The 114,964-nt window shown below is 59.8% G+C and carries 95 protein-coding genes, 20 pseudogenes and 1 riboswitch (2 of these 116 only partly in view); of the genes and pseudogenes, 55 read left to right on the forward strand and 60 right to left on the reverse strand.

What is annotated here, in order from left to right; all coding sequences use genetic code 11:
• The 3 genes and pseudogenes from JG747_RS33055 to JG747_RS33065 form a co-directional block, all read right to left on the reverse strand.
• Nucleotides 1-1,645, reverse strand: the 5' portion of a protein-coding gene (locus JG747_RS33055) for an efflux RND transporter permease subunit (protein ID WP_199201458.1). 1,472 nt of this gene lie to the left of the window's left edge; only the first 1,645 of its 3,117 coding nucleotides appear in the window; the start codon lies at nt 1,643-1,645; its stop codon lies off the left edge, out of view.
• The gene (locus JG747_RS33060) at nt 1,642-2,895 is read right to left on the reverse strand and encodes an efflux RND transporter periplasmic adaptor subunit (RefSeq protein ID WP_199201459.1); all 1,254 of its coding nucleotides are present in this window, start codon (nt 2,893-2,895) and stop codon (nt 1,642-1,644) included. Before JG747_RS33060 ends, JG747_RS33055 begins: the two co-directional genes overlap by 4 nt.
• Nucleotides 2,896-3,475: 580 nt before the next feature.
• A pseudogene (locus JG747_RS33065) lies at nt 3,476-3,880 on the reverse strand (transposase); the annotation flags it as partial.
• Nucleotides 3,881-4,078: 198 nt separating this feature from the next.
• On the opposite strand from JG747_RS33065, the pseudogene JG747_RS33070 reads away from it, so the two are divergent.
• From JG747_RS33070 to JG747_RS33085, 4 genes and pseudogenes are all read left to right on the forward strand, one after another.
• Nucleotides 4,079-4,570, forward strand: a pseudogene (locus JG747_RS33070) (LacI family transcriptional regulator); the annotation flags it as partial.
• Nucleotides 4,571-4,817: 247 nt separating this feature from the next.
• A pseudogene (locus tag JG747_RS33075) lies at nt 4,818-5,060 on the forward strand (GAF domain-containing protein); the annotation flags it as partial.
• Nucleotides 5,061-5,660: 600 nt separating this feature from the next.
• Nucleotides 5,661-6,770, forward strand: coding sequence for a histidinol-phosphate transaminase (hisC, locus tag JG747_RS33080; RefSeq protein WP_199201461.1), 1,110 nt, complete (start codon nt 5,661-5,663; stop codon nt 6,768-6,770).
• A 125-nt stretch (nt 6,771-6,895) separates the two neighbouring features.
• Nucleotides 6,896-7,924, forward strand: a complete 1,029-nt coding sequence (locus tag JG747_RS33085) for an LLM class flavin-dependent oxidoreductase (RefSeq protein ID WP_199201462.1) — start codon at nt 6,896-6,898, stop codon at nt 7,922-7,924.
• A gap of 261 nt (nt 7,925-8,185) precedes the next feature.
• Here the strand turns inward: JG747_RS33085 and JG747_RS33090 are convergent, their stop codons facing one another.
• The 10 genes and pseudogenes from JG747_RS33090 to JG747_RS33135 all read right to left on the reverse strand — a co-directional run.
• Nucleotides 8,186-8,956, reverse strand: coding sequence for a hydroxymethylpyrimidine/phosphomethylpyrimidine kinase (locus JG747_RS33090; RefSeq protein ID WP_199201568.1), 771 nt, complete (start codon nt 8,954-8,956; stop codon nt 8,186-8,188).
• Nucleotides 8,947-9,552 (reverse strand): thiamine phosphate synthase, encoded by a 606-nt coding sequence (locus JG747_RS33095; protein ID WP_199201463.1) that lies wholly within the window; start codon nt 9,550-9,552, stop codon nt 8,947-8,949. The genes JG747_RS33090 and JG747_RS33095 overlap by 10 nt, the downstream gene beginning before the upstream one ends.
• A complete protein-coding gene (locus tag JG747_RS33100) occupies nt 9,549-10,322 on the reverse strand; it encodes a thiazole synthase (RefSeq protein ID WP_199201464.1) in 774 nt (257 codons plus the stop codon). The genes JG747_RS33095 and JG747_RS33100 overlap by 4 nt, the downstream gene beginning before the upstream one ends.
• Before the next feature lie 3 nt (nt 10,323-10,325).
• Complete coding sequence (gene thiS, locus JG747_RS33105) at nt 10,326-10,523, reverse strand: sulfur carrier protein ThiS (RefSeq protein WP_010913513.1); 198 nt, start codon at nt 10,521-10,523, stop codon at nt 10,326-10,328.
• Complete coding sequence (gene thiO, locus JG747_RS33110) at nt 10,520-11,494, reverse strand: glycine oxidase ThiO (RefSeq protein WP_199201465.1); 975 nt, start codon at nt 11,492-11,494, stop codon at nt 10,520-10,522. Before thiO ends, thiS begins: the two co-directional genes overlap by 4 nt.
• Complete coding sequence (gene thiC / locus JG747_RS33115; protein WP_199201466.1) at nt 11,491-13,326, reverse strand: phosphomethylpyrimidine synthase ThiC; 1,836 nt, start codon at nt 13,324-13,326, stop codon at nt 11,491-11,493. Before thiC ends, thiO begins: the two co-directional genes overlap by 4 nt.
• A gap of 103 nt (nt 13,327-13,429) precedes the next feature.
• A riboswitch (TPP riboswitch) is annotated at nt 13,430-13,546 on the reverse strand.
• A 281-nt stretch (nt 13,547-13,827) separates the two neighbouring features.
• On the reverse strand, nt 13,828-14,565 hold the full coding sequence (queE, locus tag JG747_RS33120) for a 7-carboxy-7-deazaguanine synthase QueE (protein ID WP_199201467.1): 738 nt from the start codon (nt 14,563-14,565) through the stop codon (nt 13,828-13,830).
• Nucleotides 14,562-14,918, reverse strand: coding sequence for a 6-carboxytetrahydropterin synthase QueD (gene queD / locus JG747_RS33125; protein WP_044548957.1), 357 nt, complete (start codon nt 14,916-14,918; stop codon nt 14,562-14,564). Before queD ends, queE begins: the two co-directional genes overlap by 4 nt.
• Nucleotides 14,918-15,616, reverse strand: coding sequence for a 7-cyano-7-deazaguanine synthase QueC (gene queC, locus JG747_RS33130; protein WP_199201468.1), 699 nt, complete (start codon nt 15,614-15,616; stop codon nt 14,918-14,920). The genes queD and queC overlap by 1 nt, the downstream gene beginning before the upstream one ends.
• Before the next feature lie 303 nt (nt 15,617-15,919).
• Nucleotides 15,920-16,598, reverse strand: a pseudogene (locus tag JG747_RS33135) (Fic family protein); the annotation flags it as partial.
• A gap of 518 nt (nt 16,599-17,116) precedes the next feature.
• Between JG747_RS33135 and JG747_RS33140 the strand changes: the two are divergent.
• The gene (locus JG747_RS33140) at nt 17,117-18,550 is read left to right on the forward strand and encodes a phosphomannomutase (RefSeq protein WP_199201469.1); all 1,434 of its coding nucleotides are present in this window, start codon (nt 17,117-17,119) and stop codon (nt 18,548-18,550) included.
• A complete protein-coding gene (locus JG747_RS33145) occupies nt 18,550-19,965 on the forward strand; it encodes a mannose-1-phosphate guanylyltransferase/mannose-6-phosphate isomerase (protein WP_199201470.1) in 1,416 nt (471 codons plus the stop codon). Before JG747_RS33140 ends, JG747_RS33145 begins: the two co-directional genes overlap by 1 nt.
• A 1,027-nt stretch (nt 19,966-20,992) precedes the next feature.
• Here the strand turns inward: JG747_RS33145 and JG747_RS33155 are convergent.
• Nucleotides 20,993-21,490, reverse strand: a complete 498-nt coding sequence (locus tag JG747_RS33155; RefSeq protein ID WP_244748489.1) for a transcriptional regulator — start codon at nt 21,488-21,490, stop codon at nt 20,993-20,995.
• A 549-nt stretch (nt 21,491-22,039) separates the two neighbouring features.
• Between JG747_RS33155 and JG747_RS33160 the strand changes: the two genes are divergently transcribed.
• From JG747_RS33160 to JG747_RS33170, 3 genes are all read left to right on the forward strand, one after another.
• On the forward strand, nt 22,040-23,125 hold the full coding sequence (locus JG747_RS33160) for a cytochrome-c peroxidase (protein ID WP_096453556.1): 1,086 nt from the start codon (nt 22,040-22,042) through the stop codon (nt 23,123-23,125).
• A gap of 361 nt (nt 23,126-23,486) precedes the next feature.
• Nucleotides 23,487-23,681 (forward strand): hypothetical protein, encoded by a 195-nt coding sequence (locus JG747_RS33165; RefSeq protein WP_202362411.1) that lies wholly within the window; start codon nt 23,487-23,489, stop codon nt 23,679-23,681.
• Nucleotides 23,682-23,751: 70 nt separating this feature from the next.
• The gene (locus JG747_RS33170) at nt 23,752-24,435 is read left to right on the forward strand and encodes a transposase (protein WP_080511922.1); all 684 of its coding nucleotides are present in this window, start codon (nt 23,752-23,754) and stop codon (nt 24,433-24,435) included.
• Nucleotides 24,436-24,741: 306 nt separating this feature from the next.
• Here the strand turns inward: JG747_RS33170 and JG747_RS33175 are convergent, their stop codons facing one another.
• From JG747_RS33175 to JG747_RS37910, 8 genes and pseudogenes are all read right to left on the reverse strand, one after another.
• Nucleotides 24,742-26,235 (reverse strand): NAD-dependent succinate-semialdehyde dehydrogenase, encoded by a 1,494-nt coding sequence (locus JG747_RS33175; RefSeq protein WP_199201471.1) that lies wholly within the window; start codon nt 26,233-26,235, stop codon nt 24,742-24,744.
• 550 nt (nt 26,236-26,785) lie between these two features.
• Nucleotides 26,786-28,444, reverse strand: a complete 1,659-nt coding sequence (gene groL / locus JG747_RS33185; protein WP_199201472.1) for a chaperonin GroEL — start codon at nt 28,442-28,444, stop codon at nt 26,786-26,788.
• 65 nt (nt 28,445-28,509) lie between these two features.
• The gene (gene groES / locus JG747_RS33190; RefSeq protein WP_010913529.1) at nt 28,510-28,806 is read right to left on the reverse strand and encodes a co-chaperone GroES; all 297 of its coding nucleotides are present in this window, start codon (nt 28,804-28,806) and stop codon (nt 28,510-28,512) included.
• Between the two features lie 363 nt (nt 28,807-29,169).
• Nucleotides 29,170-29,661 (reverse strand): annotated as a pseudogene (locus tag JG747_RS33195) (Tn3 family transposase); the annotation flags it as partial.
• Nucleotides 29,662-29,928: 267 nt separating this feature from the next.
• A complete protein-coding gene (locus tag JG747_RS33200) occupies nt 29,929-30,741 on the reverse strand; it encodes an arylamine N-acetyltransferase family protein (protein WP_010913531.1) in 813 nt (270 codons plus the stop codon).
• A gap of 325 nt (nt 30,742-31,066) precedes the next feature.
• Complete coding sequence (hemN, locus tag JG747_RS33205; protein ID WP_199201473.1) at nt 31,067-32,386, reverse strand: oxygen-independent coproporphyrinogen III oxidase; 1,320 nt, start codon at nt 32,384-32,386, stop codon at nt 31,067-31,069.
• A gap of 245 nt (nt 32,387-32,631) precedes the next feature.
• Nucleotides 32,632-32,817, reverse strand: coding sequence for a hypothetical protein (locus JG747_RS37905; protein ID WP_446720634.1), 186 nt, complete (start codon nt 32,815-32,817; stop codon nt 32,632-32,634).
• A 62-nt stretch (nt 32,818-32,879) separates the two neighbouring features.
• A pseudogene (locus JG747_RS37910) lies at nt 32,880-33,149 on the reverse strand (S9 family peptidase); the annotation flags it as partial.
• Here JG747_RS37910 and JG747_RS33215 point away from each other — a divergent pair.
• A complete protein-coding gene (locus tag JG747_RS33215) occupies nt 33,061-33,246 on the forward strand; it encodes a hypothetical protein (RefSeq protein ID WP_202362419.1) in 186 nt (61 codons plus the stop codon). The pseudogene JG747_RS37910 and the gene JG747_RS33215 overlap by 89 nt on opposite strands.
• Before the next feature lie 65 nt (nt 33,247-33,311).
• Here JG747_RS33215 and JG747_RS33220 read toward each other — a convergent pair.
• A pseudogene (locus tag JG747_RS33220) lies at nt 33,312-33,571 on the reverse strand (MFS transporter); the annotation flags it as partial.
• 104 nt (nt 33,572-33,675) lie between these two features.
• On the opposite strand from JG747_RS33220, the gene JG747_RS33225 reads away from it, so the two are divergent.
• The 4 genes and pseudogenes from JG747_RS33225 to JG747_RS33240 all read left to right on the forward strand — a co-directional run bounded on the left by JG747_RS33225 (nt 33,676) and on the right by JG747_RS33240 (nt 37,406).
• The gene (locus JG747_RS33225; protein WP_199201475.1) at nt 33,676-34,053 is read left to right on the forward strand and encodes a hypothetical protein; all 378 of its coding nucleotides are present in this window, start codon (nt 33,676-33,678) and stop codon (nt 34,051-34,053) included.
• A 41-nt stretch (nt 34,054-34,094) separates the two neighbouring features.
• Nucleotides 34,095-35,612: a radical SAM family RiPP maturation amino acid epimerase gene (locus tag JG747_RS33230; RefSeq protein ID WP_010913536.1), complete on the forward strand. Its 1,518-nt coding sequence runs from the start codon at nt 34,095-34,097 to the stop codon at nt 35,610-35,612.
• 290 nt (nt 35,613-35,902) lie between these two features.
• Nucleotides 35,903-36,198, forward strand: a pseudogene (locus tag JG747_RS33235) (acyl carrier protein).
• A pseudogene (locus JG747_RS33240) lies at nt 36,199-37,406 on the forward strand (beta-ketoacyl-[acyl-carrier-protein] synthase family protein).
• On the opposite strand, the pseudogene JG747_RS37915 reads toward JG747_RS33240, so the two are convergent.
• Nucleotides 37,393-37,536, reverse strand: a pseudogene (locus tag JG747_RS37915) (LysR family transcriptional regulator); the annotation flags it as partial. The pseudogenes JG747_RS33240 and JG747_RS37915 sit on opposite strands and share 14 nt — an antisense overlap.
• A 162-nt stretch (nt 37,537-37,698) precedes the next feature.
• Here JG747_RS37915 and JG747_RS33245 point away from each other — a divergent pair.
• A pseudogene (locus tag JG747_RS33245) lies at nt 37,699-37,863 on the forward strand (SDR family NAD(P)-dependent oxidoreductase); the annotation flags it as partial.
• Nucleotides 37,864-38,167: 304 nt separating this feature from the next.
• Nucleotides 38,168-38,359 carry a hypothetical protein gene (locus JG747_RS33250; RefSeq protein WP_010913541.1) on the forward strand — a complete coding sequence of 64 codons (192 nt, stop codon included), beginning with the start codon at nt 38,168-38,170 and terminating at the stop codon, nt 38,357-38,359.
• Between the two features lie 445 nt (nt 38,360-38,804).
• On the opposite strand, the gene panD is transcribed toward JG747_RS33250, so the two are convergent.
• The 14 genes from panD to JG747_RS33320 all read right to left on the reverse strand — a co-directional run bounded on the left by panD (nt 38,805) and on the right by JG747_RS33320 (nt 54,977).
• Complete coding sequence (gene panD, locus JG747_RS33255; protein ID WP_010913542.1) at nt 38,805-39,257, reverse strand: aspartate 1-decarboxylase; 453 nt, start codon at nt 39,255-39,257, stop codon at nt 38,805-38,807.
• 58 nt (nt 39,258-39,315) lie between these two features.
• A complete protein-coding gene (locus tag JG747_RS33260) occupies nt 39,316-40,299 on the reverse strand; it encodes a beta-ketoacyl-ACP synthase III (protein ID WP_010913543.1) in 984 nt (327 codons plus the stop codon).
• Entirely contained in the window at nt 40,296-41,561 is a 1,266-nt protein-coding gene (locus JG747_RS33265) for an adenosylmethionine--8-amino-7-oxononanoate transaminase (protein WP_199201570.1), read from the reverse strand. The genes JG747_RS33260 and JG747_RS33265 overlap by 4 nt, the downstream gene beginning before the upstream one ends.
• Nucleotides 41,561-42,196, reverse strand: coding sequence for a dethiobiotin synthase (gene bioD, locus JG747_RS33270; protein WP_199201477.1), 636 nt, complete (start codon nt 42,194-42,196; stop codon nt 41,561-41,563). Before bioD ends, JG747_RS33265 begins: the two co-directional genes overlap by 1 nt.
• Nucleotides 42,193-43,332 carry an 8-amino-7-oxononanoate synthase gene (locus JG747_RS33275; protein WP_010913546.1) on the reverse strand — a complete coding sequence of 380 codons (1,140 nt, stop codon included), beginning with the start codon at nt 43,330-43,332 and terminating at the stop codon, nt 42,193-42,195. Before JG747_RS33275 ends, bioD begins: the two co-directional genes overlap by 4 nt.
• On the reverse strand, nt 43,329-44,324 hold the full coding sequence (bioB, locus tag JG747_RS33280; protein ID WP_010913547.1) for a biotin synthase BioB: 996 nt from the start codon (nt 44,322-44,324) through the stop codon (nt 43,329-43,331). Before bioB ends, JG747_RS33275 begins: the two co-directional genes overlap by 4 nt.
• 145 nt (nt 44,325-44,469) lie before the next feature.
• Nucleotides 44,470-44,817 (reverse strand): hypothetical protein, encoded by a 348-nt coding sequence (locus tag JG747_RS33285; RefSeq protein ID WP_199201478.1) that lies wholly within the window; start codon nt 44,815-44,817, stop codon nt 44,470-44,472.
• Between the two features lie 10 nt (nt 44,818-44,827).
• Nucleotides 44,828-45,709 (reverse strand): carboxylating nicotinate-nucleotide diphosphorylase, encoded by an 882-nt coding sequence (gene nadC, locus JG747_RS33290; protein WP_199201479.1) that lies wholly within the window; start codon nt 45,707-45,709, stop codon nt 44,828-44,830.
• A gap of 1 nt (nt 45,710) precedes the next feature.
• Nucleotides 45,711-47,252, reverse strand: coding sequence for an L-aspartate oxidase (locus JG747_RS33295; protein WP_199201480.1), 1,542 nt, complete (start codon nt 47,250-47,252; stop codon nt 45,711-45,713).
• The gene (gene nadA, locus JG747_RS33300; RefSeq protein WP_006333927.1) at nt 47,249-48,223 is read right to left on the reverse strand and encodes a quinolinate synthase NadA; all 975 of its coding nucleotides are present in this window, start codon (nt 48,221-48,223) and stop codon (nt 47,249-47,251) included. Before nadA ends, JG747_RS33295 begins: the two co-directional genes overlap by 4 nt.
• Nucleotides 48,224-48,287: 64 nt before the next feature.
• Complete coding sequence (locus JG747_RS33305) at nt 48,288-49,247, reverse strand: NUDIX hydrolase (protein WP_010913550.1); 960 nt, start codon at nt 49,245-49,247, stop codon at nt 48,288-48,290.
• 576 nt (nt 49,248-49,823) lie between these two features.
• The gene (nifA, locus tag JG747_RS33310; protein ID WP_199201481.1) at nt 49,824-51,539 is read right to left on the reverse strand and encodes a nif-specific transcriptional activator NifA; all 1,716 of its coding nucleotides are present in this window, start codon (nt 51,537-51,539) and stop codon (nt 49,824-49,826) included.
• 654 nt (nt 51,540-52,193) lie between these two features.
• Nucleotides 52,194-53,225 (reverse strand): LacI family DNA-binding transcriptional regulator, encoded by a 1,032-nt coding sequence (locus JG747_RS33315; protein ID WP_010913552.1) that lies wholly within the window; start codon nt 53,223-53,225, stop codon nt 52,194-52,196.
• Nucleotides 53,226-53,543: 318 nt separating this feature from the next.
• The gene (locus tag JG747_RS33320) at nt 53,544-54,977 is read right to left on the reverse strand and encodes a dicarboxylate/amino acid:cation symporter (protein ID WP_096453579.1); all 1,434 of its coding nucleotides are present in this window, start codon (nt 54,975-54,977) and stop codon (nt 53,544-53,546) included.
• A 256-nt stretch (nt 54,978-55,233) separates the two neighbouring features.
• Between JG747_RS33320 and JG747_RS33325 the strand changes: the two genes are divergently transcribed.
• The 3 genes and pseudogenes from JG747_RS33325 to JG747_RS33335 form a co-directional block, all read left to right on the forward strand.
• Nucleotides 55,234-57,105 (forward strand): sensor histidine kinase, encoded by a 1,872-nt coding sequence (locus tag JG747_RS33325; RefSeq protein WP_244673015.1) that lies wholly within the window; start codon nt 55,234-55,236, stop codon nt 57,103-57,105.
• Nucleotides 57,102-58,469: a sigma-54-dependent transcriptional regulator gene (locus tag JG747_RS33330; protein ID WP_172352494.1), complete on the forward strand. Its 1,368-nt coding sequence runs from the start codon at nt 57,102-57,104 to the stop codon at nt 58,467-58,469. Before JG747_RS33325 ends, JG747_RS33330 begins: the two co-directional genes overlap by 4 nt.
• A gap of 77 nt (nt 58,470-58,546) precedes the next feature.
• Nucleotides 58,547-59,068: pseudogene (locus JG747_RS33335) on the forward strand (IS3 family transposase); the annotation flags it as partial.
• A gap of 223 nt (nt 59,069-59,291) precedes the next feature.
• On the opposite strand, the gene JG747_RS37290 reads toward JG747_RS33335, so the two are convergent.
• The gene (locus JG747_RS37290) at nt 59,292-59,561 is read right to left on the reverse strand and encodes a hypothetical protein (protein ID WP_167316198.1); all 270 of its coding nucleotides are present in this window, start codon (nt 59,559-59,561) and stop codon (nt 59,292-59,294) included.
• A gap of 34 nt (nt 59,562-59,595) precedes the next feature.
• Here JG747_RS37290 and JG747_RS37295 point away from each other — a divergent pair.
• Nucleotides 59,596-59,766 (forward strand): annotated as a pseudogene (locus tag JG747_RS37295) (methionine adenosyltransferase domain-containing protein); the annotation flags it as partial.
• A gap of 127 nt (nt 59,767-59,893) precedes the next feature.
• Complete coding sequence (locus JG747_RS33350; protein ID WP_044551214.1) at nt 59,894-61,060, forward strand: NAD(P)/FAD-dependent oxidoreductase; 1,167 nt, start codon at nt 59,894-59,896, stop codon at nt 61,058-61,060.
• A gap of 73 nt (nt 61,061-61,133) precedes the next feature.
• Here the strand turns inward: JG747_RS33350 and JG747_RS33355 are convergent.
• Nucleotides 61,134-61,529, reverse strand: a pseudogene (locus JG747_RS33355) (IS481 family transposase); the annotation flags it as partial.
• 462 nt (nt 61,530-61,991) lie between these two features.
• Here JG747_RS33355 and JG747_RS33360 point away from each other — a divergent pair.
• From JG747_RS33360 to JG747_RS33375, 4 genes are all read left to right on the forward strand, one after another.
• Complete coding sequence (locus tag JG747_RS33360; RefSeq protein WP_096453585.1) at nt 61,992-62,981, forward strand: nodulation protein NodZ; 990 nt, start codon at nt 61,992-61,994, stop codon at nt 62,979-62,981.
• 142 nt (nt 62,982-63,123) lie between these two features.
• Nucleotides 63,124-64,224, forward strand: a complete 1,101-nt coding sequence (gene gmd / locus JG747_RS33365; RefSeq protein ID WP_010913561.1) for a GDP-mannose 4,6-dehydratase — start codon at nt 63,124-63,126, stop codon at nt 64,222-64,224.
• A gap of 72 nt (nt 64,225-64,296) precedes the next feature.
• Nucleotides 64,297-65,265: a GDP-L-fucose synthase family protein gene (locus JG747_RS33370; protein ID WP_199201482.1), complete on the forward strand. Its 969-nt coding sequence runs from the start codon at nt 64,297-64,299 to the stop codon at nt 65,263-65,265.
• 235 nt (nt 65,266-65,500) lie between these two features.
• Nucleotides 65,501-66,043 carry a hypothetical protein gene (locus JG747_RS33375; protein ID WP_199201483.1) on the forward strand — a complete coding sequence of 181 codons (543 nt, stop codon included), beginning with the start codon at nt 65,501-65,503 and terminating at the stop codon, nt 66,041-66,043.
• A 302-nt stretch (nt 66,044-66,345) separates the two neighbouring features.
• Here the strand turns inward: JG747_RS33375 and JG747_RS33380 are convergent, their stop codons facing one another.
• The 12 genes from JG747_RS33380 to nifS all read right to left on the reverse strand — a co-directional run bounded on the left by JG747_RS33380 (nt 66,346) and on the right by nifS (nt 77,217).
• Nucleotides 66,346-67,257, reverse strand: a complete 912-nt coding sequence (locus JG747_RS33380) for an SIR2 family NAD-dependent protein deacylase (protein ID WP_044548978.1) — start codon at nt 67,255-67,257, stop codon at nt 66,346-66,348.
• Between the two features lie 41 nt (nt 67,258-67,298).
• Nucleotides 67,299-67,511, reverse strand: a complete 213-nt coding sequence (gene nifT / locus JG747_RS33385) for a putative nitrogen fixation protein NifT (protein ID WP_010913564.1) — start codon at nt 67,509-67,511, stop codon at nt 67,299-67,301.
• Nucleotides 67,508-67,834 (reverse strand): nitrogen fixation protein NifZ, encoded by a 327-nt coding sequence (locus tag JG747_RS33390; protein ID WP_096453587.1) that lies wholly within the window; start codon nt 67,832-67,834, stop codon nt 67,508-67,510. The genes nifT and JG747_RS33390 overlap by 4 nt, the downstream gene beginning before the upstream one ends.
• Before the next feature lie 90 nt (nt 67,835-67,924).
• Nucleotides 67,925-68,119 carry a 4Fe-4S binding protein gene (locus JG747_RS33395; protein WP_199201484.1) on the reverse strand — a complete coding sequence of 65 codons (195 nt, stop codon included), beginning with the start codon at nt 68,117-68,119 and terminating at the stop codon, nt 67,925-67,927.
• A gap of 32 nt (nt 68,120-68,151) precedes the next feature.
• The gene (gene nifB, locus JG747_RS33400; RefSeq protein WP_199201485.1) at nt 68,152-69,633 is read right to left on the reverse strand and encodes a nitrogenase cofactor biosynthesis protein NifB; all 1,482 of its coding nucleotides are present in this window, start codon (nt 69,631-69,633) and stop codon (nt 68,152-68,154) included.
• 250 nt (nt 69,634-69,883) lie between these two features.
• On the reverse strand, nt 69,884-71,644 hold the full coding sequence (gene nifA / locus JG747_RS33405; protein ID WP_044548983.1) for a nif-specific transcriptional activator NifA: 1,761 nt from the start codon (nt 71,642-71,644) through the stop codon (nt 69,884-69,886).
• A 156-nt stretch (nt 71,645-71,800) separates the two neighbouring features.
• Nucleotides 71,801-72,100 (reverse strand): ferredoxin family protein, encoded by a 300-nt coding sequence (locus JG747_RS33410; protein ID WP_006333856.1) that lies wholly within the window; start codon nt 72,098-72,100, stop codon nt 71,801-71,803.
• A gap of 12 nt (nt 72,101-72,112) precedes the next feature.
• Nucleotides 72,113-73,420: an FAD-dependent oxidoreductase gene (locus tag JG747_RS33415; RefSeq protein ID WP_027056558.1), complete on the reverse strand. Its 1,308-nt coding sequence runs from the start codon at nt 73,418-73,420 to the stop codon at nt 72,113-72,115.
• Between the two features lie 11 nt (nt 73,421-73,431).
• On the reverse strand, nt 73,432-74,538 hold the full coding sequence (locus JG747_RS33420) for an electron transfer flavoprotein subunit alpha/FixB family protein (protein WP_010913570.1): 1,107 nt from the start codon (nt 74,536-74,538) through the stop codon (nt 73,432-73,434).
• A 20-nt stretch (nt 74,539-74,558) separates the two neighbouring features.
• The gene (locus tag JG747_RS33425) at nt 74,559-75,410 is read right to left on the reverse strand and encodes an electron transfer flavoprotein subunit beta/FixA family protein (protein WP_199201486.1); all 852 of its coding nucleotides are present in this window, start codon (nt 75,408-75,410) and stop codon (nt 74,559-74,561) included.
• 186 nt (nt 75,411-75,596) lie between these two features.
• Nucleotides 75,597-75,980, reverse strand: a complete 384-nt coding sequence (nifW, locus tag JG747_RS33430; RefSeq protein WP_199201487.1) for a nitrogenase stabilizing/protective protein NifW — start codon at nt 75,978-75,980, stop codon at nt 75,597-75,599.
• Nucleotides 75,961-77,217, reverse strand: a complete 1,257-nt coding sequence (nifS, locus tag JG747_RS33435) for a cysteine desulfurase NifS (protein WP_199201488.1) — start codon at nt 77,215-77,217, stop codon at nt 75,961-75,963. Before nifS ends, nifW begins: the two co-directional genes overlap by 20 nt.
• Between nifS and JG747_RS33440 the strand changes: the two genes are divergently transcribed.
• On the forward strand, nt 77,216-77,527 hold the full coding sequence (locus JG747_RS33440; RefSeq protein WP_199201489.1) for a hypothetical protein: 312 nt from the start codon (nt 77,216-77,218) through the stop codon (nt 77,525-77,527). The genes nifS and JG747_RS33440 overlap by 2 nt on opposite strands.
• A 214-nt stretch (nt 77,528-77,741) precedes the next feature.
• On the opposite strand, the gene JG747_RS33445 is transcribed toward JG747_RS33440, so the two are convergent.
• A complete protein-coding gene (locus tag JG747_RS33445; protein ID WP_171903241.1) occupies nt 77,742-77,897 on the reverse strand; it encodes a hypothetical protein in 156 nt (51 codons plus the stop codon).
• Nucleotides 77,898-77,931: 34 nt separating this feature from the next.
• On the opposite strand from JG747_RS33445, the gene JG747_RS33450 reads away from it, so the two are divergent.
• From JG747_RS33450 to JG747_RS33465, 4 genes are all read left to right on the forward strand, one after another.
• Nucleotides 77,932-79,830 (forward strand): ABC transporter ATP-binding protein, encoded by a 1,899-nt coding sequence (locus JG747_RS33450; RefSeq protein WP_244748502.1) that lies wholly within the window; start codon nt 77,932-77,934, stop codon nt 79,828-79,830.
• 618 nt (nt 79,831-80,448) lie between these two features.
• The gene (locus JG747_RS33455; RefSeq protein WP_027033180.1) at nt 80,449-80,652 is read left to right on the forward strand and encodes a CCE_0567 family metalloprotein; all 204 of its coding nucleotides are present in this window, start codon (nt 80,449-80,451) and stop codon (nt 80,650-80,652) included.
• A complete protein-coding gene (gene fdxB / locus JG747_RS33460; protein ID WP_096453599.1) occupies nt 80,649-80,966 on the forward strand; it encodes a ferredoxin III, nif-specific in 318 nt (105 codons plus the stop codon). The genes JG747_RS33455 and fdxB overlap by 4 nt, the downstream gene beginning before the upstream one ends.
• On the forward strand, nt 80,963-81,610 hold the full coding sequence (locus tag JG747_RS33465) for a nitrogen fixation protein NifQ (protein ID WP_010913578.1): 648 nt from the start codon (nt 80,963-80,965) through the stop codon (nt 81,608-81,610). Before fdxB ends, JG747_RS33465 begins: the two co-directional genes overlap by 4 nt.
• On the opposite strand, the gene rpoN is transcribed toward JG747_RS33465, so the two are convergent.
• Nucleotides 81,607-83,061: an RNA polymerase factor sigma-54 gene (gene rpoN / locus JG747_RS33470; protein WP_096453603.1), complete on the reverse strand. Its 1,455-nt coding sequence runs from the start codon at nt 83,059-83,061 to the stop codon at nt 81,607-81,609. The two genes, JG747_RS33465 and rpoN, sit on opposite strands and share 4 nt — an antisense overlap.
• Nucleotides 83,062-83,135: 74 nt before the next feature.
• Entirely contained in the window at nt 83,136-83,684 is a 549-nt protein-coding gene (locus JG747_RS33475) for a peroxiredoxin (protein WP_096458527.1), read from the reverse strand.
• 1,002 nt (nt 83,685-84,686) lie between these two features.
• On the opposite strand from JG747_RS33475, the gene JG747_RS33480 reads away from it, so the two are divergent.
• The 12 genes from JG747_RS33480 (at nt 84,687) to asnB (ending at nt 97,475) form a co-directional block, all read left to right on the forward strand.
• Nucleotides 84,687-85,118 (forward strand): hypothetical protein, encoded by a 432-nt coding sequence (locus tag JG747_RS33480; protein ID WP_199201491.1) that lies wholly within the window; start codon nt 84,687-84,689, stop codon nt 85,116-85,118.
• A gap of 17 nt (nt 85,119-85,135) precedes the next feature.
• On the forward strand, nt 85,136-86,353 hold the full coding sequence (locus tag JG747_RS33485; protein ID WP_010913582.1) for a cytochrome P450: 1,218 nt from the start codon (nt 85,136-85,138) through the stop codon (nt 86,351-86,353).
• 38 nt (nt 86,354-86,391) lie between these two features.
• The gene (locus JG747_RS33490; RefSeq protein WP_199201492.1) at nt 86,392-86,637 is read left to right on the forward strand and encodes a ferredoxin; all 246 of its coding nucleotides are present in this window, start codon (nt 86,392-86,394) and stop codon (nt 86,635-86,637) included.
• A gap of 211 nt (nt 86,638-86,848) precedes the next feature.
• Entirely contained in the window at nt 86,849-87,388 is a 540-nt protein-coding gene (locus tag JG747_RS33495; protein ID WP_010913584.1) for a nuclear transport factor 2 family protein, read from the forward strand.
• Between the two features lie 183 nt (nt 87,389-87,571).
• The gene (locus JG747_RS33500) at nt 87,572-89,212 is read left to right on the forward strand and encodes an SDR family oxidoreductase (protein WP_199201493.1); all 1,641 of its coding nucleotides are present in this window, start codon (nt 87,572-87,574) and stop codon (nt 89,210-89,212) included.
• Between the two features lie 250 nt (nt 89,213-89,462).
• On the forward strand, nt 89,463-90,506 hold the full coding sequence (locus JG747_RS33505) for an LLM class flavin-dependent oxidoreductase (RefSeq protein WP_010913587.1): 1,044 nt from the start codon (nt 89,463-89,465) through the stop codon (nt 90,504-90,506).
• 507 nt (nt 90,507-91,013) lie between these two features.
• The gene (gene aepX, locus JG747_RS33510; protein ID WP_199201494.1) at nt 91,014-91,922 is read left to right on the forward strand and encodes a phosphoenolpyruvate mutase; all 909 of its coding nucleotides are present in this window, start codon (nt 91,014-91,016) and stop codon (nt 91,920-91,922) included.
• 47 nt (nt 91,923-91,969) lie between these two features.
• The gene (locus JG747_RS33515) at nt 91,970-93,160 is read left to right on the forward strand and encodes an aminotransferase class I/II-fold pyridoxal phosphate-dependent enzyme (protein ID WP_199201495.1); all 1,191 of its coding nucleotides are present in this window, start codon (nt 91,970-91,972) and stop codon (nt 93,158-93,160) included.
• A 30-nt stretch (nt 93,161-93,190) separates the two neighbouring features.
• Nucleotides 93,191-94,009 carry a phosphocholine cytidylyltransferase family protein gene (locus tag JG747_RS33520; protein WP_199201496.1) on the forward strand — a complete coding sequence of 273 codons (819 nt, stop codon included), beginning with the start codon at nt 93,191-93,193 and terminating at the stop codon, nt 94,007-94,009.
• Entirely contained in the window at nt 94,006-94,605 is a 600-nt protein-coding gene (locus JG747_RS33525; protein WP_199201497.1) for a phosphatidylcholine/phosphatidylserine synthase, read from the forward strand. The genes JG747_RS33520 and JG747_RS33525 overlap by 4 nt, the downstream gene beginning before the upstream one ends.
• Nucleotides 94,606-94,635: 30 nt before the next feature.
• Nucleotides 94,636-95,550: a class I SAM-dependent methyltransferase gene (locus tag JG747_RS33530; protein ID WP_199201498.1), complete on the forward strand. Its 915-nt coding sequence runs from the start codon at nt 94,636-94,638 to the stop codon at nt 95,548-95,550.
• A 32-nt stretch (nt 95,551-95,582) separates the two neighbouring features.
• Complete coding sequence (gene asnB, locus JG747_RS33535; protein ID WP_199201499.1) at nt 95,583-97,475, forward strand: asparagine synthase (glutamine-hydrolyzing); 1,893 nt, start codon at nt 95,583-95,585, stop codon at nt 97,473-97,475.
• Nucleotides 97,476-97,513: 38 nt separating this feature from the next.
• On the opposite strand, the gene JG747_RS33540 is transcribed toward asnB, so the two are convergent.
• Nucleotides 97,514-98,821, reverse strand: coding sequence for an alkaline phosphatase family protein (locus tag JG747_RS33540; RefSeq protein ID WP_199201500.1), 1,308 nt, complete (start codon nt 98,819-98,821; stop codon nt 97,514-97,516).
• A 165-nt stretch (nt 98,822-98,986) separates the two neighbouring features.
• Between JG747_RS33540 and JG747_RS33545 the strand changes: the two genes are divergently transcribed.
• From JG747_RS33545 to JG747_RS33575, 7 genes and pseudogenes are all read left to right on the forward strand, one after another.
• Complete coding sequence (locus JG747_RS33545; protein ID WP_199201501.1) at nt 98,987-100,693, forward strand: pyridoxal phosphate-dependent aminotransferase; 1,707 nt, start codon at nt 98,987-98,989, stop codon at nt 100,691-100,693.
• A gap of 54 nt (nt 100,694-100,747) precedes the next feature.
• Complete coding sequence (locus JG747_RS33550) at nt 100,748-101,539, forward strand: DeoR/GlpR family DNA-binding transcription regulator (RefSeq protein ID WP_006333816.1); 792 nt, start codon at nt 100,748-100,750, stop codon at nt 101,537-101,539.
• 189 nt (nt 101,540-101,728) lie between these two features.
• Entirely contained in the window at nt 101,729-103,291 is a 1,563-nt protein-coding gene (locus tag JG747_RS33555) for an ABC transporter substrate-binding protein (protein WP_199201502.1), read from the forward strand.
• A gap of 5 nt (nt 103,292-103,296) precedes the next feature.
• Nucleotides 103,297-104,328, forward strand: a complete 1,032-nt coding sequence (locus JG747_RS33560; protein WP_199201503.1) for an ABC transporter ATP-binding protein — start codon at nt 103,297-103,299, stop codon at nt 104,326-104,328.
• Nucleotides 104,325-105,284 (forward strand): ABC transporter ATP-binding protein, encoded by a 960-nt coding sequence (locus tag JG747_RS33565; RefSeq protein WP_199201504.1) that lies wholly within the window; start codon nt 104,325-104,327, stop codon nt 105,282-105,284. The genes JG747_RS33560 and JG747_RS33565 overlap by 4 nt, the downstream gene beginning before the upstream one ends.
• Nucleotides 105,284-106,225, forward strand: a complete 942-nt coding sequence (locus JG747_RS33570) for an ABC transporter permease (protein ID WP_010913600.1) — start codon at nt 105,284-105,286, stop codon at nt 106,223-106,225. Before JG747_RS33565 ends, JG747_RS33570 begins: the two co-directional genes overlap by 1 nt.
• A pseudogene (locus JG747_RS33575) lies at nt 106,222-107,073 on the forward strand (ABC transporter permease); the annotation flags it as partial. The gene JG747_RS33570 and the pseudogene JG747_RS33575, both read left to right, overlap by 4 nt.
• Before the next feature lie 54 nt (nt 107,074-107,127).
• Here JG747_RS33575 and JG747_RS33580 read toward each other — a convergent pair.
• The 3 pseudogenes from JG747_RS33580 to JG747_RS33590 form a co-directional block, all read right to left on the reverse strand.
• Nucleotides 107,128-107,535 (reverse strand): annotated as a pseudogene (locus JG747_RS33580) (3'-5' exonuclease); the annotation flags it as partial.
• A gap of 59 nt (nt 107,536-107,594) precedes the next feature.
• Nucleotides 107,595-108,595 (reverse strand): annotated as a pseudogene (locus JG747_RS33585) (nucleotidyl transferase AbiEii/AbiGii toxin family protein).
• A pseudogene (locus tag JG747_RS33590) lies at nt 108,588-109,096 on the reverse strand (DUF6088 family protein). Before JG747_RS33590 ends, JG747_RS33585 begins: the two co-directional pseudogenes overlap by 8 nt.
• A gap of 464 nt (nt 109,097-109,560) precedes the next feature.
• On the opposite strand from JG747_RS33590, the gene JG747_RS33595 reads away from it, so the two are divergent.
• Together JG747_RS33595 and JG747_RS37300 are read left to right on the forward strand one after the other, a co-directional pair.
• Nucleotides 109,561-109,860, forward strand: coding sequence for a hypothetical protein (locus JG747_RS33595; RefSeq protein WP_199201505.1), 300 nt, complete (start codon nt 109,561-109,563; stop codon nt 109,858-109,860).
• Nucleotides 109,857-110,073, forward strand: a pseudogene (locus JG747_RS37300) (VapC toxin family PIN domain ribonuclease); the annotation flags it as partial. The gene JG747_RS33595 and the pseudogene JG747_RS37300, both read left to right, overlap by 4 nt.
• Before the next feature lie 10 nt (nt 110,074-110,083).
• On the opposite strand, the pseudogene JG747_RS37305 reads toward JG747_RS37300, so the two are convergent.
• Nucleotides 110,084-110,185, reverse strand: a pseudogene (locus JG747_RS37305) (IS110 family transposase); the annotation flags it as partial.
• 368 nt (nt 110,186-110,553) lie between these two features.
• Between JG747_RS37305 and nifH the strand changes: the two are divergent.
• The 4 genes from nifH to nifE form a co-directional block, all read left to right on the forward strand.
• A complete protein-coding gene (nifH, locus tag JG747_RS33600; RefSeq protein ID WP_006331760.1) occupies nt 110,554-111,447 on the forward strand; it encodes a nitrogenase iron protein in 894 nt (297 codons plus the stop codon).
• 104 nt (nt 111,448-111,551) lie between these two features.
• Nucleotides 111,552-113,057 (forward strand): nitrogenase molybdenum-iron protein alpha chain, encoded by a 1,506-nt coding sequence (nifD, locus tag JG747_RS33605; RefSeq protein WP_199201506.1) that lies wholly within the window; start codon nt 111,552-111,554, stop codon nt 113,055-113,057.
• A gap of 127 nt (nt 113,058-113,184) precedes the next feature.
• Nucleotides 113,185-114,726, forward strand: a complete 1,542-nt coding sequence (nifK, locus tag JG747_RS33610) for a nitrogenase molybdenum-iron protein subunit beta (RefSeq protein ID WP_199201572.1) — start codon at nt 113,185-113,187, stop codon at nt 114,724-114,726.
• 60 nt (nt 114,727-114,786) lie between these two features.
• Nucleotides 114,787-114,964, forward strand: the 5' end (the start) of a protein-coding gene (nifE, locus tag JG747_RS33615; RefSeq protein WP_199201507.1) for a nitrogenase iron-molybdenum cofactor biosynthesis protein NifE. Its footprint extends 1,313 nt past the window's final position; 178 of the gene's 1,491 nt are visible here — the first part of the coding sequence; it begins with the start codon at nt 114,787-114,789; its stop codon lies off the right edge, out of view.

Consider the following 114,964-nt stretch of genomic DNA (forward strand, 5'->3'; position numbering starts at 1 on the left):
TCGCTAGGAACAACTCCGCCGTTACAGCCAGCGTTGCGAAAAAGCAGAGGAGAACAAGCCTTGGATGTCCGACCACGACGCGGAGCGAACGGCTATAACCCCGCTGGATGAAGTCGAAGCCGCGCTCGAGCAGGCTGGATAAGCGGTTGGGCTTGGCTTCGTGACCATGGCCTTTGATCATCAGGGCGCACATCATAGGCGTAAGGGTGAGCGAAACGAGCGCCGAAATGATGAGCGCTACCGCTATGGTGACGGAGAACTCCCGGAACAGCCGGCCGACCATGCTGCTCATCAGAAGCAGCGGGATAAAGACCGCGATCAGCGATGCGGTCATGGAAACGACCGTAAAGCCGATCTCGCTCGCCCCCTTCAAGGTGGCCTCAAGAGGGGATTCGCCGCCCTCGATGTGCCGGACGATGTTCTCGATCACGACGATCGCATCGTCGACGACAAACCCTACGGCGATCGTGAGTCCCATCAGCGAAATGTTGTCCAGCGAGTAACCCAACAAATACATCACGCCAAATGTGCCGATCAGGGAAACGGGAATCGTGACGGCCGGAATGATGGTCGCGCTCATGCTCTTGAGGAATAGGAAGATCGTGAGGACAACCAACCCGATCGTAATCATGAGTGTGAACTGGACGTCGGCCACGGCTGCGCGAACGGCAACCGTAGAGTCACCCGCCGTCATGATCTGGACGGAGGGAGGGAGGCGCAACCGCAGTCCTGGCAGGGCGGCCTTGACGCCATTCACGACGTCAACCGCGTTAGCGCCCGACTGCAGATGAACGTCTATGAGGACAGCCTTCCGATTATTGTACCATGCACCCAACGTCGTGTTTTCGACGCTGTCGATCGCGCGTCCGATATCGCTGATCCTTATCGGAGATCCGTTGCGGTAGGCGATGATTGCCGCGCTCGCGTCCGCCGAGGTGAGGAGTTGGTTATTGGCGTCAAGCGTGACCGAGCGCTGCGCGCCTTCGAGAGTGCCCTTGGGTCCGTTGGTCGTCCCCACTACCAGCGCGGACCGAACGTCTTCGAGGCTCATCCCGAGGCTGGCCAGCTTCATGGGATCGAGCTGGATTCGGATGGCCGATTTCGAAGAACCGGGCATGTCCACGAAGCCGGCTCCCGGAATCTGGGACAAGGTCTGGGCAACCATATTAGACGCCGCATCCATGACCAGCGGGAGGGGGATCGTGTCCGACTGCAGCACGATGGAGATCACGGTGAACAGTGCCGGATTGACCTTGTGGTAGGTGGGCGGACTTTGCATTGCCTTTGGCAATGAGCCGCTCGCCGCGTTGATCGCCGCCTGAACGTCCTGGGCCGCGCTGTCGATATTGCGGCTGAGATCGAACTGCAGCGTCATGTCGGTTTTGCCGAGCGTACTCGTCGACGTCATCTGGGCTAGGCCGGGTATGGTCGAGAATTGCTGTTCGAGCGGGCTCGCTACCGTGCTCGCCATCGTTTCCGCGTTGGCGCCGGGCAACGTGGACTCTACAGCGATGGTCGGAAAATCGACCTGAGGCAGCGACGAGATCGGCAGAAGCATGTACGCAACCATGCCCACGAGCACGATGCCGAGCGTCAGCAGCCCGGTCGCAATTGGACGCTGGACGAATATGTTGGAGACGCTCACACTCGATCCCTTCGATGGCCCAAAGCTTCGCCTGCCGCGTCCTGCGATCCGGCGCTCTGCGTCGACACTTTCATCCCGGGCTTCAGGCTGTATTGCCCCTCGGTGACGACCGTATCGCCGGCATTCAAGCCCGAAGCAATCACGGTGACGTCGCCGGCTACGCGTTTGACCGTCACCTTGCGCTGGACCAGTGTCGAGTCCTCCGGCTTGACCAGATAGACGTAAGTGCCGTTGGCCGACTGCTGAACGGCACTTGATGGAACCGAAGTCGCCTCGGACAGGAGCACGCTCTGGAACAGGGCACTGACGAACTGCCCCGGCTTCAGTTGATGGTCCTTGTTCGGGAAAGTCGCCTTCAATTTGATGGTAGCCGTCGCGGGATCGATATGATTGTCGACGAGGCTCAAAGTTCCCGTGTCGAGCATCCTGCTATCGTTGGCCGCTAGGGCGGTGACGGAAATCGCGGACGCTGGCGTTCCGACCGGCCAGTCAGCGACGGCGTCCGCCGGCACGGTAAACACGACCGAAATCGGCTCGAGCTGATTGATTGTCACAATCCCCAGATCGGTCGAAGTGATCATGTTGCCCGCATCGATCATCCGTATGCCCGCCACGCCGTCGATCGGCGAGGTGATGGTGGTGTAGTCTATCTGGGTCTGCGCGTTCTCGATGGCGGCTTTGTCCGCCAAAATCGTCGCCTCCGTCTGGGCGATCTGCGCCTTTTGCGTATCGAGGACCTGGCCCGTGGCAAAGCCTTTCTGGGCAAGGCTCGAAACGCGTTGCAGATCAGCTTGAGCATTGGTGAGTTGTGCCTGATCCTTGGCCAGCGTCGCTTCGGCCTGATGCAGAGGTCCAAGGAAGGGTTTCGGGTCCAGGCGGGCGAGCACATCGTGCGCATGCACCATCTGGCCTTCAGTGAAGACGATATCGTTGATCTGCCCATTGGCGCGAGGCTTGACTGTCACGCTGTTGAAGGGTTGCACGGTTCCGAGCCCTGTGGCCCAGATCGGAACGTTCCCAAGTTGCGCCTGCGCTGCCTTGACCACAATGGGAGGCGCCGGTGCGACAGTTGCGAGCGCGACGGCGTCCGAAGGGCGAGCGCTGCTGTAGGCATAGATGGCAAAAGAGCTACCGCCCAAGAGGACGATCGCGAACATTAATCGCAGCGACCGCGACTTGCGGAACTTCTCAGCGGGAAGGGTCTGTTGCGCCAAAGGCTCGTGCGGTTTGTCTGGGGTCTGTTCGAGCATTCGGATCTCCTGGTGACAGTGCATAAACGGCACGCTCAAAGACCGTTCTGTTGCACTGCAGCATTACGTCGGAAATCCTTTTGCGCTATTAAAATCGGTGTTAAGAAACGTTGCGTAAGCAGCCATGAGTAATTCTCCGTGGAATATAGGAGCACGACCGAGGCCTTGCGCATAGCAACCGAACCGTTATGGAGCGTGATCAGCTTCAGCGGCAGTCCGGCCTTGAAGAAAACGCCCAAAACTGAGATCTGTGCCAGCGATCTGCGCCTGCTCGGGGAAGATCAGTCTGGCGACCTAGCCGAGCAGCGTAAAGTTGTCGACCAGCGTGGAACTCATGGCGACAATCAGGCCAGGCACATCCGGGTTTCCAGACCGGTATGAAGGGCCTGGGCGCCAGCACGGCCGGCGCATTGCTCATGATATTGGAGAGGACCGCGGAGAAGCCCGACAGGCGCCGTCGCGCGCCGGCGCAGACCCCTTCCTAGACTAGCGACAAGGTATTCGCCCTCGACTTAGAGGTCTCTTCCAAAAACGAGCCTGTCTACATTGCTGCGTTCATTCATCCTTACCCCGGCCTTTATCAACCAAAGACAGCTACGGCCGATTTGATAGTGATGCCACCATCGGGGCTTCGCCGCATCTGACGTCCCGTGGCGGCGCAAAAGACAGTCGGCAGTTGCAGCGCTGGCGGCACCCGTGACCAGAGCCTTCGCATGATTTCCCGGCCATGCCGAGTTTTCCGAATGGCGCTTCCAGACACGACGCGCTGAGACCAGCGGAAGCCGATTTCATGGAAATACAGGTCGGCATGTTGCGGGCTGATATGGTGAAAGACGCCGGCGATCGTCCGCCGCACGCGGGAATTGAAACCCTCCACCTAATTGACGTGGACCGTGTCGCGAAGATATTCGTGGCTGGAATGCTTCACGGTCTCATGCTTGGCAAAACTCTCGCCTATGGCCATGAATGCCTTCGCCTCATCCGAGGCGGAATCCAAGTAGAGAAAATTTGAGTTCGTTTTCAATCGCCTCGGCATGGAGCAATAGGAGCGCGGACCAACAAAAATACCAACAAAATATTTCTGTGGATTGGTTCGGTTCCCGAATAATGCCCCATCCATCCATGACACTGCATCAAGGTCGCGGTGCCGTTTCCTCCTATGGCGGGACGAGGTCGGGGGGCCGCCGCTTGGATGTTTTCCACGGTCGCAAAACGGCCCGGCAAGGGGCGGTCTTCGTCGGCAGCCACCGCTTGCAGGGGCACGAGCTCCGCGAAATCGGCTTTCGCTCCTATTTCCGTGACAACGCGCCGAGTTTGGAGGTGCTCGATACGCTCGTGACCCTCGAGAAGCGGCAGATCACACACGAGACCACGCTGGATCTCATGCACGGCAACCTGAGCTCGTCGGCTTCTGTATGGTCGGCGGGGGCAGGGGGCCATCAGGAGCTCCGCGAGGTGCGCAAAGCTCAAGACGCTGTCGCGATTGTGAATGAAATCACGCCGGAGTCGCAGTCGGCCCTCGTAGATGGCATCGTCGCGATGGCGGTCGCCACGCCACTGCGCCCAGCTTTGCCAGGAGCTGATTAGGCTGATGGCCCGGGCCATCAGCACCGGCACCGCGGCGACGCCGGGGCAGACATTCTGCCGTTCGATATCATCTACCGGAGCTATATGAAACTGATGGAATTCTATCATGAGCGCAGAGTTTCCTTTCGCGAATGAAAGAAAGCTCGATTGACTCTCCCGCCCCATTCCCGTCTCGTGAATCAACGTGCGGTTGCGGCGTGCAGAAGCCAGTCGACGGTCGCGATTCATGAAAGGAAACTCCATGGCAAGGCATCGCACCGCTGTGCACTCGACCACGTTGCAGCGTCCCGACTTACGGCTAAGGCGTTTTTCGCGCTTGCCCGTGACCAGTCAAAATCCGCAACCAAGCGGTGGACCCGGCTTTCAACGCCGCCGACAAGGACGTGCTCGGGGCGTCCGACAGCATGAAAGTCTCGTTCATCGGCGTACCCGTTCGCGTCGATGCGAACGTCGTGGGCACGCCGACCATCGACCGCATCTTGGACAACAAATCAAGTTCCCTCCTCGATTACGACCTGCGCCTCCTCACCACAATCGCCAATCTGGTTGGGCAGACAGTGAAGCTGCATCGCATCTTCCTGGCAGCGGGAGCGTCAATCGGCAGAATGCCACGGACAGTGTTTTTTCGCGGCGCCGTGGAAGAGCGGACCGGGCAACAAGGTGCCGCAACTGGGCCGATGATGCCAGACAGGCCGGCCACGCGGCCGACTGAGGCTGCTCCTTGGGCCGCCGCTACGGTCCCGTCCGTCGTCAGCGACCAGGCACCGCTGGCGCCTCCCAGCGCAGCCTCTTTAAAGGTACGAGTATGTCAAATCGCGAGCGTGTCATCGCGGCCGTGAAGAGATGGCTCGGTGCAGACAAAGGCGGCGCCTCCTTGGACTGACGCCGCGCCAGATTGGATACACGCTGAGGAAATACGGCATCAGATCAAGCGTCCTTGAAAGGCTGACCGAGGCAAATATCAGGGACAAATCAAGCGTTGGTGGCTGGCGGAGCCTTGGCCCGATGACGAGTGGATGCGGACTGAGCGTCGGGCCAATCCGACCCGGGAGGACAGCCCGCCCGACCTCGCGGGGTCAATGTGCTGACAATGGCGGTGTGAATGCACTGTTGGTCGGCCATGTGCTCCAGACCATCAGTTCATCCGGATTCCCTCTGCGACTGAAACGGAGAAAAACATGTCCGATGTAAAACTTCAGAGTGTGCTGTCGTCTCTTTCGCAGGTGGCGAGACAGTTAGATGCTCTGCCATCCGATACACCAGCGCCGGATTCAAGTTGGGTAAAACTAAACACGAATGAGAACCCCTTCCCGCTTCCGGCAATCATAATGCAAAGTGCGATTGCAGCTCTCGAACGGCAGTATCTGTATCCAGAAGACGATAACATCAGCTTGAGGGAAGCAGCCGCGAATGCCTACAGCGTCTCCATGGATCAGGTGATCGCCGGCAACGGATCGTCTGAACTGCTTGGACTTGTCTACAGAGCATTCCTTACCCCGGGGGATAGCGTGGCGATGATGTCGCCAGGCTTTTCGTTCAACCGCAAACTTGCAACGTTGCAGGGTGCTCAATTTGTCGAAATCGAATTTAGCGAAGATCATTCCTTGCCGATGGAGCAATTGCTCTTCGGTCCTGCAAAGGACGCCAAGTTCATTCTGCTAGCCAATCCGAACAATCCGACTGGAACGTTCGTTCCGGTGGCCGATATCGAACGCCTGATAGCGAAATCGGACCGCTTGATCGTGCTGGATGAGGCCTACGTCGACTTTGCACCCGAGAATGGTCTACGCCTCATCAATCGCTATTCGAACCTTCTGGTCTTAAGGACATTTTCGAAAAGCTATGCTGCCGCCGGCATTCGCGTCGGTTTCGGTTTCGGTCACCCTGAAATTATCGGCAGGCTACGCAACATCCAGAACGTCTTCAACATGAATGTGATCGGGCAGGCGGTTGGTATCAGCGTCCTTGCGCACCGCGCCGCCTATGCAGACAACCACAGACACATCAGGCATGAACGACGGCGAGTGATGCTCGCGCTGTCGCAACTTGGATTTTCCGTAATCCCTTCCCACGCAAACTTCTTGCTTGCCCGCGTGCCAACGGGACAGGACGGCTCATGGTGGCAATCAGCCTTCGCAAGGCAAAAAATACTTGTTGCCGTCTTTCCAGATAAAGGTTTGGAAAATTACATCCGCGTCAGCATCGGTACAAAAGAGCAAATGGATGCATTTCTTCGTGCCGCTAGTCGTATTATCAGAATATTGAATATGTCAACACCCCCGCATTAGGTTGCTAAGGCTCTGCTTTAGCATTTCGCAGGCAATAATCCGAGCGATTACACGGCGAGAAATCTTTAAATTGCTTGGAATACGCAAGCAACCGGACTTGTTGCGTCAAAAATGGAGACAATATCATGGATAAGGCCTTTCCTTCAGGCCTAGCTGTCGGCATCTTCGATCATCTGGACGAGGACGGCCCCGATATCGCCCGACAGTACGAAGATCGCCTGATGTTAGCGGAGGCGTGCGATCACCTTGGGTTCTATGCATATCATCTCGCAGAGCACCATTGTACCCCACATGGGAGAGGTCCCTCACCGAATCTGTTCTTGTCGAGCGTAGCCCAGCGAACCCGGCGCCTTCGTGTCGGCCCGTTGGTAATGCTGCTTGCCCTCTATCATCCGCTACGTGCGTTCGAAGAGATCTGTATGCTGGACCAATTGAGCGGTGGCAGGCTCGAACTTGGGATAGGGCGCGGCTCGCTCCCGATCGAATTGGGTTACTTCGGGATTGGCTCGGACGCGGCGCCAAACCACTATGCGGAAGCCAGCGAAATTCTTATCAATGCGCTGAAGGGCGGCACGCTATCCTATCAAGGTCGCCATTTTGAGTTGAACAGCGTTCCGCTGACGCTAAGAACTCATCAGCGTCCACATCCGCCGACTTGGATCGCCACCAATCGACCGGAATCGGCAGTCTGGGCCGCTGCGAATGGCGTGAACATCGCGTGCGTGGGACCTTCCTCTTCCGTTCGAAGAATCACTGATGCCTTCCGCGCCGGTCGAGAGCACACCAGTGAGGCGGACGACCAAACGCCATTTCTTGGATTGCTCCGCATGGTCGTGATTGGGCGTTCTGAAACAGATGCACGTTCACTCGCCGCATCTGCTTACGAACGGTGGCTAAAGAGCTTTAAATTCCTTTATGATCTCAATGGCATGCCGACTCCACCAAACCTGCCGCTGACCTTCGATGCAGCAATCGAGAAGGAATTGTGTGTAGTAGGAACGGCAGCTTCTGCGGGACAAGCTCTTCTTGATCAGCTGGAAGCGGCAGGTGCAAACTACCTCCTTTGTCAACCGGCGTTTGGGAATCTGTCGTTAGATGCTTCCCTATATACCGCAACGGCGATTCAATCCGCAATTATGGCTCGAGTTGGCTAACCCAGGTTCGAACGTTCGCTCACCCAACAACGTGCCAAGCGGCATGCGGTCGCTAGCGACGACTAGGTGCGGGTTTCGGATGACCCATCAACCTGTTGGCACAGAGGCATGCGGCTCCTTCTCAAAGCGGCGTGTTGTTCATGGGCGAAAGCGACCGTGTATGCCGCATTTTCACCCCTCGGATAGGGCCTTCATGTCCTAAGAAGTAGACCCACGATCGCCTGCCAGACTTGATCGGAGCGTTGGATACGTTCGGCCCGATCAGCTTATCGGCCCGATGTCCTTCGATCCGGCAAGCGCATCGAAAACATGTTGCTTGGCTTGGCGCACGCTCGCTTCCAGCGACGCTCCAAGAGCAAGCGAGGCGGCGACTGCGCTGGCCATCATGCAACCCGTTCCGCGCATCCCACGCGGCAAGCGGGGCGCCTCGAACCGAACTGCAGGTTGGTTCGGCTGCAAAAGCACGTCGACGCAACGGGTTCCTTGTGCATGGCCGCCCTTGACGAGTACGGCGGTCCTCACCGTCCTCGATAGCTCTTCAGCCTGACGACAAGCCCCTTCTTCGTCCGCGGCCGGTGACGAGCCGGTAAACGCAGCCAGCTCGACCAGGTTAGGCGTTACAAGCCGGCAGATCGGCATCAGATCGTGGCGCAGCATATTAATGGCATCGTCCGCCAGCAGATTGCGTCCCGAGGTAGAGGCCAGGACCGGGTCGAGTACCACAGGCACTTGGCGGTTGACCAAAACAGCGCCGACTGCCTCAACAGCCGCCGATGTCCCAATCATGCCTATCTTGACGGCCGCGACAGCGTTGGCAGCGAACGCGGCGCGCATCTGAGCGGCGACAAGCTCCGACGGCACAAGCTTGACGTGCTCGACAGCCGAGTGCGTCTGGACTGTCACGGCGGTGATGGCAAGACAACTGCGCAGCCCGAAGGCGGAAACCGTTTCTATATCGCGGGCAATTCCAGCTCCACCGCTGGAGTCCGACCCGCCAACGACAAGCACATGCGGTTCTCGCCTCAGCGCCATCGCTCCGTCTTTTCGATCCATTCTCGTGTGCGCCCTTCGGGATCGGCATTCAGCGTGATGTCGGTGACCACCGCCGCGCTGTCGGCGTCAGCCGCGAAAACTCCGTCGAGCCTGTCAGGGTTGAGACCGCCAATGGCGACCAATGGGATTGGCGCTACCCGATGCTTCCACTCTCTGATCCGTTCGAGCCCCTGCGGCGCCCATTTCATCGTCTTCAGGATGGTCGGGTAGATGGGCCCAAGCGCGATATAGTCAGGCTCGGCGGCCATCGCCGTGTCCAGTTCGACACCATCATGCGTGCTCAGTCCGAGCCTCACGCCGGCTAGCCGAATCCGCGAACGGTCGGCGGTTTGCATATCCTCCTGACCGAGATGAACGAAGTCGCAGCCTTCCTCGATGGCCAGTTGCCAGTAATCATTGATGATGAGCTGGCACCCGTATCGAGCGCACAAGGCCTTCGCTGTGCGGATCTCAGCGCGCAATCCGGCTTCGCCCATGGTCTTGATGCGAAGCTGCACCAGCTTGACGCCGAGCGGCACCAGCCGATCGATCCAGGCTGCACTTTCGACGATCAGATAGAAGGGATCGAGCTTCATGAAAAAACTGCCCTGCCGAATGTCGGTGTCGATGGCACGGCGACGTCACGCGGTTCAAGCATTCCCGAAATGAAGGCTTCGCGACCGGCGGCGACCGCCTTGCCGAACGCACGGGCCATGCCGACCGGATCGGCCGCCTTGGCGACCGCCGTATTCAGGAGCACGGCGTCAAAGCCGAGTTCCATGACGGTGGCCGCGTGCGACGGCCGTCCGAGCCCCGCATCCACGATCAGCGGGACGCCAGGGAGATGGCCGCGCATCGAACGCAGTGCCATCACGTTGACCGGCCCGAGGGCGGAACCGATCGGTGCGCACCACGGCATCAAGACCTTGCAGCCCCCCTCCAGCAGCCGCTCGGCGACGACAAGGTCGTCGGTGGTATAGGGGAATACATCAAAACCGTCCTCGCACAGGATGCGGGCGGCTTCGACGAGGCCGAACACGTCCGGTTGCAGCGTGTCGTGGTTGCCGATCACTTCGAGCTTGATCCAGCTCGTGCCGAAGACGTCGCGCGCCATTTTCGCAGTGGTCACCGCTTCCTTGACGGAATGACAGCCAGCAGTATTGGGCAGGATTCTGACGCCCAGCGAGCGGATCAACGACCAGAATTTCTCGCCGGCCCTGCCACCTGCCATCTCACGGCGCAGCGAGACGGTCACCACCGACGTGCCCGATGCCTTGACCGCATCGGCAAGGATGGTCGGCGAAGGATATTGAGCGGTGCCGAGAAGCAGACGCGACGGAAGCTCGGTTCCATAAAGCTCGAACATGGTCTAGCCTCCCTGCATGGGTGAGAGGATTTCGATCCGATCGCCGTCGCTCAACCGGAATTCCGCCCGGCTGGCTTTGTGCACGAGGTCGCTGTTGACGGCGGTCGCCAGCCAATCGCCCTCATAGTCGAGCGCGGCAAGCAGCTCGGCCAGGGTGGTGGCGGCAACCTCATGCGCTTTGCCGTTGACCAACAGTTTCATGAGTAGGTTCCTTGGTTCGGTCTTGACTGAAAAAACAGGTCGGCAGCTTGGCGCGCCATGGCGGGGGCGAGGAGAAAACCGTGACGATAGAGCCCATTGATCGCGACGGTGTCTCCGCTCGCTTCGACGCGGGGCAGGTTGTCGGGAAAGGCCGGACGAACGCCGACACCGGTTTCAACGATCTCGGCCTCGCCAAAGGCCGGATGGAGGGCATAGGCCGCGCCCAAAAGCTCCATCGTCGAACGAGCCGTGACAGGTCCAGTGGACTGGCTCTCGATCATCGTCGCACCGATCATGAAACGGTGGTCGGTGCGTGGCACCATATAGAGCGGAAAGCGCGGATGAAGCAGGCGGACCGGGCGCGACAGCGAAATGTCCGGCGTGCGCAGGATCAGCATCTCGCCGCGAACGCCACGCAGCCTTCCATCGACGGCGGACATTCCCGTGCAGTCGATTTGACGACCGAACCCGGAAACAGCCGGGGCATCGGCGCAGAAGTGGAATTCGACTCCCATCGCCGCCAGCCTGTCATGAAGTGCCGCCATCGCCTGGCGCGGGTCGAGATGGGCTTCGTCGGAGAAGAGCAGTCCGCGGCGGAAGCGGCCGGCGAGGTCGGGCTCGAGCAACGCGATTTCATCCTCATCGACGCGCCGATGACCAGACGTGCGGCTGGCGAACCGGTCGAGTTCGCCCGCATCGCGCGGCGCGGCCACGACCAGTGTTCCGGCCCGCGTCACCTGCCCGGGCGTTGCCGCCTCCCACCAGTCGGCGGCATCGCTTCCGAGATCCAGCACCGGTTGCTCGGCGCTTTCGCGCTCGCACCATGGCGCCAGCATGCCGCCGGCGAACCACGACGCATTGCCGCCGAGGCCATGTCTTGTCTCAGCAACTGTCACCGCCGCGCCGCGCGTGGCGAGTTCGAAGGCGACGGTGAGGCCGGCGACGCCGGCCCCTTTGACCAGCACCCTCATGACCGCTCATGCGCCTCCGGCACCAGCGGTGTGCCGGTCTCGTCCGCCGGCACGTAGAGATCGCCGCCCTCGCGGTATTTCGCCGCCATCGCCGCCATGCCCTCCTTCTGCGCTTCGGCACGAATGTCGTGGGAAATCCGCATCGAGCAGAATTTCGGCCCGCACATCGAGCAGAAATGCGCCACCTTGTGCGCTTCCTTGGGCAAGGTCTGGTCGTGGAAGGACCGCGCTGTTTCGGGATCGAGCGACAGGTTGAACTGGTCCTCCCAGCGGAACTCGAAGCGCGCGCGGGAAAGGGCGTCATCCCTGACTTTCACCGCCGGATGCCCCTTCGCCAGGTCGGCGGCGTGTGCGGCTATCTTGTAGGTGATCACGCCAATCTTGACGTCGTTGCGATCGGGAAGGCCGAGATGCTCCTTCGGTGTGACGTAGCAGAGCATGGCGGTGCCGAACCAGCCGATCATGGCAGCACCGATACCTGAGGTGATGTGGTCGTAACCCGGCGCGATGTCGGTCGTCAGCGGTCCTAGCGTATAGAACGGGGCCTCGCCGCAGACGGCGAGCTGCTTGTCCATGTTCGCCTTGATCTTATGCATCGGCACGTGACCAGGCCCCTCGATCATCACCTGGCAATCCTTCGCCCAGGCGATCTTTGTCAGCTCGCCGAGGGTTTCCAGCTCGGCGAATTGCGCAGCGTCGTTGGCGTCGGCGATGGAGCCCGGACGAAGGCCGTCGCCGAGCGAAAAGGACACGTCATAGGCGCGGCAGATATCACAGACTTCCGCGAAATGCTCGTAAAGGAAGCTTTCCCGGTGATGGTGCAGGCACCATTTGGCCATGATCGAGCCGCCGCGCGAGACGATACCCGTGACCCGGTCAACGGTCAGCGGGATGTAGTGCAGTCGCACGCCGGCATGGATGGTAAAATAGTCGACGCCCTGTTCGGCCTGTTCGATCAGCGTGTCTCGGTAGACCTCCCAGCTCAGATCCTCGGCAATGCCGTTGACCTTTTCGAGCGCCTGATAGAGCGGCACCGTGCCGATCGGCACCGGTGCATTGCGCACGATCCAGTCGCGGATGTTGTGGATGTTGCGGCCGGTCGACAGGTCCATCACCGTGTCGGCGCCCCAGCGGATCGCCCAGACCATTTTTTCCACTTCCTCGGCCATCGAGGAGGTGACCGCCGAGTTTCCGATATTGGCGTTGATCTTCACCAGGAAATTGCGGCCGATGACCATCGGTTCGCTCTCCGGGTGGTTGATGTTGGCGGGAATGATCGCCCGCCCGCGCGCCACCTCGTCGCGCACGAATTCCGGTGTGACGAAGTCGGGGATCTCGGCGCCGAAGGCCTCGCCGTCGCGCTCAAGTTTGCCACGCAGGACCTCGCGGCCGAGGTTCTCGCGGATGGCGACGAACTCCATTTCGGGCGTGATGATGCCGGCGCGCGCATAGGCAAGCTGGGTCACCGCCTTGCCCTGCTTGGCCTTGAGCGGCCGGTTGCGAATGGGAAATTCCGGCGTCAGGCGCTCACCCACCGCGAATCCATTGTCTTCCGGCCGGACATGGCGGCCGTCATAGGCTTCGACATCGCCGCGCGCGGTAATCCATTCATGGCGAAGCCGGGCGAGGCCCTTTTCAATGCTGGTTTCGACTGTCGGGTCGGTATAGGGGCCTGACGGATCGTAGACGATGACGGGCGGCTCGCCGGCCGTTGGATGAACGGAGATTTCGCGCATCGGCACCCTGATCTGCGGGTGGAGGACGCCGGATTTGTGGATTTTCCGCGAGGCGGGCAGTGGTCCCGTCGACACGGCGGGGGTGAGGGCATTCATCGTGAGGCTCCTTTGCTCATGCATTGGAGACCCAGTTCTGTGCCGGAAGGATGAAAAGACGCTTTGGTCGGCCTGCCGAAACAGGACCTCGGGCGTAAACTCCCGCAAAGCGCTTGCACCGTCCCTACGCCAGTATGAACTGGATCAGGTTCAACGGGTCACTGCGCCGCGAAAGCCAGCAGTATCTCAGCCCCTTGCCGGGACTCCCCTGGTGAATGCATCGAATTGAACGGCCCGTCGCTATTTTGTCAAGCGCATTCGTCCCGCAGCGGTGATCGGCAACCAAACAAACCCAGCGGAAAAGCATGGTAGTATCGAGAGCAAGTCACGCTCCAGAGGAGCGGTGAAGCGCCCCCAATAAGGCGAGCCCTCATGCGGATTTCGGTGCCTTTTCCAGCACGGTGTTTTCGGGGCTTTCCGGAACGACGCTGCTGCCGCCCAGTTGGGCGAGATTGCTATAGAGGTCTGTCTTGCTCGTCGTCGGCAATCCTTCCCCTTCGGCTAGACGCCCCGTTTGTTTCCCCAGAGCAGAACATGAAGCTGCGGCAGTACACGCGCCTCGAACCACCTGTCACGGGTCACTTTTTCAACCAGCCATTCCATGCGCCTCATCACACCGGCCATGTCGATGAACCCGTCTTCGTTGCCGGGACGCGGCGGCGTGTGATTGCCGGGCTGCAGATAGACGGGCAATTGCGGGTAGCGCGCCGCGGCGTCCTTGGCATAGGCATAGTCATCATCGTCGAAGACGACGAGCTTGAGCGCCATCCGCGGCTTATCCTGCGCCGCCTCGACGCAGGTGTCGAACGCGGCCCAATCTGTCGTCATTTCGCTTGAGGGCGGCTTGGGGCTGAGCACCAGCACGTCGAGATCCGCGAACCATTGCTTAGGCACCGAGCCTTGGGTTTCCAATGCAAAGCGGTAACCCTCACCATGCCCGCGGTCGATCAGCGGGCCAAGCGGCTGGATGGCCGGATTGCCGCCCGACAGCGACACCATCACGGGCTGACCGCCGGAAAGCGCAGTGACCTTTTGCCAAACCGCGTCGGAAGACATCATCTCCCAATCATGGCGGAAGCGACGGTCCACCGCATGCAGGCTGTCGCACCAGGAACAGCGATAATCGCACCCGCCGGTTCTTACGAACACCGTCGGCAAGCCGATCAGCACGCCTTCGCCCTGAATGGTCGGCCCAAAAATCTCGCTCACCCGGATTCCGGGATGCAACGCGCAAGTCATGGTCGGTATTCCGCCCAGGTTTTCGGCGTCTCGCTCACCCGCACGGCGGAGGTTTCGGGTAGCCGCACCTTGCACCAGTCGTAGAAGTGCCTGGCCAGACATTCCGCTGTGGCATGGTCATGCCCCAGCACGTCGTTAAGATGCCGATGGTCGAACGTCCCATCGATGTAGTGCTTGAACGCCGCCAGATCTTGGTAGTCGCGCACAAAGCCGTGTTCGTCCAGTTCGCCACCTGAAAGCTCCACTACGACGATGTAGTTGTGGCCGTGCAGACGTGCGCACTGATGATCTGGTGGCAAGGAGGTGAGCTGATGCGAGGCCGAGAAGTGGAACTCTTTGGTAATGCGGAACATCACGCGCTCCTTGTCTGGATAGCGTGGAGCCAGAAGTCTGCGTCCTCATAATCTGTCGGGTCGGTGATGCCGGCCAGATCGAATGCTTCGCGCCGTTCGACGCATGTCCCGCAGCGACCGCAATGACGTGCACCGCCCTTGTAGCAGGACCACGTCGCCTCGAACGGTGTGGCGTACTTTGCCCCCTCGCTGACGATGTCGGCCTTCGACATATTCACATACGGAGCGTACAGGCGGATATCGGCGTAGCCTGCGAGGGCATGGTTCTGCATCGTCTGAAAGGCGTCGATAAAAGCGGGCCGGCAATCGGGATAGATGAAATGATCTCCGCCGTGGACGGCAGTGGCCACCGCATCGGCCTTCTTCGCGGCGCCAACCCCGAAGGCGATGGCCAGCATGATGGCGTTCCTATTCGGCACCACCGTGATCCTCATGGAGTCTTCGGCATAGTGCCCGTCGGGCACGTCCACATTATCAGTCAGCGCCGAGCCGCTCAGGTTCCGGCCAACATCGCGGATATCGACGATCTGGTGCGGAACAGCCAGCCGCTTGGCGCAGATAGCGGCAAAGCCGAGTTCCTTTTTGTGCCTCTGGCCGTAATCGAACGAAAGCAGGCCAATGAGTTTCTGCTCGGTCGCCACCTTGTGAGCGAGCGAAACAGAGTCCAATCCGCCGGAGCAGATGACGAGGGCATTCATGGTTTGAATCCTTGTTTTGACCGGGTAAGGCTGCGACCGGAGATTTCTCTGCGTTCCCACTACTCCACGGAGCCGGTTTTGTGAAGGGTGGACGCGATTGAGCGCACGTACCTTGTTGTCAGCGTCCCCAAGATGACTTGCACGCGACTTGTCGCGTATCTTCGACCGCTGGGGTGCTGACGCCGGCACTGCGTATATAGGCGTATAGATAATGCAGAAATCACTGCCGTGGCGCAGCAGCATTCCCGACACACCTTCGGCTTGTCCGGTTTGCCCCAGAACTTGACGTCCCGAGTTTCGGCGCTAACGCAAGGGTCGACCGGCAGTCCCAGGGAAAGGCTTCTGCCGCGTGCTTTGCCGTTTTCTGGTCTGCGCATAGATCGCCTCGAGCCGCCCGCGCTTCGTCATTGGTCAGAGCCGGGAATTCCTTTCCGAAGGCGCGGCTCGATAGGGGCCACCATTCTGGTTAAGGAAACGGAAGAGCAGATCGATCAGCCGCTTGGGCGTGTCGATAAGGCATTCACCTGTTGCCGGAATTGATCGTAGCGCTGCAGAAAAGCTGTTTCGTAAGGAAGGTGCCGTTCGATCGTCCGCCGAAGGCAGGCATAAAGAAATTCGGCGTGCGGGGTTGCATCGAAGTATCGGTAGAAATCCCCGGTGTCATTCAGCACCCGGACGTTGAATTGCGGCGTCGGTTCCCATTCGACCAATGGCAGAAGGCGCGTCGAATTGCTCTCCAGCACGCGCCTGTACTCGTCGATCTGGTCCAGGATCGCGGCCGAGACGGGAAACACCACTCCCGGCGATTGAAGCGGTGCATGGCTAGGACGTGGTGGATCAGGTAGCGGTGAATGCGGCCGTTTCCGTCCTCGAACGGATGGATGTAGACAAAGCCGAAGGCGAAGATTGCGGCGGCGACGACTGCATCAAGGTTTTGCGCTGGGCCTTGATCGAACGCAATTCCAGAAACAACTTTCTGAAGGGCGTCGCAAGGCAAGACATTGTCGGCGCTGATCGTCGCCCCAACTGATCCAAGCATCGGTTCCTGCTTGGGTCCAGCGCCCTAGGCGACGCCATGGTCGGCGAGCGCTCTGGCCGACCTTAATCCATTACCCAAGAATCACAGGGTTCCATTGCGCTGATCGAGACGGCTTTCTAGCCCTATCCATGCCATGGATGCGTTCCATCCAAACAACCAACTTTACGGACCTGCCATGATGCTGCATAGCCAAATACCGGCAGGCACCGATCGATCACTCCACTTCCTTGATCATTAGATGAGCGCGCCAAAAGATTCCATTAGAAGGAGAACTGTGGATGCCCCTGTGCCAGTGGATTCCCTGCTGTTCGGCGGAACTCTGAGGGGTCCTTACGCCACACCGTGTTGTAGAGACCGCATACCTGAACAGCAGGTGCCTGAGAACGATGGCGCTTGCAGTAGAAAGTACTAGCCCATTGCAACATTACCCCACCCTGCCTGTCCACTAGCAAAGCGAAATCATGAAATTCGGGTCAAGCGGCGTTCGAGGTTTGGCTTCGGAATTGGTCGGCAAGGCCAGCGGACTTTATACCGAAGCTTTCGCTTGGCGTTTGATTTCCAGCCGGGTTCAGCCGAATAGTTCAGTCTTCATAGGCCGCGACCTACGTGACAGCAGTCAGGCGATAGCCAACAATTGCATGGCGGCGTTGGCCGCAAATGGTTTCCAGCCGATCGATTGCGGCACCATACCCACGCCTGCCCTGGCACTATATGCATGCAAACACGGCGCGGCGGCTCTTATGGTCACCGGGTCGCACATTCCAGCCGATCGCAATGGCATCAAATTCTATGGCCCGAATGGTGAAATCAGCAAGGCGGATGAGGCCGCGATTACGCGCTTTGTAGCCGAAAGATCAATTGCGTATTGCTTACCAACGGCTTGTCTGGGAACGACGTGGCCTATGCACTGTGAAGAAGCGATCGCCTCTTATCGAGAGCGCGCCCATGACATGCTGGAGCCGGGCTCACTTTCCGGCATGAGACTTGGTGTCTATCAGCACAGTTCGGTCGCGGCGGAACTGTTGGTACAGGTTCTTCGATCGCTCGGTGCCAGCGTGGTCGCCGTCGGGAAAACCGGGACCTTCGTACCTGTCGATACCGAAGCCGTGGACGCAGCAACAATCGCAAAATTGAAGAAGTGGGTCCGCGAATTCGGTCTCGATGCCATCGTGTCGACCGATGCGGACGCTGATCGGCCACTCATCGCTGATGAAAATGGCGATCTTCTTCGCGGCGACCTGGTTGGGCTTGCAACGGCTCTTTTCCTGAAGGCAGACACGATCGTGACGCCAGTGACCTCCAATTCGGGAATTTCGAAGGCCTTTGGTTTCGCGGTCCAGAGGACAAAAGTCGGGTCTCCATTTGTCATTGAAGCAATGGAAGCATTACACGGCGCCGGCGGCGTCATCGTCGGCTTTGAGGCCAATGGTGGTGTTCTGCTGGGCTCGGATTGTGTGGTGAATGGGAAGACATTGACTGCACTGCCGACCCGGGACTCATTCCTCCCGATTTTGGCCGTCCTTAGTACCATGGCGTCGACAAAAAAGAAGCTGTCGCGACTGCGCGGGCTTTGGAATCTTCCTGTGTGCGCCAGTGACCGGCTTCAGAACTTCCCCGCGGAAAGTTCGCGCAGATTGATGGATCATCTCGCAAGCCGGAACGCACTGCAGCACTTTCTTGCCTCGTTCGGGACCGTCGCCGAAATTGACGAAACCGATGGCCTCAGGGCGCGGATGCTTTCAGGTGAGATCATACATCTGCGGCCTTCCGGCAATGCCCCGGAACTGCGCTGCTACTCGGAAGCTTCGACCGAGAGCAGGGCCATGGCGATCGTCGCCTCGACGCTGCAAGGGGCACATGCGTTCGCGCTTACAGACGAGATAGAGGACCTTTGATGAAAGTGGTTCCGGTCATCATTAGCGGTGGAGCTGGTTCGCGGCTCTGGCCCGCCTCAAGGCAATCGCACCCCAAACCTTTCCTCAAGGTGGCGGATGGACTTTCGCTCATCCAGCACACCGTGTTGCGCGCCGCTTCGATGCAGCATGTCGTGGAGCTTGTTACCGTGACGTCCACGGGGCACTTCTTCCTTACGAAAGACGTTTTCGACGAGCTGGATTCCGTTGTTTTGCCACGCACCTTTCTGCTTGAGCCTGAGGGTCGGGATACCGCCGCCGCCGTCGCTGCGGCAACCGTCCATGCCAAGGCAACACAGGGTCCCGATGCTGTTCTGTGTGTTTTTCCCGCCGACCATATGATTGGTGATCTGCCCGCATTTCAAACCGCCATGAACCGGGCAATCGAACAGGCGCAGCAGGGGCGTATCGCAACCTTGGGCATAACCCCGGATAGGCCAGACACCGCATTCGGCTACATCGAGGCCGACGGTGAGAAAGTTGTTCGGTTCGTCGAGAAACCGAACGCCGAGACTGCCAAATCTTATGTCGCGTCCAAACGTTTCTTCTGGAACGCCGGCATCTTCTGCTTCAAGGCGCAGGTCATGCTCGACGAAATGGCTGCGCATTGCCCGCAGGTGATCGATGCCGTTCTCGATAGCTATGATAACGCTCGCGTCAGCCACGGCGAACATGTTGCCAGCGTCGAACTCTCATCTGAGCACTTCGCCATGGCGCCGCATATTTCACTCGACCATGCGGTGATGGAAAAAACCCACAATCTCGCTGTCGTTCCCTGCGAAATGGGGTGGAACGACATTGGATCTTGGAACGCAATGGCCGAACTGGTCGCCGCTGACGGGAGCGGCAACAGGATTCGCGGCGATGTCCATGTGGTCGACACCGTGGGCAGTTACATAAGCTCGGACAAACGCGTCATCGGCACCGTCGGCATCAGCGACCTGGTGATCGTGGATTCCCCCGATGCATTGCTTGTTGCATCCCGCGATCGCGTCCAGGACGTCAAGAAACTCTTCGAGGGCCTCAAGGCTGCGGGACATGAAGCGCACTTGCTTCACAGTACCGTGCACCGGCCCTGGGGCACCTACACGGTTCTGGAGGAAAGCGAGCGCTTCAAGATCAAGCGCATCGAGGTGAAGCCGGGCGGACGCTTGAGCCTGCAGATGCACCATCACCGCTCCGAGCACTGGGTCGTGGTCAGCGGCACTGCGAAAATAGTCAACGGCGACCAGGAGCTACTCCTGACCACTAATCAATCCACCTATATCCCTTGCGGCCACAAACACCGGCTCGAAAACCCCGGCAATATCGGACTGGTGATGATCGAGGTCCAAAGCGGCGAGTATCTCGGCGAAGATGACATCGTGCGGCTTGAGGACGTATACGGTCGAACCTGACAGTCCCACGTCACATGCCCTACGGTGGCTGGCAGACCGAACCTGCGTCGGCATGTGGGCTGTCAGGCGACCGGCGGCTAGGCAAGGCGATGCAAACCAGAACAGGTTTTATGAGTATGGCTAGTGAGCGATGTCGCAACGACAGGCTGGCCGAATTGTTGAGACGGCAGTTTTCCGGCGAGATTGTCAGACGACACTTGCGCATCCGATGTAACGGCATGCGCTGCTACAGCCGCTCGAGTTGCGGAAGGTGATCGGCAATATCAGTCGATCAGGTGCGCGATAAGGTTCGTTGCCATGTACGGCAGGCGCGACATGAGCGGCCTGGCACTCTGACGGGGTAGGCCAGCATGCGCCGGGCCTGACTGGGGGGGCTCGGAAGAGAAACGCGGCACCGGCTGACGAAGATAATACGCTCCTGCGCGTCGGCGACGGACCGGGGCCATTAGGCGTAGGCGCATCGCTATCGCCATGCCACGTGGACAATCCTATTCGGGCTGGGCAGATGGACGGTAATTCCAGCTTTCGACGGCGTTGACTTCGTCGATGCAGACCGGCCCCGATGCACCGCAGTCCTCGCATTTCATCACAACGCGCGCCTCGTCCGTCTCATATGGCCTAACCTCGCAGCTTGTGCAGAACGGGCAAGGGATCGCTTTCATCGTGACGAATCTTCCTGATGGCCTCGGGTGGTTCCGCCGAAATCTTTCGTCTAAGCGCTCGACTTCGCAAGCGCTGATCGTTGTGCCGTAGTTCGGCGCCACCATCGGGTAGGGATATTTTGTCCACATGCCCTCGTACCATCAACCATCAACCGGCTAGCCGGTTCTCTCTATCCACAGATCTGGCCTCTCGTGCGGGCCAAAGTTACATCCGTGTCGCCCAGCATGAGGCCGATCTTCCGCAGAGCGAATGGATTCCGTAGAAATAAGAATTCTGCCACCGCCCCGCCGCCGTAAGGGTATTGATATACCCTTGGGATTTTGATCCGACCTGGCAGGCGGCGGGTAATCTTCAGAGGCCGACGTCAGGCAGCGTTCGGGATACCCGAGATTTCATCGAAGATACTCTCAGCCAAGCCAAGCGCCCGAGCGATCCGATCGCGATAGCCCTTGTCGAAACAATGGCCAGATTCGATCAGCCCGACCTCCTCGACTGTCAGACCGCTGGTCACGGCAATGTCCTCGGTCGAATAGCCAAGATGTTCCCGATATGCCTGAATTACGGGTTTTCCGTTTGAGATTGCGGTAAGCACTGCCTCGGGCAGCGCGAAAGGCGTTGCGGTCATTTTGCCTCCAAATGCAGAGAACGGCCATTCGATGACTCGAAACAAGCGGCGGCCGATGTTGAAATAGGATGCCGAAACGGCCCGAGCCGGCGGCATCAAAAATGCGATCACTCTCGAACGTGTGATAGGCGCTACGCTAATATGGCGGCCGCCGCCGTTTAGATCAAGAACCTTGGCTCGCTTTACGAGGATTGCTCCAGTGGCACAATTCGACGACACAGTGCGCAGCGCCGTCATCACGCTCACATCGATGATTGCGCGGCCGCTTTAACGCGCCGTCGGCTTGCGGCGCGATTGAGGAGCCGCGATCTGGCGGTCGGGCACTAGGCGCACCAGCTCGCGGACCAGCGTCAAAGTATCTGCGGGGACTGTCTAGCGATGCTTGCCGGCGACGTTCATCTTGAGCTTTAATACCGTGTGGTCCCCTCCCACCCATGCAGGAGGCCGGGTGCCCATCGGACAAGACGCTGAGGGACCAACATCTCTCTGTTTCAGCCCGACTGTTGGCTGTCAGATCCGCGACACCGCATTAGGGCTGCGCTTTGCTGCGAATTCCTTCAACCTATTGAATGATGACCAGAAAATCCCCGGAGGTTCCTTCTGCTCAGTTGGCACGACTTTTGATGCTTCTCGAGAGGCGACAGGAGATACCGACTGGCGTTCATCGTGGGTGATATCGCGCAATGCAACGAAGGAAGACAATATGTCAGGTCCGCGTCAGAATCGATTTTATTCAAAGAGGATTGCCGCCTTTAGCGCAAGGCGTTCACGAACCGCATATCAACAATGGCTTCCGTGCAAAACGCAGGGAGATCACTTGTGAAAATCCTATTCACTACGGTGGCTGTCGCGTTGCCGGCCATCGCTTTTGCTGCGCAAACGATCCCCGTATACCTCAGAGAAACAGCACGGGCCACCTTCAAGCCTCTACCATCCATCACGCCGACAGTCGCCAACAACCCGATCACACCGGAGAAGATAGCCCTAGGCAAGGCAATGTTCTTCGATCCACGCGTCTCGGCGTCAGGCGTCTTGTCGTGCAATTCGTGCCACAACTTGGCCACCGGGGGCGACGACAATCAAGAAAGCTCGATCGGCCATGGTTGGCAGAAGGGACCGCGCAACGCGCCGACGGTACTGAACGCTGTCTTCAACATAGCGCAGTTCTGGGATGGTCGTGCTGAAGACCTGAAGGTTCAGGCCAAGGCACCGATCCAAGCCGCTGTCGAAATGGCCAACACACCAGGTCAACTCATCGCCACGCTCAAGTCGATGCCGCAATATGTCGAGTGGTTCAATTCAGCTTTCCCGGGCGAAGCCGATCGCGTCACCTTCGAAAACGTCGCCAAGGCAATCGAAGCCTTTGAGGCGACACTGGTCACACCGGCGCCCTTCGATGCCTTCCTCAACGGCGATGACGCCGCTATGACTTCCGAGCAGAAACAGGGCCTGACGCTTTTCATGGACAAAGGCTGCTCGTCCTGCCACGGCGGTATCAACGTGGGTGGGGAGGGCTATTCCCCATTCGGCCTCGTTGAAAAGCCCAACACCGATGTCCTGCCGGAAAACGACAAAGGCCGATTTGCCGTGACCCATGAAGCCGACGATTCCTATGTTTTCCGCGTGGCGCCGTTGCGCAACGTAGCACTCACCGCGCCATACTTTCATTCGGGCAAGGTTTGGGATCTGAAACAGGCCGTCGCCATTATGGGGACCACCCAGCTCGGCCAAGAATTGACGGAAAAAGAAGTCGACCTGCTCGTTGCCTTCCTTAATTCGCTGACCGGAAAAGTACCGGAGGTCGCCTATCCCGTCTTACCCGCCGAAACGCCGACAACGCCTCGACCTGTATTGCATATCCTCCCGCAATGATTGGCCGGAGCTGGCTAGTGAAGGTCGCAATCACGAATGATTGCGACCTTCACTGGGACGAGACGATCATGACTTCCGGCGAGGCCTATCCAACTGGAAAGCTAGGGGGACTTTCATTTCCGAATTCAATTGAAACGCTAAATGAAAACCTGACCCGTCGACGCCCACTTGCGTCACGACAGCATGACCCGCCTTGCCGGCCACGTCGATCAGACGCTCCGACTAGCCGACTGTGTCGTGATGTGTCGTTACATGTACCCCCTACCCCCGCTTTAGATCCGCTGACAAGCTCGCAACCACCTGATCGAGCCATCGCGGACAATATTCCGCGAGCCGCTGGCGGGCGCCCAGCAGAAACCGGATGCCTTCAGATCCACCCCTTCAAAACGTGCTCGATGGCGTTGCGACGCGCGAGCCGCTGTTCCAGCTCTGCAAACGCATCGATATGAAAACAAAGCTGCGGCCAGCCAGCGACGTGGCCCGAGCATTTGTCAATGCACACCGCAAGTGCCGCTTGCTCTCGGGCTATCTCATCCATATAGCTCGGCGCAGCTGAGGAAGCGCCAGTTGTTCAGTCATCGTCAGCCGCGACCTCCTGTGCAATTCGTTCTAACAAGGAAGAAACTATGAGGCGGCAGACCCGACCGTTCACTGTGGAGGTCAAACAAAAGCGCAATTATCAAAAACGGGGCCATTCCATCTGGAGCGATGTCGATCTCTCCGCGGCTATAGCCGACACAACAAGGGAGCTCAAAGATATGGATCTGCCAAATCGTCGGCTGATTGACTCTAATGTCATAGCCCTTGATGCTGAACACGCCCACAAACCGCGAGCGGAGTATCTCATGGCAAATCCCCTAGAAGCTGAATCAGTAGAAGCTGCAACCGAACACGCTCCCAAAGGAAGGACGCCGGAAACGAAGAAGAAAACCCAACCTTCGCGGAAGGCCAAGACTGATCCTGGTCGCAAGAATGGCGCCAATGCGGCGTCCCCGGCGGAAGCAACAGCAACAGCAGCGGCCGTGCGGAGCGCCCGGAAGGTCTACTCTGGAAAAGAGCGCGCCCAAATGCTCGCTCAGGTCGAGACGTCGATCAGCGGCGGCACCACTCTCAAGAGCGCCGTAAAGCAGGCGGGTATATCGGAACAGACCTATTATCACTGGAAGAAGGCCGCGGCGCCTAGATCCGATGGCGACGATCTGAAGGACCTGGTCGCCCTCGAGAAAGAAAACAAGCGATTGAAGAGCCTGCTCGCGGAACGCCTACGCACAGAGAACGCGGAACTGAAGAGGAAGCTAGGACTGCAATAAGGCTTCAGAAGATGCCGCCATTCGACCAGACGGTAGAACTGTGATCGAAGGCTCGCCGGCTGTCGGATGGACGGAGATTTTGCGCACCAGCACCCTGATCTGTCGCGGCCGAGACAGGACAAACCACTCCCGGCGGATTGAAGCGGCACATGGCAAGCACGTGTCAATCAGGGATCGGTGAACGCGGCCGAAGGCAAGGATGACAGCATCAAGGTTTTACGCTGGGCCTTGATCGAAGGCCACCATTCCATCGATGGCCGCGGCGGATTATCAGGGCGAAGTCAATGGGACGCGGATGCTGTGGGATTATAGCCCACCCATGCACAGGTACTTCATTTCGAGATAATCCTCGAGGCCGTGGCGCGACCCCTCACGACCGATCCCTGATTGCTTCATTCCGCCAAAGGGTGCGGCCTCGGATGACATGCGTCCCGTATTGATGCCGACCATTCCGTATTCGAGGGCTTCAGCCACGCGCCACACGCGCTTTAGATTGGAAGCGTAGAAGTAGGCTGCAAGACCGTAAATCGTGTCATTCGCCTCGCGCACCACCTGGTCGGGATCGTTGAAGCGGATTATGGGAGCCAGCGGTCCGAAGGTTTCTTCCTGAGCGACCCGCATTGTCCTTTCGACGTCGGTGATCACCGTGGGCTCGAAGAAGGTTCCCGATTCGCCGATACGGTTGCCACCGCAACGGATCTTCCCACCCTGCCGCACAGCATCGCGAATATGATCTTCAATCTTTGCAAGCGCGCACTTATCGATCAGGGGACCGATCGCAACTTCTGGCTCGAAACCGTCACCGACGCGCAATGCACTGACGCGCTTGGTGAATTTGTCGCAGAATTCATTATACACGCTGGACTGTACGTAAAGCCGATTGGCTGAAACGCAGGTCTGGCCTGCATTCCGAAACTTTGCCTGTAGCGCACCATCGACGGCAGCGTCGACGTCTGCATCATCAAAAACAATGAAAGGAGCGTTACCACCAAGTTCGAAGCTGGTTCTTTTGATCTGATCCGAACACTCCCTCATGAGTAGCCGCCCGACCTCGGTCGACCCAGTGAAGCTGATCTTGCGGACCTTCGGGTTCGAGCAAAGTTCACGCCCAACCGCATCGCCTTCCGATGCGTAGATCAAGTTTAGAACGCCATCGGGAAAACCTGCCATCTGGGCAAGTGTGAACATAGCACCCGCGACAAGCGGTGTTTGCTCCGCGGGTTTCAGAACAATCGCGCAGCCGGCGGCAAGCGCAGGCGAAATCTTGCGAGCCACCATCGAGGCGGGAAAATTCCAAGGGGTAATGGCGCCGACAACACCGATCGGCTGTTTGATTACCAGCATACGCCTGTCGTTAGAAGGCGGCGAAATCGTCTCGCCATAGATGCGATTGGCCTCCTCGGCATACCATTGGAGGTAGGCTGCGGCATGGGCGATTTCAGACTTCGCCTCTGCAAGCGGCTTACCCATTTCAGCCGTCAAAATGGCTGCAAGATCCTCGCTGTGGTCGAGGATCAGTTGGTGCCATTCCCATAAGATGTCGGAGCGCTCGCGCGCGGTGAGCGCCGCCCAATGTTCCTGCGCAGCTTCAGCCTTATCGATTGCCTTGGAAACGTCCCGGACATCCATATCTGGAAGCTCAGCCAACAGCTCGCCCGTTGAGGGATTGAACACCGAAAAACGCCTCGTGGATTGCTCCGCCTTCCGACCAGGCACACCGGCCAGATCGTCAAATAGCTCGGGATTTTTGAGACGTCTCGTCAGCGACTGTGTCACGGTCAAACCGTCGTCCCCCTTCATGGTTAAGTTACTAGCTTCGCAACGTACTAATAAGCACAACTTGTGCCAGATGATCGGACGAAATCGTTCCGGCCCTCCGTCATTGCAAGCGCAGCTTCCCGACTGATTAGCCCATAGCAATGACAGCCTCAATCACGAGTCGCGCTAAGGCTTTCGCTCCATAACAGGCAAGCGCGGATAGAGCTCGTGAAGAGCTGGCATAGGCGGAGTCGATCATCGAAATCGCCGACGTTGGCAACAGCACTGCGGTATCATTCTTTGAGCGGCTTCCACGGCCGCTCATATCAGGCATATCGAAAACCGACCGCCATGGTCGAACGTGCCATCGATGTAGTGGCTTAGGCGCTGCTAAGTCTTGATAGTCGCGCACAAAGCCATGTTTGTTCAGTACGCCACCCGAAAGCTCCACTGCGACGATGTAGTGTGGCCGTGTAGGCGCGCGCACGACAATATCACGCGAGCCCAAACCTTTTCCGACCGGCTCCGTCCCAAAAAAAGGGGGCGGCGTCGGTGCCGCCCTCTCGGTATCCGAAAGCTGATAGAGGCTAGATTAGAAATCCATGCCGCCCATGCCGCCCATGCCGCCGCCGCCCATGCCGCCAGGCATGCCGCCGCCGCCAGCCGACTCCTTCTTCGGAGCCTCCGCGATCATGGCTTCGGTGGTGACCAGCAGGCCGGCGACCGAGGCCGCGTCCTGGAGAGCCGTGCGCACGACCTTGACCGGATCGACGATACCCATGGCGATCATGTCGCCATACTCGCCGGTCTGGGCGTTGTAACCGAAGGTCGCGCCCTTGTTCTCAAGGATCTTGCCGGCAACGATCGAGGCTTCCGCACCGGCGTTGGCCGCGATCTGGCGGGCCGGAGCCTGCAGCGCACGACGCACGATGCTGATGCCAGCGGTCTGGTCGGAGTTTGCGCCGACAGCGTTGATGCTCAGCGAAGCGCGCAGCAGGGCAACGCCGCCGCCGGGAACGATGCCTTCTTCGACGGCTGCGCGTGTCGCGTTGAGGGCGTCATCGACGCGATCCTTCTTTTCCTTGACTTCGACTTCCGTCGCACCGCCGACGCGGATCACCGCAACGCCGCCCGCGAGCTTGGCGAGACGCTCCTGCAGCTTCTCCTTGTCGTAGTCCGAGGTGGTCTCCTCGATCTGCTGCTTGATCTGGGCGACGCGGCCCTGGATCTCTTCCTTCTTGCCGGCACCGTCGACGATGGTGGTGTTCTCCTTGGAGATCGACACCTTCTTGGCGCGGCCGAGCATGTCAAGGCCGACGTTCTCGAGCTTGATGCCGAGGTCTTCCGAGATGACCTGGCCACCGGTGAGGATGGCGATGTCTTCCAGCATGGCCTTGCGGCGATCACCGAAGCCCGGCGCCTTGACGGCGGCGATCTTCAGACCGCCACGCAGCTTGTTGACGACCAGCGTGGCCAGGGCCTCGCCTTCGACGTCTTCCGAGATGATGAGCAGCGGCTTGGAGGTCTGCACGACGGCTTCGAGAACCGGCAGCATCGCCTGCAGGTTGGAGAGCTTCTTCTCGTGGAGCAGGATGTAGGCGTCCTCGAGATCGGCAACCATCTTGTCGGCGTTGGTGACGAAGTAGGGCGAGAGGTAGCCGCGGTCGAACTGCATGCCTTCGACGACTTCGAGTTCGGTCTCGGCGGTCTTGGCTTCCTCAACCGTGATGACGCCTTCGTTGCCGACCTTCTGCATCGCTTCTGCGATCATCTTGCCGACCGACTCGTCGCCATTGCCGGCGATTGTGCCGACCTGGGCAACCTCTTCCGAGGTCTTGATCTTCGTGGCGTTCTTGATCAGCGTCGAGACGACGTCGCTAACCGCGAGGTCGATGCCGCGCTTCAGGTCCATCGGGTTCATGCCGGCAGCAACAGCCTTGTGGCCTTCCTGGACGATCGACTGCGCCAGAACGGTCGCGGTCGTGGTGCCGTCGCCGGCGATGTCGTTGGTCTTCGAAGCAACTTCGCGGACCATCTGCGCGCCCATGTTTTCGAACTTGTCTTCAAGCTCGATTTCCTTGGCGACGGTGACGCCGTCCTTGGTGATGCGCGGGGCGCCGAACGACTTGTCGATGACGACGTTGCGGCCCTTGGGACCGAGCGTCACCTTCACCGCGTCGGCGAGGATGTTGACACCGCGCAGCATGCGCTCGCGGGCGTCACGGGAGAATTTTACGTCTTTGGCAGCCATTTTGTACTCCTGGGCATTTCGCCCGAAATTCAGATTGGATGGTACGGATGAAAGGCAGCGGCGTGTTAGCCGATGATGCCCATGATGTCGGCTTCCTTCATGATCAGAAGGTCTTCGCCATTGAGCTTGACTTCGGTGCCCGACCACTTGCCGAACAGGATGCGGTCGCCGGCCTTGACGTCCAGCGGAACGAGCTTGCCGGCTTCGTCGCGGGCGCCGGAACCGACGGCGATGATCTCGCCTTCCTGCGGCTTTTCCTTTGCCGTGTCGGGTATGATGATCCCGCCGGCGGTCTTGGATTCGGATTCGACTCGGCGAACGACCACGCGGTCATGAAGCGGCCGCAAATTCGACTGTGCCATTTTTACTATCCCTGGTGCGCAGGTTGAAAGGTTCTCCGTTGCCGGAGGGTGGTTAGCACTCGCTATTGGGGAGTGCTAAGATGATCGTGAGATAGGCTGTAGGTTCGTACTTAGTCAAGACGGGCGGGGGGACGGACCGGAGGGCAAAAGATGTGGAATCGGCGCGGAAGCCGGACCCCCTTTACGGCGCAATCCCACTGCCTACGCGCGTTTCGGCCGTAAGCTTTGGGCCGACTTTTGTGTCTTATTTGGAATGTGAAATTATGTGAAATTAACGGCCGAGCAGTCGGCCGGAATCGACGGCCAGCCGAACAGTCTTGAGCCTTTTGCAATTCATCCCTAACCTCGGGTTGCATCGCCAAAAGGAGCGCTCATCGCTTCGGAGAACGTGCGGAACTTCCGGTCCTTGAGGTTGCGTAGTCGCGGCGCGAAGCGTTTGCCGATCAGGGCAAACAGCCCGAAGACGTGATCGCTCGCGCCGCCCGTATCGGTGAAGTGTTCCTGGATGTCGAGGATCGTGTCCTGGTCGAACAGCCCATCGAGCACATAGGCTGCCTCGCTTTCGGTCGGGCTGATCGGCAGGATGCTGAAGTAGCCGTACTGATCTGACAGATGGCTATAGAACTTCGAGCCCGGCTCGCTGCCATAGTGCAGATTGACGTCGCCGCGCTTCGCCGCTCGGTCGCTCGCGCGAAAGAACTGCCCATCGGATGACGCGGTCGTTCCATTGCCCCAAAATCGAGAATGTGGATGCCGGGTGTGCGCATCGGTGATGCATGCTTGCGCCGCGCGATAGGTCTCCGACCGGGCATGGAAGGTTCTCATCCAGCCGATCTGGTGAGCGCTAGTAGCGCGCGGTGGACACGGCAGCGCAGCCTGATGCTGGGTCGACTGGTATGCTTGATCGCTTGTGGCGACACCGTAACCGACGCTCACCTTTCCAATTCGGAGATCATGGTTAGAGCTGCCGATTGGCTGCCACCGCTGACGGCTGGTGAGCGGTCTTAAGCGAGCAGGGTCATTTACGTATGGGGCTTCGAGTGATGCCACACACGGTGCCTGCAAAAAGGGCAAATCCGACTGCTGAAAACCGCCGCAGTGCAAGCTTGACGGCCTTCTTTCCTATACCCGTCCACGCGACCCAAGCTTTTCCCACAACGAATCAATCGTGGACCGAGGAAGGTGCAGCCGAAAAACATCGGACAAGACTCGCTGCAGTTCGCTCTTCGTTTTGAGGGTTTCTGTTTCCTCAATTTGGTTCCGAATCAAGCTGAAATCCTTGTTGAACAAGTTCGCAGGCCCTTCGGCTGTCAGCACGCTCATCATGAGGCTGGATGGAAACGGCGAACGGTCCCAGCGAGCGCAGATGAAGTTGGCGCCCTCAAAATCTGAGGGCAAGGCGGTGGCTCGATCGAAACCATAAAGAGGGAACCATTCATTCCCGTTCTTGCGTTCAACGACGAGTTCTCCGCTGGCGGAGTCAGCTCGCAGGCGAAACACGTCACGGCCAGCTGTTTGCAGTTCCTCTGTATCGATCCGTAGCGGTGCAATCGGTGCTGGACCACCGAAGCCAGCGTCGGCGAGCCAGTCGACGCCCTCGATGGTTAAGATGAATGCCTGGTGTGTGCGTGGCCCACCCTCCGCAGCACCCATACGCACTCTGCAAAGGATGGGCTGGATCGTGAAACCGAGTGCTTCGAGCGCCAAGCCAAACAACTTGTTCAATTCGAAGCAATACCCCCCTCGCCGGGCATTGATCAGTTTGGCCCAGATCGAATTCTCAGTCAGATTGGGTATATCACCCAACAGCACATCGATGTTTTCAAAGGGAATCGCGCGCATTTGAGCCTGCTGAAGGGCAACAAGACCGTCGACCGTTGTCGGCACTCGAGCAAGGCCGATACGATTCAGATAGATCGCAATATTGAATGCCATGGGATGTCCTTAACACCTAGGATTCGTATTCGTTGAACGCCTGCCGAAAGCGCGATGACGTCCCAGGGTTCACGGAGCAGAGTAAGGTGGCCATCTCCCCCTATAGAAGTGAACATGCCGACCATTCCTCGTGTTCGCACTGAACCAAAGCGGCGGTTCGAGCGCTGCAAATACCCCTCGTGATCCGGAAACGCGGGCATTGCTCGTACAGGGCACTGAACATCACGGTGCTGCAAAAACGGGTACACAAAGGACTTCCGATCCACAGCGGATTGCAACAGTCGACCTTCTCAGGCCTCCGCTCATGGTGACTCGCTGTGGCTCACTACGATTGGTCGAGATAAGCGTCGAACGCGGCAGCAACAGAGCGAAGCAAAATGCGATGGCCATGCCGCACGCGGATGAAGCCATTCTCGACGTCCACTATCCCGTCGTCGGCCAGCATCGCCAAGCGCTCAGCTGAATCGAGAAAATGGGTCCAATCAAATCCGTGGGCGGCACAGATTGCCGGTACGTCGGCCTCGAGATCACACATCAGTCGCTCGATGATTGCGCCTCGGACGCGGTCTTCGCCGATGAGACGGTAGCCCTTCGACGTTGCCAAGCGACCAGCTGCGATATGCTGACTATAGGCCTCCAGCGCGCCTGCGTTCTCGACGTAACCCTCTCCAACACGCCCGATAGCCGACGCACCAAAGGCGATCAGGGTTTTGCAGGTGTCGGCAGAGTAACCTTGGGAGTTGCGCCGCAGGCGACCGGTTTTCTGAGCCAATGCGAGCTCGTCGTCCGGCAAGGCGAAGTGGTCGACCCCAATCTCTCGGTAGCCGGCAGCAACCAGCGTCTCGGCGACGGCCGCAGCTTGTTCGGCGCGGGCAGCGCTGTCCGGTAGTCCTGCCTTTTCGATGAGGCGCTGATGTTTATTAGAAGACGGCGTGTGAGCGTATCCGAACACGGCAATCCGCTGCGGGCGCATCGCCACCGCCACCGTGGCGGTCTGGACGCAGGACTGCATCGTCTGATTGGGAAGACCGTAGATGAGATCGATGTTAATGCGGTTTATTCCCTGCTGGCGCAGGTTTTCGACGGCAGTCGCCGTCTGCTCTACACTCTGGATACGATTGATCGCTTTTTGAACACTGGGGTCGAAACTTTGCACGCCGAGGCTCGCGCGGTTCACCCCGGCTGCACTTAAGGCTTCGGCCATCTCCGCGGTGAACGTGCGCGGATCGATCTCGACGGCGATGGCGGTCTTTTGCCTGAACGCGAAGCGGCGGCGTAGAAGCTCCGTCAAGGCGAGGAATTCCGTTGGCTCAAGGAGCGTGGGCGTTCCGCCGCCAAAGTGCACGTCGCTCACGGGCAGCGCCTGCGGCGTTAGCTCTGAGACCAAATGGATCTCGCCGCGCAGCGCCGCCACGTAATTTTGGTTCGGCGGGTCCCGCTGGGTGATGGTAGTAGGGCAGCCGCAATACCAGCACATCGACCGGCAGAACGGAATATGGATATAGAGCGATACGGGATCGTTAGCCGATAGGCCGCCGAGCCATTTCCCATAGGCCTCCGCGCCGATCGCTGCGGAGAACTGCGGTGCAGTTGGATAATTGAAATACCAAGGCAGGCACGCCTCGCTATGTTTTGTCTGTAGCATAGCCGTTTCTCATCTTGATGTTAGCTCCATACCTGCCGTCGCGGCGCAACTTGTATTTCCGTCGTGCCAATTAGCCTGTGTACAGTAGTCTCCATGGAAGCGCGCACGGGTGCGCTTTATTGGGGCGCTGTTGGCGAAGGGCGGATTTGGTCGGCGCATCTGATGCAGGTGTTCGATTCCACCCGTAGTGCGCGCCACGTCTCCGCCCTCGCCGCCGGCTTCATCTCGCTTCAATCCACACGGTCCTAAGGCTTGCGCACTATTGTCCATGAGTTTTGAGACATGTGGGTGTATTCGAGGGCATAACGGCGGGCGTATCCCTGCAGGTTGCCCTCGGCCTTGGACAGTGCATCGACATCGAGGATGGTGCGCCATTGCGGCTTGCCTGACCTGTAGGATTCCCAGTTCGCACGCCGCCACAAGGCTTGCACGTGCGTCCCGTCCTGCCAGAGTTGTCGATCATGTCGCCTTGCGCAAGGCCGGGCGAAGCAATACGATCGGTGGCCTGTAGGATCTTCAGAATGTCGGCTTGGTATTCTCTGTAGCGCGGATCTTTCGACAGCTTATTGACGGTCGATAGGTTATGCGCCCTGACCCAGGTCATCGCCTCGACGTCGTCGACCTCGTTCAGATAGGCGCGGGGGTCGGTGGCATCGTTAGGAGCCTCGTTGGGGTTGGAACCGATCGCCTTGGCGATGGTGGTCATCTGGGGCTGGGCGGAAGCCGTCATGGCGGTCGCCGTAGCTAAGGCCGTCGCCGTCATTAAGCTGTTCATAGATGTACTGCTGATGGTTAGCTCTTTCGAAAGCCTCGAAAAACGTAGCCGAAGCGATGGAAATGAACCGCTTCGCCTCTTCTAGGCAAGAGCTGTGCCAGTAAGACACGCTTGAATTCAATGGATTATTCTGGGGCGGTGGGCGGCCGTCTAGGATAAGTCGCACCGTAATTGTCGCAAGCGCGACACGCTTGTCGCTTGGGAGCAGGCTGCCCAAGCGACAGAGGCGAACGCCACCAGCTTGTTTTGAGACGTGATTCGCCTCAGGTAGCCGTTGCTCATGCCCGCGATGAAAGCACCGGTGCCGAAGCCGCCAATAAAATGCCGTAGACGATCCGTCCGCTCTTCAATTGATTCCGGACGACGAGAGGGAGCAGCGCCAGTATGGAAATGCTGGCCAAGCCGAAAATCAGAGATGTGAGGTTGGTACGGAGCTTGCTGGTACATCAGCCGATCGCTTGTGAGAGCGAGATGGCTGGATAGCTCGGACACTGAGCAGAGGCGGGAATTAGCTATGGCGCGAGCTGACGTAGAGCGATTCATCAACGAGTTGGGAAAAAAAGGCAGTCCGCTTGAAAACCTCAAACGGCGTGCTGGAGGGCTTGCATCGATTGTAGAATTTGCAAAGGACCTCGACTACAACATCACACTCGACGAGGTTAAAGGTTTTATCCGATCGAACAGCCGAGAAAAACCAAATAGCAAGAAGCTTCGCGCGACTGCGGGCCGCAAGGGTGGTTCGAGTGTTTCGACCTTGACCAGCCTTGTACACACCAATGCGTTGGCTAATTGCGCTCCGTGTACGTCCATGAGCCCTGTTAAAGTCGATGGAAAAACTGCAGCGGTCGCGGTCGTTGTCGTTGTTGTGATAGTTGTAGCTGTCGCGAGCTAGCTCTGATCGCATTGGCTCGAAGGAGCCGGTCTGAAGAGAACATGATCGCAAAGCTTGTCAACGAGATAATGCCATCAGGCGGACAAGGGACCGCTGCAAGGGCTCATCTCTACCCTCGGAGCGAACGCTGGCGGCAGATTTTTGATCGGCGCACGCCTAAGGAACGGCGCAGTTTGTCACATATCAAGCGCTTCATGGAGCGGCTGGCCGGTGATGGGAAATTCCGTACGGCGCTTTCCGAGAACCTCGACAACCCTCGGATAGTGACCGCGCGATACGGCATCGAAGTTGACCCAATGGAGATGCTGCCGCTCTGGTGCGGTGACTACCTGAAGTATCGCTTCAAGCCGGAGTCTGCCCCGTGGCCGCTGGCTATGATGTGGGATGAGTATACGCGGGAGATGTTGCGCCATCGCGACCTCCTGCGCGGCCAAGGCGAAATGTCGACTATCAATCCTCGCTTTCATGCCTGGCGCGAGCGCCAAATCCGGCGCTGTAACGACGAAATGGGCGAATTGGCGCCGTCAATCGCGCACTCTGTCATCGCTTTCGAGCTGAGCGAAGGCTGCACCGTCGGTTGCTGGTTCTGTGGCCTCTCGGCGGGTACCTTCAAAGGTTACTATGAATACACTGAGGAGCATGCAGAGGTTTGGCGCGGCGTGCTCCGTGCGGCGAGCGAAATGTTTGGTTCGGCAGTCCGCACTGGCTTCTGTTACTGGGCCACAGACCCGATCGACAACCCGGAGTACGACCGTTTTCTGTTCGACTACCATCAGATCACGGGCGAATTGCCACAAACGACGACGGCGGCCCCGCTCAAGGATCAGGCACTCACCAACCGCGTGCTCGAACTGTTCGAACGCTACGGTCGCGTGACCAATCGTTTCTCAGTGCTAAGCACGGACCATCTTAATCAGATACACGCGGCGTTTTCGCCCGAGGACCTGATGGGGGTCGAACTCATCCTGCAGGGCAAGGACGGGCCGACCGCAAAGGCTTTCACCGGGCGCGCACGAGCGCGGAAGGAGAAACTCAGGGCAGCCGGCAAAGACGCCGCAATCGCCGTGCCGGAGGGCTGTCCCACGACAATCGCCTGTGTTTCTGGCTTTCTCGTGAACATGCGGCAGGGACGTTTACAACTGGTGACGCCGGTACCGGGTAGCGAACGCTGGCCTCTCGGGTACCGAATCGTGGCTCAACGTTTCTTCAGCACGCCCGACGAGTTCCGGGAAGGTCTCGATAGCATCATCGACGAGAATATGCTCGAAAGCCCCCCTCCCAACCGGCCAATTCGCTTCCGCGGAGACCTGCAATACGAGGCAGGGGACCACTGCTTCCATCTCCGCTCACGCAACAGTGAGCATCGAGTGCTCGACGGGGTGGTTCCGATTCCCATTGGCCATCTAATCGCGAGCGGGAACTGTACAGCCTCGGAGCTGATTATGCGGGCCACGGACGGAGCGAGCGTCCTTGCAGTCGCCGACTTGCTCGATCAGCTATACGCGGCTGGGGTGATCGAAGAGGACCTCGACGACATTTCGCTTGGCAAAACGGGATGACGGGCGCGGGCCGCGGGCTTTTTTGTCCGCAACGCCACTGCCCTGCGTCCCGCTCGGGTGAAGCGGGCTATCGCGGCCGGCCTCGACGAAATCGAGGTGCTCGCCGAAGGCTTCGCCAATGACAATGGCGCCAAGCTTACCGGACCGCTCTATGCCGACGGTTGGCATTGAAGTCATTGGCGAGCCAGGCCGGCGTGGCGTTCCCCTCACGGATCATCTGGTCCCACCTCCAGGTCATCGAACGCGATGTTGCCCGCTCGGCTCTCGCGGATGAAGGCGTGAAGCGGCTGATGACCATTCCCGGCGGGGCTGCGAAGCCCCTGAGCCACGCGACCGAAAGCGGCGCAACAGGGAACCGCGTCGAATCGGAGAGCGGCGAGAGTGTGTCCACCATCGGCGAAATAACGACTGCCACGGAACTGACCTCGCTCGGAGTCGATTCGCTGGGTCTGGCGGATCTCCTCTGGGATGTGGAGCAGGCCTACGACATCAAGATCGACATGACGCGGCTGACGCCTGGTCGAATCTCAAGATTGTCGGCGACATGGTGGAAGCCGTCCGCGGTTTGCTCGCGAAGGAGGTCTGATTGGACAGGCGAGTCGTCATTACTGGGATAGGGGGGCTTTGCGGCTAGGCAACAACGCCGCCTCTATCTGGAAAGAGATGCGCGAAGGTCGCTCCGCCATCCGCCTGATGGTCACTTCCGCGCTTCATGAGATGAAGGGGACTGTCGGTACCGAGATCAAGGAGCTGCCCCAGCACGACATCGGCCGCAACCAGCTCGTCTCCATGGACCGCCACAGCTTGCTCGCTGTGCTTGCAGCGCGTGAAGCCATGCAGCACGCCGGACTTTCCTGCGATAAGGGAAATCCGTATCGCTTCGGCGCGACAGTGGGCGTCTGCGGCTGGGGCTGGGGAACGGTCGAAGAAACCTACCGTGACCTCCTTTTGGGCGGCGCGAAGCGTGCTGGCATTTACACTGCACCAAGGGGGTTGCCGAGCGCCGCTGCCAGCCAGGTCAGCATGAGTCTCGGCCTGCGCGGCCCGGTCTTTGCCATCGCCTCCGCATGCGCATCAGCCAACCATGCGATCGCTTCGGCCGCGGATCAGATCAAGCTCGGCCGGGCCGACGTGATGCTTGCCGGAGGCGCCGAAGCGCCGCTCGTATGCCTTCAGATGAAGGCATGGGAAGCAATGCGCGCGCTCGCTCCAGATACGTGCCGGCCCTTCTCCGCCGACAGGAAGGGAGTGGTGATAGGCGAGGGTGCGGGCATGGCCGTGCTGGAAAGCTATGAGCATGCCGCCGTGCGCGGTGCCACAATCCTTGCCGAGATCGCAGGCATCGGCCTTTCCGGCGACGCCTTCCACATCGTCGCGCCGTCTGTCGAGGGGCCGGAGGCCGCGATCCGCGCTTGCCTTGCCGACGCCGGGCTGAATGCGGAGGACGTGGACTACCTAAACGCCCACGGCACCGGCACCAAGGCCAACGATCAGACTGAGACGGCGGCGATCAAGCGCGTCTTCGGAGACTATGCCTATTCGATGTCTGTCTCGTCCACCAAGTCCATGTACGCGCATTGCCTGGGCGCAGCGAGCGCACTTGAAATGATCGCCTCCGTGATGGCGATCCAGGAGGGCATTGTGCCGCCGACCGCGAACTATCGCGAGCCAGACCCCGATTGCGATCTCGACGTCACGCCCAATGTGGCGCGCGAGCGCAAGGTGCGCGTGGCACTGAGCAACGCTTTCGCCATGGGCGGCATGAACGCAGTTCTGGCGTTCAAGCAAGTGTAGAAGGCATGCGAGATGCCTCCAGTAACTCTATCTCTCGTTTCCAAATGCTTGCCGGATCACGATTGTGAAGGACGTGCCCTTGGACCGCCTCGGTGAATGCGCCAAGTGGCAGCGGAAGCTGGACAAGCCGGGGCCCCATCCTTTGCAAAATTCTCAACTGTTGAAGCGACGTCGACGTACCGCTACCCGGAAGGTTAAGCGAGCCCTTCGAGTTCGGCTCGATGGCCTGTCCAAAGCTGTATCCGATAATATCTGAAAGGCGCATGGCCGCCAGTGACCGCTTCCGTGGAAGACCGGCCGCAACGCGCTCGTCACCGGAGCAAATGGTGGAATCGGCGAGGCCGTGGCGCGGACGCTGCACGCGCAGGGCGCAACCGTCGGCCTGCACGGCACGCGTGTCGAAAAGCTCGAGATGTTGGCTGCCGAGCTTGGCGGGCGGACAAGACTGTTTCCGGCGATTGCCGGGTGATCGCGCTGAGGCACCAGAGCGGCAGATTTTTTGCAGAGGTACTCGGACTGAATACGCGTTCCCATTCACGTTAGCTGTGGATAACAAGGCTGAATTAACATGCAAAATCTGCGCATCTAAATCGATTTGAGCACTCACGGACGTTGCGGACCAGAATCGCCGTCACCCTGAAATCGACAAGGCATCGGCTATCCCAAAATCGGGGCTTGACGTTACGTAAGGTCCTATGTTTTCCGATGTGCAGGAACGACTTCCAGTCTCAGCCCAAGGGCGACGAAAATGAGGGGCAGCAATGGTGGCTGGCGAACCTAATGACGTGCGCGTCAAGCGTTGTGGTGGGGGATGGGTTGTTCATATTGTCGAGGACGGCAAACTGACAGTTCTTCGGTTCAAGACACAGTTTCCCGCCGAAAATTACGCCGATGGCCAACGAGCCAGGCTCGGTCTTGCTGCCAAGCCACCGATCGACGAACCTGATATGTAACCGGATCAGGCGTCGGATGGCTGGTGAGCCTTGGCGTCGGCGGGAAACACTTGCCGAAGGCCCACCTCAATGCTGCTTGCGGCCGTTCGGCTAGCCATATTCGCGATGATGGTTGGCACCGCTGCCGATGCGGAAGACGGTAGCCTGCTTGATCGACACGGCGGCAAAGATCATGAAAAGCCAGGTCGTCAAGGACCCGGCCGCGGCGCTTGAGAAAGCAGCAAGAATTTGCAAGCCGCCACCGCAAGTAACCTGAGACAAGGGTCAGACATGCAAACCGCTGTTCGCGGATCAGCAGCTGCGAGACATTGCGCCATCCCACGAAGGCCCACGGTGCCCAAGGCGTGGTGGGCATCAGCCTTTCGAAGCTGAGCATCAGCAACTTCGTCGAGTCTTGGACCAGACGCTCTTCAGTGCCGAGGCTCGCACATCTGTGGAGCGCGGCTCACGCCCCGGAGACCAGGGCAGGAATGACCAAAGGCTCATCCGCCTCGTCAAGAATGGCGAAACTGTAACGGCCGTCTGTGTCAATATCGACGGAGTAGCTCAGGCGGTCGAGTATGTGGTTATCCTGGTCGAACGTGACGATGCGCGGCTTCAGCGAAGTGATATGCGCTTCGTCCAGGTAGATGGAGTTGCAGACGATAATCGGGTCGTCGGGCTGACAGGTGCGAGCCGCCGCTCCGTTGAGGATGCAGCACCGTGAGCCGCGCTCGCCGAGGATGACATAGGTCGAAATCCGCGCACCGGAATTCTTGTTCCATATCTCCACGAATTCCATCGGCAGGATCCCGGCTGCCTCGCAGTGGTCGGGGTCGAGCGTTATCGAACCATGGTAGTTGAGGTTCGCTTCTGTGACGTGGATGCCGTGCAGCTTGCCGGCGACTAGTTTTCGCATTGGTCGTTGTCCCTGTATTCATCGTTCAAGGTCAGTCTTGGCAGTTCGGTTCGCGCGGCTAAATTCCAACGACGAGCGCACCGCCGCTAAGACCCGCACCCGCGGCCGCCAGAAGAACCTTCTCCCCCGGCCGGAACGGCGCCGCCCGATGGGCGAGCGACAGCGAGAGCGGGATCGTCGCGGCGGAAGAGTTGCCATACTCGGCGATCGTCTTGACGATCGCTTCATCGGCGATGCCGAGGTTTCGCCCGACCGCATCGAAAATGCGGGCATTGGCCTGGTGCGGTACGAACCGATCGATGTCCTGCGGCCGCATCCGGGCCGCCGCGAGTGCGTCCTGCGAGCAGGCAGTCATCATCTCAACCGCCTTGGCGAACACTTCGCGGCCGTCGGTGATCGTCATGCGGGTCTGCTCGAGATCGAGCTCGCCATGGAACGGGGTGTTGCTTCCGCCTGCCGGGATCTGGATCAGCCCGTAGCGCGAGCCGTCGGAATCCACCGAAGCGCCGAGAATACCCTGATAGGGATCCTCGCAAGGACCGATCACCAGGGCGCCGGCGGCATCGGCGAAAAGGACCGAGCTCGCGCGCTCGGCTGGATTGATGCGGCGGCTGAGGATGTTGGCGGCGATGACCAGCGCTGGTTTGCCGTGCAGGCGGGTGAACCCGTCCGCGAACATCAGCGCATAGACGAAGCCGGCGCAGGCGCCGGTCAGATCGACCGCGCCTGCGCGGCCAAGGCCGAGCTTGTGCGCGACCAAGGGTGCACTGGGCGGCAGAAGGTGGTCGGGTGTCGAGGTGGCAAGCAACAGCAGCCCGATGTCGCTGCGGTCAATACCGGCGTTCGCCAGCGCGATGTCGCCAGCCTGCGTGGCAAGACCAGACAGCGTGTCTCCGTCCGTTGCCCAGAAGCGCGAACGGATTCCGGTACGCCTTTCGATCCAGCCCGGCTCGAGGCCGAGATTGTTCTCGATCTCGGCATTCGCCACCTTGCGCCCAGGCGTATGATGACCGAACCCGAGAATGCGCGACGACTTGCTCATGGCCTAGACCCGAAGCGTTCGGCGGCCTCCTCGATCGCGTCGTAGAGTGCGTCCAACTCGCCGCCGGTGATGCAATAGGGCGGGAGAAGATAGAGGACATTGCCGAGCGGACGAACAAGCAGGCCGCGCTCGAGGAAGAACGCGCGCAGTTTCGGACCAATCTCGGCGAGATAGCCGGCGGAACCGGTGCGCAGGTCGAGGGCAGCGATCGTGCCAGTGGCTCGGCAGTCGGTGAAATATGGGTTGTCCCGGAAGCGTTGCAGCCCGGCGGCCTGCTTCGCGCTCAAAGCCGCGACCCGCTCGGCCACCGGCTCGTCGCGCCAGATCTCGACATTGGCGAGTGCTGCCGCGCAGGCAATCGGATTGGCGGTGTATGAGCTCGAATGAAAGAAGGTTTTCTTACGGTCTTCGGAATAATGGGCCTGGAAGATGGCATCGGTGGCGAGCGTGGCCGCCAAAGGGATCGCGCCACCGGTCAAGCCCTTCGACGTGCATAGGATGTCCGGAGAAATGGACGCCTGCTCGCAGGCGAACATGGTTCCGGTCCGCCCCCAGCCGGTCATTACTTCATCGGCGATCAGCAACGTGCCGGAGGTTTCTGCGATCTTCTTCAATTCGGCCAGAACCCAGGCCGGATACATCAGCATGCCGCCGGCGCCTAGCACGAGCGGTTCGACGATCAGCGCGGCCGCGCGCCGGTCGCGGGCAACTGCCTCGAACCGATCCAGCGTCTCTTGTTCGCGTCCCGCGGCCGGGAAGGGGATGGTGTCGACCTCGAACAGCAAAGGTTCGTAGGCGGCGTTAAACGCGCCACGGGCACCGACGCTCATCGTCCCGATGGTGTCGCCATGATAGCTGTGCTCCATGACGACGATGCGCGAGCGCGGCGCGTCGATGTTGCGGAAATAGCCGAGCGCCATCTTCAGCGCGACCTCGACGGAGGTCGAGCCGCTGTCGGAATAGAACACCCAGTCGAGTCCGGCGGGAGCGAGGCCGACAAGTGCCTTGGCCAGGCGCTCTGCCGGCTCGTGGGTGAAGCCAGCGAAGATGATCTGGTCGAGGCTAGACGCGGTCGTCTCGATAGCCTTCATGATGCGGGGATGGCGGTGGCCGTGCGTGACGACCCACCAGGAGGAAATGGCATCCAGGATGCGCGTGCCGTCGGCCTTGTAGAGGTAGGCGCCTTCCGTCCGGGCGATTTCAGGGATGGCGGGCTCGAGCGCGTGCTGGGTGAAGGGATGCCACACACGGGACTGCGGCATCATTCGCCTCCTGCGATCGCTGTGAGGTCGAAGCCGGCAACCATCGCATCCCGCAGCGTCTCACTCGTCAGCGGATCGATGTGTGGCAGCCTGCCAAGCTGGCGCACGCCGCTGAATTCCACGATTGTTCTCTGCGTATCGGCCACCTCATCGCCGATGAAGGCAATGCCGATGAGCGGGATGGAACGGGCTCTGAGCGCCTCGATCGACAGCAGCGTGTGGTTGATCGTGCCGAGCCTGGTACGGGCGCATAGGATGACCGGCACCCGCCACTGAGCGAATATGTCGATGAACTTGGTGCGCCGGTTGAGCGGCACCATCAGTCCCCCAGCACCTTCGATGACGATCGGGCCCGGCAAGTCCGGAAGCGAGAGCTTTGCCATGTCTATCGCGACGCCGTCGAGTTCGGCTGAACGATGCGGCGACAGCGGCTCCTTCAGGCGATACACTTCGGGCAGCACCCGCCCCGTCGGCAGGCCGGCGAGCCGTTCCACGACCTGGCTGTCAGTCTCCTCGTCGAGCCCCGATTGCACCGGCTTCCAGTAGAAGCCGTCGAGCAGGCCGGTGAGCCCGGCCGAAAACACCGTCTTGCCGATGCCGGTATCCGTTCCGGTGATAACGATGCGCTTGGTCATGCCGAGGCCAGCACCTCGACGAGTGCCCCGACCATGGCCGAAATGTCGGCTTCGTCGACGTTGAGCGTCAGCGAAATGCGCAGTCGCGATGTGCCCTCGGGTACGGTCGGCGGACGAATGCCGCGTATGTCGAAGCCGCGCGTCTGCAGCGCCGCCGCCACCGCCATGGTGCGCCTGTTGTCGCCGATGACAAAGGACTGGATCTGCGAGCCGCTGGGCTTCACGCCGCAGCGCTCGGCCAATTGGCGGCCCGCGAAGGCTACGCGCTCCTGCAGCTGGACACGGCGTTGGGGCTCGTCGGACAGCATGGCCAGCGCTTCGCGCACTGCCACCGCCATCAGAGGCGACGGCGCGGTGGCGTAGATGAATGGCCGGCAGCGGTTGACGAGATAGTCGCATAGCGTTCCCGGCCCGGTGACGAGTGCGCCGGACGCGCCGAGCGCCTTGCCGCATGTGTGAAGTGCGACAGTGTTGTCGCGGCCCTCGAAAGCGGCGGCCAGCCCGCGGCCGTTCGGTCCCCAGATGCCGGTGGCATGCGCCTCGTCGACGACGAGGAATGCCTCGTGCCGATCGGCAAGCGCGATAAGGCGCGCCATCGGGGCGCGGTCGCCATCCATGCTGTAGAGGCTTTCGACCGCGATCCAGATGCGGCCCATGCCGCCTTCGGCGCGCCAGCGGGTGATCGCATCCTCGACAGCATCGATGTCGTTATGCGCGGCGAGCTTGAACTCGGCGCGGCCAGCGCGGGCCCCCTCATGCATACTGGCATGAGCAAGGTCGTCGAGGATCAAGAGGTCGCCCTTTTGCGGCAGCGTCGTCAGCAGAGCGAAGTTGGCGATATAGCCGCTGCCGAAGAACAGCGCGCGTTCGGCGCCGAAGAACGCCGCGGCGTCTGCCTCCAGAGCCTCGTGCTCCGGTGAGTTGCCCCTTAACAACCGCGATCCGGTCGCGCCGACCGGCGTCCCCCGCGCAATCGCCGCCGCCACCGCTTCGCCAAGTCTTTTGGAGGCGGCAAGCCCGAGATAGTCGTTCGACGAGAAGTCGAGCCCGGCGCGCGGTGCAAGTGTGCGCAGCCGGTCCTTGCGCGCCAGTCCGCGCAAGGACGCGTCATACCGGACAAGAAGTGCCTCGTTCATTGCGTGCCGATTTCCATCGGCTCGATGCCGAGACGCTGGAACAGCAGAGTATCCTTGTCTTCGCCGGGATTGTCCGCCGTCAGCAGTGTGTCGCCGACGAAGATCGAGTTGGCGCCGGCAAAAAAGCACAGCGCCTGCATTTCATCGGTCATGGCGGTGCGGCCGGCGGAAAGACGCACGTGCGACTTCGGCATCATGATGCGGGCCAGCGCGATCACGCGCACGAATTCGATCGGCTCGATGGGTTTGGCCTCGGCCAGCGGGGTGCCCTCGATCGGGATCAGCATGTTGATCGGAACGCTTTCGGGATGCTCCGGCAGGTTGGCCAGCGTCACCAGCATGTCGATCCGGTCCACCGGCTCTTCGCCCATGCCGACAATGCCGCCGCAACAGACCTTAATGCCGCTGTCGCGGACATTGGCGAGCGTATCCAGCCGGTCGGCAAACGTGCGGGTCGAGATGATCTCTGAGTAATAGCGCTCGGAGGTGTCGATGTTGTGGTTGTAGTAGTCGAGACCGGCCTGTTTCAGACGAGCGGCCTGCTCAAGATCGAGCATGCCGAGCGTCATGCAGGTCTCCATGCCGAGTGCCTTGACACCCTCGACCATCGCCACCACCGCGTCCATGTCGCGCGCCTTCGGGTTTCGCCAGGCCGCGCCCATGCAATAGCGGGTGGCGCCGGCATCGCGTGCCTTGGTCGCCTCGGCGATGACGCGCCGGACCTCCATCAGCTTTGACGCCTTCAACCCGCTTTCGTGATGTGCCGATTGGCTGCAATAGCCGCAATCCTCCGGGCATCCGCCGGTCTTGATGCTGAGAAGCCGGCTCAGCTGGACCTTGTTGGGATCGAAGTTCTGCCGGTGAACGGTCTGCGCCTGAAACAAAAGGTCGTTGAATGGCGCGTCGTGGAGCGCTTGGGCTTCCGCTCGCGTCCAAGGGGGAAGCGCCCAACCGATTGGATCCGAGGTCAGGTCTGGGCTGAGTTCGTTCATAAAATCTTGTTCTCCATAATCTTCCGTCCTTGACCTGGAGCGTTGCAGTGGATGCTGAAGACCAGGCGCATGCCAGCGGGAAGTCTTCTATCGAAACGCGACTGGTGGCGCTCTTGAGCGGACTCTCCAACTGCTGCCCGCAGGCTCAACTCACGTCATCCGTGGGGATTACGGTTTCCGTTATATTACTCTGAGCACAGGAATGCTCCTTTCTGATCGCGTCGCAGGATTCGGTGAAGGCGACCTCCAGCAGATAACCCAGAAGTTCCAGCCCGTGAGAGGCCGCCAACTGGCGCATCTCGTCGAGTCGGCAGATGATGACGCCAAGGGCTGCGACGCGGCTTTCTGTGCCTTGCTGGTCCGTCCCTCCCGCCTCCGTTGTTGAAGCGTGTCGCCTGGCGCCGAGAAGGCTTGCGTCGGCTGTTGGTGGAACCTGGGACGTGCTGACGCAGGTTAGCCTGCGAACAAAGGAGTTCCTGCGATCCCGGTTCATGTCCTCTCCATCAGTTCAGATGCCTGTTGCAATTTCGGTCGGCCGGCATGTCGAGACCAATGTCGAGGATGGGCGCGCTGTGGGTAAGCCAGCCGACCGATATGAGGTCGACGCCTGTCGCCGCAATTGCCCCGGCGCTCGCCCGCGTCACCCGGCCCGAAGCCTCGGTGATCGCGCGGCCACCGACCATAGCCACAGCCTGCGTAAGGTCCTCGACCGACATGTTGTCGAGGAGCACGGCGTCGACACCCGCTGCCAGCGCCATCTCCAACTGGTCCAGCCTGTCGACCTCGACCTCGATCTTGACCATGTGACCGATGGCGCTGCGCGCCCGCTCGATTGCGGTGCGGATATCGCCGGCAATGGCGATGTGGTTGTCCTTGATCAGCACGGCGTCGTCGAGCGCGAAGCGGTGATTGGCACCGCCGCCCGCTCGTACCGCATACTTTTCCAGGACACGCAGGCCGGGCGTCGTTTTGCGTGTGCACACGATTTTTGCGTTATGGCCCCTCACCGCGTTTACGAGCGTAGCCGTTGCCGTCGCGATGCCGCTGAGTTTGCATAAGAAATTGAGCGCCGTCCGCTCCGCCGTCAGCAGGCTGCGCGCCGGCCCGTTTACGATCGCGATGGTCTGGCCGGCCGAGACCTTGCCGCCCTCAGGACACCGCAGCTGGATGCTGATCCCGGGATCGACCAGCAGGAAGGCAAACATGACCAAGTCGAGCCCGGCAACAACGCCTGCCTGCCGGGCATTCAACGCCAGCGTCGCTTTGAAATCGGCGGGGATGATCGCATCGCTCGTGATGTCGCCGGCTCTGCCCAGGTCTTCAAGCAGGGCAGAACGCACGATGGGCTCCATGATGATCTGGGGAAGTGGTGCAAGTGAAGTCATGTCAACGGCTCCGTTCGGATGCTTGCCATCTGAGCGTGACGGCATTCTCAAAAGCTGTGCAGAGCGTCAATCGTGAGGGGAGGGCGGCGGGATCGCGCCCGGGGAAATCGGATCGAAAGTGGGAGCCGCGGCTCTCCTCGCGCCGAAGGGCGGCGATCGCCATCAACAATGCCACCAGGGCCGGATCGGCCGCGGCCGTCTCGCAAACAGAGATCGGCAGCAGTGTCGCGACCGTGTCGCACAATGATTTCCCATTCCGAACAATGCCAAGCGCATTGGACACAATTGGGCGAATAGGTGAAGGGTCGGGCCGGATGGGAACAGTTGCCGGAAGCCTAGGCCACTGCCCACCCGCAGAGGTAGCTGCGACGCTTTCAGCCACCCAGGCGGCGGTTGCAACCGCTTCGGTCAGCGAGTTGCTGGCAAGCCGGTTGGCGCCATGCAGTCCTGTGCATGCGACTTCGCCACAGGCCCACAGGCCGCTAACGGAAGTTCGCCCCTCGGCGTCAACGGCCACGCCGCCCATGTGATAGTGAGCAGCGGGCCGCACGGGAATGGGTTCCACCGCCGGATCGATGCCGGCATGCTTGCAAATAGCGTCGATTGCCGGAAAGCGTCTTGCGAATTTCTGCCCGAGACAATGTCGGGCATCGAGATAGACGCCATGCCCGGCGGCGAGCTGATCGGAGATCGCCCGCGCGACCACATCGCGCGATGCGAGTTCTGCCCCGGGCGTGTCTGCCAGGAAGCGATGGCCGTGCTCATCGATGAGCACCGCGCCTTCGCCACGCACTGCTTCGCTGACAAGCGGCATTGGCCGGCGCGCAATGTCGAGGGCCGTCGGGTGGAATTGCACGAATTCGAGATCGGCTAGTTCCGCTCCAGCACAGGCTGCCAGCGCCAGGCCGTGCCCGAATGAGGAGAGCGGATTGGTTGTATCGCAAAACAGGCCGCCTATCCCACCGGTCGCCAGCACCACGCGGCGTGTGGGCAATGCGAACACGGCGCCATGCAGGACAGTCAGCAAGCCAACAATGCTGCCCTCCGCGACAACCAAGCGAAGCGCTGTCATGCCTTCCATGATCGTGATCGAACGGGTTCGCCGCGCCACGCCGAGTAGCGCCCGAAACAACTCGCGGCCAGTTGCGTCGCCGGCGGCGTGCACGATGCGGCGACGCGAATGCGCCGCTTCCAGGCCCAGCCGTAGCCTCCCGTCTAGCGACCGGTCGAAAGGAGCACCAAGACGAATAAGGTTCTCGACGGCTTGAGGTACGGCCTCTACCACCCTCCTGGCCATTTGTTCGTCGCAAAGCCCATCGCCGGCAGCAAGCGTATCGGCGAGGTGCAAGTCGGGGCTGTCGTCCTCCCCCAGACTCGCTGCGAGCCCGCCCTGGGCTAGAATGCTCGAGGCTTCGGTTCCGAGCGAGGTCCTTGACAGAAGGACGACTGGTTGCGGCGCCAAGTGTAGCGCCGTCATGAGCCCGGCGATACCAGCGCCGATGATGACCGGCGCTCCGCCAATGTGATGGATGTCCGCCGTCATACAAAGAGCATGCGTTCCACAGCCCAGCGGGCCCGTTCAGCGACATGAGGATCGATCGTGACGACGTGGCGGTTCTCCTCGAGCGCGGTCCGGATGTTGGCGAGCGTGATGCGCTTCATATGCGGGCACAGATTGCATGGGCGCACGAAATCTACTTCCGGATGCTCGACCGCGACGTTGTCGCTCATGGAACATTCCGTCATCAGCACCACACGCGCCGGCCTATGCCGCGCGACATAGTCGGACATCGCCGCCGTCGAGCCGGCGAAGTCGGCTTCCGCGACCACTTCAGGCGGACATTCGGGATGGGCAAGTACACTGATGCCGGGATGGGCCTCACGCAGCTCGCGGATGTCGGCCGCGGTGAAGCGTTCGTGCACCTCGCAGCGCCCCTTCCAGGCAATGATCTCGACCTTGGTCTGCGCCGCGATGTTCTTCGCCAGATATTCATCGGGCAGCATGATCACACGCGGCGCGCCGAGCGATTTCACCACCGCGAGCGCATTGCCCGAGGTGCAGCAGATGTCGGATTCAGCCTTCACCGCGGCGGAGGTGTTGACGTAGGTCACCACTGGAACGCTCGGATAACGCTGCCGCATCAGGCGCACGTCTTCGGCGGTGATCGACTCGGCCAGCGAACAGCCGGCGCCGAGATCCGGGATGAGCACGGTCTTGTCCGGATTGAGGAGCTTGGCGGTCTCGGCCATAAAATGCACGCCCGCGAGCACGATGATTTCGGCATCGACTGTCATCGCCTTGCGGGCCAGCGCCAGGCTGTCGCCGACGATGTCAGCCACGCAGTGAAAAATCTCCGGCGTCTGGTAGTTATGCGCCAGGATGACCGCATTGCGCTGTCGCTTCAGATTCAGGATTGCGTCGATATCCTCGACGAAGACCGACCACTCGATCGGTGGGATAACGCGCCGAACGCGGTCGTACAGTGAGGCGCTCGAAGGCAGGACGGCACTCATCGAGCCTCCAGTTATAGTCCATCTGATTATAAGATATATATAATCGTTGTGACTATAAGGGGTGTCAAGCCCGTGCGAGCGGTAATTTTGTGCCGGCCACAGGCCTCTCGTCGAGAATAGTATGGTGGAAGCGGTAGAGCTGCGCAGGCCGGCCGCCGGTCTCGGCGGTCGTCGCCCCGGTCTTCTCAACCAGTTCCTGCTGCTCTATGAGCCGGCGAAAGTTCGGCTTGTTGATGAGCCTGCCGGAGAGCGCCTCCACAGTTCGCTGTAGCTGCAAAAGCGTGAAGAGCGGCGGCATCAGTTCGAACACAACAGGCCGGTATTTAATTTTGGAGCGCAGTCGTGCAATAGCCGTTGCCAGAATGCGGCGGTGATCGGCGATCATCGATCTGCCCGGCACCGAAGGGAGGATGGCCGAAACTCCGCCGCGCTTTGCTTCCTCCACCAGGGCGGCTTCGTAGAGCAGCTCGTAGCGCTGCAGCGCGAGTTCTTCGTTCCATGCCCGGCCGTCCAAGGCAAAGGCAACCGCCGCTCGCCGTCGGCGATCGAAGCGCGTCGCGCCGTCGTCCGCGCCGTCCGCCCATTCGATAAGGCGCGGCCGCAATTCTTCCAGCACTATCGGGGGCCTGCCGGACCGATGATCCTCCCACGGGAAATAGTCGTACCAGCTGGCCCAACTGCGCCTGCCCGAGGCGCCCGCATCTTCTTCGCGGGTGAGTGCGAGATAGCTGATCGAGATCACGCGCTGGTTGGCGCCGACCCGATCGCGATCGGCAAAGGTGTAGAGCTGCTCGATATAACCGAGAGGCTGACCGGTCTGCAGTTCCACCCATGCCCTAAGCCCCGACTGGAGCGAACGATGAGCGAGCTCAAACGGGCCCGAGGGAAGAGCGGCCCCCTGTTCGATGGTCAGAACACATGGTCCAGCGTCGTTCACGGCGACCACGACTGCGATCAGGTCGGCGTTGACATTGTTGGTCTTGCCTATGGTTCTGCCTTTCCTTGGTCCTTTGGCCTGATCCATGGTTCCTGAGCCACTTGGGTTAGACCTCCGTGCGAACTGTCTAAACCGATTTAGTTCTGTTCTTTATCATACCAATCGTCGCGTCAACACCACGCGCTGTGGCGACTTTACCTCTTCGAACCTGCACAAAAATATGCCAAACGCGACACTCGCCGTGGGTGACGCTGGGTGAGGAGAGACGTCGATTGAGCGTCGGAGGTATCGTAAAAGGCGATCACGCCGCCGGATATGCGTGCGCGAAAGGCAGCACGGCGCTTATCTGCCTGACGACCTACACCACTCCGGTAAGGTTGGTTGACGGCGCACTGTTCTCCGTTTCAATGGCGAGACATCCGGCACGGGGCCGGCGGAGCGACATGGCCATCGGACCGACCATGACGGCGCTGCGTTTGCGCCAACTTGACTGGGATACCAAGCGCCGTGCGGTCGAGCGGGCCGTGGATTGCGGCCGGCGCCAACAGGAGGGCTGCAACGCCTCACCGACGGAGGTCCGAGCCGTACCAATCAACGCTAATTTGTCCCAGCTATTCGCCTCGCGCGCTATCTCGTGGCCCCGCTTGAAATCCGACAGCAGGTTCAGAGATTCTTGATCTCGATACCGTATTTCCTCAGCGCGTAACCAATCTGGCGCGGCGTCAGTCCAAGCAGGCGCGCTGCCTTTGCCTGTACCCAGCCGGATCTTTCCATGGCCGCGATGAGACGCTCGCGATCGGTCATCTTCGCGTCGCTTACGAGGCCTAGCCGAACAGGCGCTGGCAGTGCCTGCTCGCTGTCGTCATGCGGGACCCCAATGGCGGCCGAAGCAAAAGCACCAGACGATTGCATGGCCGGGTTCAGTGGCAATGGTGCGATCGGCTCCGATTTCGGCGCAGTCTCCTTCGATGCGTGCTTCCATAGCATCGCGGAAAGGCATCGGCCATGGCAGCAGTCAAAGTCGTTTCTGCCGATTGACGCTCCCGCTGCCAGGGTCGCCGTCCGCTGCACGCAATTTTCAAGCTCGCGGACATTTCCGGGAAAAGCACAGTTCATCAGCACTTCAGTCGCACTCGCATCGAAGACCATCGTACGGCCGTTCTCGCTGTTGAAATTCTTGAGAAACTCAGCAGCAAGGAGCGGAATATCACCGCGCCTTTCGCGCAATGGCGGCACCAGCAAGGGAACAACGCTGATGCGATAATAAAGGTCGGCGCGAAACTCGTTCCTTGCAACCGCGTCTTCCAGGTTCCTGTTCGTGGCGGCAATCACGCGAACGTCGACCTTAATCGTCTGGTTGCTGCCGACGCGCTCGAACTCCTGCTCCTGCAGCACGCGCAGCAGCTTTGCCTGGAACGAGGCCGAAATCTCACCGATCTCGTCCAGAAACAACGTTCCCTTGTCGGCGAGCTCAAAGCGCCCCTTGCGCGAGTTGAATGCACTGGTAAAGGCACCCTTTTCGTGACCGAACAGTTCGGATTCCAGGACTGTCTCAGGGAGCGCTGCGCAATTGAGCTTGATGAACGGCCGCTTGGCGCGTCCCGACATCTCGTGAACGGCCTTGGCGACCAGCTCCTTGCCGGTCCCCGATTCCCCGCGCAGCAAAACGGTGCTGTTGGACCTGGCTACTAACGCGACCTTCTCAAGCAGCCCGCGCAGCGCCGGGCTGTCGCCAATGATCCCCTTGACATGAGCCCTTTTGCCCTCATGCCCAGGCTGCTTGAGTTCGCCGAATTGCTTTTGCATCCGGATTTTTTCGGCCATCAGTCGCTCGCGGTCGGACGCGAACAGGCGATGCAGCTTCACTGTCTGTCCAACCAGATTAGCGATTGTGGTAAGGAGGCGCAGGTCGTAATCGAGGAGGGAGCCTGATTTGTTGTCCAGGATGCGGTCGATGGTCAGCGTGCCCACGACGTTCGCATCGACGCGAATGGGTACGCCGATGAACGACACTTTCATGTTGTCGGACGCCCCGAGCACCTCCTTGTCGGCGGCGTTGAAAGCCGGATCCAACGCTATGTTCTCGGCGACGAGCGCCATGCCCGTCGTTATGATCTGGTCGATCGCCGCCCGTGGCAGATGCTTGCGGTAGCGCTCATCGCTGCCTTCGCTCCAGCCGGCGCCGACGGTCATGTCCGGTATGCCGGCACCGTCGCAGAGCGAGATGATGCCGTGCCGCACCTGCACCAACGATGGCAGGAGGTCGACGACGTTGGCCAACGTGGCTTCCAGCCCAGAGGGAGCGGTGAGCGCTATCGACGTTTCAAAGATGTCCGGCGCCCTCTCGTGCAACGGCACAATAGGGACCACGTTATTCATCTCGGACTTTGAATTAGGGCTTTTCATTTTTGGAAGCGATATGCAGCGTGACGAGATCTGCCTGGCACTTTGCTCGGAGTTGCGAGTATCGTGCATGTGATCATCCATCTCGCGCCATGAAATCGATGCCCGAGGCAAGTGCGCCTATTGTCCAGCGCGTGGATGTCCTTGGCGAATCGCATTCGTCGGCGTCTTCGCTCCGCAGGCCGCTGCACAATCGACGAGTTTGCTCGCCTCGCCCTTGCACGCGGGGATTCATTGAAACACGAAAAGGCGTTGATGAAGATAGTCGTGACGATTGATCCGTCAGCAAGACGGACGTCTGCAGCCGGCTTTTCGCGCGCAATGAAATTGCCATTGAGATGATAGCTAATGTCGATGCCAGTCAGGCCCCGGCCGCGAGCAAGTGCGGCCCTGGCAAGATGGGGCGGCGTCATGCGGTCGATAGCAAAGCGGAGCGATGCTTGACGCATGGCTTTCCTCTCTCTTCATGAAGTGCGGGTCGTCGTTCTCGGCTGACTGGCTTCCGCCGCGCAGCAATCATTCGTTGTTAAACGAGACCGGAATGAGGCAGGTGAGTCAATCAAACTCCCGCTGCTTTTCTTTCATGAATGAAAGGAAATTAGGCTCTCATGATAGTATTTTATCAGTTTTTCAGATGTTTTCCGGCAGATAGATCTCAAACGGCAGAAAAGTCTGCCCAAGCGTCTCCGAAGTGCCGACCTTGATGGCCTGGGCCATCAGCGTCATCAGTTCCTGGCAAAGCAGGCGCTGGGGCGTGGCGACCGACATCGTGATCATGCCATCTGCGAGTGCAGCCCGTGACTCTGGCGTGATCTCGTTAACGATCGCGACGAGACCCCGGCTTTCGCCTTCTTCACGGAGCGCGGAGATCGCTCCCTCCATACCTCCGCCGGCCACATAGAAGCCGGTGAGTTCGGGTTCCCGTTGCATGAGATCCAGCGTGGCCTCGTAGGTGATCTGCCGTGCCTCAAGGTTCACGAGCGGATCGAGCAGCTCGAATGCCGGTGCATTCTCACGGAAATAGGAGCGAAAGCCGACCTCCCGCAGCTCCTGCCCCTGAAAACGGTGGCTGCCGACAAAAACCGCCACCTTGCCCGGCCGTCTTGCGACCTTTGAAAGCATCCACGCTGTCGTCCGCCCGACCTTGCGGTTGTCGAGGCCGATATAACCCTCACGAACACCTTCGGCGAAATCGGAAAGCAGCGAGAAAACGGGGATGCCTTTTGCCTTGAGTTCTTGGACGGCTGCCGTGATCGCCGGATGGTCCGGCGCCACCATGGCGATCGCGTGGCAGCGCGCTCCGAATTCCTTGAGCAATGGAATAAGGTCGCATGGCATGTGCGACGGCGCGAATTCGATGAGCGAAGTGCCATGGAAGCACTTCGCCGCGTTGACCGCCGCTTCGACCTCACGCGCGAAGCCCTGGTAGAAGTGGTGAGTCGGTTTTCTCAAGATGAAGCCAAGCCGATATTGCGGCAGGTCCGGCTGCAGGCGCTGCTTGATAAGACCTGCGGCGTGATATCCGATGGCCTGTGCCGCCGCTAAGACCCGCTGCGCAGTCTCCTTCCGCACCGGATGACGGGCATTCAGAACTCGGTCAACGGTGGCAACACTAACCCCGGCTTCCCGGGCGATATCAGCAATTATGGGTCGCTTCGCCATTGTTCGAGTCTGATTAAACGACATCAAGAAGAAATCCGGCAAAGGTCGATTCAGTAAAATCTGTCATTCCTGCATTGATCCTGTTCGCTACCGAATTCTGGTCGTGGCATGGTGCGAGGTAGAAGCCGAAATGTAGAGCCTGGGCGAATCGTTCAGCCGTGCCGACGGCTCCGACCCAGCTCCGCGCCCGGTTCCACGAACCGTCGCAAACTTCGGAGGCATTAAGCGCATCATCGAGGGCTTGTGTGTCGTGACCGGTGCAAGACCTTCGCAAGGCGCAGATGATTTTGCACCCACTGCATTTCGGGATTGTTGATTTCATCGGCCCGCGAGAGTTTGTTTGGAACCCGCGGCCCGATCGTCCGGCGTTTGGGACCAGCCAGGCGATTCAACCGGCAGCGATGCTGCCGAGTTGCTCGGCGCGGGCGTTATCAGTGGCTGGCCGGTTGATGTCTCGGCAGGCTGGTGGCCGCAGAATGCAGCTTTCAATTGCGCCTGATCCAGTTCGCCTTCCCAGCGGGCGACGACGAGCGATGCCACCGCGTTACCGACCAAATTCGTCAGTGCCCTGCATTCCGACATGAAGCGATCGACGCCAAGGATCAGCGCCATTCCAGCAACGGGAACTGCCGGCACTACGGAGAGCGTAGCGGCCAACGTGACGAAGCCGGCACCTGTGACACCTGCTGCACCCTTGGAGGAAAGCATCGCGACGAGCAGCAGCAGGACCTGATCGCCAACTGACAAATCCGTATTCGTCGCCTGCGCGATGAAAAGGGCCGCGAGGGTCATGTAGATATTGGTGCCATCCAGATTGAAGGAATATCCGGTCGGGATAACCAGGCCCACGACCGAGCGCTTGGCGCCGGCCTTTTCCATTTTCTCCATGAGAGAGGGCAGCGCAGCCTCGGAGGAGGACGTTCCGAGGACCAGCAGCAGCTCTTCCTTTATGTAGCGGATAAGAGAAAAGATCGAGAAGCCATTGTAGCGACAGACTGCACCGAGAACCCCGAATACGAAGAGGAAGGCCGTGAGATAGAAGGTCCCGACCAGCATCGCAAGGTTGGCTACCGAACCGATGCCATATTTGCCAATCGTGAAGGCCATTGCTCCGAAAGCACCGATCGGCGCGGCTTTCATCAGGATGCCGACCAATTTGAAAACGGGTGCAGTGAGGTCCTGAAGGAAGGAAAGAACCGATTTGCCCGATTCTCCGACCATCGCCAGCGCGATGCCGAAGAGGACGGAGAAGAACAACACCTGTAGAATGTCGCCTTCCACAAAGGCGCCGACAATCGTGGTCGGGATCATGTTCATGAGGAAGCCGGTCACGGACTGCTCATGGGCCTTTGAGGCATAGCCATTGACGGCTTGGACGTCGAGCGAGGTCAGATCGATGTTGAGGCCGGCGCCAGGCTGAATGACATTGCCGACGATGAGGCCGACGATAAGCGCGAGCGTCGAGAAGGTGAAGAAATAGACCATCGCCTTGCCGGCAACACGGCCGACCTTCTGAAGATCGCTCATGCCGGCAATTCCAGTCGACACGGTCAGAAAGATAACGGGCGCGATGATCATCTTGACGAGCTTGATGAAGGCATCGCCGAGCGGCTTCAGGTTTTCTCCGATTTGCGGATAAAAATGGCCAACCGCGACTCCGAGCAGGATTGCGACAAGCACCTGCACGTAAGGCTTGGCAAAAAGGGTCTTGCGGGGTGCGCGCTTTACGCTTGGAGCCAGTGGGGTCAACATGTAAGTTTTCTCTCCCTGACCGGTTTGGGGCGGGCTGTTCCTCCCCGCGGCTTCTCCCATCGCGGCGCCCCGGTCGAACGCTGCTGCGTTGTTGACCGCAATAGCCGTGCCAAGCCAAGAGAGCGCGGAAATCGCCGGAGCCTCAGGTATCTTCAACAAATCGCGCAGCAAGATTGTGCGGTTTTCCGCACGGATCGCCTTCCCTTCTGGCGGAACCCCGCACTATGGTTCGTCAATGATCGGTTTTAAGAATACGATGGCAGAAGAAGAAGACATGGGTAATGGCGCCTTCCAGCGCGCCCCATTGGTCTTCCCTGGTAGATCCGGCGGTCGATCTCTCTGGCTTGTGGTTTTGCTTGCAATTCTTGGTGCGGCGCTCTGTTTCGTCGTCTTTGCAACGGGACGCATCGCCGGCACCAGAGCAGAGTATGCCCTACGCGACCGTGCTCTTGCCGCGTTCCCGCTTGCAGCCGACAGTTTGAAAGGAGAGATCGAGAAGCAGCGAATGATTCCGCTGGTTCTGGCACGCGACGGTGCCGTTCAGGAGATGCTTCGCAGTCCGAGCACTGCCAACGAAGCCGCGCTTGATGAGAAGCTTCGCGCCATCGCGCGCGACGCCGGCTCTTCTATACTCTACATCATTAATCCTGAGGGTGTAGCGGTCGCTGCGAGCAACGCCGGCGAGCCGACCAGTTTCGTCGGCAGCGATTACCGCTTTCGCCACTACTTCACCGAGGCGATGGCGGATGGCGCGGCTATGCAATATGCGCTCGGCACGGTTAGCGCGCGCCCTGGTCTCTATCTGTCGAGCCGGGTCGATGGGCCGGAGGGGCCGCTCGGTGTGGTTGTGGTGAAGGTGGAGCTCGACCGCGTCGAGTTGCGTTGGCTGGAGAGCGGCTTCGTGGTCTTCACGACCGATGAGCGAGGCGTGGTTCTTGCCACGAGCGTGCCCCAATGGCGTTTTGGCGCTCTCTCACCGCTTTCCGCAAAGGAGAAGCAAACCGCTCGCGATCGTCTGCAGCTACCGGGCGTGACTTTCGAGCCGGTGCCGCTTTCCCGCCGCGGCGACAACCTGGTCACCGCAACTCCTGAGAGTCGATCAGCCGGTTTCGTTGCGGTTTCGCAGGATCTCGGCAAAGCAGTTCCGGGCTGGCGCATGTCGTTGCTCATCCCCGCCGACACCGAGATCTCCTCGGCGGTCATGACAGCCCGCGTGACAACGCTGCTTGCCCTCGTTCTCGTTGGATTCGTCATTTTCATCATTGTTCGACGGCGGCGGGCGGCCCGGCAGCGGCAAGAAGTGCTTGTGTTGCTGAATGCGGAACTGGAGCATCGCGTCGAACTGCGCACGGCGGAGCTCCAGAGCTCGAACGCAGCGCTCGCCGGTGAGATCGCCGAGCGAGAGAACGCTGAAGCAAGAGTGCGTCGCCTGCGCGACGAACTCGCCCAGGCGAACCGCTTGTCAATCCTGGGACAGATAACGGCCGGGGTCGCCCACGAGATCAACCAGCCGGTCGCCGCAATCCGCACCTATGCTGAAAATGCCGCGCGTCTTCTAGGGATCGGCCGGTCGCAAGAAACCGCCGAGAATCTGACCTCGATCGTCGCCATGACCGGCAGGATCGGCACGATCACTGAAACGCTAAGGTCCTTTTCCCGCCGCGCCAGCGGATCGATGGGACCGATACTGGCGGACGACGCGATCGACGGCGCTCTGTCGCTTCTTTCAGGCCGAATTCGCGATTCCGGGGTGACGATTGAACGGAAGCGGATCGATCCGTCTCCAATTGTCATGGCAAGCCGCATGCGACTGGAGCAGATACTCGTCAACCTTCTCCAGAACGCGCTTGACGCTCTGAAGGATCAACCGGAGCCCCGCGTCGAGATAGCGCTCGCCGAAAACGGGGAAATGGTCGCTATTTCCCTTCGGGACAACGGCCCCGGCCTTGCCCCCGACATTCGCAGGAGCCTCTTCATGCCGTTCGTTACCAACAAGGAAAAGGGTCTCGGTCTTGGCCTGGTCATTTCGCAAGAGATCGCACGTGAGCTCGGCGGCTCGTTGCGGCATGATGATGCCGGCCACGGGAGAGGGACTTCCTTCACGGTCGAGCTGAGGCGAGCGGCATGAGTGCTGAATCAGGACCGGTCATTTTTATCGACGATGACGAGGATGTGCTTCGCGCAGCCACGCAGATGCTGAAGCTTGCCTCGTTCTCACCGAGCGTGTTCGGTTCGGCTGAGGCCGCACTCGCCAGAATCGACGGGAACTTCGATGGCCCTGTCGTGAGTGACATCCGTATGCCCGGGCTGAACGGACTTCAGCTCTTCGAGCGAGTGAAGGCGATCGACCCGGAAATTCCGGTTGTCCTGATCACCGGGCATGCCGACGTCGAGCTGGCCGTTGCCGCCATCAAGGATGGCGCCTACGATTTCATCTCGAAGCCATATGCGAACGACCGGCTTCTCGTGACGCTGCATCGCGCTTCGGAAAAACGGCGCCTGGTCCTGGAAAACAGACGTCTTAGGGATGCGGTTGTCCGATCTGCGGGCGATATCCCGCTGATCGGGGAGGCACCGACCATGATTCGATTGCGCGAAACTCTCCGCCAGATCGCCGATACCGATGTGGATGTCCTTGTGGAAGGCGAGACGGGCACGGGCAAGGAGGTGGTCGCGGATCTGCTTCACCGCTGGAGCAGACGACGCACGAAGCCCTTCGTTGCCCTGAATTGTGGAGCGCTGCCCGAAAGCGTCATCGATAGCGAACTTTTCGGGCACGAGGCAGGCGCCTTTACTGGCGCGCAGAGGCGCAGGACCGGTCGCATCGAGCATTCGAACGGAGGGACGCTCTTCCTCGACGAAATCGAGTCGATGCCGCCAGCACTCCAGGTGAAGCTTCTGAGGGTGCTTGAGACCCGGCAGATCACGCCGCTTGGCACGAACGAAACCCGCAGCATCGACCTTCGTGTCGTGTCGGCTACCAAGGCCGATCTCGGCGATCCGGCCGCCCGCGGAGATTTCCGGGAAGACCTTTATTTCCGGCTGAATGTGGTGACGCTCCGCATCCCGCCGCTTCGCGAAAGGCGCGAAGACATCCCGATGCTCTTTGGGCATTTCCTGGAACGCGCCTCCAAACGCTTCAGCAGGCCAGTTCCGGACATCAGCGCTGGCGTGCGCGATCGCCTCGTGAGCCACAATTGGCCCGGCAATGTCCGTGAACTCGTGCATTTCGCCGATCGCGTTGCATTGGGACTTGAAAGGCTAGGCACGCCCATTGCATCAGGTCGAAAGGAACAAGCGGTATCAAGCCTCCACTTGTCCGAGAAGGTCAGCCTTTATGAGGCGACTGTCATCCGCGATGCCTTGCAGGAATGCGGCGGCGACGTGAGGCGAACGATCGAAGTCCTGGGAGTTCCCCGCAAGACCTTCTACGACAAGCTGAAACGACATGGGATAGACACGGCCGATTATCGAAAAACCGCCATTGGCTGAAGCCTTCTTGCTTGCATGTCGCGGAAAAGAAATTTCGCCATTCTCGTCCGACTCAAAGGATGCACTATGGGCTAGGTGAAGCGAGCCTGAGGTCGCTTTCGGAGCGCTATGGCATCAACCCCAAGACGGTCGCGAAGTGGAGAAGCGGAATTCGACCGCGATCTGTCCACCGGCTCCAGGGAGTCGACAGTTCTGTCTGTCGAGGAAAACCGTTGTTGTGGCCTTCCGCCGCAACAAGGCTGCTGCCGCTCGACGATTGCCTCTACGCGTTGCAGCCGACGTCACGCATCTGACGCGCTCCCACCGCTGCCTGCAGGCAAGCATCGGCCGATTGCCAGATGTCGACGGCGACAGGCCGGCGAGAAGAGTCAAGAGAATGAACCGGACCATCAAGACGCAACCGTCAAGCGCTTCCACTACGACGATCGCGACCAACTGCGTCGGCATCTTGCCGACTTCGTCGCGGCCTACAATTTCGGCCGCAAGCTGAAGACCCTCAAGGGCCTCACGCCCTGCGAGTTCATCTGGAAGGCATGGGCTTCCCAGCCCGAGCGTTCACTTTCAATCCGCTCCAGCAAATGCCGGGACTAAACATTTAGCAAATGGCGGATGAGGTGCACGATGCAAGTTAGCACGTCGCCTGGGGAAAGGTGCGCCGATCGCCTCCCTCTTGGCCAACCAGTTCGAGCTTGCCGTCTTACCAGGCCCCCGCCAATCTCGTTGCGTTGTTGTTTAGCGTTGCAACAGATCCTTCAAAGAAATTCATGGAATCGTTGCGAGCGCAAATCGCTGTCAATGGTACGCTCATCACAACTTTCGAGATCAGTGGCGGCAGAAATCTGGTGTCGTTTTATGTTCCGCCGCCAAACAGCATTTGCGAAGAGCGCGAAATGACAAAGCCAGCAGGACGAGGGTACCAGCCATGCGCACATCGATTACACCCAAGTCGCCCGCGATACGATACTCGATATTGGCTACGACGATGCCATCGGCTTTGATGGTCGAAATTGCGCCGTCGTTCTGGCTCTCACCGGGCAGTCGCCCGGCATCAGCCAGGGCGTTGATGAAGGACGATGGCAGGATCTCGAGCAAGGGCGGGATCAGGGCCTCATGTTTGGATTCGCATGTTTTCGATCTCCGACCGAAAGGCATCATCAAGATGCTTGATCTCGTACGCCCGATATACCGCAACACGGCGACATACGGACACTTCGGCCGTGAAGAGCCTGAGTTCACCTGGGAGAAGACGGACAGAGCCGACGACTTGCTGCGTGAGGCAGGACCGGCAGCTGCGTGAGCGCCGCTGGATCAAGCGCATGCGGCCTTTCAACTCGCTAGGCCCGCGCCCGCCGCGGCACGCGCTTCGACATCATGCTGACGGCTGTGTGATCGACACGGGCGGTTACCGGAAAGGCGACAAAAAAGTGCGTTACGACATCGTTATCATCGGAGGAGCCATCGTCGGCTCCTCGATCGCCTACTATCTGCGCGAGGAAGGGTTTTCCGGCTCGATCGCGCTGATCGAGCGCGATCCGCAGTTCGCGCACGCGGCAACGACGTTGTCCTGCGCCTCCATTCGCCAGCAGTTTTCGATTCCTGAAAACATCCGCCTGTCGCAATTCGCGCTGAAGCTGTTCCGGCGGCTGAAGGAAGAATTCGGCACGGATGCCGATATCGGGTTCCGCGAGAGCGGCTATCTGATCCTCGCCGGAGAAGCCGGGCTACCGATCCTCAAGGCCAATCACGAGGCGCAGATCGCCGAGGGCGCCGACATCGTGCTCGAGGATGCCGAGCAGTTGACGCAGCGCTTCGCCTGGCTGTCGACCGAAGGCATTTCTGCCGGCGCCTATGGTCGGACCGGCGAAGGCTGGTTCGACGCGCATGCGATGCTGACGCTGTTCCGCAAGGCGCTGCGCGGCAAGAACGTGGACTTTATGACCGCCTCGGTCATCGGCATCGAGCGGCAGGGCCACCGTGTCACCGGCGTCAGGCTCGACAATGGCGAGACGATCGAAGCCGGCACCGTCCTCAATGCCGCCGGGCCGAATGCCGGCAAGGTCGCCGCTCTCGCCGGGCTGGCGCTGCCGGTCGAGCCGCGCAAGCGCAATGTCTTCGTCTTCGAGGCGCGCGAAAAATATGCCGACATGCCGCTGCTGGTCGATCCCTCCGGCATCTATGTCAGGCCGGAAGGCCCGGTCTATCTCACCGGCGGCGCCGAGCCGGAAGAGGGCGACGGCCCGGCCGATCCCCAGGATTTCGAGGTCGACTGGCCGCTGTTCGAAGAGGTGATTTGGCCGGTGCTGGCGACCCGCATTCCAGCCTTCGAGGCCATCAAGCCTACCCGCGCCTGGGCCGGGCACTACGATTACAACACGCTCGACCAGAACGCGGTGATCGGGCCGCACCCCAAGGTGAAAAATTTCCTCTTCGCCAACGGATTTTCAGGCCACGGTCTGCAGCAGGCCCCGGCGGTCGGCAAGGCGCTGGCCGAGCTTCTCGTGCATGGCGGCTACCGCACGGTCGATTGCTCCGCGTTTGGGTACATCCGTGTCGCCGAAGGGCGGGCGTTTAGGGAATTGAATGTGATCTAGCAACAACGGCGCCGCGACGGTCTCCTTTGGTGCCGGCGGGACAGAGGGGCGCGAAGGTTCGCGACAGGCGGTGCCGCGGTACAAAGGCCTTGATGTTTAGCTTGCCCTGTTCGGTTGGGATCTCCGCAATATCAATGTGGAAGAAGCCGATGCTTGCGCTGCAGACATCGGTGCAATGAAGAGCGCGTCAGATGCGGGATCGTCGGCTGCAAGGCCGTAGAGGCAATCGTCCAGCGGCAGCAGTGTGTTGCGGCGGAAGGCCACAACAACGGTCCTCTTCTACGGCAGACAGCACCTTCGATCTCGGCTCCCTGGGGCCGGTGGGCAGATCGGCGGTCGAACTCCGCTCCTCCACTTCGCGACCGTCTTGGGGTTGATGGCATAGCGCTTCGAAAGCGAGCTCAGGCTCGCTTACAGCTCGACGCATCGCCTCTTTCTTTGTGGCGCTCCCATGCAGAACCTGGCCCAGTCGAAGCTTCGTGGCCGCGGCCCGCGCTCATGGCCGGCTTACTTAGGTCGATGCTGCGTGCTGTCACCGTGAGGTTCCGCTGGGGTTAGCGGTGCGTCGAGCACAGCGAGAGGGTTCACAGCCAACGCTCTGGAACCCATGTCACTAGCCATCCATGGCGTGGATGCGTTTCATCGAAACAGACGATTTTACCGATGTTACGGCACGATGCATAGAAAGAATTCAAGAATGTAGCAGCCTTAAGGAAAGTGGTTGATGTTTGCGTTGGCTCCGAAGAGCATTTTCTGGTCTGCGCGGAAGACCAGCCCAGGCGCGCGTCCATCGCGGCCAGGCACTTCCGCGACAGACGCAAGCTACATCGCATTGGCACAGCACGAAAATCTTCCCCGAATTGCGCAGGCGCTTGCCTCAAACGCAGCAGCAAAGCTGAGGCTTGTGGTGTTCTGGAGAGAGGCAATTTAGATGCTTGTTGATCGCTCAAGGAACGATCGGTTCGTTGTTTCTCGACGGCGCACGGGTCTCGGTGATTGCCTGTGGTCTCTCGCGTCGGCTTGGGACTACGCACATCGGACGGGACGAGCTTTAGCAATAGATTGGCGCGGCTCTTGTTACCTTGACAACCCGTTTGCGAATGCCTTTCCAGCTTTCTTCAAGCCAATTGAGGATATCGGTGGTGTACGGGTCATTTGCGATGACCAGATCAACCACGTCTCATTCCCTGGTCCCTTCTTCCCGTCGTGGTGGAACAAGCCATCCATCGACTGCGTGTACCGTCCGGATGAACAGATTTTCCAAGAACGTGACGAGCTTAACGATCTTTTCCAGGCCCAAGATGATTGTGAAGCCAACACGGTAGTGTGTGATGCTTGCTTGATGTGGCGCTGCGATGAAAAGGCCGAGCGAACCATATTTAGGAGCATCACACCGAGGGTCGAAATTGAGGATCGCATTGAAGCGCTCTACCAGGAACATTTTGACGGGCACAGCATAATTGGAGTCCATGTCCGCCACGGCAACGGCGAAGATATTATGGATCACGCACCTTACTGGGCTGATCCGAAGGTTGCCTTAGAGCAGGTATGCACTGCCATTCGTATGGCCAAGGCGCAACCGCATTCAAGACCTGTAAGGGTGTTCTTGTGTACAGACAGCGCCAAGGTTGTTGATCACCTGTCGGGCGTATTTCCCGAACTTTTCACCGTCCCAAAACGCTTCCAGGCGGATCAGGCCGGCCCCTTACACAGTGCAGCACTGGGCACCGACGGGGGGTTTTCCGCGCTCGTTGAGATGTATCTCCTCGGTCGATGCGACACTGTTATTCGCTTTCCTCCGACTAGCGCCTTCACCCGCTACGCCCGCCTCTTCGTGCCACGAATTGTCGAATTCGATTTGAATGACCCGCGTCGTTTGATCTTGATCGACAACACTTTCGAACGTTCCCCGGCTCCATGAAAGGCTGGCATCCCGATCGAACTCTCCCTTGCCTTCGCGCAGAGGCCCCCGTTCGCCCTGCCCAACACGCCCCTTTCTCGCCACGCAATCCCGCCGCAGGCGAGCGTTTTCATGGGCGCGTCAAAATCAAAAGGATTCAAGCTTGTCAAAGAGAAAAGTAGCTTTAATCACCGGGGTTACGGGACAAGACGGTTCCTACCTCGCAGAATTGCTTTTAGAAAAGGGCTATTCTGTGCATGGGATAAAGAGACGATCGTCTCTTTTTAATACGGGCCGTATAGACCATCTCTATCATGACCCTCATGAAAGTGGCGTTGATCTTACACTTCACCACGGGGACTTGACAGACTCGTCGAGCCTTACGCGCGTCATCCAACTGGTTCAGCCGGACGAAATTTACAATTTGGCAGCTCAGAGCCACGTTGCAGTCTCCTTTGAAGAACCAGAATACACCGCGAACTCCGATGCCTTGGGTGCGCTGCGTATCCTCGAGGCAATTCGGATCCTGGGGCTCGTCAAGCATACGCGCTACTACCAAGCCTCGACGTCTGAGCTCTACGGGCTGGTGCGGGAAACGCCACAGACCGAGACGACACCGTTCTACCCCCGGTCCCCCTACGCTGTTGCCAAATTGTATGCTCACTGGATCACCGTAAATTATCGAGAATCTTACAATTTGTATGCATGTAACGGCATTTTATTTAATCATGAGTCACCTGCGCGCGGAGAAACATTTGTAACTCGCAAAATCACGCGCGCCTTGACTCGGATTAAGCTTGGAATGCAACGCACTCTATTCCTCGGCAACCTTAATGCGCGTCGCGATTGGGGGCACGCTCGAGACTACGTCCAGATGCAGTGGTTGATGCTGCAGCAGCAGCAACCTGAAGACTTTGTGATCGCTAGCGGTGAGCAACATTCGGTGCGCGAATTCGTCACCGTCGCGGCCGCTGAACTCGGCATCGATGTTCGTTGGGTGGGGGAAGGGGTCGACGAAGAGGGGTACGATGCAAAGACGGGAGCTCTGATCGTAAAAGTAGATCCCCGCTATTTTCGTCCTGCAGAAGTCGAGACACTTCTCGGCGATGCCCGCAAGGCGAAAGAAAAACTTGGGTGGGAGCCCAAAATCTCCTTCATCGAATTGGTTAGGGAGATGGTTCGGGAAGATTTGCGCATGGCGGAGCGTGAAGCAGTGCTGATGAATCAGGGTTATTATTCACACAGTCCACGAGAGTTATGCTGACAACGGCGGCGCCATGCGGGGTTGTTGTCAGTGCTATGGTGGCCTTCTTAAGGAGCGCCCAGAGCGTTAACAATGGAAAACAAAAAGATGAAGAAAGTCTATGTGGCAGGCCATCGCGGCCTTGTTGGATCGGCCACGATGAGAGCCCTCGAGGCGTTAGGATCCTATGAGATAATAACACGTACTCACGACGAACTGGATCTATTTGACCGGAGCGAGACGCGCAGGTTCTTCATGTCGCAGCGGCCAGATTACGTCGTTATGTGCGCCGCGAAGGTTGGTGGTATACTGGCGAACGCCAGCTCCCCTGTCGATTTCCTTCATAACAACCTCGCGATTCAAGTCAGTGTTTTTGATGCCGCTTACGCTTCCGGCGTCGAACGGATGATTTTTCTTGGCTCCTCGTGTATCTATCCACGCGACTGTCCGCAGCCGATACGGGAGGAATACCTTCTCACCGGTCCGCTTGAAGCGACGAATCGTCCCTACGCTTTGGCAAAAATCGCAGGTGTCGAATCGTGCTGGTCTTTCAACCGGCAGTACAAGGCGCGCTATCTCGCGTTGATGCCGACCAATTTATATGGTCCCGGCGATAATTATCACCCCGAAAATTGTCACGTTCTGCCTGCTCTGATACGCCGCTTTCATCAAGCTAAAATGAACGGCGACTCCTCTGTGGGGGTCTGGGGATCCGGAAATCCTCGGCGAGAGTTTATGTATTCGTCGGATGTAGGCGATGCCATTGCGTTCCTGCTTGGCCTGCCAGATTCGGATTTTGACGCCTTGACAGCCCACGACACTGCGCCCCTGATTAATGTTGGCGTTGGTGAGGACGTCACAATTCGCGAGGTGGCGGAACTCGTCAAGGCGGCGGTCTGCTGGGAGGGCAATTTGGTGTTCGACACGACGAAGCCAGACGGTACTCCGCGCAAGCTACTGGACGTAACGCGCTTGCGTAACCTTGGCTGGAAAGCCAAAACGTCCCTTGGTGCCGGGTTGCAAGCGACGTATGAGGATTTTCTTCGCCTTCATGCGGCTTGATGTGGAAGCGCGCATCCAGGTTGGACTGCATGTCCGACCGGGTGCAAGCTCGCCCAGTCCGGCCAAACAGATGAGAGGGACGCATACATCTCGAGGCGGCCGCAATAGTGGCCTGTGCTGACTTTGCAGACCGGACCTCTCTGCGACCGGCGATGCAGAGGATCACCCAGAAGCTTGCCCAAGCCAAATGGGAAGGGGAAGGCCGCATAACTGGCCGCACCTGGAACGGCTGTGCGTGAGCGCCGTCAACTCAAGCCGCCAGTTAGAACTGCTCGACCTCGCGGGAGCCGCTGCTTACGAAGCTGGCATCGACAGGAAAGCCAACCAGGCCCGCATCATGCCTCGAGGCAGGCCTTATCCAAGGCGGTGCATGCGGAAATGGCGGGCGTCGACGTATGCTTTTCAACTCGCGCTTAGCCGCAGGCGGGATCGTGTCCCCTGCGTGGTGGAGCTGGCGGCATTGGTCGCCGTGCTCTCCGGCATGGGCCGGGCTGATCGGATTGGTTCAGTCTGCGTTGTTAGCGCCGAACTCACTCGCCTCAAGGTCATGGCGCCACAAGCGCGGATTCGCGGCGCCGTGGTGCGGGCGTTACAACTCATGCAGCAGCGGGTCTCGTTGATGGCGAAGCGGGCTGCCCTGAACCAATCGCTCGCGTCTGCGGCGCGCCAAGCTGTCGCGCAACGCGATCATCCTGACGCTCTGGGATGGCAGTGGCAGGTGACCGCCTATATGGCAGTGGCAGGTGACCGCCTATGCGGTGAGCACGCTTGGCCTTAGCTCGATTGGCATCGACCCCAACCGGCCCTGGTCATCGCGCCGTGCCACAGCTTTTACCGCCAAGTGAAGCCGATCAGCTGCGACCGCTCGCCGCGACAACCCTGGCGCCAGACTATGCTCTGCTCGGCTGGTTCGAGCCCGTCGCCGCTGTGTTCATCCGCAGCATCGAATGCCATATCCGCTGCAGCCTCGAATGCAATAACCGTCGTAGCTTTTCAGAGTGCCTCTCGGAGTTGTTGAAAAACCCGGAAGTCAATTGCCCGTTTTACCTTTTCGGCAATGTTGAGGTGTCTGAGAATGGCTCAAACGATACCCCGTTTGGCTTCATGCAATGTCTCGCCCAGTCCGACGAGACGGGCTGCGGCCTGACCCGTCGGCATGTCAATGACCGTGATTGCGCTTGCCGCAAGGAAACGACGCTCGTTCTTGGTCAGCGTCGCTGTATCGATTGCCGCAAAATGTGGGCCATTGGAGCGCTTCATGATCTGCCGGGCATAGGTGCGCAGCATCTGATCGTTGAAGCGGCAGCCGATGAAGAAAAGACCACGACTAGCTCGCCGTTCCTTCACCAGGTCAGGGATCGGCGTCTGGATGTCGATTTCGCTCAGCACTTCAACGTAGTCGGAATCTGCGACGAGGAAGTTTGCGGCCGGCCTGGCACCGCCGTGAGGGGCGTAGAGAACCGTCTTCGCCGCTGGTGCGGATTCGAGTAATATCCCGGACAAATCGTAGGCTTTCGTCCAAATGTCACCGATCTCGTGCGCCCGTGTTACGCCCTGTATTTCGACGACGTCCGTTCGGCGGGTCTGTATTAGAGCCGCGCGCATGGCACCGTCGTACCAGCTGTCGACGATCACGGAGAGCGGCAGCGTTGCAAGCCAGGCATGCAAGATGGTCGGCACCACCGGGGCCGCGAATATTTCGGCCATCCAAACTTGAAGCGTCCGGCGGTGCCGGCGCTGTTCGATATACTGCGCTACCGACCACATGTTGGTGCGAATCTTCGAAGGGGCTGGCGCGCGCTTGTTGAGCGCTGCGGCAACGGCTTCGGGGGTATGCGGTACGGGCGGTCCCGCGGAGCGGATCTCAAGCAGACCCGGGCCGAGATAGGGAATGACCTGATCGGCCGCGAGCCCTTTCTTCAAAAGGTCAAGCTGCCTTTCGGCAAAACTGTCCCGAATGACGACGAGATGGCCCGAGGTCATTGTGTTCATGCTCGTATCCCTTTGCCGCTCTCTTTGTGTCAACCCGAAGGTCAGTCCTCGTCGGAAATCTTCCTTGCTTCCACGGTAATCGGCAAAGGCGTATCGCGCGGAAGGTCGGGCAGGACTAGCCGCCAGCCGTTCTTCAGCGTCACGGCGCCACCCCATAAGTGTTCGTTGTCGACCTTGATGATCGGCTCTTCGAGATCCTTTTTGGGAATATATGCCGACAAGCCAGCACGGGTCCTGCGGATCATTACCCTCATCGGGCCGTTCCTTCGTCAAACCCAGCACCGATTTCGGCACTGGAAGGAGTCCGGGCCGTCTCAAGGCTCATGAGTTCACGCGCACGCATGCCGACGACGGTGCCGCGATCGACCCATTCGACCGCATAGATGTAGAACTGCTGGAGAAAGGTGCCGATGTCGCGCACATAGCCCTCGTCGCCTTTGCGCACCAGATTTTCACCGATCTCCTTGCCCGGATAGGTGCCGTCATTTTTTATGTGGCGTGTGGCGCGGACCCGCTCACCCGGCATGAATCGCGGGGGTGTACGGATTTCGATGTCCTGTTCGCGTCCGAGGCTCATGGCCGTTCCTTTCTCTCGGCTGCAGCTTTCCAACAGGAGGTCGATGGTCCTGCGGAGGCGCCTCGACCGTGTCAGTAGCCGAAATGGAGGTCAGGCAGGGACGCAAGTCTTCGACACCGGACATACCGAGGCGCATTGCTGCGTTTCGAAGGTCCCCTCGCATTCGGTGCACTTTTTCGGATCGATCGCGTAGGTCTCGCCCTTGAACTTAATCGCGCCCGAAGGGCATTCAAACTCACAGGCACCGCACTGGGTGCATTGGGAAGCGATGATCTTAAAGGCCATTTTCAACTCCGGTTCGGTTAGAATGAGGCGGCTCAGGCCGTCGCAGCCAGTGGCTCACTCCCAAACTCGGCGGCGTAAAGCGCGCCGATCGCGGTCTCGATGTAGTCATACCCGTAAGCCTCCGTTGCTCGGATCCCACCTTCCTTGAGACGATCCTCGGGGCAATTTCCAATTCTCGCGCACAGCACGATGTCTACGCCTTCGAGCGTAGAGATGACGCCGTCGAGGCTCTTGTCCTCGGCCCGGCCGCCGAGGCAATACTGTTCGACCTTGCGATGACCGACGAAACTGATCCCTTTCGGAGAGGCCTCATAAACCTGGAATTCCTTCGCATGGCCGAAATGCTCGTTGATGCGGCCGCCACCCTTGGTCGCCACCGCTACCAGAAGCGATTTGCCGGAGCCTGCGGTCTTGACCATCCCGAGCGCCTCGCTCTTGGCCGCCAGGCGATCGCCCCGCTCGCGCGCGACCACTGCCCGATATGTCTCGCGCTTGCTGGCGTCGTACGTGACCTTGTCGGGAAGCCGGTCGAGCGTGAATTCCTGGCCACGATCCTCGCCGAGCAGGCCGACAGCATCGGCCCGGCACTGCCGGCAGTGGCGCATCAACTTGGCGCCGCCTTCGAGACGATCCTGAAGGGCCTTCAGCTCCATTGCCTTGGGGCCGCGCTGCCCACTCAGGCCGTAATGCGTACCGTGCGCCGGGTCGGAAATCAGCGGCATGACATTGTGCAGGAACGCGCCGCGCTCCTTGACCCATTTATTCACCTCGATCAGGTGCTCATCGTTTACGCCGGGGATCATTACCGAATTGATCTTGGTGAGGATGCCGCGCGCCGTCAGCATCTCCAGCCCCGACATCTGTCGTTCGTGCAGGATCGTGGCGGCCTCAACGCCGGTATAACGGCGGTTGCCATAGAAGATCCACGGATAGATCTTGGCACCGATCCGCGGGTCGACCATGTTGATGGTGATCGTCACGTGATCGACATTCATTTCGGCAAGCTCGGCGACGCGGTCTGGCAGCGCGAGCCCGTTGGTTGAGATGCACAGCTTGATGTCGCCGATTTCCTTGGCGACCCGTTGGAATGTCGCCTTTGTGTTCTTCCAGTCGTAACAGGCATCGCCCGGCCCGGCGATGCCAAGCACGGAAAGCTGCGGCACTTCGTTGGCAACCCCGATCACCTTGCGCAGCGCCTGGTCGGGCGTCAGCCTTTCCGAAACGACCCCAGGCCGGCTTTCGTTGGCGCAGTCATATTTGCGATTGCAGTAGTTGCATTGAATATTGCAGGCTGGGGCGACCGCCACATGCATGCGCGCGAAATAGTGGTGCGCTTCCTCTGAAAAGCAGGGATGATCCTTGATCTTCTCCCAGACGGCCGAGTCCATCTCGTGCGGCTTCGCGGAGGAGCCGCAGGATGAAAATGCGCAGCCACCGGATTTCGCTCTCGCCGGCGACTGATCGAAGACTGTCGTGCCGGAAAGGCCCTGTAGCGAAATCATCGGTGCGGACATGGAGCGGCTCCGTGCGTGGTGTGAACATCGCACTTCAGAGCGCAAGAGATATGCCAACCCCAAAAGCGGTCTTATCCGTCATGTTGGCTTTTACGTCGGCCTTTTGTGTCCAATTGTGTCCGTTTCCTGCGACACGGTTTTGTCAGGTCGCCGACAACGGTCAAAAGCAACGCGAAAAGTGACGTCTTGTCTCAGTTACGCCCGGTGCGGGCAGCAACCGCGCCCCCACGTTTGATGTCATCAGGGACGTTTAGAACTTCTTCACTTCGATATGATGCCGGCGCAGAGCATAGCCGACCTGCCGCGGCGTGAGACCGAGGAAACGAGCCGCCTTGGCCTGAACCCAGCCGGCTTTCTCCATCGCATCGATCAGTCGGTCGCGTTCCGTCAGACGCTGGTTGATTGCTGGGCAAGCTGGATGGTTGGGGTCGCAGGTCTCGCCGGGCGATGCCTCATTCTGGGAGGGGCCGACTCGCATGGCAGGCAGCGGCGATCCAACCGGCATCATATTGCCACGTGCGAACTCGTCGACGGCATAGGCGCCGTGCGAACGGCCGACTCCTTTCCACAGAAGCGAAGAAAGGCACTGGCTGTTCTGGCAGGCGAAATCCGACGGAGTTATTGTCATTGAACGCGCAAGTGTGGCCGTCCGTCGCACACAATTCTCCAACTCACGCACGTTGCCAGGGAAATAGCATTGCGAGATCAGGTCAAGCGCCGACGGCGTGAAGGCAAGATCGCGATGGTTCTCCTTGTTGAATCTATCGAGGAGAGCTTTGGCAAGGCGTGGAATATCGCCCGGCCGCTCTCTGAGGGGAGGCAAGACTATTGGCACCACATTGATGCGGTAATAAAGGTCGGCCCTGAACTCTCCATTCCGGACAGCCATCTCGAGGTCCTTGTTGGTGGCGCATATGAGCCGCACGTCAACCTTTAGGGTCCTGGTGCCGCCCACTCGCTCAAGTTCTCCTTCCTGCAAGACGCGCAACAGCTTGGCTTGAAAGGCAGGCGAAATCTCGCCGATTTCATCAAGCAGCAGGGTTCCGCCATTCGCCAATTCGAACCGGCCGGCGCGCTGCAGGATAGCCCCGGTGAAGGCGCCCTTCTCGTGGCCAAAGAGCTCCGATTCCAAGACGCTTTCGGGCAATGCGGCGCAGTTCAATTTGACGAAGGATTTCTCCCTCCGATGCGAAAGCTTATGGATGGCCTGTGCAAAGAACTCCTTGCCGGTACCGCTTTCGCCTCGCAGAAGCACGGTAGAATTGGTCCTGGCCACGACCGAGACGATCTCCAGCACTTGCTTGAGTGCGGGACTTTCTCCGATGATTCCGTCGATCTTGACATGCGGATGCCGGGCCGGATGGGTCCTGTCCTCGTCGAGCGATTGCTCTGGTCTCGGTTGCTTCTCGATAAGTCGCTGACCAGCCGTGCTCAAAGTGCGATGCAGGCGGATGGTCCGGCCGACCAGATTGGCGACCATGGCCAGGAAACGTAAGTCCTCCTCGTAACGGAACTTGGTGGTACCGTTCCTGACCCGGTCGATCGACAGCGTCCCGAAGATCTTTTCCTCAGCCTTTAGCGGGACACCGATAAACGCAGTTGCGATCGTGCCGCTGGTCGATTGAGGATCGGCCTGAAACAGCTCCGACGTGCTTGTGTCTTGTATGACGATCGGCACTCCAGTAGCGACGATTTTGTCTATTACGGCCTGGGGTATGACACTGCCGATGGCTGACTGAGGCACAGCGCCGCCGGTAGTTGCGCTAATCTGCGGCTCTCCTTCAGCGTCCAGGACGACAATTGCGCCATGACGCATTTGCACAAACGAGGAGAGGATATTCGCGACATTGGCAAGCGTAATCTCCAGCCGGGTCGGGGCAGTCAGAATCTTCGATATCTCGTAGATTCCCCCGAGCAAGCTGTCCGCATTGCGCGCCGCTTCGACCGCAGGTTCAGGCGGGGTGTTCCGAGATACAATTTCACCGACCTGATCTGGAAGCATGTGAGCCATGCAAACACCTCAAGGGTTGTCCAAGGTGCTCCTCCCAGGCCCTTTTTTGTATTTTGAGTTCCAGAAACATAGTATTTTCAGCCTTTCGGCAATTGTGAACAATATTGGCGGTCTTGACCGCATTCCGAGCCTCTCGTTTCCCGCTCTTTGCGCCAGTCATCCGAACTTGAAGAGAACGCCGAAGCCGCCGCGCGGGTAATTCCACACGATCTCACCGCTGGCCTCGCACAGCACGCGACAGGTGCCGCATTCCATGCAGCCGTCGGAAGTGGTCTCCACCTGTCCCTTGTCGTTCAACTCATAGCATTTGGCCGGGCAGATGTGTGTCAGCGCGAGCAGGTTCGCGCTCGGCCTCTCGTGCGGTCGCACTTTGATATGCGGGCGGCCCGGATCGACCAGATAGCGGTTCTGATAAAGCTTCTCCTCGACACGTAACTTCGTCACGGCCATCGTCATCCTGTTTCTCCTTCAGCGCCAGGCGAGTGCCAGGCGGACCACATCGCTGATCAGCCCCCAGCGCGAACGCGCCTTGATGAAGGCAGCAGTGGTCGCCTTTTCCTTCTCGATTTTCGGGGTTCCGTCGACCCGCATGAAGTTCTGCGCGGCCTGCGACATCAACTGCGGGTAAGTCATGAAGAAATTGCGGGAATTGGTGTGTATCAGGGCCGGCATGTCCTTATATTTCATCAGGTCTTTGACTACGAAGGACTTGTCCAGCATGGTCTTGTAGAGGGCGAGGTTCCTCCTGATCATCGGCTGGTTGCGGCCCTTGATCTCAATGATTGCCTCGCCCGCGATGCGACCGGAAGTCATGGCAAGGTTCGAACCCTCGCGGTGAATAGCGTTGTTCAGTTGGGCGGCATCACCGACCGCCACCCAACCGTCGCCGAAGAGCTGCGGAATTGCCTTGTAGCCACCTTCGGGAATGAGATGCGCGGAATACTCCTTGACTTCCGAGCCCGCGATCAGCGGCCGGATCGAAGGATGGTTTTTGAAGTTGTCGAGGAGGACGTAAGGGCTCTCCATTGTCTGGGCGAAATCGGAGACGAGGCAGCCAATGCCGAGAGAGATCGACTCCTTGTTGGTGTAGAGGAAGGCCAGTCCGGCCATGCTGCGGGAAATCGTGCCCGCCGCTTCGATCACGCAGCCTTCGTCGCCCTGGAGGCCGAACCGCTGCTCAATGACCTCATCGGGTAGGAAATGCATTTCCTTGACAGCGAGCGCCACGCTTTCTGGCTTCGGCATCTTGCGCAGGCCGGCCCGTGTACCGAGCAGTCCGTTGACACCTTCTGCGAGCACGACGACGTCCGCGTAGATCGGCCCGCCAGCCCGGTCGGTGCGCACGCCGATCACCTTGCCGCTGGCATTGCGGACAAGTTCGGTCACCGTCGTCTCGCACAGCACCGTCGCGCCGGCCTGGCGCACCTTGCGCGAAAACCACTTGTCGAATTGGGCGCGGATGATCGTGTAGCGATTGGGCTTCGCCTCGTTGAAATCGTCCGATCGATACTGCATCCCGGTGTGGGAGGTGTCGTCCATCACCCAGAATCGCTGCTCGACCAGATGCCGCTCGAGAGGCGCATCATCCCGGAAATCCGGAATGATTTGCTCCAACATGTCGGCGTACATGATGGCGCCCTGGACATTCTTGGAGCCCGGATACTCGCCGCGCTCCAACTGCAGCACCGTCAGGCCCTGGCTTGCCATGGTGTAGGCGGCCGCGTTTCCGGACATACCGGCCCCGACGACGATGGCGTCGAATTCTTCCTCGATCATGGCCCTCTCCCTTAGCTCGCAAGCTTGTCGTGGCTGTGCGGCGACAGCCGCCGGGTGAAAGCTTCCGTCAATGCCGGCAGGAAACGGATTGCGTCGGTGACGATGCCGAGATGGGCAAATTCGAAGATCGGGGCGTTCGGGTCGGTGTTGATGGCTACGATCAAATCAGCCCCCTCCACGCCAACCCGATGCTGAATGGCGCCGGAAATCCCGGCCGCTATGTAAAGCTTTGGCCGGATGGTCTTGCCCGTTTGGCCAACCTGCCGATCGGCAGGCATCCAGCCCTTCTGGACCAACGGGCGCGAACAGCCATATTCGGCGCCGATTGCCCGCGCTAGATTCTTCACAAGCTGCAAATTCTCCGCTGAGCCGAGACCGAGGCCTCCGGCAACCACGATGTCGGCGTAGGCGAGATTTGCCTTTGCCGATTGGCGATCGAGGTTGAAGCCAAGGACTTTGGTGATGATCTCTTCCTCGGTCATTGACAGCTTGTGCCGGATGACACGCCCGACCGGCTTGTCCGTCCGCGGTGGCATGGCCATAACCCTCGGTCGTACCGTGGCCATCTGCGGCCGGTAGTTGAGCGTATAGATCGTGCACAGCAAGGAACCGCCGAAAGTCGGACGGGTCGCGGCGAGCGAACCGTCGACATCTACATCGAGTTCGGTACAGTCGGCAGTGAGCCCTGTCAGCAAGGTCGTCGCTACTGAGCCAGCGAGATCCCTGCCGAGCGTGGTCGCACCGAGAAGCAGGATTTCCGGCTTGTGGGTATTGACCAGATCCGTCATCGCCTTAGTGAAAGGCTCGTTGCGATAGTCGGCAAGCAACGGTGCCTCGACGAGGTAGACAAGGTCGGCGCCGTAAGCGAAGGCCTCGGCAACGGCATGCTGCGTCGCGTCACCCGGCGGTCCAAGCACGATCCCCGCAAGCTGGATGCCTAGCTTGTCGGCGAGCTTGCGGCCTTCGCCAAGCAGTTCGAAGGACACGGGATGGACCTCGCTGCGTTCCAGTTCGATGAAAACCCAGACGTGCCGATAGTCCCTAAAGTGCTCAGGCAATTCCCTCTTGATGCCGGCACGGCCGGCGGAAGGAGGGGCTTCGCGGTTAGCGTTCGACATCATCTCTCCTTGCCGTCCCGTCACTGGCCGCCGTCGAAGGCGAGTTCGTGTTCCAGCGCTGGCTGGCGGGTAAAGATTGAGGCGATCAGTTCGTCAGCGAGGTCGTGCTGCGTCTTGTCGGTCATGTCGATCTGCGTCGCCTTTTCCGCCCGCGTGGTAGGGGCGAAAACGCGCTTGACGACCGTCGGCGAGCCGCGCAGGCCGCATTTGTTGAGGTCCTCAATGCCAGCTTCGGCCGCGCTCCATTTCACGATCTGGCTGCGCGCGGCGCGCATGGCGTCCTCGAGCGAGCCTCTGCGGATTTCGTTGGTGCCTTCCAGCATTGTGATGAGGCAAGGCAGCCTGCTTTTCAGCATCTGCGTACCGCCTTCCGAACGGCGCTTGACGGTCATCTCGCGAGCATCGACATCGATAGAGTCGATCTTCGCCACATAGGTGAACTGCAGGAGGCCGAGGCGCTTGGCGATGCCGGGCCCGACCTGGGCGGTATCGCCGTCAATCGTCTGCTTGCCGGCGAAGACGATGTCCGGCGCGCCGAAGGTCTCGCCAATTCTCACGATTGCCCGAGAAAGCGCGAAGGAGGTCGCCAGCGTGTCGGAGCCGGCAAAACAGCGGTCGGTCAAGAGTACCGCGCGGTCGGCGCCATAGGTGAGCGCCTTGCGCAGCGCATCTTCTGCCATCGGCGGACCCATCGTAAGCACGGTGACCTCGCCGCCATGGGCGTCGCGCAATCTCAGTGCCTCTTCGAGGGCGAACAGGTCGTAAGGGTTGATGATGGTCGGCACGCCCTGGCGCATGATCGTGTTCGTCACCGGGTGGACACGTATCTGCGCGGAGTCCGGCACCTGCTTGATACAGATTACAATGTGCATTGCGTCTTTCTCGGCTCCAATCCGCAAGCGGCCCTGGCGTTCATCTCCTTCGCAGCATCATTCGTGCCAACCGCTTTGCGTTGCTCTGTTTCCTTTTGACATGGGGTTGTTTTCTTCCGAACGGTACCGTCGTGATGACCGAGTTTGTCGGCTTTTCGACATTGTCGCGTCGCACTCGTGTCGCGTTCATTCTGTCCCGAACCGCTTCAGGATCGACTCGAACGGGACAAAGGTGTGGTCCCGAGTGGCCGGTTTGTCGGGATCGTGCTCTTTGAGCACCTTGAAGACCCGGTGGGTGAGTGGCGAGGATGTCGCGAAATCCTCATAGGCGCGTTCCAACGTCGCACGCGCCCGCGCGGCGATCACCCCGTCGGGAAGACCGGCGAAATCCTCTTCAGCGAGATATTGGCCCATGCGCTTCAGGATATGCAGCCGTGAGACATTGAGCACCCTCGGATCATAAGAGATGCCAAGGACTGCGAAGAACTCCTCCGCAGCCGACAGGCTCTTCAGCCGGGCGAGGATGTCGGTGACATCGATGGCGCGGCTTTCAGCGAAACAACTGCGCATTGCATTCTCCTGGGCCGGAAACGGTTGTCGGGTTTGCCTTGTCGCCCAGGCCTGGAGTTGATTGAAGTTCTCTCGCCTGGCTGGCAGATGGGGAAAGCTCACGCAGCTTCTTCACGATCCCGGGCATGACCTCGAGCACCCGGTCGACGTCCTCCTCGCCGTTGTTGCGCGAAAAGGAGAAACGGATTGCACCGTGTGCCGCGTTATTGGGGATATTCATCGCCACCAAGACGTGGCTCGGCTCCAGCGAGCCGCAGGCGCAAGCAGAGCCGGAGGAGCAGGCAATGCCCTCGCGATTGAGGAAATGCAGTATGCCCTCACCTTCGATATCTCCAAAGGCGATGTTTGCGGTATTCGGCAACCGCTTTAGCAAATCGCCGGCGACGAAGGCGTCTGGGATGCTTTGGAGAAGTTCCTTCTCCAGGCGGTCGCGCAACGCCTTTACCCGTGTGTTCGCGTCGTCCATGAAGTTCAAGGCAAGATCGGCTGCCACGCCGAGGCCGACGATGCCTGGCGTATTCTCCGTGCCGGCGCGGCGGTTGCCCTCCTGGCCTCCCCCCTTGATCAGCGGACAGAAGCGCACGCCGCGCTTTATATAAAGTGCGCCGATCCCTTTCGGTCCGTGTAATTTGTGACCGGAGAGAGACAGCATATCGATTGCCGTCGATTTCAGGTCGATCGCAAGCTTGCCGACCGCTTGCACCGCGTCGGTATGGAAAAGGGCGCCGACTTCTTTGGCCAACTCAGCAAGCTCGACCACCGGGAAGATCGTTCCGGTCTCGTTGTTGGCCGACATGATCGAGACGATCGCCACGCGCGGGGTGAGGGCGGCCTTATAAGTGTCGAGGTCGAGCCGGCCGTGGCGATCCACCGGGATCCTATGCACCTTGATGGCGCGCGTCTTCTCCAGGTGGGCGCAAAGCGTCAGCACGGCCGAATGCTCGACTGCGGAAGTCACGATCTCTGTGCGCTCAGGCATCACCTCGAGCGCTGAAAGGATCGCCGCGTTGTCGCTTTCCGTCCCGCCCGAGGTGAAGGTGATCTCGTCGTCGAACTCCGCGCCGATGAGCGTTTGCACCTGCAGGCGCGTCTTTCTCACCGCCGCCCCGGCGGAAGCGCCAAAATCGTGGCTCGACGAAGGGTTGCCGAAATGGTCGGTAAAAAACGGCAGCATCGCTTGAACGACTTCCGGATCGACCCGTGTCGTTGCGTTGTTGTCCAGATAAACAGGTCTCATGGATGTGATCCTTCTCCTGAGCGCAATCACACAAGGCGCACGCCCGGTCTGTCATGATGATGATGATGGTCAGCCGAAGGAGTTGCCGCCGCCACATTCGGCCTGCGCGCTTCTTGGCGCCGGCGCGGCAACCCGCCTCGACCTTGGTGCGCCAGCGTTGCGCCGGCTCGGCCCCCGGCAAGCGCGGTCTTTAGGTCACGGCGTTTTCGGTGCGCTTGATCATGGACTGTCTCTCCTTCAGGCCGGACGCGTTCGCGAACAGCTACGCATGGACCGTGCCAAAGAAGGGAATCATTTCAAAACAACATGATGGCTCTAACACTGCTATGTCGCATTTCCGACATCGGCGGGAATTGTTCAACGCGGAACGCCGTTGAATCGGGCGTAGATTCCGCTTCGCGTGAGGAGTAATCCTGTCGGGCCGTTCGCCAAGGATGCCCGCGCGACCGAGGCGTCCTGTCGGGTTTGTCGAGTGCGCGACACGCCACTGTTACGCCCCCGTTGCCCTGCTGAGATCTCGTTTGTCATTGTAGAATATGCAGAAAATTCTTCTGAGCTTCTTTCTGAGCCTTTGGCGCGGCTTTTGCGGTTCTCTCCTCGTAGGGCAGCGCGTGCCCGCGGCCGATATTCATCTCGCGGGTGACATCGCGATCGATGGAACGAAGGAAAGAAACCAACATGTCAGCTCCAGATCAGCCACCCGCATTCCGAGCGATGTTTTCGTCCTCACGCAGACCTTCCATTTCGGGTTTCTTGAGACCGAGCGGCCTGCTGCGCTCTTACAAAGCCACGCGGCGTTTTCACATCGATCTACGCGGCGCCGCCTTTCGCGATGTTTTCGCCTTCACCATGCGCCACTGGAGCAGGCAACCGGTCCGGCTCCCGATCATTATGATCGCGGTGCTGGTGGCAACGCTCCTTGACGTTCTGACGCCGCTCTATTCCGGACGGCTCGTAAACGCGGTCGCCCAAGGAGCGGCAGCCGACGCCGTCGTGTGGGATGCGGCTCTTGCGGCCTTTTCAATGTTGATTGCGCTCGCACTCGGCGCCGTCGTCATGCGCAACATCGCCTTCATTGCCGTCAATGACTTCATTCTGAAGATGATGTCGGACATCGCCAGCGACGCGTTCCATCGCGTCCAGCGTTTTTCGACCGATTGGCATGCGAAAACCTTCGCCGGCTCTACGGTGCGCAAGATCACGCGCGGCATGTGGGCGTTCTGCCTCCTTAACGACACGATCCTTCTTGCCTTGTTCCCGTCGCTCATCATGCTCGTGGGGTCGAGCGTTCTGCTCGGCTGGTATTGGCCGATGATGGGGCTGATTATCGCTTGCGGCTCGGTTGGCTATGTGGCGCTGATCATTGTCCTGTCGCTCGGCTATGTGGCGCCAGCCGCAAACCTCGCCAACAACTGGGATACGAGGCTTGGCGGCTCGCTTGCGGACGCGATCAGCTGTAACGCTGTGGTCAAAGGCTTCGGCGCCGAGGGGCGGGAAGATCATCGCCTGGCGAAAGTTATCTCCAAGTGGCGGCACCGCACCCTCCGGACCTGGGTGCGCGGGACGGTCAGTGCTGCATTCCAGGGGATCATGCTTCTTGCGCTGAGAGCGGCTTTGATCGGCTATGCCTTATTTTTGTGGTCGCGCGGCCAGGCTACCCCAGGTGACATCGCCTTGGTGCTCGGGTCTTTCACCGTCCTGTATGGGTACTTGCGTGATGTTTCCATACACGTGCGCAACATCCAGCGCTCTGTAAATGAGATGGAGGAACTGGTCCAAACCTACAGCCAGCCGCCCGACGTGGCCGATGTTCCGGGCGCCAAGCCGATCCGGATCACGAAGGGTCACATCGATTTTGAGAGCGTCCATTTCCACTACGGCAATCATTGGTCGCCCTTCTACAGCGACTTGTCGATTTCGATTGAGGCCGGCGCACGGGTCGGTCTGGTCGGCCCCTCTGGCTCCGGCAAGACCACCTTCGTCAAGCTCATCCAGCGGCTTTACGACCTGGATGCTGGACGAATCTTGATCGATGGGCAGGACATCTCGCGGGTGACGCAGGGCTCGCTGCGCTCCCAGATCGCGATCGTACAGCAGGAGCCCCTCCTGTTCCACCGCTCGCTGGCCGAGAACATAGCCTATGGGCGGCCGGGTGCTTCTCGGTCCGATGTCGAGCAGGCGGCGCGGCTCGCCAGCGCGCATGACTTTATTGCGCGCCTGCCGAACGGCTACGGTACGCTGGTCGGCGAGCGCGGCGTTAAGCTTTCAGGCGGCGAGCGCCAGCGTGTGGCGATAGCGCGCGCCTTCCTCGCCGATGCCCCGATCCTGATTCTGGACGAGGCGACATCAAGCCTCGACTCGGAATCGGAGGTGCTGATCCAGAAGGCGATGGAGCGGCTCATGGTCGGGCGCACCACGCTCGTCATTGCGCACCGGCTTTCGACGGTGCGGGCACTCGACCGGCTGCTTGTCTTCGACCGTGGTTGCATCACCGAGCAGGGCGACCATGCCGCGCTGATCCGTCGCGACGGCATCTACCGCCGCCTGTTCGAGCGGCAGGCCTTGGAACTGACAAAGGGGGGGTGGGATGAGACCAATGTGCAACGCGGTTGAACGCGGCGTGAATTCAGCTTGCCTCCCCAGCAATCCTGTCAGGCCGTTCCTGAAAAGGCGGCCGCAACCTGTCGTCGGGCTTGTCCAATCCACGACACGCCTGGTGCCGGCCTGTCTTCCTGCCGCGCTCTTGAGCAAACCCATGAATGGGATGAAGACAACTTTTTATGAGCTGCGTCCTGCGTTCCCGGCACGGCGCTTGAGGCTTCCTCCTTAGGCGGCAGCCGCCTCGCGATTATTTAGATCCTGGTTGATGCGATCAATGGAGCGAAGGAAAGCAACGCGCCGGATCCACGCGAGATCCGCCTTCTCTGGCATAGGGGCGTCGCCAAATCGACACCCTCACAATATGCGCTCACCGCCCGCGTCGACGTCGGGAACAAGATCTTGATTGTCGTCTGCGCTCAACCGCTCTTATGCCGAACTCGAAGGATACGGACCTGCGTCTCGCCGCGCGGGATTGCATAAGCTGGCTGCAGCGTCCATCGGCATCACCGGTTCGGCTTCGAGACGTTCCGGAAACCCGCCGAGGCCGGCGCGCCGGCGATGCGCTCGTGGCCATCGAAGCGCGTCCCGACATGGCGCGGGCGTAACGACCGGCTTGCGAGGAAGGGGATCATGTCAGACCTTGCGCTGTTGCAGAAGAAGGTCCGCAAGCTGCAGTCGCGCGCGGGAGCCGCCAAGATGGAATTGCACGACCTTGCCGAGGACCTTCCGGTCAACTGGACCGAGATCGAGGCGGTCGCCTGGAAAGCCTTCGAGGTTTTTGCCGAGTTGGATGCGGCAAAGGAAGAACTCGCAGCGTTGGAGAATTCACAATGACGGGCGCTTTCGTCACCCGCGACGGCTCTCCCTGGACGCCGCACTATCTGACGGCGATCGATGGCGCGACCTGCATCGGCTGCGGCCGCTGCTTCAAGGTCTGCTCGCGCGAGGTCATGCACCTTCATGGCGTCGATGACGCAGGCGAAATCCTCGGCATCTGCGCGGGCGAGGACGACGACTTCGACGGCGAGCTCAACCGCATGGTCATGATCGTCGACCATGCCGGCCGCTGCATCGGCTGCGGCGCCTGCGGCCGCGTCTGCCCGAAGAACTGCCAGACCCACCTTGCGGCCGACCAGCTTGCTGCATGAGCTGGGAACAAGACCAGCAGAACGGCGCCACATTCGCCCATCACCGTGGCTGTTTCAGCACCAGCCAATGGCCGCCGACAGACCAGGCGGCGGCGTTCGACCGGCATGTGCTTGCCTGTGTTTTCTACCTCGCGTTCGAGGAGGTCGAGGCCGGCAAGGCGACCGCGACCGAAGCAACAGGCCTTTCGCGTGCCGACCTGCGAGATGTCATGACACGCTATTTCCCGGCTGTTCCCGTCAACGCCTTCGCGCTGGAAAAGCTGACCGATCCCGAGCCGGATATGGAGGAAGGGCTTCTGCGCGGCTTGCTTATTGGGCATGCCAGGCCAGGCGATCCGGCGAGCACCCTCTTCGCCAAGATCATCGCCAGGCGCAGTTTGCGCAATGACCATCTGTGGCAGGACCTTGGCCTTTTCAATCGGGCCGAACTCAGCCGCTTAATGGCCAGGCATTTCCCGGCGCTGGCGGCCGGCAACACCAAAAACATGAAATGGAAGAAGTATTTCTATCGTAAGCTCTGCGAGGCTGAAGGCTTTTCGCTATGCACCGCGCCCAGTTGTCAGGAATGCGGCGATTTCGAAAGCTGTTTTGGCCCGGAGGAAGGCGAAAGCCACTTGGCACGGATCAAGAACGGGCTCGCTTAAGAGCCGCTTTCGTCGCCGCCGCCGACCGGGCTTGATTGGCATCGAAGACGCACGCGCTTTTCCCGGCGACGTCGCGCGGAGGACGGGATGTTCAGCGCCTCACGATATTTCGCAACGGTGCGGCGAGCAATGTCGATCCCGGTTTCCTTGAGCCGGGTGGCAATGTCGTCGTCTGAAAGCACTTCGTTGGGCGATTCCACGGCAACCATCGCCTTGATTTGATGGCGGACAGCTTCGGCGGAGTACGCGTCGCCGCCTTCGGAGGAGCCGATCGCGACAGTGAAAAAATACTTCAGTTCGAACACGCCGCGCGGGGTCAGCATGTACTTGTTCGACGTTACCCGGCTTACCGTCGACTGGTGCACGTTGATCGCATCCGCGACAGTCCTGAGATTGAGAGGCCGCAGGTGGGCGACCCCATGTTCAAAAAAGGCGTCCTGCTGGCGGATGATTTCAGCCGCTACCTTGAGGATCGTCTTGGCGCGCTGATCAAGGCTGCGGATTAGCCAGTTCGCGTTTTGGAGGCATTCGTTGAGAAATGACTGATCTTTCGAATTTTGAGCGCTTAGGCGGGAGACCTGGGCAAAATAGTTTTGGTTCATCAGCAGCCTAGGCAGCGTGTCTGGATTGAGTTCGATTTGCCACCCACCTCCGGGAGAGGGCTGGACCAAGACGTCGGGAATGATCGATTCAGGCCCTCCGGATTGGAATCGGTTTCCGGGCTTGGGATCGAGCGCGCGGATTTCGTGCAACATTTCGAGAAGGTCGTCTTCATCGACACCGCAATGGCGCTTCAATGTTTGAAAATCGCGTCGCGCCAGCGCTTCAAGATTGGCGACCAGCGCTGCCATTGCCGGGTCGAACCTGTCTAGCTGCCGCAATTGTATCTCAAGGCATTCGCTGAGAGTTCGCGCAAAAATACCCGGTGGATCGAACTGCTGCAAGGTTCCGAGAACCCGTTCCACAACAGCCTCCCGGACATTCAGGCTGCGGGCCAGTTCCGAAAGGTTCACCGGAAGGTATCCGGTGTCTTCCAGATGACCGGCAAGCTCGCCAGCTATTCGCCGCTCCAGCGGCGCGAATGCGCTGAGAGCGATCTGACGAGCGACATGGTCGTGCAATGTTTCGATGGACGTCCAGGAATCTTCGAACGCATGGTTTCCCCCCGGTTGGACATTGTTTTTGCCGCGGATTGATTTCCACTGCGAGGCCCGATCCGATATTCCGCCCGTGGTCGGCCCGATGCGCGGGTTCCCGGCCGAAATCGACGGAATGTCCTTCGGCGCCCGGTTTGAGGCCCGTTCCAGAAAGGGGTTCTTCTCGATTTCCTGCTCGACGAACTGATGCAGTTCGGGATGCGCCAGTTGCAACAGGCGAATGGATTCCATCATTTGCGGCGTCAAAACCAACGATTGCTTCTGACGCTGAAGCAGGCTTGCTGAGGACTCCATGGCTAGCGTGAAACTCCTACCGAGCGACCCTTCGCCTTGTGCAAGGGGATTTTCGAGACGTTGACTCGTCTAGATCATGCAGCCGTCACGGCTTTGGCGGCTCTCAACGTTTCAAGGACGTTCTGCGGCGACGATACGCCATAGGGATCGGCCTCGCAGTTGTCGCAGAAACCGTCCTCCTCGAAGCACTGCTCCACTACGCCATTGTTGATCACGGCAGCGTAGCGCCAGGAGCGCATGCCGAAGCCGAGATTGTCCTTGGCAACCAGCATGCCCATCTTGCGGGTGAACTCGCCCGAGCCGTCTGGGATGAGCTGGACTTTCTGCAGCCCCAGGGCCTTGCCCCAGGCATTCATGACGAAGGCATCGTTGACGGAAACGCAGTAGATCGCGTCAATTCCCTCCTTCTCGAACTCGTCGTAGAGCATTTCGAAATCGGGCAACTGCAAGGTCGAGCAGGTCGGGGTGAAGGCACCGGGCAGCGAGAACAGGATGATGCGCTTGCCGCGGAAATAGTCGTCGGATGTCTTGTCTTCCCAGCGGTACGGGTTTGGCCCCTCGATGGAGTCATCGCGAACACGCGTGCGAAAGGTGACGAAAGGAACCTTTTTTTTGACGGTCATCAATGTGCTCCTGGAGGAAAACTGGTGCGCTGCTTTTCGGTTGAAACTGACACGGCATCGACCTCGGCCGGCAATTCGGCCGGGCGCCGCGCGTTTTGTGTCGGCCTTGGATCAGCCATGGCAAAACCGCTCGCAAGCACGGGCGTCTGAAGAAACGAGCTCTCGATTTGCCGCGGCAACGAGAACGGTACGCGCTTGTACGGGGCGTCGCGATGTCAGCAATGGTCTTACTCCTGGCCACCTTGTGATGGGTTCTGCCGAGTACGACGCAAGCGCCATGCCATTTGATTTTAGGCTTGGGTTCACACTGTTTTTTGCAGCGACCCTCTTTGCCTTGAGCGGCCAGAACCATGCCTTCGCCGAGACCGAGCGCGCCCATAATCACCAGATCGTGGGCTCTGGGCGGAGGGGATCCCCTTTATGGGTATCAAGCCGCGACCCTCTTTGTCCGAAGCTGGACAAAAATGTCGGAAGTCGGACCGGAGGGTCGCCGGGTCGCCGGGTCGCCGGCGCGGCGAACACGTGGCTCGTATTCGAAGCGAAAATCTGGGCTCAAACTCGGAACGAGGGACAGGAGTCGATCGGGGTTAACCTGACGAGGGTCCCTATGGCCTCCGTTCTCAGGATTGAGACGGCTGACAGGCCCACGCGCTTCGCCCTATCGACGCTCGCGAGACCGCTTCGAAATCGACAACGGGTACAAAAAAGCCAGCACGTCCATTAGCAAGCTGGCCATGTGATCTTTCTGAACCGCGCTTGCGTGAGGCGGGCACGGTCCCAAGGTGATGGAAAAAGCCGCCTTGTGCTCTCGGAGCATTTTGAAGCTGCCGCGACTTTGCTGTCGGGTTTGTCATGTCCGGGACAGCCAGGCTTGCGGCTGCGCATTCGTTCAAGCTGTTGAATGATATGTAGAAAATCTCCTGCAGGGCTCTTTCCGCGCCGTTGGCACGACTTTTGAAGCTCTCATGTGAGACGGCAGGAGATACCGACTGGCGTCCATTCGTGAGTGATATCGCGCTCAATGCAATGAAGGAAGACGACATGTCAGGTCAGCGTCAGTTCAGATTCTATCCGAAACGGGCATTGCCCGCGGAATGCAATATCGACCGGCGTGACTGGCGTCACCGTCACAACCGCCCGGCACCGGCCAATGGCCACCGATCGATCTGCAGATACGGTTCGACCAGAATGTGCTTGCTCCTGTCCTCTCGCCGGCGCTTGAGGAGACCGGCGAGCACTTCGGCGGCCAACCGGTCTTTCGCGTGCCGCGCTGCGGATATCCTCGCAGAGATGATCGACCCCGAACCGCTGTGGAGCAAGAGCTTCATTCCGGTTCGCCGTTCGAAGCTGGAAAACGCCGGGTCTCCGACGATTTCGCTCGTCGGCTCTCTAGATGACCAAGATGCCATGGTGCGCGGCCTGGTTAGTGGTTAGACGGCAGGAGAAATGCAATGGCGATCAACCCGGTCCCAGATCATGTCCCGCCCGAAATGGTGAGAGACTTCAGCCTGTTCACATCGCCAGGCATGCCACCAACGCCCAACGGGGATCCACACGCAGCCGTCGCTTGCGCCCATGACGGGCCTCCGATCTTCTATTCCCCCTACAACACGCAAGATGGCCGGGGCACCTGGGTCATCACCCGCGCCGCAGATCAGCGTAAGGTGCTGCAGGACACTGAAACTTTTTCCAGCCATCGCAGCATCTTCTCCTCCATACTGGGCGAAACTTGGCCGACGATCCCGCTTGAGCTCGATCCACCGGCCCATGGCGCATTTCGCTCACTGCTCAGTCCGCTGCTTTCGCCCAAGCGGGTGACGGCACTGGAACCGGCTGTCCGTGAGCGAGCGATAGCCCTGATCGACCGGATCACCGCATCGGCCACGAGCTGCGACGTCATGAAGGATTTTGCCTTTCCGTTCACTGTCAGCATCTTCCTTCGGTTTCTGGGGTTGCCGGATCAGGGACTCGATACATTTGTCGGCTGGGCGAAAGATCTGCTCCACGGCGACGATGTGGAACGACCTGTGGCTGCCCGCAAGATTGTGGCTTTCATCGATGAACTTGCAACCAATCGCCGCAAGGATCCGGTCGACGATCTCATGACCTTCATCGTGCAGGCACAGATCGAGGGCCGCCGGCTAACCGACGGGGAGATCCGTGGCATCGGCGTGCTTGTGTTCGTCGCGGGACTTGACACTGTCGCAGCAGCTATTGGCTTTGACCTGGCTTATCTAGCGCGCAACCTCAAGGATCAGGAACTGCTGCGCAGCGAACCGGCCCGCATCCTGCTCGCAACCGAAGAGTTGCTGCGGGCCTATCCGCCCATTCAGTTGATCCGCGTGGCTACGAAAGATATCGACTTCGAAGGCGCGCCGATCCGAAAGGGGGACTATGTTTCGTGCGCCACGATGATTGCAAATCGCGACCCGGAGGAATTCGAATCCCCCAACACGGTCGATCTGGCGCGAGATCACAACCGCCACGCCGCCTTTGGCTATGGTCCCCACCGTTGCCTTGGCTCACACCTTGCCCGGCGCGAGATTGTCATTGGCCTGGAGGAATGGCTGGCGCGCATACCGACCTTCCGGATCAAGGAGGGTACAGCGCCCATCACCTGTGGCGGCCATGTGTTCGGGATCGAAAATCTGATCCTGGACTGGTCATGACCATCGCCGAGCCATGCCAAGACAATGGAGGCAGCGCTATGCGCATTATCGTCCACAATGCCAAATGCCAGGGTCACGCGCGATGCTGGGCGCAAGCGCCGGACATCTTCAAGCTTGATGACGATGGCTACATCCTGCCCGGTGACATTCAGGTTGCGGAGGGGGAGCAACTGCTTGCGTCACAAGGCGCGCGATCCTGCCCCGAACGTGCGCTGGAAGTCGATCGCACCTCGGCAGCGCGGTTCGAACCAGCCGCCATGCATCCAAGAACTGGGGAAGCTTAGGTGGAATCGACGAGACGTGGCCCCACACCGCAAAGCAAGATGTCCGGCCGCTTCCCTGCCAACCTCCTCTCCGGCATCGAGACCTCAATGACACGCACGCGACACGTGAAGTTCGTCTCCGTTCTGGCTTCTTCAGTTGCCGATCGGTTCGACCTTGCACGCACCTAGAGGCACGAAACGCCTCTTCCAATCTCAAATTTGCGACAGAGCGATGGGCCAGGCAAAAATCACCGAACTGCGCGACCGCGAGGCGATCCGCGACTGCCTTTATCGGTACTGCCGCGGCATAGACCGCGCGGATGAGGCTGCGCTGCGCAGTGCATATTGGCCCGATGCGCATGACAATCACGGTGCCTATCGCGGCTCAGCCGAGGGCTTCTTTGAGTTTGCGCTTGGTCTCTTCAAAACCGGACCGCGCTTAATCCACCAGATCACGAACGTCTTGATCGAATTCATCGACCCGTCGGAGGCCGTGGTCGAAAGCTATTTCACCGCGCTGCAACGCGGACCAGACAATGACGGAGAAGCACGCCAGGTGCTTCTCTGCGGCCGTTACTGCGATCTTTTTCAGAAGAGGGAAGGGGCGTGGCGCATTGCCGAACGGACCGTCGTTTACGATTGGCTCGAAGAGCAGACCCCACCAGCGGTCCCCGAGGCAGAACGGTTCGGCTTGCGGCAACCGATCGGAGCAGCGCATCCCAATGACCCGGTTTACGCGCTCAGGAAGCGCCGCAGCTCGTCATCAAAATGAAAATGCCATGCATGTCACCACAATGCTTTCCAAGGCTCCCAATTGCGGAGCCGCGTCGCGGGAGCGGTCGCGGAACGCAACACGTCTACCCGGTATGGAAACTCGCCGTCACCAGGACGTCCGCGACCGGTCTTGCGGCTGACTCGCGTCGATATCTCTGACGCTGGCTGCGGAGAGGTTCATATGAAGCAGGCAGGACGGGTCGTCATCATAACGGGAGCGGCAGGCGGAATCGGCCGTGCGCTGGTCGAGATCGTTGCCGCCGATGGAGACATCGTCGTTGCGGTGGACCTTCCTGGCAGCGGCGTTCTTGAACTGGCCGGCGGTCTCGGCCATCCGCATCTGGGCCTCGAATGCGATGTCTCACGAGAAGAGGACATTGTCGCCCTATACGGCCGCATCGAAGCGCAGTTCGCGAAAATCGATGTTCTCGTCAACAACGCGGCGATAGGACCCGCCATGGCTGCGACTATCGACACCGGTTTCGAGGCCTTCCGACGCGTGCTGGCAACAAATCTGATCGGGCCTTTCATCATGGCCGGCGAAGCGGCGAGGCGCATGCAGCCCGGCGCTGCCATTGTCAACGTCGCTTCGCTGGCGGGCGTGCTCGGCAATCCCAAGCGCAACGCCTATGCCAGCTCGAAGGCAGGCTTGATCGCTCTCACGAGATCGCTTGCATGCGAGTGGGCCTCGCGCGGCATCCGCGTAACGGCGGTAGCGCCAGGATACGTGCGCACGCCGATGGTGGCGGAACTGGAACGTGCGGGCAAGATGGACCTCGCGGCCGTGCGCCGCCGCGTGCCCATGGGGCGAATGGCGCGCCCCGACGAGATCGCTCGGGCCGTGCGTTTTTTGGCCAGCGCACAGACGGGCTACATCACAGGATCGGTGCTGACGGTCGACGGCGGTTGGATGTCGTTCAACCAGCCGGGCGACGCGCACCCGCCGGTCGACGAGACGCCTCGAGCCGAACTCTTCCGGCCGGCCGAACGAACTGGCGCGCGCACAGTGGTCGTGACGGGCGGCGCGAACGGTATAGGCGCCGCCGTCGTTCGCCGCTTTGCCGCGAACTCCGACACAGTCGTGATTGCTGATAAAGATGGTGCTGGGGCGGCAGAACTCGCTGATTTGCTGGGCGGCAGGCACGTGGCGAAATCCGTCGACTTGGCGGTCGAGAGCGACGTGGTGGCGCTGTTCGAGGAAATACGGGGGCGCTTCGGTCGCATCGAGGTCCTCGTCAACTGTGCTGCTATTGCCGATACGTTTGTGCGAGGGATCGAAATCCCGCAACAGATCGAGCGGGTGCTGGACGTCAATCTCACCGGCACCTTCACCTGCGCGCGCGAGGCGATCAAGTCGATGGACGCCGGCGGCGTAATCCTCAATCTTGGATCGATCAATAGTTTCCTGCCCTTCGTGCCGCGCCATGCCTATGGGGCGTCCAGGGCGGGTATGAACATTCTGACCCGGTGCATGGCGGCCGAACTCGGGTCGGTCGGCATCCGAACGGCCACCGTCGCTCTTGGCTATATCCGTACGCCTGACATTGCTCAGTTGGTCGAGTCCGGCTGCATCGATTCCGTAGCGATCAAACGGCGCATCCCGATGGGGCGGATGGGAGAGCCCGAAGACGTCGCCGAGGCAGTGTTCTTTCTGGCCTCGCCTGATGCCTCATACGTAAACGGCTCGACCCTCTACGTGGACGGCGGCTTGACCTCGTTGGCTGACGCGCGAAACGCCCAGCCAACCGATCAAGAAAATCCAACGGAATGTTCGCCGGCGACGGGTTGCGGTTCGTCGAAGCCGACGAGGTTCGAGGATTGAGACTGCGGCTGCATGGAACGTGCCAAGCGCGGCTTGCCAAGTGATCGTCTTCATCGGTGACGGAAAACTCGTCATCAGGGTCGAATGACTAGCCAGGTTTTGGCGCTTGCCTGCGGCCGCCGAACGATAAGCGGCTTTGCGCAAGATCGTCGACTACGTCGTCGCCAGGCCGCATCGATACCGCGACCCACCCGCAATCGGCCCAAGTCGAAGGCTTGATTGGCCACTTTGTGTAAACGAGGGACACGCCATGGAATTCGCGACGTTCATCTTGGCGGCCCAGCGAGGCTATCATCAATCGTGCGACAGCGTCATCGGTAACTCCATTGAACAGACAATCGCTTCGGAGCAGGCTGGCTTCAACACCGCTTGGTTCGCCGAGCACCACTTCAACAATTACAGCCTGGTTCCCTCGCCCTTGATGATGGTGGCGCACTGTGCTGGCCTTACGAGCACCATTCGCCTTGGCACCGGTGTGTGTGTGCTGCCGCTATATCAACCGCAGCGCCTGCTCTCCGAGATCGGCTTTGCCGAGATCGTTTCGAACGGCCGCCTCGAACTCGGCGTCGGCTCGGGATACCAGCAGTTCGAGTTCGAGCGCTTCGGCGTCGATGTCGATCAGGCGCCGGCCGTGTTTGCGGAATACCTGGATATCCTTCTCAAGGGCCTTAACCAGAAGGTCTTCGAGCACAATGGCCAGTATGAGAAGATACCTTTAACGGCGATTTCGCTGCGCACCATCCAAAGGCCAGCCCCACCGATCTGGATCGCCTGCGGGTCCGCGCGAAGCATGTGCCGGGCCTATCGTGAGGGCCACAATCTTTTCGTCACGGCGTTCCACAACGGCTTGGAAAACTTAAGAACGCTGCGTGAGACCATCGAGGCAGCAGCGGCCTCGCGGGGTAAGGATGTCACCGCCGCCAAGATAGGGCTTCTGCGCTGCTGCTATGCCAGCGACGATCAGGCGGAGATCGACAGCTATCTCGACAACGCCCGCTTCCAGCGCCGGCTATCTGAAGCACTTCATCAGCGCCGCCAGCAGAGCCGGGACGGCTATCTGCTGCAGGAAACACCGACGCAGCAGGATCTGTCGTTCGAGACCATGCGCCAGAACCTGCCGATCGGCAGCGTAAGTCGCGTCATCGATCGCCTGCTGGAAGAGATAAGTATCCTGAAGCCGGACCAGATCGCAATTCAGACCCAATTGGGAGATTTCGACCAAAAGACGATGCTACGCCAGATTGAGCTCTGGGGAGACAAGATCATCCCATCGATCAACAAGTCGCTTGGTTAGGTCAAGGCTTGAAGTTCGGAACGGCCACTGGGGGAGCTGAAATCTCGCATGCCGATGCTCGACACTTCGTCCATGAGGCATGGATAAATAATCAAGCCGACCGGCGATCACCGGGATCGAAGACCAACGTCGTCCGTCCTTGCCTGCACGGACCGCCGGTCTTCCGCTCCCTGGCCATCTCGCTTGAGACCGTTGATCGGCAGCCTCGGAACGGCCGCCATGGCGTAGACGAATAGCCACTCCCGCTACCCCTCTTGTGTCCGAAGTTGGACGAGGATGTCGGAAGCCCGACAAATGTCGAGAGGGGACCTGGCCCGCCGGTATGGAGAACTGGTGCGGCGCAGGTGGTTCGCCAATTCGGCACGCGCCTTGCTTCATTGATTCTGTATGTGTGCACGACAGTGGCAGATCGCCGATCGGTGGGCAGAGCGGTTCGCCTCTGAAAGTACTTCGTCGGCAGCGATGACAGGCTTGTCGGCTGGACAGCGTCGGTGGAGGTGAGACCGCATGGTGGAGAGGCAGTCTGGTGCGCAGACGCGAGAGAGCTTGCGCCCAATGATCGCGTCCAGTGAACTCGCCTTCGCAATGGAGGCTCATGACGGCCTTTCGGCGGCTATTGCCGAGCGCGCTGGCTTCAAGGCGCTCTGGGCGTCCGGCCTCTCGATTTCATCCAGTCTCGGATATCGAGATGCGAACGAAGCTTCCTGGTCCCAACTCGTCGATGTCGTTGAGCGAATTTCCGACACGGTGGACATTCCAGTCCTCGTCGACGGGGACAGCGGGTTCGGGAACTTCAACAATGCCCGTTTGGTCGCCCGCAAGCTGCGCCAACACGGCGCGAGCGGCATATGTCTCGAGGACACGGCGTTCCCGAAAATGAACTCGTTCATCGGTGATCGGCACCCGTTGGCCGATATTCCCGAGTTCTGCGGCCGGCTTAAGGCGGTGAAGGATCAAGTGCCGGATGCGGAGTTCGTTCTGGTCGCCCGGATCGAGGCGCTCATCGCCGGCCGCGGAGAGGATGAGGCGCTGGCGCGAGCACAAGCCTACGCTGAGGCCGGCGCCGATGCTATTCTGATTCATTCCCGCAAGTCCAACGCTGAGCAGATTTTCGCCTTCACGCGCGCCTGGCAGAACCGCCTTCCGGTCGTGATCGTGCCTACGAAATATTACCGCACACCGGTCTCCGCGTATCGGGCGGCCGGAATCTCCACGGTCATCTGGGCGAACCACAACATGCGCGCGGCGATATCGGCCATGCGCCAGGTCTGCGACCGCATCCTCCGCGAAGAAAGTACCGCCGGTATCGAGGACGAGGTGGCGACGCTCGACGAACTCTTCGATCTGCTCAATTACCAGGAACTCTCAGCGGCGGAAGAGAAGTATCTGCCGCAGACGGCGACCGGCGTGCGATAGCAGGCCCAGCCCGTCTTTTGAAAAGCAAAACGAAAACGGGAGCGCACATGCTTGCGCATCGGACAAACCTGTTTGGCACATCGAGTACCGCCGCGGCGCGCGCTGCCGCAAAAGCGGCGGCCGATGCTGGCAAGGAGATCATCGATCTGACCGCCGGCGAGATCTGGAGCGAGCTTCCTCCCACGATTCGCGACGGCGCGATCGATGCCATCAATAAGGGCGTCAATCGCTACACCGATACGCTTGGCATGGTGGAGCTGCGCGAGGCACTGGCGCGGAAGATCTCCCTCGATACCGGACAGATCTGGAAGGCCGAGGAAGTTGCCGTGACGTCCGGAGCGAAGCAGGCCTTGTTCAATGCCGCAATGGTGCTGCTGAACCCGGGCGACGAGGTCATCATCCCGGCGCCTTACTGGACAACGTTTCCGGCCCAGGCGCTAATCGCCGGCGGCACACCGGTCTTCGTCGACACCAAATCCAATGGTTACGTCCCGCGCCCCGAGCACATCAAGGACGCGGTCACTGAGCGCACGCGGGCGATCGTCATCAACACGCCCAGCAATCCGGCCGGTGCGGTTTACGATGTTGAGACCATGATGGCCATCGCTCAATTGGCGGTCAGCTGCAACCTGTGGATCATTTTCGACGAGTGCTATGGCGACTTCGTGCATGGGGATCATACCCACCATCCGATCGTCTCGGTCGCTCCCGAAATTCGAGCACGCGCGCTGATCGTCAATTCCTTCAGCAAATCACTGGCATTGACCGGCTGGCGCATCGGTTATCTGGCGGGTCCAAAAGAGGTGATCAATGCCGTCAAGGCCCTGCAATCGCACACTACCTCGAATCCAAACGTAATTGCCCAGCACGCGGTACTCGCCCATTTGCAAAGGGGCGGCTCGGACTATGAAAGCAAGCTGCGTTCACGCCTGACAAGCGCCAGACGGGCTGGCCTCGACGTGCTTTCTTCATTGATGCGTGTACTGGTCGCCAGGGCGCAAGGGGGTTTTTATTTCTATCTCGACCTTTCCCATCTGCTGCGACCGGGATCGGAAGACGGCGCCTCAACGACAGCCGACGATATCGTGACGGCTCTGCTTGCCGAAGCTGGCGTCGCAGCTGTGTCGGGCACCGCGTTCGGTGACCCCGCCGGCCTGCGCCTGTCCTATGGAATTCCACCTGAAAAACTCGCGACCGGCCTGGCCCGGCTCGTCGAATTCCTCAACGCCTGGAAATGACACCGCAACAAAACGAAAGAGGTGAATGAGATGCCTCCCGCTGCTCCCAGGAAAGCCGTCATTCTCGCTGCCGGCTTCGGCTCCCGCCTGCGTCCGCTGACCGATCTGTGTCCCAAGCCCCTCGTCGAAGTCAACGGCACACCGATACTTCACAATGCACTGTGGAACCTTCAGACGGTGGGAGTTGAAGAGGTGACGATTGTTGTCGGCTATCGCAAGGATGCCATTCGCCATGCGTGTGGCGAACGCTTCGGCAGACTTGACATCAACTATGTCGAGTCCTCGGTCTTCGACAAGACAGGGAGCGCGTACTCGCTCTGGCTGGCACGCGACACGCTTCTTTCCGGCGACTGTTATCTCCTCGAAGGTGACGTCTTCTTCGAAGAAGATGCACTGCGCCACCTGATCAGGGTCGAGGCGCCCAATGCCGCTGGGGTCGCGCCCTTCGATCCATCCATGGAAGGATCCGCGGCCGTCCTTTCCAGCGACGGCGTCATATCCGAAGTCCGGTTGAAGCAGACGGCGGCAAATCTGGCATCAGGCACCCCGGTGCTCTTCAAGATGATGAACCTCATCCGGTTCTCTGGCGCCGAACTCCAAACGGTGATCGTCCCGGTCCTCCACGACCTGATCGGCTCGGGCGCAATCAAAGCCTATACCGAGGAGCTGCTCGCGCATCTCATCGAGCAGCGCGGACTGCAACTCGCCGCGGCGCGATGTGACGATTTGCGATGGTACGAGATCGACAGTGAACAGGACCTGCGGGTGGCGGAAAGGATTTTCGCCCTCGAGCGACCTCACAGACATAGTGCCGACGCGCCGGCCGCCGTGGCGGGGGTAGGAGGATGATCCGCTATCTGTTCGACGCTGCAAATGCCATTACAGCCCTTGGGCTGATATTGGCCACCACGGCGATCTACTTTGCTTTGATCGGGCGCTTCGAGATTGGCATCTGTTTCGGCTTGTGGGCTCTTTTGGCAGATGATGCCGACGGCATGGTCGCGAAGAGTTCCCCGAACCGGTCCGCTTTGATGGCACAGCTGGGTGGCGCGTTGGACGGGCTGCTTGATTTGGTCTACGCAGCCGTCTTTCCAGCGGTTCTGATTTTGTCCTTCAACGCGTTCTCCGTTCTCGCATTGTTGGCTGCCAACTGCCTCATCCTGTCAGGGGCTCTGCGCCTCAGCTATTTTTCGACGTTCGGACTGGACGCTGACGGATTCGGCAGAGGATTGCCGTTGAACAATAATCTCTTCGTGTTGGCGTTCCTCTTCGTCGCCGACCATCACTTGCCGGTGCAAGGCCTGGGCAACCTATTGATCGGTGCAGGGTTTGTGCTGTCGGTCCTGCATCTTTCAAACTTCAAATTTCCAGGTACCGGCAGTGCGTTGCGCTTGGGTAACCTTACACTCGCCGCAGCCGGATCTGTCGCCTTACTCACAAAGTGAATCAGTTTGCAGCTATAGGGAAGAGAATACATGGAAAACTCTTTCGAGGCCGAAACTCGCACCGTCTTTGATCGCTACCAGCGCCAGCAGGAGAATGACGACCACATATTCGACAGGTTGGTCTCTCTGATCGAGGAGGAATATTTCGGCCTGCCTACCGGTAGCTTCCGCGGTCTTGATGTCCTGGACGCGGGCTGCGGCTCTAACGCGAATGCGTCCTATGCGTTTCTCGACAAGGGGGCACGAAACGTTGTTTCGCTTGAATTGAGCAATGATTGGATGGATTGCGCGCGCAAACGGCTCAGCCGATTTGGGCCGCGCTCGGAACTGGTCGCTGGTAGTGTGCTCGATCTGCCGTTTGACGACTTCAGTTTTGATTTTGTCCATTGCGCAGGGGTTTTGCCGCACACCAGCAATCCGAAAAAAGGCTTTGAAGAGCTTGCCCGTGTAACCCGCCCCGGCGGCAGCTTCTTTTTGACGATTATGGGTACCGCCAACGGCGTCATTTACCGATGCATCAATCACTTGCGAGAACTCTACCAAAGCGACGAGCAATTCCGCAGTTCCATTGACAATCTGGATGCATCCACCGCACGCGAAGCCATCAACTGGATCTTGAGAATAAAGGACGGCGAAGAGAAGGAATATATACCTGGCGAAAACGAATTCTTTCGGAGTCTTTTTGATGATGATTTGTTCGTGACGATCCGGGATCGCTTCCAGGCGCCGACCTATCACGAGTTCGCCTTCACAGAGGCTCAAATCCGAGGTTGGTATGGCGAGTGCGGCTTCGAGAAAATCCGCAGGATCTCAAGATATACGAGAAATTTCCATAATCTTCGGCGTTTTCTCGCTCCGATGTACCGTCATTATGACCACCCGCTGGCCCGCTTCTGGTTCGGCGATGGCTGCATCCAGATGATCGGCGAAAAGCCGAGCACGTAGTTGGCGTTATTCGTGCCAAGAGAGCGACCCCGATGTGCGGAATCTTTGGGATAGTCCTCAAAAACGAGGGAACACCCGTTTGTGCTGAGGCCGTTGAGCGTTGCGCTGAGGCTCTCGCTCATCGCGGGCCTGATGCCAGCGGCCTATACATTGATCAATCGGTCGCATTCGCGCATCGACGGCTGTCGATTGTCGACGCTCATTCTCGCGCCAATCAGCCCTATCGCGATGACAATACCGGAGTGGTGGTAACGTACAACGGCGAGATATTCAACTATCGGGAAATTAAAGCTGAATTGAGGGACATGGGTTTTTCCTTTTCGACGGTGTCCGACACCGAGGTTCTAATTCTTAGCTATATTGCTTGGGGAAAGTCATTCTTAAACCGCCTTGACGGGATGTTTGCCTTCGCGCTTTTCGATCCACGGAAATCGCTTGTTCTCATCGCCCGAGATCGTTTGGGGGTAAAACCCCTCTACTACTCGATTTGCGATGTTGGGCTTCTGTTTGCGTCGCAGCCGAACGCTCTCATTCGCTGGCCGGGCGTGATGCGCGGACCCGACACGATCGGCGCGCTCAGTTTTCTTTCCTATCGCGCGGTTGTCGGCGCCAGAACGCTCTTTGCCGGAATTTCCAAGTTAGAGCCCGGCCATCTTCTCGAAATAACAAACGGGCGACACACGTCGGAGCGTTGGTGGAATCTGTCCGAGCGCATTTCGCGATCGCAGCCGGACTATTCCGACATAAGGAGACTCCTTGGAAACGCCGTCGAACGTCAGCTGGTGGCTGACGTACCGATCGCCGCATTGTTGTCCGGTGGACTTGACTCGAGCATCCTCGCCTATGAGGCGTCCGCCCGCTCCCAAATCCGTCCGATCTGCTATACCGGCAAGGTCGAGACCGCCGATTATGACGAGACGGCCTATGCGATGGAGGTCGCCGCAGAATTTGGGCTCACTCACCGGGTCGTCCCAATTGGAGAACCTTCCGATATCTACGCTGTGTCAGAGCTGGTGCGCCTGCGCGGACATCCGCTTGGGATGCATAACGAAATCGCAATGTTTACGCTCGCAAAGGCGATTTCGAAGGAGCATAAGGTCGTCCTCACCGGCGAGGGGGCCGATGAGATTTTTGCTGGCTACAGCCGATTGTTCCGTACGCCGTATGATTACAATCGAAGCAAGATCATCGCCGCATTACCACGTGCTCTTGCCCAGGTCGCACGCCGGCGCCTCGGACTCGACGTCCATGGCAGTCAATTGCAGTTCTTCCTGGCGCGTTACAGCTACTTCCCGACCGATGAAATCCGCTCGCTTGTCATCGACGGGCGGGTACGAAGGGAGCACGAGATGGCTCTGTTCGATCACTTCTCGACTCAATTTGCAGAGGCCGGCGGAGATTTCTTTAGCAAGATCTCATATGTTCTCGTCTGTACGCATTTGCCCGCATTGCTGGAAATGGTTGACAACACCACAATGGCAGCTGGGCTTGAAGCTCGCGTTCCTTATACCGATCACCAGCTCGTTACCGCCGCAATGGCGATGCCCGGCTCACAGCGGTTGAGGTGGAGGTCTCCAATCGCTTCGGTCCAGGCACTGTGGCATCCGGTTGCTTCCTTCAGCGAACGTCTCGATGTCTCAAAATTCCCCTTAAGAAGGGAATACCGGAGCGTCTTGCCCAGATCTGTTCTATCTCGCAAAAAGATGGGATTTCCGCTGCCACTGGGTCAGTGGGCCGTTGGCGAGGGAGCAACGGAATATCGAAGGCTGCTGTTTGATAAGGACTCTCCACTGGGAGATTTGTTCGATCCTGCTGCTTTGTGGCGTTGGTTCGAGGCTGGACGACGAAATCCTTCAGACTCGTTTGGTCGGAAGTTCTGGCTGTTGGCCAACCTTGGGATATTCTTCAAAGAGGTATTCTCATGACGAATATGCGAGCCCGCAGGCGGTCGCTTGCGGGCATGTTACAGAAGACCCCTTGCCGAAAACGGGGCGTCGGACAATCCCAAGATCTGAGCAATGGTTGGCGTGAACTCTTCAGCGGAGCCCCAGGCAATATTGCAAGGTTGCATTCCAGGGATGCTCAACAGGCATATCCGATCGTCCTCCGCGCTGCCCGGTCGAAAACCGTGGGTGGACAAGTATCGAGGTCTGCCCGTCGGGCCAGCTTCTTGCGTGTCTCCAACGGTCTCCTCGAAGGAGTGTCCAGGAGGTGCGACATAGGTCGCTATGCAATCGCGTTCATTTACCGGAACATGGTCGCTCGACCACGGCTCCACTTGGAAGCGCGCCAACAGTCCGTCTGCGATTCTGCGGTCATGAGCTCCGTCAACCAGGACATGGAGCGTCGCTCCTTCACTTTCCCAAAGCAAGTCAGGGATGATCGCATCCGGATAAATGGTTGTGTGGACGGCGCTATGTCCATGGTCACTTGCGACTACGATCGCGTAATCGTCTTTCCGCCCGACTCGCCTCAGTCCTTCGATGAGAGCGCCAATCATCATGTCGGCCGCGGCGATAGACCAATGTGCCGCCTCGCTTTCGTATCCGAACTGATGCTGAATCGAATCCGTCATGTCGATCTCGGTCAAAATGAGATCAGGCGGGTTCTCCGAGCAAGCCAGCGCTCCTGCAGCCCCGATCATGAGATGATCCGCGGCCAGGCCCGCAACGAGAGCAGTGCTCGCAACGGTGTCGCTACTGGACGGGAAGCCGAAGAGATCGAGCACGCCGGCGGCTCGCAACCGCCCATTTGGATCTTTGATCATGCGCGAGCGAGCGATGCGGTTTTCGGGCAGGCTCTTAAATGACCGGCTTCCCTGGAGAAACCCTCGTTCCCACCAGGCCGGCACGAAGACATCGCAATCGGCTGGGTCGATCAACCCAGCGCCGATGGACGCGACATCAAGCCCGCTATTTTTGGCAAGCTTTGCAATGGTCGGAACCCGCAGATCAGACGCGTCGGCGCAGACAAACGAGCCATCTCGCACAATGTGGTTTCCGTAGATCCCGTTCGCTTGAGGCGCCGCGCCGGTTAGCATGCTTGCGCGCCCCGGCATCGACGTTCCCGGCACCGTTGAGCGCAGGCGAGTGATGGACAGACCGTCTCCTGCCAAACGAAGAAGCGTCGGCAACCGATGTTTGTGCTTTTCGAAATAGTCCGCGCTTACGCCGTCCATGAGGATCAGAATCGCTTTCGTAGGAGCGCGCGGCTTTATCGAGGCAGGCGTCTGAAAACGAGCGGTAGGCCTTGATGGATTGGTGTGGGTCATGTTGCACCTGGAAGAGACCGATCGAAACCAAAGCCCCTATAGGCTTCGGATGACGCCGGTATGAACGCATCACGGGATACTTCGAGCGCCAGTGGGTCGTTTTGATTTTGGGAATGGGCGCTTCTACGCGCTCTTTTTGCTTCCTTCAGAAGAAAGGAGTCCGAGATGGCCGATACGACCCGTGCTATTTTTATCCTCGATTTCGCAGGGCCAAAAATACATCTGTGGAGTGGCAGCTACGATGCACCGTTGGTTCCTATCAACGGTCAGCCGCTCTTGGACCGTCTAGTCAACGCCTGTGTCGAAAACGGCATTGAAGATGTCACTCTCGTTGAAAACTTGAGTAGCGGCACATTCGATGGGTTCCGCCTGCAGGACAGCACAAATACGCTTTCGTGGCACGACGCGCATGACGGCGATCTCATTGAGAAGTTCCGCCAACATGATGGCGATACTCTCCTGATATGGGGAACACCGCTTTTCGACAGTGAGGTTCTTGACGGTATCAATACCAACAAGGGTTTGCGCGGCTCCGCTTGGCGGCCCGACGCGCCGACCGGGATTTATCGATTGAGTGCTGATGTTCTACGCAATCTTCTGGCCGAAAGCCGCGCCGCGGCATCTCTGCATCAGGCCTTCAGCAGGTTAGTCGCGGGCCTGTCCCAGCTGGACGTAGCGTTGCCTGGCAATGTGCTGACTGCCGGCTCCAAGCTGCTCGATATTTGCGACGGTGTCGACGCATCCATCGCGGAATTTCGGTGTGACAAGGAGAACGTGCTGCGGCGTCTGGAAACGAGCGTCGGAGGTTATTGGCGCAAGCCAATCGCCGAGCACATGCTTCTTTGCAATACCCGCTTCCCTCCCAAGACTTTTTACGATCGGCTGGCGGCGAGGCTCGAAGGCGTGTTGACATGCTATCCTTCTCAGCAGATCGATATCGCTTCAGTTGTTGGCACGATGACCTCGCAGCAGCCGGACTTTATTGCAGTCGGAAACGGGGTGACCGACCTCATCCAGGCGCTCTATTCAACGCTGAACCCAACAATCGCGATTCCCGTGCCGACGTTCGCCGGCTTTCAAACACCTCTCGATGACGAACAAAAGAACAACTTCGTCCTCACCCCGCCTTATTTCGATCTCGACGTTCGAGCTTTCCTGGAATTCGTACTGGCGACAGGCGCGGATACGGCAATCGTTGTAAATCCAAACAATCCGACCGGTCGACTTGTTGATCATGCTGACGTGGCATGGCTGGCGGAGGCCCTAGGATCTCGAGGGCGACGGCTGATCGTGGATGAATCGTTCATTGATTTTCCCGCTGCTGGCCGACCAAACAGCGTTGAGAATCTGGTTCCGTCCTGTGCCAATTTGATCGTGGTGAAGAGCCTTGGAAAGGTCTTCGGACTTGGCGGAATCCGGCTCGCCTACCTCATGGCTGGCGATCCCACCCTCGTTGCCGCCGTGCGCCGGAAACTGCCGCTGTGGAACATTAACGGCATTGCGGAATACACACTGTTCCTGCTTCCCGAATTCGCAGAGGAATTGGAACACAGTCTAGACATGTTGCGAGAAGATAGAGAGCTGTTCATCGAGGAGCTGCGGACGGTACCGGGCCTCGACGTCGTACCTTCGCAAACGAATTTCATCTTGTGCCGGCTGCCTGAAAATTCGGTATCCGCTGCCGAGCTCAAGCGCCGCCTCGTTCTGTTCGAATCCGTCCTCGTAAGAGAATGCGGCTATCAAGCCATGAACGACGCAGATCGATATCTGCGCCTGACGGTTCGAAGTCGGACGGAAAACGAAAGGCTGGCAAAAGCTCTGCGGCGCACCTTAAGCCGCTCAACGGCCTCTGAGAGTGACGCCCTGACGTGACATTTGCGCAGCGAACTGAATAGTCTTTTTTCGAATGCCGCGAGAGAGAGAAGCATGTCGCTTAGTTACAATCGTCATAAAAGGCTCGTTGAAATCATCCAGGCGAATGGCGAAGTGCGCATCCGAGATTTGATGCAGCGGTTCAATATTTCAGAAGAGACTGCGCGGCGGGATATCAAACGGCTCGAGCAGGATGGCTTGGTCGCACGGGTCCATGGTGGCGCGGTCGCAACGCAACAGCCAAAGCTGCTGGCCATCTCATCGCGAGCTGTTTCCGAGCGCGCGGAAAAAAGCACCATCGCTGAGATCGCCCTGGGTCTTCTGAAGCCCGGTCAGAATCTCTTCTTCGGGGGCGGCAGCACCATTCTGTCGTTGGCCAGCCGCATATCGGCCCTGCCGGAAATGCGCGTCGTCACCAACATGGTCGATACTGCCATCGCCGCGGCCGAAGGCTATCGGCATCGTGTTGTCATGCTGGGGGGCGATTTCAATGTCGATTTCCGGACCGTAACCGGATTCACCGCCTTGCGTACACTCCGCGAACAGCAGATCGACATCGCATTTATCGGCGTCAATGCGGTGCATCCGAATGGCGTCTTCGACCATGAACAGGTCGGACAGGAGCTTGCTGCGACGCTCTGCGAGCAAGCACGGAAAATTGTCATTCTCGCCGATCACAGCAAATTCGGCTTGTCGGCGCGCTACCGCATCCTGCCCCATTCGGCGATTACCGCGATCATCACCGACCGGAGGCCTGCATCGGACATGCTGGACAAGATCGAAGCCGCCGGTGTTGAAGTTCTATATCCGCAAAACCGTCACAACCCCGCACTGGTCTCTACTTGATCCTCTGCTTTCAGCCCGCACGGCTACTCCAACCGTGAAACATTTTTTTCCATTTATTTCAATAACCAACACAATCCGTCTCAAACCTGCAAAAAACCGTCACATAACCGCGCTATGTCTCATCCCGTCTCGGGAGCGGATTTCATTCGCTCCGATTGTCATCCCGACTGAAAGAGAGGGGATTTTGATATGCAAACGACACGTCGCAGATTTCTCGGCATGACCGCCATGGCGGCTGGCGCAATAGCATTGCCGAACACGATCATGGCGGCAACCGGCCGGCGGCCGAACCTCAATATTGCCGTTCAGGACCTGCGCACAATTCTGGAACCGGTGGACGGCTCCTCCATCGCCAACGTTTCCTGGCGGGTGCAATACAGCATTTTCGATCAGCTTTTACGGACCGACTACAACGACAATTTTCGCCTGAATTTCGCGCTCGCGACATCATTGAAGCAAATTGACGCCACGATCCATGAGATCACGTTGCGCGACAATGTGAAGTTTCATGACGGTTCCACAATGACGGCGGATGACGTTGTCTTCTCGCTCGGGCCGGATCGACTGCGCGGCGAAAATGCGCCGGGCGCGGCCGTGTTTGCCAACTTCCTCTCCTCGCTTGCCGATGTGCAGAAGATCAATGATCGCACTGTCCGTTTGATCACCAGGACAGAGGATCCGGTCTTCGCCCAGCGGCTCGGCGCGTGGGGCACGCAGATCATCAGCGCCAGAGCACGGGCTGGCGCCAGCAGCTATGACGCCTGGGCGGCGAAGCCGATCGGCACCGGCCCTTACAAGATCGGCGAGGTCCGCAATGGGGACGAGATCACACTGGTGGCGCACGACGAATATTGGGGAGGCCAGCCGCCATTTGCCTCGATCCGCTTCAAGCGGCTGCCGGAAATCGCCGCGCGCATCGCCGGACTGAAGTCGGGCGATTACGATATCGTCACAGACATCACTCCGGACCACATTGCCGAAATTGAGGGTGTCAACGGCCTCTCGATTGTTGGTGGCGAAGCCATGTGGTTCCGCTTTCTCACATTTGCTCCGCTCAGGACTCCCATCCTGAAAGATGTCGATCTGCGTCGCGCGCTCGCTCTCGCTATCGATCGCGGTGCGCTGGCGGACGGCCTCTGGGACGACCGGGCGAAAGCGCTGACCAGCTGGCAGCTACCGATCTTCGGCGAGATCAACGACCCCAACCGCAAGGGGGTGTCCTATGATCCGGCGCAGGTCAAGGAACTGCTCGCCAAGTCATCCTACAGAGGTGAGGAAATCCCATACCCTTCCGTCGGCACCTATTATCCGATGCAGCTCGCCGAGAACCAGGCGCTTGTCGAGATGTGGAAGGCTGCCGGAATCAACGTCAAGCTGATCATGTGTGAAAACTGGACGCAGGTCGGCGACATTGGCGGCATCAATGACACGTCCGGCGGCGCCTTCTACGCCGATCCCGTTTCCATGCTGTGGCAGATTATCGGTCCGACCAATGACCTCCAGTCAACAGGCGGCTGGACCAATGCCGAGTTTAACGCGCGCGGTCACGAGCTTGAAACGACGACCGATCTCGCCAAGCGCCAGGCGGCCTTCAAACGGATGCAGGACATTGTCGAGATCGAGGACCCTTGCATCACGCCGCTGCATTCCATGCCCTTTATCTATGGGCAGCAGGCGGATGTCAGCTGGCAGCCCAACCCGTTGCCGCAAATGTATCTCGGTCCGAAGATGCCGCCTGAGCCGGTGGCCTGAGTTCCATGCTGCATAAGTCTTTCCAGAACAGCGCGGGCGCCGCGCTGTTGCCGGCTCATGGCGTCGGGGCTTCCGCCACCAAACCTGCCATCAGCATTGCTGGCTTGAGGGTGGCGTTCGGCGATGTGCCTGTGCTGCACGGTGTCGATCTCGCTGTGAACAAAGGCGAGGCCTTGGGTATCGTTGGCGAATCCGGCTGCGGCAAGTCCGTGACTTGGCGGGCGGTTCTTGGCCTGCTGCCGAAATCCGCCGAGATCGGGGGCGAGGCCAGGATTGGTGATCTCGATCTTGTGGGCGCACGACAATCCGTTTTGGATCGGGTGCGCGGCGGACGCATTGCCATGATCTTCCAGGATCCGGCCAGCGCGCTGAACCCGGTGCATCGCATCGGCGCGCAGATCACCGAAGCGCTTCGCCTGCACCGTGGCCTCAGCGGTGCCGCCGCCCGTGCCCAGGCCTGCCGCCTGCTCGACCAGGTCGGGATAGCCGCTGCGGCAAGCAGGCTCAACGCGTACCCCCACGAACTGTCGGGCGGCCAGAACCAGCGGGTGATGATTGCCATCGCGCTCGCCGGCCGGCCCGAACTGCTGATCGCCGATGAGCCAACGACCGCGCTCGACGCTACCGTGCAGGCGCAGATCCTGCTGCTGCTCAAAGATATTCAACGCGACACAGGCATGGCGCTGGTCATGATCAGCCATGATCTCGCCGCGGTGGCGGCCGTCTGTGACCGGGCATGCGTCATGTATGCGGGCCAGATCGTCGAAACGGCACCGAAACACACGCTTCTGACCGCGCCGCAGCACCCCTATACACGCGACCTGATCGGTGCCATTCCGCCCTCGCACGGTCCGCGCATGCGGTTGACCGCCATTGCCGGCGCGCCGCCACAACGCAATCTGCCGCCGGGATGCGCCTATGCGCCGCGCTGCCGGCACGCGATCGCGGCATGTCGCACGAGCCGACCGGAACCGCGGCAGGTCGCCGCGCGGCATTCGGTGCGTTGCCTTCGTTTGGACGCCGGCACGTATCAATGACCCTGCTGCGTCTCAACAACATCACCCGTCGCTTTCCGCTCGGCTCGCCACTCTACGGACCGCGGAAATATCTTGTTGCAGTCGACGGCGTGTCGCTGGATGTCGAGATGGGCCGGACGACCGGCATTGTCGGCGAATCCGGATGCGGCAAGTCCACCACCGGCCATATTGCGCTCGGTCTGGAGCCGCCGGACAGCGGAGGTGTGCTGTTTCAGGGTTTGCCGCTGCCGCGCATCGACAGCAACAGGTGGCGCGCGCAGCGGCGCCAGATGCAGCTGGTCTTTCAGGACACCTTGGCAGCGCTTGATCGCCGAATGACTGTCAGCGCTCTCATCGCCGAGCCGCTGGCGATTCACGGGATTGGCGATCCGGCAAGCCGCAAGCAACGTGTGGCCGAGCTTCTCCACGGCGTCGGCCTCGGCGAAGACCATGGCGTGCTCTATCCGCATCAGCTTTCCGGCGGCCAGCGCCAACGCGTCGTGCTTGCCCGGGCGCTCGCGCCAAAACCCTCGCTTCTGGTTTGCGATGAGCCGGTCTCGGCGCTCGACGTGTCCGTCCAGGCGCAAATCGTCAATCTGCTCATGGATCTTCAGCAGGAGCTCGGGCTCGGCCTCTTGTTCATCAGCCATGACTTGCGGGTCGTTCGCCATGTCAGCGACCGGATCGTCGTCATGTATCTTGGCCGCGTCGTCGAACAGGGGCGCGCCGACGCCATTATCGATCAACCCGCCCATCCCTATACGCAGGCGCTCGTCTCGGCCATGCCGAGGCTTCCGGGCGGATTCGATCATTATGTGGCGTTGCCAGGCGAACCGCCAAGCCCCACCGATCGGCCGAGCGGATGCCCGTTTCATCCACGCTGTCCACTTGCGCGCGATGTCTGCCGCCAGAGCCTGCCCGAACTCCTGCCGCTAGGATCGGAACGGCAGGTCGCCTGCCATTTGGTGAGGCATTGATGAGTGCTGTGTTTCGTTTCGCCGGCCCCAAGATCCTGCGTGCCGGCCTGTCGATCCTGGTCGTGGTGACCTTTACATTCGTGGTGCTGCGGGCCTCTGGAGACCCGGCGCTGCAGATACTCGGTCCCAGCGCCCGCGCCCCGGATCTTGAGGCGTTTCGCCGGCATTGGGGGCTCGATCAGCCTCTGTATGTGCAATATGTCCGCTATGTCCTGGCGGCACTTCACTGCGATTTCGGGAATTCCATGCTGGCTGGAAAACCGGCCCTGCAGCTTGTGTTCGAGCGCGCGCCCCTGACATTGGCGCTGATGCTGCCGGCACTGGCGCTCACGATGCTGATCGGCATTCCGGTCGGCGCCTACGCCGCCATGCATCGCGACACCTGGGTCGACCGATCGGTGATGATGGTGACCGTGTTCGGCTTCACCGTGCCAAGCTTCGTGCTCGGGCTATTGCTGATCCTGATCTTTTCCGTGACGCTCGGCCTGTTCCCGTCCGGCGGCGCGGATCGGCCGGAAAGCTTCGTACTGCCGGTGCTCACCCTTGGTTTGGGCGGGGCGGCCATTATCGCGCGCTTCACGCGTAGCGCCATGATCGAAGTTCTGTCGCAGCTCTATATCGTGGCGGCCAGCGCCAAGGGCGTGACGTGGCGGCAGGTGGTTCGCCACCATGCCTTTCCGAATGCGATCATTCCTGTGCTGACGCTGTTCGGCCTGATGCTCGGCGGCCAGGTCGCGGGCGCCGTACTGGTGGAAAGCGTCTTCGGCTGGCCCGGCATCGGCCAATTGCTGGTGGTTTCGGTTGCGAACCGTGATCTCGCCGTGGTGCAGGTCATCCTCCTTCTCGTGGCGCTGACCATGACGTCGGCCAACCTGCTGATGGACCTGCTTTATGGCGTGTTCGATCCGCGCTTGCGTGGAACAAACTCAGGATCGCAATGAAAACGGCAACTGTAAAAACCAACCGTCCGCCGCCTCGCTCGGTGGACCTGCCGACACTCCTTGCTGTGGGCTGGGTTCTCCTCATGCTCCTCACGGCGCTCGCCGCGCCGCTGATGGCTCCCCATGAGATCACTTCCATCGACCTGCGCCATCGCCTGGCGCCGCCCGTCGGCTTTGGCGGAACGATGCTACACGTCCTGGGAACCGACGATCTGGGCCGTGACGTGGCCTCGCGTCTTTTCTACTCGATCCGCACCAGCTTGCTGGTCGCCTTCGGCGCCACTGCGATCAGCGTGTTGGTCGGTACCGGGATTGGCTTCATCGCCGCGTATTTCCGCGGGCTCGTCGAGCATGCCCTGCTGCTAATGATCGACGTACAGGCTTCGCTACCATTTCTAATCGTGGCGCTGGCAATGCTCGCCTGTTTCGGTAATTCGCTGACGCTGTTCGTCGCCCTGATGGGACTTTATGGCTGGGAGCGGAATGCGCGGTTGGCACGAGGACTGGCAATCACCGCCAGCGCGCAGGGCTATGCGAGCGCAACGCGCCAACTCGGCGCCCATCCGCTGCGTGTCTATCTGCGGCATATCCTGCCCAACAGCGCGGCGACGCTTCTCGTGGCGGCGACGGTGACCTTTCCGGAAATCGTCCTGGTGGAAAGCGGACTCTCCTTCCTCGGCCTCGGCGTTCAACCGCCGATGACCAGCCTGGGTGTCATGGTCGCGGCCGGCCGCGAGTATATCACCCGCGCCTCCTGGATGCTGCTCGCTCCAAGCCTCGTCATTGTCATCACGGCCGTTGCCGTTAGCGTCCTCGGCGACTGGTTGCGCGATAAGCTCGACCCGACCCCTCAAATAACGGTTTCCCAATGCAAAGGAGCTGATCTCCACACTTGTCGACGGCTACGCTCTTGCACGGGACGGGGTGCCGAACCTTCGCCCGCGGCCGGTATCGACGTAACCGGAATACAGCATATGGATCTCGTCGCGGGCCCGCGTCAGGCCAACATAGAACAGCCGTCGGCTTTCGCGTCGCGCCGCCGGCTGCTCGTTGCGCCAGGGCAAACCGCCCAGATCGAGTCCCACCATGATCACGACATCATCTTCGCAGCCCTTTGCCGAGTGCGGCGTCAACAGATTAAGATGGAGAGGCGACGCGTCGCGTCCACCGAGGCTCGCCAGATCCAGGTCGGCGAGCGGCCCGCCGACAGCGAGCGCCGCCGACATGCGCACCACCTGTTCGCGCTGATCGGCGAGGCTTGGCTCTGCCGCCATCAGCGCATCGAGCATTCCCGCCCGCAGCGCGCCGATTGGCGAAGTTTGTAATTTTGATCCGCGAAATTCGCACGGCGCCGTCCCCCCAGTTTTTTCTATTCGCGGATGTAATTGGCTCGCTCGGCGATATCGGCACATCGCGCCATCAGCGCTTCGAAAGGCTCCGCGTCTTCCAGAAGAAGCCCGTCGTCGACCATGCGGGCGTAGTCCTCTTCAAGCGCCTTCAGACCATCGCCTGCGGGCACAAGCCGCAGACCGCCGTTGACAGCCGCCGCGTAATCGATGGGCGTTCGATCGGGCGCTTTCTCGGCGAAGAACATGGTCTTGTGGCGCGCCACTGCGTTCGCCAGATCGCGATCAGCAAAGGCGGACGGGGTAAAACCGGTTTCGTCCAACCGCGCGACATCGTGCCAGTGACGAGCAAAGCGATCGCCGCGCCGGCGCTCCTGCAGGCAGAAGACATGGATGGCCGTCGCCTTCTCCCAGAAGGTTCGCTCCGCATGCATCACGCGTGGACGAGCCGTGGGAAAGGTCACGCCCTCGATCAGGCCAGACGCGTCGCAGGCGATGTCGCGCAAGCTCGCGGGCTCGCCCGTCGATCGTGCTCCGAATTCGAGCATCACGCTCGGCGCCACATAGCCGGAGCCAGGCGTCGCGGCTTCGTAATCGATGAACAGCTTCTCGCCCTCGACGCGGATGGCGGCCGCCAAAGCTTCAGCCGCGAGCGCATCTGCGATGATCGGCTGAACGCTTCCTTCAACCCAATTGGGCAGGCGCTTACGCACCTCACTGGACCAGCGTTTTTCCTCGCTACGGGTCTCCGGCAACGCTTCGCCGTCGTCGCCCACCAAGTCGGGTGCAATCGGCCGGATGTCGTATGTTAGGTCGACGTCCTCGGAAAACCGCTGGATAACCTGATAGGCTTTGGACAGCGACGTGCCGCCCTTGCCGAGCGCCGAGCCATAAAGGTGGCGAGCGCCCAGACCACCCACACGTCCTTCTCGAGGAGATGCGCCGGCCTGCCGGACCGATCGGCCGCGACGCCGAGCGCCTCCCGCCGATCCTCGATCGGGAGGTGGAGAAAGGGATCAGCCATGTGCGGCCTTGCCCACGCTGCGCGCCATCCAGGTCGGAAGCTGCGGCGCTACCGCGACCAACTCGCTGAAGGCGCCCGGCGGGAGTTTCCGCTTCAGTGTCTGGAGGGCGGCCTCAGCCTTTCCCGGCCCAAGCCAAGCCAACGCTCGCACCGCCTCGCCAGCGGGCCGATGCGCCATGGCGAGCTGTCAACGAGGCGCGTGGCGAAGCTCGACGACCTGCTTGCCGAGGCTCATCTTCCGGGTGCGGCCGGAAGTCAGATAGACCGACCGGACCGGCACCTGTCTCGTGAGACCGAGGGTGTTGGCGGCAACGGCCCCACTGGTGACGATGATCTCCCCGCGCTGGCTGGCAAGCGCCTCGACCGCTTGCTCCACGGAGGGAGCCCGGGTGCCGAACCTGCTCGTCGATTCCCCAGGTGAAGCAAGCTCTTAGCTGCGACCGGCGTGCCCTCTGGCAGCCCTTTCGCGTGCGCAAGAATCTGTTCGGTCAACCGTTGCATGGCCATGCTCCTGTCAGAAATGTAGGCGATTTTCTGACAGTTTTTCAAGGCGGGCAGCGACGGGCACCTGCACGCGGAACCCGTCCAGCAGGCCTTGTGGTCAATCATCGCCGCGCGAATCGACCAATCCCTGTTTCGCGCCGTTCTCCGAACGAGCCTCGCCCGTCCTGGGGCCGAGGCCCTCTGGTCGGCGCCGAGATATTTCTCTTGTCAGCGCAAGAACTCGACGCTGGTCAAAAAGTACCGTCGCGTAACATATATCGCGCGTCCCCCACCGATGCCATTCAACCGAAAGAGAGCACTGCCCGGACTGCCTGCACCTTGATCAAACCAAGTATTCTGGTTATATTACTGGAAATGAGAAATGAAGACTGTCTTTCTATTTAGATCTGTATGTTCCTTCTTGTTGTAGTTATGATGTATGTCGAATGTATTATGTATGTGTGTTGTAGTCGGAGGCAGCTATGAGCAGCTCGCAAGAACGCGCCATTCAAAACTATCGATCTCGCCTCAGCGAGCGCGGCTTGGCGCGCTTCGAGGTGCTTGGCCGCGATGCCGATCGCGACCTCATTCGATCTTTGGCTCGCCGCCTCGCCGAAGATGGACCGGATGCCTCTAGCCTGCGCGCTGCTGTCAGCCAGACCATCGCCGGCGAGCCACCCAAGCTTGTCGGGATTCTCGCCGCATTGCGTCGTTCGCCGCTCGTGGGAGCTGACCTCGATCTTTCCCGCCCCCATGAAGAGGGGCGGAAGATCGACCTGTGACACGCTACCTCCTCGATACCAACATCATCAGCGATGTCGTCAAATCGCAGCCTTCGGAATCGCTCCTGGCATGGATGTCGAGACAGCGTGACGAGGATTGTTCATCGCTTCGCTGACCGTGCGGAAATTCTTCGCAGGGTTCTGGAGAAGCCGCGCGGGAAAAAACGCGACGCACTCGACAACTGGTTCTCTGGGCCTGAGGGGCCGCAGGCGAAGCAACTGCGCGCGACAGCTTCTTGCGAAAGACAACCTTCCCGTCACTCGCCGCGCCGTGAACCTGGAAGACCCGCTTTGCGAGATCGATTCCAATGATGGTAACTTCCATGGATGCCGTCTCTGTCTTGGTCGATTCTGGCAATCACCAAACTGGCACATTGCGATGGCGTCGGAGGGGGCATCTACTCCATCAGATTTTGACAACTAGCTTCTTTCCGGGCTCCGCGGCCGACGTCTCACTCAACGCCATCCGACATTTCCTGTCGCCTTTGTCAGGGCCGCGACACAAGTTTATTTAGCCAATTTAATATTTTTGCCAAATGTTAAACAGCTGAAAAGCAATCATAAAATTTCTTCTTCGATCCAACCGGCCGAATTGGCACGAGTTTTGAAACGATCGGTGCGAGGCGGCGGGATCTGCCGACCGGCATTGAAGTCGCGGTAACCGCTATGGATGGAAAGAAGGAAGGAAGCAACATGTCAGGTCTGCGTCAGATCGCATTCTACGGAAAGGGGGGCATCGGCAAGTCCACCACCTCTCAAAATACGCTAGCCGCCCTGGTCGACCTCGGACAGAAAATCCTGATCGTCGGCTGCGACCCCAAAGCCGACTCCACCCGGCTGATCCTGAACGCAAAGGCGCAGGATACCGTTCTGCATCTCGCCGCCCAAGAAGGTTCTGTGGAAGACCTTGAACTCCAGGACGTGCTCAAGATCGGCTACAAAGACATCAAGTGCGTGGAGTCCGGCGGCCCCGAGCCGGGTGTCGGCTGCGCCGGCCGTGGCGTCATCACCTCGATCAACTTCCTCGAGGAAAACGGCGCCTATGACAATGTCGACTATGTCTCCTACGACGTGCTGGGCGACGTGGTGTGCGGCGGCTTTGCGATGCCGATCCGCGAAAACAAGGCCCAGGAAATCTACATCGTCATGTCCGGCGAGATGATGGCGCTCTATGCCGCCAACAACATCGCCAAGGGTATCCTGAAATACGCCCATTCGGGCGGCGTGCGGCTCGGCGGGCTGATCTGCAACGAGCGCCAGACCGACCGCGAGCTCGACCTCTCCGAGGCGCTGGCCGCCAGGCTCAATTCCAAGCTCATCCACTTCGTGCCGCGCGACAACATCGTCCAGCACGCCGAACTGAGGAAGATGACGGTAATCCAATATGCGCCGGACTCCAAACAGGCAGGGGAGTACCGCGCGTTGGCCGAGAAGATCCATGTCAATTCGGGCCAGGGCACCATCCCGACCCCAATCACCATGGAGGAGCTCGAGGACATGCTGCTCGACTTCGGCATCATGAAGACGGACGAGCAGATGCTTGCCGAGCTTCAGGCCAAGGAAGCGAAATTGGCCGTCGCTCAGTAATCGCCGCTACCGACAGGGGGCGCAGACCGTGACCTGACGCCCCTTTCTACGAAACAAGGCCTCGTCGGCGAGGCGTTACCCGAACCTTGAAAGGGGCAGGTCCCATGGGCCTCGACTATGAGAATGACGGCGCCTTGCATGCGAAGCTTATCGAAGACGTGCTGTCCCAATATCCAGACAAGGCGGCGAAGCGTCGCAAGAAGCACCTCAGTGTCGCAACGAGCAAGGACGAGGCCGGAGGGGAGGACAAGGGCCTTTCCGAATGCGACGTCAAATCGAACATCAAATCCATTCCGGGCGTGATGACAATCCGCGGCTGCGCCTATGCCGGCTCCAAGGGCGTGGTGTGGGGTCCGGTCAAGGATATGGTCCACATCTCGCACGGGCCGGTCGGCTGTGGGCAATATTCCTGGTCGCAACGCCGCAACTATTACGTCGGCACGACGGGCATCGACACATTCGTGACAATGCAGTTCACCTCCGACTTCCAGGAGAAGGACATCGTTTTCGGCGGCGACAAGAAGCTGGAAAAGATCATCGACGAGGTCGAGGACTTGTTTCCGCTCAGTGGGGGCATCTCGGTGCAGTCCGAATGCCCGATCGGCCTGATCGGGGACGATATCGAGGCAGTGTCGCGCAAGAAGGCCAAGGAGCACGAAAAGACGATTGTACCGGTGCGCTGCGAAGGTTTCCGCGGCGTTTCACAATCGCTCGGCCACCACATTGCCAATGATGCGATCCGCGATTGGGTCTTCGACAAGGACGATGTCGCGTTCGAGTCCGGCCCATACGACGTCAACGTCGTCGGCGACTACAACATTGGCGGCGATGCCTGGGCCTCGCGAATCCTGCTCGAAGAGATTGGGCTTCGGGTGGTCGGCAACTGGTCGGGCGACGCCACACTCGCCGAAATAGAGCGCGCTCCCAAGGCCAAGCTCAACCTGATCCACTGCTACCGGTCGATGAATTACATCTGCCGGCACATGGAGGAAAAGTACGGCATCGCCTGGATGGAATACAATTTCTTCGGCCCCACCCAGATCGAGGCCTCCTTGCGCAACATCGCCAAGCATTTCGGCCCGGAAATCGAGGAGAAGACCGAAAAGGTCATCGCCAAATACCGGCCCTTGGTCGATGCCGTCATCGCCAAGTACCAACCGCGCCTCGAAGGCAGGACGGTGATGCTCTATGTCGGCGGCCTGCGCCCCCGTCACGTCATCACTGCCTACGAGGACCTCGCTATGGTGATCGTTGGCACCGGCTACGAGTTCGCCCACAACGACGACTATCAGCGCACCGGCCATTACGTGAAGAATGGCACGCTCGTCTATGACGACGTCACCGGTTATGAGCTGGAGAAGTTCATCGAAGGCATCCGCCCTGATCTCGTTGGCTCCGGTATCAAGGAGAAGTACCCGGTGCAGAAGATGGGCATCCCGTTCCGCCAGATGCACTCCTGGGACTATTCCGGCCCGTATCACGGCTATGACGGCTTCGCCATTTTCGCCCGCGACATGGATCTGGCCATCAACAACCCGGTCTGGGGTCTATACCGCGCGCCGTGGAAGAAGATGAAGGACACGCCGCTGACGGCGGTCGCCGCCGAATGAGGACTGGCCTCCCTGCCTGGCAGGGAGGCCGACAAATGCTTGGGGCACTCGATCCGCGGGAGGCCCTTTAACGTCTAGACGTCCCTGTGCTGCCGCTTGGCGCGGCCAGATGGAAAAGGTGACCACCATGCCGCAATCGGCCGAAAAAGTTCTCGACCATGCTCCCCTGTTCCGCGAGCCGGAATACCGACAAATGCTTGCCGAGAAGAAACTGAATTTCGAATGTCCGCACCCTGATCAGATCGTCACCGACCAACGCGAATTTACCAAAACTTGGGAATACCGCGAAAAGAACCTCGCTCGCGAGGCGCTTGTCATAAATCCCGCCAAGGCCTGCCAGCCGCTCGGCGCGGTGTTCGCGGCCGCGGGCTTCGAGCGCACCATGTCTTTCGTTCACGGTAGCCAGGGCTGCGTTGCCTACTACCGCTCGCATCTGTCGCGACATTTCAAGGAGCCTTCGTCAGCGGTTTCCTCCTCGATGACCGAGGACGCGGCAGTGTTTGGCGGCCTGAAGAACATGGTCGACGGGCTCGCCAATACCTACAAGCTCTACGACCCCAAGATGATCGCCGTCTCGACCACCTGCATGGCCGAAGTCATTGGCGACGACCTGCGGAGCTTCATAGAGAACGCCAAGAACGAAGGCTCGGTCCCGAGCGACTTCGACGTGCCTTTCGCTCATACGCCTGCCTTCGTCGGCAGCCATGTCGATGGCTATGACGGCATGGTGAAGGGCGTGCTGGAGCATTTCTGGAAGGGCAGCGAGCGCTCGCAAGCCGCTGGGACCATCAACATCATTCCAGGCTTCGACGGATTCTGCGTCGGAAACAACCGGGAACTCAAGCGCCTCCTCGACCTGATGGGTGTCACCTATACCGTCATTCAGGACGCCTCAGACCAGTTCGACACGCCGTCGGACGGCGAATACCGCATGTATGACGGTGGCACCAAGATCGAAGACCTGAAAGGGGCCCTCAACGCGGAGGCGACACTGTCGCTGCAGCATTACAACACCCGCAAGACGCTGGAATATTGCAACGAGGTCGGGCAGGCGACGGCATCCTTCCACTATCCGCTGGGTGTCCAGGCGACCGATGAATTCCTGATGAAGGTCTCAGCGATTTCCGGCCAGGAGATCCCCGAGACAATCCGGATGGAGCGCGGCCGACTGGTTGACGCCATGGCGGACAGCCAGTCATGGCTGCACGGCAAGAAGTACGCAATCTATGGGGATCCCGACTTCGTCTACGCCATGGCCCGCTTCGTCATGGAGACCGGCGGCGAGCCGACACATTGCCTCGCGACCAACGGCACATCGGCCTGGGAGGCCCAGATGAAGGAATTGCTTGCATCCTCGTCCTTCGGCCAGGATGCCCAGATCTGGGCAGGCAAGGATCTCTGGGCGATGCGTTCGCTGCTGTTTACGGAGCCGGTGGACCTGCTGATCGGCAATTCCTACGGCAAGTATCTGGAGCGTGACACCGGCACGCCGCTGATCCGGCTCATGTTTCCAATCTTCGACCGGCACCATCACCATCGCTTTCCCCTCATGGGCTACCAGGGTGGATTACGCGTGCTGACGACGATCCTCGACAAGATATTCGACAAGCTCGATCGCGAGACGAGCGAAACGGGCGTGACGGATTATTCCTATGACCTCACCCGCTAAGCCCGTGCCGGCTTTTCGCCGAGGCCGCCCATCGCCCAATCGACTTCGGAGACTGACGCAATGACCTCGCTCAGTGCCAAGATCCAGGACGTTTTCGACGAGCCCGCCTGCGATAACAACCGCCGCAAGGATGCCAGGGCGCGCAAGGAGGGCTGCTCGAAGCCGCTGACCCCCGGGGCGGCAGCCGGCGGCTGCGCCTTTGACGGCGCCAAGATCGTCCTGCAGCCGATCACCGACG

It is taken from the genome of Mesorhizobium sp. 131-3-5 (genome assembly GCF_016756575.1).
In the GTDB taxonomy this organism is placed as follows: Bacteria; Pseudomonadota; Alphaproteobacteria; order Rhizobiales; family Rhizobiaceae; genus Mesorhizobium; species Mesorhizobium jarvisii.

Bases quoted from the DNA above. Each gene is read 5' to 3' on its own strand.
- JG747_RS33060 (WP_199201459.1), bottom strand. From the start codon at position 2,895: ATGCTCGAACAGACCCCAGACAAACCGCACGAGCCTTTGGCGCAACAG.
- hisC (WP_199201461.1), top strand. From the start codon at position 5,661: ATGTCCGATGTAAAACTTCAGAGTGTGCTGTCGTCTCTTTCGCAGGTG.
- JG747_RS33085 (WP_199201462.1), top strand. From the start codon at position 6,896: ATGGATAAGGCCTTTCCTTCAGGCCTAGCTGTCGGCATCTTCGATCAT.
- JG747_RS33090 (WP_199201568.1), bottom strand. From the start codon at position 8,956: ATGGCGCTGAGGCGAGAACCGCATGTGCTTGTCGTTGGCGGGTCGGAC.
- JG747_RS33095 (WP_199201463.1), bottom strand. From the start codon at position 9,552: ATGAAGCTCGATCCCTTCTATCTGATCGTCGAAAGTGCAGCCTGGATC.
- JG747_RS33100 (WP_199201464.1), bottom strand. From the start codon at position 10,322: ATGTTCGAGCTTTATGGAACCGAGCTTCCGTCGCGTCTGCTTCTCGGC.
- thiS (WP_010913513.1), bottom strand. From the start codon at position 10,523: ATGAAACTGTTGGTCAACGGCAAAGCGCATGAGGTTGCCGCCACCACC.
- thiO (WP_199201465.1), bottom strand. From the start codon at position 11,494: ATGAGGGTGCTGGTCAAAGGGGCCGGCGTCGCCGGCCTCACCGTCGCC.
- thiC (WP_199201466.1), bottom strand. From the start codon at position 13,326: ATGAATGCCCTCACCCCCGCCGTGTCGACGGGACCACTGCCCGCCTCG.
- queE (WP_199201467.1), bottom strand. From the start codon at position 14,565: ATGACTTGCGCGTTGCATCCCGGAATCCGGGTGAGCGAGATTTTTGGG.
- queD (WP_044548957.1), bottom strand. From the start codon at position 14,918: ATGTTCCGCATTACCAAAGAGTTCCACTTCTCGGCCTCGCATCAGCTC.
- queC (WP_199201468.1), bottom strand. From the start codon at position 15,616: ATGAATGCCCTCGTCATCTGCTCCGGCGGATTGGACTCTGTTTCGCTC.
- JG747_RS33140 (WP_199201469.1), top strand. From the start codon at position 17,117: ATGAAATTCGGGTCAAGCGGCGTTCGAGGTTTGGCTTCGGAATTGGTC.
- JG747_RS33145 (WP_199201470.1), top strand. From the start codon at position 18,550: ATGAAAGTGGTTCCGGTCATCATTAGCGGTGGAGCTGGTTCGCGGCTC.
- JG747_RS33155 (WP_244748489.1), bottom strand. From the start codon at position 21,490: ATGACGGCGCTGCGCACTGTGTCGTCGAATTGTGCCACTGGAGCAATC.
- JG747_RS33160 (WP_096453556.1), top strand. From the start codon at position 22,040: ATGGCTTCCGTGCAAAACGCAGGGAGATCACTTGTGAAAATCCTATTC.
- JG747_RS33165 (WP_202362411.1), top strand. From the start codon at position 23,487: ATGCCTTCAGATCCACCCCTTCAAAACGTGCTCGATGGCGTTGCGACG.
- JG747_RS33170 (WP_080511922.1), top strand. From the start codon at position 23,752: ATGAGGCGGCAGACCCGACCGTTCACTGTGGAGGTCAAACAAAAGCGC.
- JG747_RS33175 (WP_199201471.1), bottom strand. From the start codon at position 26,235: ATGAAGGGGGACGACGGTTTGACCGTGACACAGTCGCTGACGAGACGT.
- groL (WP_199201472.1), bottom strand. From the start codon at position 28,444: ATGGCTGCCAAAGACGTAAAATTCTCCCGTGACGCCCGCGAGCGCATG.
- groES (WP_010913529.1), bottom strand. From the start codon at position 28,806: ATGGCACAGTCGAATTTGCGGCCGCTTCATGACCGCGTGGTCGTTCGC.
- JG747_RS33200 (WP_010913531.1), bottom strand. From the start codon at position 30,741: ATGGCATTCAATATTGCGATCTATCTGAATCGTATCGGCCTTGCTCGA.
- hemN (WP_199201473.1), bottom strand. From the start codon at position 32,386: ATGCTACAGACAAAACATAGCGAGGCGTGCCTGCCTTGGTATTTCAAT.
- JG747_RS33225 (WP_199201475.1), top strand. From the start codon at position 33,676: ATGGCGCGAGCTGACGTAGAGCGATTCATCAACGAGTTGGGAAAAAAA.
- JG747_RS33230 (WP_010913536.1), top strand. From the start codon at position 34,095: ATGATCGCAAAGCTTGTCAACGAGATAATGCCATCAGGCGGACAAGGG.
- JG747_RS33250 (WP_010913541.1), top strand. From the start codon at position 38,168: ATGGTGGCTGGCGAACCTAATGACGTGCGCGTCAAGCGTTGTGGTGGG.
- panD (WP_010913542.1), bottom strand. From the start codon at position 39,257: ATGCGAAAACTAGTCGCCGGCAAGCTGCACGGCATCCACGTCACAGAA.
- JG747_RS33260 (WP_010913543.1), bottom strand. From the start codon at position 40,299: ATGAGCAAGTCGTCGCGCATTCTCGGGTTCGGTCATCATACGCCTGGG.
- JG747_RS33265 (WP_199201570.1), bottom strand. From the start codon at position 41,561: ATGCCGCAGTCCCGTGTGTGGCATCCCTTCACCCAGCACGCGCTCGAG.
- bioD (WP_199201477.1), bottom strand. From the start codon at position 42,196: ATGACCAAGCGCATCGTTATCACCGGAACGGATACCGGCATCGGCAAG.
- JG747_RS33275 (WP_010913546.1), bottom strand. From the start codon at position 43,332: ATGAACGAGGCACTTCTTGTCCGGTATGACGCGTCCTTGCGCGGACTG.
- bioB (WP_010913547.1), bottom strand. From the start codon at position 44,324: ATGAACGAACTCAGCCCAGACCTGACCTCGGATCCAATCGGTTGGGCG.
- JG747_RS33285 (WP_199201478.1), bottom strand. From the start codon at position 44,817: ATGAACCGGGATCGCAGGAACTCCTTTGTTCGCAGGCTAACCTGCGTC.
- nadC (WP_199201479.1), bottom strand. From the start codon at position 45,709: ATGACTTCACTTGCACCACTTCCCCAGATCATCATGGAGCCCATCGTG.
- JG747_RS33295 (WP_199201480.1), bottom strand. From the start codon at position 47,252: ATGACGGCGGACATCCATCACATTGGCGGAGCGCCGGTCATCATCGGC.
- nadA (WP_006333927.1), bottom strand. From the start codon at position 48,223: ATGAGTGCCGTCCTGCCTTCGAGCGCCTCACTGTACGACCGCGTTCGG.
- JG747_RS33305 (WP_010913550.1), bottom strand. From the start codon at position 49,247: ATGGATCAGGCCAAAGGACCAAGGAAAGGCAGAACCATAGGCAAGACC.
- nifA (WP_199201481.1), bottom strand. From the start codon at position 51,539: ATGAATAACGTGGTCCCTATTGTGCCGTTGCACGAGAGGGCGCCGGAC.
- JG747_RS33315 (WP_010913552.1), bottom strand. From the start codon at position 53,225: ATGGCGAAGCGACCCATAATTGCTGATATCGCCCGGGAAGCCGGGGTT.
- JG747_RS33320 (WP_096453579.1), bottom strand. From the start codon at position 54,977: ATGTTGACCCCACTGGCTCCAAGCGTAAAGCGCGCACCCCGCAAGACC.
- JG747_RS33325 (WP_244673015.1), top strand. From the start codon at position 55,234: ATGGCAGAAGAAGAAGACATGGGTAATGGCGCCTTCCAGCGCGCCCCA.
- JG747_RS33330 (WP_172352494.1), top strand. From the start codon at position 57,102: ATGAGTGCTGAATCAGGACCGGTCATTTTTATCGACGATGACGAGGAT.
- JG747_RS33360 (WP_096453585.1), top strand. From the start codon at position 61,992: ATGCTTGTTGATCGCTCAAGGAACGATCGGTTCGTTGTTTCTCGACGG.
- JG747_RS33370 (WP_199201482.1), top strand. From the start codon at position 64,297: ATGGAAAACAAAAAGATGAAGAAAGTCTATGTGGCAGGCCATCGCGGC.
- JG747_RS33380 (WP_044548978.1), bottom strand. From the start codon at position 67,257: ATGAACACAATGACCTCGGGCCATCTCGTCGTCATTCGGGACAGTTTT.
- nifT (WP_010913564.1), bottom strand. From the start codon at position 67,511: ATGAGGGTAATGATCCGCAGGACCCGTGCTGGCTTGTCGGCATATATT.
- JG747_RS33390 (WP_096453587.1), bottom strand. From the start codon at position 67,834: ATGAGCCTCGGACGCGAACAGGACATCGAAATCCGTACACCCCCGCGA.
- JG747_RS33395 (WP_199201484.1), bottom strand. From the start codon at position 68,119: ATGGCCTTTAAGATCATCGCTTCCCAATGCACCCAGTGCGGTGCCTGT.
- nifB (WP_199201485.1), bottom strand. From the start codon at position 69,633: ATGTCCGCACCGATGATTTCGCTACAGGGCCTTTCCGGCACGACAGTC.
- nifA (WP_044548983.1), bottom strand. From the start codon at position 71,644: ATGGCTCACATGCTTCCAGATCAGGTCGGTGAAATTGTATCTCGGAAC.
- JG747_RS33410 (WP_006333856.1), bottom strand. From the start codon at position 72,100: ATGACGATGGCCGTGACGAAGTTACGTGTCGAGGAGAAGCTTTATCAG.
- JG747_RS33415 (WP_027056558.1), bottom strand. From the start codon at position 73,420: ATGATCGAGGAAGAATTCGACGCCATCGTCGTCGGGGCCGGTATGTCC.
- JG747_RS33420 (WP_010913570.1), bottom strand. From the start codon at position 74,538: ATGTCGAACGCTAACCGCGAAGCCCCTCCTTCCGCCGGCCGTGCCGGC.
- JG747_RS33425 (WP_199201486.1), bottom strand. From the start codon at position 75,410: ATGCACATTGTAATCTGTATCAAGCAGGTGCCGGACTCCGCGCAGATA.
- nifW (WP_199201487.1), bottom strand. From the start codon at position 75,980: ATGCGCAGTTGTTTCGCTGAAAGCCGCGCCATCGATGTCACCGACATC.
- JG747_RS33440 (WP_199201489.1), top strand. From the start codon at position 77,216: ATGGATGTGATCCTTCTCCTGAGCGCAATCACACAAGGCGCACGCCCG.
- nifS (WP_199201488.1), bottom strand. From the start codon at position 77,217: ATGAGACCTGTTTATCTGGACAACAACGCAACGACACGGGTCGATCCG.
- JG747_RS33445 (WP_171903241.1), bottom strand. From the start codon at position 77,897: ATGTTGGTTTCTTTCCTTCGTTCCATCGATCGCGATGTCACCCGCGAG.
- JG747_RS33450 (WP_244748502.1), top strand. From the start codon at position 77,932: ATGTTTTCGTCCTCACGCAGACCTTCCATTTCGGGTTTCTTGAGACCG.
- JG747_RS33455 (WP_027033180.1), top strand. From the start codon at position 80,449: ATGTCAGACCTTGCGCTGTTGCAGAAGAAGGTCCGCAAGCTGCAGTCG.
- fdxB (WP_096453599.1), top strand. From the start codon at position 80,649: ATGACGGGCGCTTTCGTCACCCGCGACGGCTCTCCCTGGACGCCGCAC.
- JG747_RS33465 (WP_010913578.1), top strand. From the start codon at position 80,963: ATGAGCTGGGAACAAGACCAGCAGAACGGCGCCACATTCGCCCATCAC.
- rpoN (WP_096453603.1), bottom strand. From the start codon at position 83,061: ATGGAGTCCTCAGCAAGCCTGCTTCAGCGTCAGAAGCAATCGTTGGTT.
- JG747_RS33475 (WP_096458527.1), bottom strand. From the start codon at position 83,684: ATGACCGTCAAAAAAAAGGTTCCTTTCGTCACCTTTCGCACGCGTGTT.
- JG747_RS33485 (WP_010913582.1), top strand. From the start codon at position 85,136: ATGGCGATCAACCCGGTCCCAGATCATGTCCCGCCCGAAATGGTGAGA.
- JG747_RS33490 (WP_199201492.1), top strand. From the start codon at position 86,392: ATGCGCATTATCGTCCACAATGCCAAATGCCAGGGTCACGCGCGATGC.
- JG747_RS33495 (WP_010913584.1), top strand. From the start codon at position 86,849: ATGGGCCAGGCAAAAATCACCGAACTGCGCGACCGCGAGGCGATCCGC.
- JG747_RS33500 (WP_199201493.1), top strand. From the start codon at position 87,572: ATGAAGCAGGCAGGACGGGTCGTCATCATAACGGGAGCGGCAGGCGGA.
- JG747_RS33505 (WP_010913587.1), top strand. From the start codon at position 89,463: ATGGAATTCGCGACGTTCATCTTGGCGGCCCAGCGAGGCTATCATCAA.
- aepX (WP_199201494.1), top strand. From the start codon at position 91,014: ATGGTGGAGAGGCAGTCTGGTGCGCAGACGCGAGAGAGCTTGCGCCCA.
- JG747_RS33515 (WP_199201495.1), top strand. From the start codon at position 91,970: ATGCTTGCGCATCGGACAAACCTGTTTGGCACATCGAGTACCGCCGCG.
- JG747_RS33520 (WP_199201496.1), top strand. From the start codon at position 93,191: ATGCCTCCCGCTGCTCCCAGGAAAGCCGTCATTCTCGCTGCCGGCTTC.
- JG747_RS33525 (WP_199201497.1), top strand. From the start codon at position 94,006: ATGATCCGCTATCTGTTCGACGCTGCAAATGCCATTACAGCCCTTGGG.
- JG747_RS33530 (WP_199201498.1), top strand. From the start codon at position 94,636: ATGGAAAACTCTTTCGAGGCCGAAACTCGCACCGTCTTTGATCGCTAC.
- asnB (WP_199201499.1), top strand. From the start codon at position 95,583: ATGTGCGGAATCTTTGGGATAGTCCTCAAAAACGAGGGAACACCCGTT.
- JG747_RS33540 (WP_199201500.1), bottom strand. From the start codon at position 98,821: ATGACCCACACCAATCCATCAAGGCCTACCGCTCGTTTTCAGACGCCT.
- JG747_RS33545 (WP_199201501.1), top strand. From the start codon at position 98,987: ATGGCCGATACGACCCGTGCTATTTTTATCCTCGATTTCGCAGGGCCA.
- JG747_RS33550 (WP_006333816.1), top strand. From the start codon at position 100,748: ATGTCGCTTAGTTACAATCGTCATAAAAGGCTCGTTGAAATCATCCAG.
- JG747_RS33555 (WP_199201502.1), top strand. From the start codon at position 101,729: ATGCAAACGACACGTCGCAGATTTCTCGGCATGACCGCCATGGCGGCT.
- JG747_RS33560 (WP_199201503.1), top strand. From the start codon at position 103,297: ATGCTGCATAAGTCTTTCCAGAACAGCGCGGGCGCCGCGCTGTTGCCG.
- JG747_RS33565 (WP_199201504.1), top strand. From the start codon at position 104,325: ATGACCCTGCTGCGTCTCAACAACATCACCCGTCGCTTTCCGCTCGGC.
- JG747_RS33570 (WP_010913600.1), top strand. From the start codon at position 105,284: ATGAGTGCTGTGTTTCGTTTCGCCGGCCCCAAGATCCTGCGTGCCGGC.
- JG747_RS33595 (WP_199201505.1), top strand. From the start codon at position 109,561: ATGAGCAGCTCGCAAGAACGCGCCATTCAAAACTATCGATCTCGCCTC.
- nifH (WP_006331760.1), top strand. From the start codon at position 110,554: ATGTCAGGTCTGCGTCAGATCGCATTCTACGGAAAGGGGGGCATCGGC.
- nifD (WP_199201506.1), top strand. From the start codon at position 111,552: ATGGGCCTCGACTATGAGAATGACGGCGCCTTGCATGCGAAGCTTATC.
- nifK (WP_199201572.1), top strand. From the start codon at position 113,185: ATGCCGCAATCGGCCGAAAAAGTTCTCGACCATGCTCCCCTGTTCCGC.